The sequence below is a fragment of the Zobellella denitrificans genome, assembly GCF_002237365.1.
Lineage (GTDB): Bacteria > Pseudomonadota > Gammaproteobacteria > Enterobacterales > Aeromonadaceae > Oceanimonas > Oceanimonas denitrificans.
In genome coordinates this window covers 1-84,271 of the sequence record NZ_NMUO01000005.1, presented here as the reverse complement: position 1 = coordinate 84,271, position 84,271 = coordinate 1, and the positions used below count along the sequence as shown (strand labels likewise).

Below are 84,271 nucleotides of genomic sequence, written 5' to 3'. Positions count from 1 at the left end.
ACGGGGAGCCGGGCTCCCGGCCGGTCAGCGGGCCAGCTCGGGCAGGTCGCGGAACAGCGCCAGCGCCTCCGGGTTGGCCAGGGCGCCGATGTTTTTCACCGGCTCCCCGTGCACCACGTTGCGCACCGCCAGCTCCACCGTCTTGCCCGACTTGGTCCTGGGAATGTCGGCCACCGCCAGGATCCGGGCCGGCACGTGGCGGGGCGTGCACTGGCGGCGGATCCGCTCGCGGATGGCGTCTTCCAGCTCCTCGGTCAGCGCTTCACCCGGGGCCATCTTCGCGAACAGCACCACCCGCACGTCGTTCTGCCAGTGCTGGCCGATCACCACCGAGTCCTGGATTTGCTCGAACTGGTTGACCTGGCGGTAGATCTCGGCGGTGCCGATGCGCACCCCGCCCGGGTTGAGCACGGTGTCGGAGCGGCCGTAGAACAGCATGCCACCGTGCCCGGTCAGCTCGACGAAATCCCCGTGGTGCCAGACCCCGGGCCAGGTGGCCCAGTAGGCGGCGTGGTAGCGGCTGCCGTCCTCGTCGCCCCAGAACCCCAGCGGCCGGTTGGGAAAGCTGTTGCGGCACACCAGCTCGCCCCGCTGGCCGACCAGGGGATGGCCCTGGTCGTCGAACACCCGCACGTCCAGCCCCAGGCCGGGGCCCTGGCACTCGCCCCGGTACACCGGGCTGATGGGGTTGCCGAGCACGAAGCAGCCGCAGATATCGGTGCCGCCGGAGATGGAAGCCAGCTGCAGATCCGCCTTGATATGGCGGTAGACGTAGTCGAACTGCTCCGGCGCCAAGGTGGAGCCGGTGGAGCAGAGGGTGCGCAGGGCGCCGAGATCGTGGCTGTCGGCCGGGTGGATATGCTGCTTCTCCAGCGCCTCCAGGTACTTGGCGGAGGTGCCGAACAGGGTGACCCCCTCCCGCTCGCTCCAGTCCCACAGCACCCGGCCGTCCGGGGCGAAGGGGGAGCCTTCGTACAGCAGCAGGGTGGCGCCGCTGGCCAGGGCGGACACCAGCCAGTTCCACATCATCCAGCCGCAGGTGGTGAAGTAGAGCACCCTATCGCCGGCGCGGACGTCCGAGTGCAGCTGGTGCTCCTTGAGGTGGTTGAGCAGCATGCCGCCGGCACCGTGGACGATGCACTTGGGCTTGCCGGTGGTGCCGGAAGAGTAGAGCACGTAGAGCGGCGCGTTGAAGGGCATGGGGGTATAGCGTGGTGGCTGGCCCCGGTGGCGTTCGAGCAGCTCGGGCCAGTGTAAGGCGCCGTCGTCCGGGCCCAGCCGGTGCCGGCCGATATAGGGGATCTGCACCCAGTGACGCACGCTGTCCAGCGCCGCCACTATGTCCCTGGCCTTGGCGCTGGTGTCGTGCAGCTTGCCGTTGTAGCGGTAGCCGTCGGCGCTGAACAGCACCTTGGGCCGGGTCTGGCCGAAGCGGTCGATGACGCTGTCGACCCCGAAGTCCGGCGAGGTGGAAGTCCAGATAGCGCCCAGGGCGGCGGTGGCCAGCATGGCGATCACCGTCTCCGGCAGGTTGGGCAGGTAGCCGGCCACCACGTCGCCGGGGCCGATGCCTTCGGCCTCGAGCCAGGCGCGCAGGGCCGCGACCTGGGCTTCCAGCTCGGCCCAGCTCAGCCGCAGGTGTCCCTGGCCCTCGGCCTGGAACAGCATGGCGTCCTCCCGGGCGAAGGCGTGGGCCTGGGCCAGCAGGTTTTCGGCGAAGTTGAGCCTGGCCTCGGGAAACCACAGATCCTGCTCGGGGCTTTGGCCCCGTTGCAGCAATACATCTCCCTTGTGGCCGATCACGCCGGCGAAGTCCCACAGCCGGCTCCAGAAGTTATCGCTGTTGCGCACCGACCAGGCGTGCAGGCCGGCGAAGTCTTCGATGGCCAGACCCTGCTCCCGGTTCAGCTCGTCGATAAAGCGCCAGAGCCGGCTCTGCTCGATGCGGGCCCGGTCGGGGCGCCAGAGGGGCGCATGATCGGTATTCATCTAGGCCTCCTGATGATGGTCGGGATGGGCGGCGGCGAAGGCCTCCAGCCGCAGGCAGGCTGCCTCTATGGCCACCAGCCGCGGGTAGGGGGCGAGATCCAGGCCGAAGCGGCGGGCGTTGTAGAGCTGGGGCACCAGGCAGATATCCGCCAGTCCCGGGGTGTCGCCGCAGCAGAAGGGAGAGTCTGTCTCCGTCAACTGCCGCTCCAGGGCGGCCAGGCCCTGCTGCAGCCAGTGGTGGTACCAGGCCAGCTTCTGCTGTTCATCGATGCCGAATTCGCGCACCAGGTATTGCAGCACCCGCAGGTTGTTGAGCGGGTGGATGTCGCAGGCCACCTGCAGGGCCAGGGCCCGGGCCCGGGCGCGGGCGAAGGCCCCGGCCGGCAGCAGGGGCGGGGCGGGGAAGCGTTCGTCCAGGTATTCGATGATGGCCAGGGACTGGCCGAGCAGGCCCTCGCCGGTGTCCAGGCTGGGCACCAGGCCGGTGGGGTTGAGGGCGCGGTAGTCCTCGCCGCGCTGGGCTCCCTCCAGCAGGTTGACGGGGACGGCCTCGAAGGTTTGCCCCTTCAGGTTGAGCGCGATCCGCACCCGGTAGGCGGCGGAGGAGCGGGGATAGTCATAGAGCTTCATGTTTTACCACCCGCTGGTCGATGGCGCCGAAGATGGAGTGGCCGGCCTCGTCCAGCATCTCGATGCGCACCCGGTCGCCGAACTTCATAAAGGGGGTTTTGGCCTGGCCCTGGTCGAGGATCTCCAGCATGCGCCGCTCCGCCAGGCAGCAGGAGCCGGTGCTGCGATCCACGTTGGAGACGGTGCCCGAGCCGATGATGGAGCCGGCGCAGAGTGCCCGGTTGAAGCTGACGTGGGCTACCAGTTGGGCGAAGTCGAAGGTCATGTCGGTACCGGCGTCGGGCTCGCCGAACAGTTCGTCGTTGAGGTGCACCCGCAGCCGGCGGTGGACCTTGTGCTCCCGCCAGTGGTCGCCCAGCTCGTCCGGGGTCACCGCCACCGGCGAGAAGGAGGAGGCGGGCTTGGACTGGAAGAAGCCGAAGCCCTTGGCCAGCTCGTGGGGGATCAGGTTGCGCAGGGAGACGTCGTTGACCAGCATCAGCAGCTTGATGTGCTCGCCGGCCCGCTCCGCCGGGGTGCCCATGGGCACGTCGCCGGTGATCACCGCCACCTCGCCCTCGAAGTCGATGCCCCAGGCCTCGTCCGCCAGGCGGATGTCCTCGCGCGGGCCGATAAAACCGTCGGACATGCCCTGGTACATCAGCGGATCCGTCCAGAAGCTGGCCGGCATCTCGGCGCCGCGGGCCTTGCGCACCAGCTCCACGTGGTTGACGTAGGCGCTGCCGTCGGCCCACTGGTAGGCCCGGGGCAGGGGCGAGGCGCAGGCGGCCTGGTCGAAGGGGAAGCTGTCGGCGCAGGCGCCCTCGTTCAACTGCCGGTACAGGGCCTGCAGTCTGGGTTCGGCCTCGGCCCAGTTGTCCAGCGCCGCCTGCAGGCTGGGGGCGATGGTCCCGGCCTGCACCGCCCGGCTCAGATCCCGGGACACCACGATCAGCTGGCCATCGCGGCCCTGTTTGAGAGAGGCTAGTTTCACAATAATCTCCTTAACTTCAATTTGTTGGCAAAGTTGTCTGAATACTTCGAAGAAGTCGGTCAAAGGGCATTTGTGTTGCCTGCTCAAACCACTCTGCAAGTCTGTCAGTAGCTTGTGTAAGATGTCTTCCAGCTTCCTGCTATCAGCCCTTCACCTGCCAGGAATTCACATAATCCGGGTTTTCCACCCCCTCGGGCAGTTCGGCCACGTCCAGCGGCAGCCGGGTGTCGATCATCACCGCCACTTCGTCGGTCTCGGTGCGGGCGTGCCTGGCGCCGGCGGCGAAGGCCTTGGGATGGGGGCCATGGGTGAAGCCGCAGGGGTGCAGGGTGATCATGCCCGCCTCTATGTTGTCCCGGCTGAAGAAGTTGCCCTTGTGGTAGAAGATGACCTCGTCGTAGTCGTCGTTGTTGTGGTAGAAGGGCACCTTGAGCGCGCCCGGATCCGACTCTATGGGCCTGGGCACGAAGGTGCAGATCACGAAGCCGTTGGCGACGAAGGTGGTGTGGGCCGAGGGCGGCAGGTGGTAGCGGTGGCTCATCAGCGGGCGGATGTCGCGCCAGTTGAGCCGGAACACGGTGAGATCGCCCTTCCAGCCCCGGGCGTCCAGCGGGTTGAAGGGAAAGGTGATGCGGTTCATCTGCTCCCGGGCCTTGAGCCGCACCTGCCATTCGCCGGCCTGGGCGCTTTGGGCCCTGAAGGCGTCGTCGATGCGCGGGTATTCCAGCACCGCCGGGTCGAAGATGGCGTGGGCGCCCACCAGGCCGCGCTCGGCGTTCAGGTAGGAGCCGTTGCTGGCCTCGATCATCAGCAGGGTCACCGGCTCCTCGATCTCCAGCCGCCAGGTGGTGGAGCGGGGCAGGATCAGGTAGTCGCCATCCCCGAAGGCCAGCCGGCCGTAGTCGCAGTAGAGCCAGCCCTTGCCCTGGTGCACGAACAGGCACTCGTCGCCGTCGCCGTTGCGCACCAGGTGATCCATGGAGTGCTCGCTCTTCCAGAGCCGCACCTTGACGCTGGCGTTGTGCAGCAGGGGGGCGGCATCCCAGGGGCTTTGGCCCGGCGGTGTCAGCCGGTTGGTGTCGAAGGCGCGGGGGCGCAGGGGGCCTTCCCAGGCACTCCAGCCGGTGGGGGCGTGCTCATGGTACATATGGGTGGCCGGGCCGAAGAAACCCTCCTTGCCGATTTCCCGCTCGAAGGTGCCCGCCGGCATGTCGCAGTGGGCCTGGCGCGAGGTGTCGCCCTCGCGGATGGGGAATTGGAACCAGTGACGCATCTGCCTGCTCTCCCTCAGGATATTTGGTTGCATTTGTTACTAATATCCATGGCTGCGATGGATATTTCAAGTGCTATTGTTAAAATATAGTAAATTAAACGGGGTTTTTTCGGGGAGGTGCGCTTTTCGCTACGTGTTTCCGGCAGAAAATAGTTACACTGTTTTCCATTTCCGGCCCTAGACCGAAGGATGTGGCGTGGTACAGAAGAAAACCCATTTCGTACTGGACGATTTCGTCCCCTACAAGCTGGTGCTGACCGCCGAACGGGTCGGCAGCCGGCTGGCCGAACTGTATTCCAGGGAGTTCGGCGTCAGCCGGCCCGAGTGGCGGTTGCTGGCCGCCATCGGCTACCGGGAGCAGGTGATCGCCCGGGATCTGTCGGCCATCAGCAGCATGGACAAGGTCAAGGTATCCCGCGGCCTGCAGGGGCTGGAGGACAAGGGGCTGATACAGCGCACCCCCATGCCGGAGGATCAGCGCGCCGCCCTGGTCAGGCTGACGCCGGAAGGGCAGGAGCTGTACCAGCGCATGGTGCCCCGGGTGCTGGAATGGGAAGCGAACCTGATCGACTGCCTGTCGGCGTCCGAATACCGGGATCTGGTCAACGGCCTGGATCGGCTGCTCAGGCGGCTGGACGAGTTGTAGCCCCGCCTGCCTTATACTTGGGGGAGTGCCGTCACCGGAGGTCTCCCCATGTCCGTCACCGATCGTCCCGTCTTCGACCAGCGGCTGCTCGATGCCCTGGTGCATGGCCTGGCCGGCAGCTCGGGCCAGGCCTTTTTCGAGCAGCTGGTGCGGCAACTGGCGTTGATGCTCGGGGTCAAGGGCGCCTGGGTCACCGAGTGGCGGCCGGCCCGCCGCCGGCTGCGGGCGCTGGCGTTCTGGTTCGACGACCACTATATCGAGGGGTACGAATACGATATCGGCGGCACCCCCTGCGAGCCGGTGATCAACCGCTGCGAGCCGACCCTGGTGGCGGAGCGGGTGATCGAACTCTATCCCCGGGACCCGGATCTGCCGGCCCTGGGCGCGGTCAGTTACCTGGGCCAGCCCCTGCAGGATGCCAACGGGGTGGTGCTCGGCCACCTGGCGGTGCTGGACGACAAGCCCCTGGCGGCCAGTGCCGCCCTGCTCTCGGTGTTCCGGCTGTTCACCGCCCGGGCCTCGGCCGAGCTGGCCCGGCTGTGGCGGGATCAGGCCCTGGCCGAGCGGGAAACCCGGCTGCGCACCCTGGCAGAAGAGGCCCGCCAGCTGCGGGAGGACATAGCACGGCTGCAGGGCGAGGCGGAGATCCTGGGCGAAAGCCCGCCCATGCGGCGGATGCGGGAGGAGCTGCGGCGGGTGGCGGGGCTCGATACCACTGTGCTTATTTGCGGCGAAACCGGCACCGGCAAGGAGCTGGTGGCCAGCGCCCTGCATCGCCAGAGCGGGCGGGCCGCCATGCCCTTTGTCCGGGTCAACTGTGCCGCCATCGCCCCCGGACTGCAGGAGAGTGAATTCTTCGGCCACGAGAAGGGGGCCTTCACCGGCGCCCTGCAGCGCCGGGACGGCCGTTTCAAACAGGCCGACGGCGGCACCCTGTTCCTCGACGAGGTGGGGGAGATGCCGCCGGATCTGCAGGCCAAGCTGCTGCGGGTGCTGCAGGAGGGGGAGTTCGAGCGGGTGGGCGGCGGCCGCACCGAAAAGGTGGACGTGCGCCTTATCGCCGCCACCCACCGGGATCTGGCGGCCATGGTGGCGGAAGGCAGCTTTCGCGAGGATCTCTGGTACCGGCTCAACGTCTTCCCGCTGCGGGTTCCCCCCCTGCGGCAGCGGGGCGACGACATCCTGTTGCTGGCCCGGGCGCTGCTCGCGCGTTTCGCCCGCAGTCATGGCCTGCCCCTGCCGACCCTGACCGAACAGGACGAGCGTCGCCTGCGCGCCTACCCCTGGCCGGGCAATGTGCGCGAGCTGGAAAACGTGCTGGAGCGGGCGCTGATCATCAGCCCGGACGGTCGCCGGCTGGCCCTGGACCGGGCCCTGCCCGAGGCGTCGCCACCCCCTTTGCCCATGGAACCGGACGAAGCCGTCATCCTCACCGCGGCGGAGCTGGCGGCGCTGGAAAAGGCCAACCTGGAGCGGGCCCTGGCCCACTGCCAGGGCAGGATTGCCGGCCCCGATGGCGCCGCCGCCCTGCTTGGCCTGCATCCCAATACCCTGAGTTCCCGCCTCAAGGCCATCGGCTTGCGCTGATGTCTCCCCCGATCTCGTGCCGGCCGACCCGAATTATCGTGAAACACGACATATCGGGACTTCCGTTGTACCAGGAGTAAATGACAACTAATTGATTATAAGGTGAATTTTCTCCATCAACGGCTGGCACGGGGATTGCGACAGTGAAAGCGAGGCGAACGCCATCGCCCAACCTGTGTAACCGAGGAGAAATGCCATGAACACCCACAGCCAGATGATCAACGGTCTCGACAAGGACCAGATGATGACCACCATCGCCGCCATCCAGCAGCAGCCGGGCCTGGCCCGCTTCCAGTTCCGGGCCCGCAACCGTTGGGTCAGCGGCGGTGAGAACCGCTCCACCATCCAGGACTTTTACGGTGCCGGCCAGGAGGACGACTCCCGCACCCAACCCTTCCACTTCACCAACGGCGAGCCGCCGGTGTTGCTGGGGGCCAACGAGGGTGCCAACCCGGTGGAATACCTGCTGCATGCCCTGGCCGGCTGTGTGACCACCACCCTGGTGCTGCACGCGGCCGCCCGCGGCATCCGTATTCGCGCACTGTCCACCGAACTGGAAGGGGATATCGATCTGCATGGCCTGCTCGGCCTGGACGACGGCGTACCCGCCGGCTACGAGCAGATCACCATCCGCATGAAGGTGGACGCCGACTGCAGCGATCAGGAGCTGGAGGATCTGATGGGCTATGCCCGCCAGCATTCGCCGGTGTGCAACACCGTCTGCCGGCCGGTGCCGGTCAGGCTGGAACGGGTCGTCTGACCCGGGCGGCCGGGCCCTGTCCGGCCCGGCCGCGACCCTCCTTGTGATATATCAAAGGTTTGTCATTACTATACTGCTAGAGTGGCTACAATGAATTGTGCACTGCAGCAAGAGGTAAGCGATGAGCCGAGGCTCCACGGAAAACATCCCCCCTTCTTCCCCCCGCTGGCATAGCCAGCCGGGCGAGGCGGTGGCGGCCGGGCTGGACAGTCCCGACGCGGGCCTGGGCCGGGACGAGGCCCGCGCCCGGCTGCATCGCTTCGGGCCCAACCAGTTGCCCGGGGTGGCACCCACACCCTGGTGGCGCCGGCTGCTGCGCCAGTTCCACAACCTGCTGATCTACGTCCTGCTGGGCGCCGCCGTGCTGGCGGCGCTGATGCAGCACTGGGTCGACACCGGCGTGATCCTGGCGGTGGTGCTGGTCAACGGGGTCATCGGCTATATCCAGGAAGGGCGGGCCGAGCAGGCGTTGCAGGCCATCCGCGCCATGCTGTCGGCCAAGGCCACGGTGATCCGCGATGGCGAGCGGCTGCGCATCGATGCAGCTGAACTGGTGCCGGGCGACCGGGTCTGGCTGGCCGCCGGCGACAAGGTGCCGGCGGATATCCGCCTGCTGAAGGCCAGCCGGTTGCAGGCCCAGGAAGCGGCCCTGACCGGCGAGTCGATGCCGGTGGACAAGGACGGGGAGCCGGTGGCGGAGGACGCCGACCTGGGGGACAGGCGCGGCATGCTCTATTCCGGCACCCTGATCACCCAGGGCCAGGGCATGGGGGTGGTGGTGGCCACCGGTGCGCGCACCGAACTCGGCAAGATCAACCGGCTGCTGGCAACGGTGGAGGAGCTGACCACCCCCCTGATCCGGCAGATGACCGGCTTCGCCAAGACCCTGACCCTGGTCATCCTGAGCCTGGCGGTGCTGGTCTTCGTGCTCGGCCTGCTGCGGGGCCAGGATCCCCAGATGCTGTTCATGGCGGTGGTCAGCCTGGCGGTGGCCGCCATCCCCGAAGGCCTGCCCGCCATCCTCACCGTGGCCCTGGCCATCGGCGTGACCCGCATGGCCCGCTGCCGGGCCATCATTCGCCGCTTGCCGGCGGTGGAAACCCTGGGGGCGGTGTCGGTGATCTGCTCCGACAAGACCGGCACCCTGACCCGCAACGAGATGATGGTGGCCAGCCTGGTGCTGGCCGATGCCCGCTACCGGGTGGAGGGCAGCGGCTATGCTCCCGAAGGAGCCCTGCACCGGCTGGACGGCGTCGATCATCCCTCCGGCGCCCTGGCGCCCCTGCTGCAGGCCTGCGTGTTGTGCAACGACAGCCAGCTGGTGCGGGGCGAGCAGGGCTGGCGGGTGGAGGGGGATCCCATGGAGGGTGCCCTGCTGACCCTGGCGCTCAAGGGGGGGCTGGATCCGGCCGAGCAGCAGCAGCGCTACCCCCGCAGCGGCGAGATCCCCTTCGACTCCCGCTACAAATACATGGCCAGCCGCCATCGGGGGCCCGATGGCAGCCATTTTCTGGTGGTCAAGGGGGCACCGGACGTGCTCCTGGGATTGTGCCGGGAAGAGCACGGCGGTCAGCCCCTGGAGCAGGGCCGCTGGCTGCGGGTCATGGAGGAGGTCGCCGCCGGCGGCCAGCGGGTGCTGGGGGTGGCCATCAAGCTGCTGGCGCCCGGCGACGACGAGGGTGAATTGCAGCACCGGCAGCTGGAGCAGGGGCTACGGCTGCTCGGCTTGGTGGGGCTGATGGATCCGCCCCGGGACGAGGCCATAGCGGCGGTGGCCGAGTGCCACCATGCGGGCATCCAGGTCAAGATGATCACCGGCGATCACGGCATCACCGCCGGGGCCATCGCCGCCCGGCTGGGGCTGCACAACAACGACGAGGTGCTGACCGGACGGGATCTGGAGCAGTTGAGCGACGCCGAACTGTGCGAACGGGTGGCGGAGGTGAACGTGTTCGCCCGTACCACGCCGGAGCACAAGCTGCGCCTGGTGCAGGCGCTGCAGGAACGGGGTGCCGTGGTGGCCATGACCGGCGACGGCGTCAACGACGCCCCGGCGCTCAAGCGGGCCGACGTGGGGGTGGCCATGGGCCAGGGCGGTACCGAGGCGGCGAAGGAGGCCAGCGAGATGGTGCTGACCGACGACAACTTCGCCACCATCACCCGGGCGGTGCATGAGGGGCGCACCGTGTACGACAACCTGAAGAAGGCCATCGTCTTCCTGCTGCCGGTCAACGGCGGCGAGTCCCTGTCCATCATACTGGCCCTGCTGCTGGCGCTGACCCTGCCGATAGAGCCGCTGCAGATCCTCTGGGTGAACATGGTCAGCTCCATCGGCCTGGCGATGGCCCTGGCCTTCGAAGCCAGCGAGCCCGGGGTGATGCGCCGTCCGCCCCGGGACCCTTGCGCCCCCATCCTGTCCCGCTTCCTGATATGGCGCATACTGCTGGTGTCTATCCTGTTCACCATCGGCATCTTCGGGGTCTTCCAGTGGTCCCTGGCCGCCGGTCACGAGGTCGGCTACGCCCGCACCCTGGCGGTGAACACCCTGGTGGCCATGGAGGTCTGGTACCTGTTCAGCGTACGCCACCTGTACAGCGAAAGCCCTGCCTGGGCGGGATGGCACAGCCTGAGGCCGGCCCTGCTGGCGGTGGCGGTGGTGCTGGCGTTGCAACTCTTCTTCACCTACACGCCCATCATGCAGACCTGGTTCGGTACCCATCCCTTGTCGGCGGACCATGTGCTGCTGACCATAGGGATCGGCCTGGCGGTCTTCCTGGTGCTGGCGCTGGAAAAACGACTGGTCAGGATGGAGGGAAAATGAAACTGCTGACCCTGGTGCGTCATGCCAAGTCGAGCCGGGACGAGCCGGCCCTGGTCGACCTCGACCGGCCCCTGGCCGAACGGGGCCGCAAGGATCTGCCGGTGATGGCGTCTTTCGCCGCGGCCCGGTTGCCGCCGGTGGATTTGCTGCTGTGCAGTCCGGCCCGCCGCACCCGGGACACCGCCCTGGCGTTCGCCGTCGCCCTCGGTTATCCCGAGAGCGACATGGACTTTGCTGCCGGACTCTACGAGGCGTCCGGCGCCAGCCTGCTGAGGCTGCTGCAACGCCAGCCGGCGTCGGTCGGCCACCTGCTGCTGGTGGGTCATATGCCCGGCCTGGGCGAGCTGAGCCGGATGCTGTGCGACGGGCCGGACGACAAGTTCCCCACCTGCGCCGTGCTGCATATGGGGCTGGCGGTGGCCGGCTGGGACGAATTGCAGGCGGGCTGCGGCGAGCTGCTGTGGTACCAGACTCCGAAACGGCTGGTCTGATCTACACTTAGCCTCCGATCGGGCCTGGCCCGTACACGGAGTCATTGCCATGGGTTTTGAACTGGATCTGCGACAGTCCCTGGACCAGAGCCTGCGCGCCAATGCCGGCGGCCTGCTGGAGCAGGCCGCCGCGGGCTTGCTGGGAGAACTCGAGCCGGACGAGGCGGTGCACGAGGCGCGCAAGAGCATCAAGAAGCTGCGCGCCCTGCTGCGCCTGATCGAACTGCCCCTGGGGCGCCGGTTCCGCCCCTGCGACCGCTATTTCCGGGATATTGCCCGCAGCCTCTCGCCCCTGCGCGATGCGCTGGTGCAGCGTCAGCTCCTGGAGCAGCTGGCGCGGCAACAACCGGAGCTGGCCGAGCTGACCGGCCGGCTGTTGCCCCTGTTGCCGGCGGCCAGGGTGAAAAAGCCGGGCAAGCTCCTCCGGCAGGCGGCGGCGGCCCTGCTGGATGGCCGGTCGCGGCTGTCCCGCTGGCCGCCGTTCGAGCCGCGTTTTCGCACCCTGGGGGCCGGCTTTCGCACCGTCTACCAGCAGGCCCGGGAGCCGGCCTGGCAACTGCTCGGAGAGGAGCCGGCCGAGCCCTGGCACCAGTGGCGCAAGTGGGTGAAATACCATGGCTACCAGCTGCGGTTGCTGCAGCCCCTGGCCCCGGACTGGCTGCAACCCAGGTCACAACGGCTCAAGGAGCTGGGGGAATGGCTGGGCGATGAGCACGATCTGGGGGTGCTGGCCGCCCTGCAGCAGCGCCATGTCCCGGAGCTGACGGGAGGAGCTGTGATGGCCGTTATCGGCGAGCGGCGTGCCCGGCTGCGCCGGCAGGCCCTGCAAGGGGGGCGGGCGTTGTTCGCCGACGAGCCCCGGGAAATAAGCCAGCGCCTCAAGCAGCACTGGCGGCGGGACTAGGACTCAGTCCAGGGGCAGCACTATGGCGGTCAGCTTCCAGCCCAGGCCGCGGCGGCTCAGGATGAACTCGGCCTGCTTGCCGCTGTCGTCGGTCATGGTGACCACGAAGTGGTTGAGCGAGCGGTAGCCCATGCGGGCATCGGAAAAGGGCTTGCGTCGTTCGGGCTTGCCGGTGTCGCTGCCGCTGCCGGCGGGCGGCGGATCGCTGCGCGGAATGCCCGGGGCCGGCGTTTCGCCCCGCATCAGTTGCTCTATGCCGGCCGGGGTCACATAGGTATCCACCAGGCCGTCCACCACGGTATTGGCAAGGGCGGCGCCCAGGGCGGCCAGGGGATTCTGCCGGATGTCGTCGCCCAGCTCGCGCAGCATGCGCGCGTTCAACTGATCCTTCAGGCTCTGGCGCACGCTGTCGAATTCCACGTGTTCGGCCAGGGCCCGGCCGTCGCGGTTGTCGGCCGCCTCGCGGATCTGGTAGACGGTGAGCCAGGGGGCGGCCACGCCGTAGCCGAGGGCCAGCACGGCGGCCAGGACGAGAACAAGCTTCAGGGTGCGCATGGGGAAAGACTCCGATAAGGGCGAGACGCCAAGGCTGCCGCTAATTGCCGCCGCTGGCAAGAGCAAACGCTGACGGGGATCAAGCCCTGTCCCGCTTTCCGGCGCAACATAACCGGGGAGCGGGTCCATACTTAGGGCTGACCGCAATCACCGAAGGAGGACACATCATGTTGGAAGCACACGGCATGGCCGTCGAGATGCGCAAGCAGGACGAGCACACCCTGTATCTGACCATCAAGATCTACGGGGACATCGCCTACGACGATTTCAGGGAGATGGAGCAGCAACTGGAGCAGACCCTGGCGACCATGGACAACCCCAGGATCCGGGCACTGGTGGACATGATCGACTTCAACCACTGGGAAGCCAAGGCCTTCTGGGAGGATATCCAGTTCACCCGCAAGCACGGCGACGAGTTCGGCAAGCTGGCGATAGTGGGGGTGGATCTGCGGGAGAAGCTGCTGGCGACCCTGGCGGACTGGTTTATGCTGAGCAGCCAGGTGCAATACTTCGAGAACCTGGAAGAGGCCAGGGCCTGGCTGGAGCAGGAAGAGCCCTGAACGACTTCTTTCGTCGCGGCCGGGGCCAGCGGGTTCCGGCTGCCACCGCCGCCGTCATCGGAAGCGCTTGAGTTCTGGCAAAGAGCTGTCAGAATTCTTGCCCGTCGTTGTTCCTTTATATCGGGGTTCCCAAAAGATGCGCTTTTACAAATCCGGTCTGTCGCTGCTGGCCGCCATGGTGCTCACCGCCTGCTCTTCCAACACCGCCCAGCAGGGAACGCCGCCCGCCGGTATCGAACTGGTTCGCGGCCCCACCCAGATCGCCGGCGGCAACGCCCGTGGGCCCGAGGACATCACGGTGCGTACGCCCCACTTCACCTTCGCCATCTCTCCGGCCAGCCAGGGCGCCCTGGTGGATCTGGCGCTGGTGGAAAACGGCGTCTTCGGCAAGGATCGCATCGAATCCCTCGATTTCGTGCCCGGTGACGGGGAACTCAGCCTGGACGCGCTCACCATCACCGAGCACAGTCCCGAACGGCTGGTGATCGACCTGAAGCGCCAGTGGAACGGCCATACTCTGCTGAGCCGCTACGAGGTCAGCCGCGACTATCCCGGCATCAAGCTCAGCACCCGGCTGCAGAGCCCGGTCAAGGACACCCTGTTCGCCGGCTACCGCCTGCAGCGCAACGAGCCGGCCCAGCCGGGACCCAGCCACAACGAGGTGACGCGGATGGTGCAGAACCACTGGACCGCGGCCCAGCCCCAGAACCCGCTGGGCGAGCTGTATGAAACCGACGATCTGCGCCGCTCGCGCCAGCCGTCCCAGGCCGGCGAGTTCAGCGCCTGGCTGAGCGCCGGCTCCCTCGGCGGCCTGCTGTCCGACAAGGAGATGTACACCATCGCCAGCGACCAGGCCAGCCTGGGCCTGTTCGAACTGAACCCCGCGGCCAGCAACCTGGACTCCTACCTGTCGGTGATGCGCCAGCGCTGGGACAGGGGCGAGCGGGTCTACCTGAGCGCCAGCCCATTGCTGAAGGACGGCCGGCAGAAGAGTGCCAAGCTTTACGCCTATACCCCCAAGGGGCGGCTCAGCGCCGACTTCGCCACCGCCGCCGCCAAGGGCCACAGTTTTCTGAGCTTCGGCCCCGAGATTTATCCGGTGACCACCAACTTCGGCGGTGTGGCCGCCCCCTACAGCGAAACCCAGGTGGAGTTCCGCTCCGAGGTGGGCCTGGCCAAGGCCGAGGTCTGGCTGGACGGCAAGCAGGTGGCCGGCTGGAATATCAACGGCGCCAAGTGGTTCCGCACCGGTGTGCCCGTGCCCCCCAACCGCACCTGGATGCAGTGGATAGTGGAAGACAAGCAGGGCAACCGCGCCTACTCCAACCCGATTTGGGTCAAGTAGCGAGCCATACCGTTCAGAAGGGGCCTGTGGGCCCCTTTTCCATTGGTGGGGACAACGAAGCCGGGTTTTCGGGCTATGTTGAAAGGGTAGGGAGTAACAGGAGCCAGCGAGCCGGGAGCCGTTAGGATGGAAAGTTATTATGTCAGCCATACCCTGGCCACTACCGATGTCGAAGCGGTGGTGGCCGCCTTGCAAGGACGCAACGCCTTCGTGACCCCGGCCCACAAGGGATGCGTGGTGGTGCTGGACGAAGCGGCCGAGAGTCAGCAGCCGGAGGTGGTGCTGGCGCTGGGCTGCCGGCTGTCGAACGAGCTGGCGGTGCCGGTGCTGGTGGCGCAGAATCATGACGACGACATCCTGCTGTTGGCCCTGTGCGAACGGGGCTGGGTGGTGGATCAGTACAACTCGGCCCCCGAACTGTTTGAGCCGGACCCGGATGCGGAACCCATAGGTCCCCAGGGAGGCAACGCCGGGCGGCTGGCCGAGGCCTTCGGCAGCCCCCAGACGGAGGAAATCGAGCGCATACTGCGCCTTTCCTCGGGGGAGGAGGGCTATCTGTTCGCCTACGAACGGCATTTTGCCCTGGTGAAGGCCCTGGGCATCTCCGAATATGGGGTCAATACCGGCTACAAGTACCTGGCCGCCGGGGAATATCCCGCCGGGCTGGAGGCGGGGCAGTTGATCCGGATCCAGGCCGACGGTGGCTAATTCAATGAGAATGATTCGCTTTAATATGACCTTCTGATCCGGTAGGCTAGCGCCTTTCTTCGTTTCCTGCTCGGAGCCTGTTCATGTCCAGCTCGTCCAGCTTTCAGGCGTTGTGGCGCCTGTTGCGCTATGCCCGGGGCTATCGCGGCCGCATCGTTGCCGCCACCTCCTGCTCCATCCTCAATAAACTGTTCGATATCGCGCCCGAGATCCTGATCGGCATCGCCATCGACGTGGTGGTCAATCAGGAGCAGAGCTTCGTGGCCCGGCTCGGCTTCGTCACCCCCAAGGAGCAGATCCTGATGCTGGGCGTGCTCACCTTCTTTATCTGGGCCGGTGAGTCTCTGTTCGAGTACCTCTACCAGATCCTGTGGCGCAACCTGGCCCAGCGGTTGCAATCGGATCTGCGCCAGGATGCCTACGAGCATGTGCAGCGGCTGGATATGGGTTATTTCGAGTCCAAAAGTTCGGGCCAACTGGTGTCCATCATGAACGACGACGTCAACCAGCTGGAGCGCTTCCTCGACGGCGGCGCCAACAGCCTGATCCAGGTATTCGTCACCGTGGTGGCGGTGGGCGCCGTGTTTATGGTGCTGTCGCCGCAGATAGCCTTGCTGGCCTTCACCCCCATTCCCATCATCATCTGGGGCGCTTTTTACTTCCAGCGCAAGGCCGGCCCGGTGTACGCCGAGGTGCGCGAAAAGGTGGGTGAGCTGGCCGGACGGCTGTCCAACAACCTGGGCGGCATCGCCACCATCAAGAGCTTCACCGCCGAAGCCCGCGAGGCCGAGCGGCTGCGCCTGAGCAGCGAAGCCTATGTGGAAGCCAACCGCAAGGCCATCCGCATCAGTTCGGCCTTTATCCCCATCATCCGCATGGCGATACTGGTGGGCTTCCTGGCCACCTTTATCCTCGGCGGCCTCAAGACCCTGGACGGCAGCCTCAACGTGGGCGCCTACGGGGTGCTGGTGTTCCTGACCCAGCGGCTGCTGTGGCCGCTGACCGGCCTGGCCCAGGTGATCGACCTGTTCGAGCGGGCCATGGCCAGCACCCGCCGCATCCTGGATCTGCTGACCACGCCGGTGCGGGTGCAGGACGGTGGCGAGCCCCTGGCCGGGCCGGTGAAGGGGGAAGTGCGCTTCGAGGGCCTGGGCTTTCATTATCCGTCCAGCCGGGTGGGGGTGAACGACATCGAGCTGACCGTGCCCGCCGGCACCACCCTGGCGCTGGTGGGGGCCACCGGCTCCGGCAAGTCCACCCTGGTCAAGCTGTTGCTGCGCTTCTACCAGCCGGACCGGGGCGCCATCTACCTGGACGGCCAACCGATAGAGCGGCTGGAGATGCAGGCCCTGCGCCGGAGCATCGGCCTGGTCAGCCAGGAGGTCTTCCTGTTCGAGGGCAGCATCCGCGACAACATCGCCTACGGCCGGCCCGAGGCGAGCGAGCAGGAGGTGATCGCCGCCGCCCGGGTGGCGGAAGCCTGGGAATTTATCGAGCGGCTGCCCCAGGGGCTGGATACCCCGGTGGGCGAGCGGGGCGTGCGGCTGTCCGGCGGCCAGCGCCAGCGGCTGTCCCTGGCCCGGGCCCTGCTCAAGGATCCGCCGGTGCTGATCCTCGACGAGGCCACCAGCGCGGTGGACAACGAGACCGAGGCCGCCATCCAGCGCTCGTTGCGCAAGATTGCCCACGGCCGTACCGTGATCATGATCGCCCACCGGCTGTCCACCATAGTCCACGCCGACAACATAGTGGTGGTCGACCAGGGCCGCATCGCCGAGCAGGGCCGCCATGCCGAGCTGCTGGCCAGGGACGGCCTCTACGCCGCCCAGTGGCGGGTGCAGACCGGCGAGGCGACGGAAGAGCAGGAAAGGGTGTTTGCCTGAGCCGGGCCGTTACCCGGTGGTTCGGCACCCGGTACGGCTACACTAAGGGGGTGTAACCCAGCCGGGAGGCGCCCTAATGAAACTTCTTTTCCTGCTGTTGGGCCTGCTGCTGGCCTTCGGGCCCGGGGCGGAGGAGGCGACGCCCGGGCCCGCCGCCATCCGCGAGTGGCCGGTGCCCTGGGCCGGCACCCGGCCGCGGGATCCCTTCGTGGCGCCGGACGGACGGGTCTGGTTCTGCGGCCAGGCGGGCAACTACCTGGCGGTGTTCGACCCTGGCACCGGGCAGTTCCGGCGCATCGAGCTGGAGTCGGGCACCCATCCCCACAACCTGGTGGTGGACGAGGCGGGGCTGGTCTGGTACGCCGGCAACCGCAATGCCCGTATCGGCCGGCTGGATCCGGCGAGCGGGGAGATAGTCACCTTCCCCATGCCCGATCCGCAGGTGCGCGATCCCCACACCCTGGCGCTGGATGGCCGTGGCGGGCTCTGGTTTACCGCCCAGGGCGGCAACAGGGTGGGCCGGCTGGACATGGCCAGCGGCGACATCGTTCTGGTGGAGGTGCCGACCCCCAACGCTCGTCCCTACGGCATCAAGCTGGATGGCCAGGGCCGGCCCTGGGTGGCCTTGTTCGGCACCAACAAGCTGGCCTGGATAGACCCGCGGACGCTGGCGCTGACCGAAGTGACCCTGCCCCGGGAGCAGGCCCGGGTGCGCCGGCTGGAGATCGCCGCCAACGGCGAGGTCTGGTACCTGGACTTCGCAGGCGGCCTGATCGGCCGTTACCGGCCGGCAGCGGGCAGCTTCGATGAATGGCCCATCCCCACCTCGGGACGGGCCCAGCCCTACGGCTCCGGCATGGACCAACGCGGGCGGCTGTGGCTGGTGGACGTGGGTTCCCGCCCGGTGCGGCTGCTGGGTTTCGATACCGCCGAGGAGCGCTTCCTGCCGGCGGTGACCATCCCCAGCGAGGGCGGAGCGGTGCGCCACATGTACTACCACGCCGGGAGCGACAGCCTCTGGTTTGGCACCGATGCCAATACCCTGGGCCAGGCCCGGCTGGCGCCCTAGCACCCCTTGTCGTCATCGACAAACCGGGCCAGCACCAGGCCCGGTTTTTTGTGCCACTGAAGCCCGGTAGCCTGGATCCTCGTCCTCCCAGCTTCTGGGCTCCTTATGGAACTCTTGCCGACAGGGCTACACTAAGAAGGCGTTTTCCGTGGGAGAGAGGTGCACATGAAGATCCTGTATCCATTGCTGGGATTGTGGCTGGTGCTGACCGCCGAGGCTCAGGAGGCCCCCGTGGCATCCCCCCACATCCAGGAATGGCAGGTGCCCTGGGCCGGAACCCGTCCCCGGGATCCTTTCGTGGCGCCGGACGGACGGGTCTGGTTCAGCGGCCAGCTGGGTAACTACCTGGCGGTGTTTGATCCCGATACCGACACCTTCGCGCGGATTGAACTGGAATCGGGCACCTACCCCAATGGCGTGGCGGTGGACGGCGCCGGCAGGGTCTGGTACGCGGGCAACCGCAACGCCCGCCTCGGCCGGCTGGAGCCCGCGAGCGGGGAGATAGTCACCTTTCCCATCCGCAACCCCGCGGTGCGCGATCCCTACACCCTGGCACTGGATGGAGGAGGCAAGCTCTGGTTTACCGCACCCGAAAGCAACCGGGTAGGCCGGTTGGATACGGAGAGCGGCGCCCTGGAGCTGATACGGGTGCCTACCGTCAGCGCCCGGCCCTACGACATCAAGCTGGATGGCCAGGGAAGGCCCTGGGTGTCGCTGTTCGGCACCAACAAGCTGGCCTGGGTAGACCCCGAGACCCTGGCGTTGACCGAAGTGACCCTGCCCAGACCCAGGGCACGGGTGCGGCGGCTGGAAGTGGCCGGCAACGGTGACGTCTGGTACCTGGATTTCGCCAACGGCATCGTCGGCCGTTATCGGCCGTCGTCGGGGAGTTTCGACGAGTGGCCGATCCCCGGCGAAGGACGGGCCCGGCCCTACGGCTCGGCGCTGGACGGCGAGGGCCGGCTCTGGCTGGCGGATCAGGGGGGCAGGGCGATGCGGTTGCTGAGTTTCGATACCCAAGGCGAGCGTTTCCTGCACGAGCTGGCGTTGCCCAGCCCCAGTGGCGCCGTGCGCCACCTGCACTACCACGCGGCCAGCGACAGCCTCTGGTTCGCCACCGACGCCAATACCCTGGGCCAGGTCCGGCTGGCGCCCTAGTGCACCGCTCAGTTTAAAACCTGAGCAACGCGATAACTCACCTGTAGGCGCCCGTTTACGTGGCGTAAAGCTGCCAACGGTGGAAATCGCGGAAATATGGCACCCATGCCCGCCGTGCTGGTTCATGCCGGCTAAAGCGGCACCTACAGCGGCGATGGCAGCACAATAAAGGGGGTCTGCGCACAAACTCTCCAGAAAAATGAAACCGGTTTCTGTAACCGGTTTCATTTTGCTGTTAGGATGGTCCCATATCGGCCGTTGCGACAACGAAGCCGGCCGGCCCGGATCATTCCAAGCGAGGAGCCAAGCATGACAGTATTTCCCGAGCAGTTCCTGTGGGGCGCGGCCAGCGCCGCCTATCAGGTGGAGGGCGGCCACGACGCCGACGGCAAGGGGCCGTCCATCTGGGATCTCTACGCCCACCTGCCCGGCACCACCCATGAAGGCACCAACGGCGACCTGGCGGCGGATCACTACCACCGCTTCAAGGAAGACGTGGCGTTGATGGCGGAGCAGGGGCTCACCAGCTATCGCTTTTCCATCGCCTGGACCCGGCTGTTTCCCGCGGGCCGGGGCGCCGTCAACCCGGCGGGCGTGGCCTTCTATCATGCCTTGATCGACGAGCTGCTCAGGCACAATATCAAGCCGATGATCACCCTTTACCACTGGGATCTGCCCCAGGCGCTGCAGGACATCGGCGGCTGGGAATCCCGCGAGACGGTGGACGCCTTCGCCGACTACGCCGAGCTGTGCTACCGGGAATTCGGTGCCAAGGCCGAGCTGTGGGCCACCTTCAACGAGACCGTGGTCTTTATCGGCATGGGCTATATCACCGGTGCCCACCCGCCCGGGGTGCGCGACCCGGCCCGGGCGCTGCAGGCCTGCCACCATGTGTTCCTGGCCCACGCCCGGGCGGTACAGCGTTTTCGCGAGCTGAAACAGGATGGTCTGGTGCGGCATGATGCGGTCATCGGCTTCGTCAACGTACTGCAGCCCCATGCTCCGGCCAGCGACAGGTCCGAAGACATCGCCGCCCGGGCACTGGCCGACGGCTGCTTCACCCACTGGTTCTACGATCCCGTGCTCAGGGGCGAGTATCCCGCCGAGTTGCTGCAATGGGCCCAGGAGGCGCTCGGCGCGCCGCTGTTCGCCCCGGGCGACACCGAACTGCTCAGGGCCAATCTCTGCGATTTTATCGGGGTCAACTACTACAAGCGGGAGCTGGTGGCCGCCAACCCGGACGTGGACAACACCCGCATCAATACCAGCGGCGAAAAGGGCTCGGGCCGGGAGTTCGGCTTTCGGGGGCTGTTCAAGTTCGTGCGCAACCCAAGCGGCGAATACACCGACTGGGACTGGGAAATCTACCCCCGGGGCCTGACCGAGGGCATACTGCAACTGAAAGCACGCTACGGCAACGTGCCGGTGTACATCACCGAGAACGGCCTGGGCGCCAAGGATCCCATCATCGACGGCGAAGTGGTGGACGACGCCCGCATCGACTACCTGGCCCGCCACCTCAAGGCCGCGGCGGACGCCATCGCCGCCGGCGCCGACGTGCGCGGCTACTATCCCTGGTCCTTCACCGATCTGCTGAGCTGGCTCAACGGCTACCAGAAGCAGTACGGCTTCGTCTATATCGACCGGGACAACCACCTGGCCCGGCAGCGCAAGAAGAGCTTCTTCTGGTACCAGGAGGTGATAAGATCCCATGGCGCCGGCCTGTAGCCTCTTTCTCTACACCGTTTTCACCTTTTCCGATAACAGCAATGGCCACCATAACCGATGTATGCAAACTGGCCGGGGTTTCCAAGGCCACGGTCTCAAGGGTGCTGAACGGCACCGCCCAGGTGAAGGAGTCCACCCGCCGCGCGGTGTTCGACGCCATCGACCAGCTCGGCTACCGGCCCAACAGCCTGGCCCGGGCCCTGGCCAACAACAGCGGCAACAGCCTGGGGCTGGTGGTGTCCGACTTCGAGGGCGCCTACTTCGGCACCCTGCTCAAGCAGGCGGCCCTGAGCGCCGAGCAGCACGGCAAGCAACTGATCGTGACCGACGGCCACGACGACCCCGAGCGTGAGCGGGACGCGGTGCACCTGCTGGCCGACCGGCGCTGCGACGCCATCGTGCTGTACAGCCGCTTTATGTCCGAGGCGCAGCTTGCCGGGCTCAAGGCCGGGCTCGCCATTCCGCTGGTGGTGATCAACCGGGAGCTGCCGGCAGAACTGGGGCCCAGCGTCTGCTTCGAACAGGCCGGCGCCGCCCGGCTGATGATGGATCACCTTATCGGCCTGGGCCACCGGCGCATCGCCTGCATCACCACCCCCATCCAGGCTCCCACCGGCCAGACCCGGCTCGAGGGCTACCGGGCCGCGCTTGGAGCGAACGATATTGCGGTCGATCCGCAACTGATCGAACACGGCGACAGCCACCTGGAAGGGGGCTACCTGGCCTGCCGGCGGCTGCTCGAGCGGGGCATGGCCTTTACCGCCCTGTTCGCCTTCAACGACGACATGGCGGTGGGGGCGCTCAGGGCGTTGCACGAGGCCGGCATCCGGGTGCCGCAGCAGGTATCGGTGGCCGGTTTCGACAACGAGCCCATGTCGGCCTACAGCCAGCCGGCGCTCACCACGGTGGAGCTGCCGATCCAGGCCATGACCCGGCACGCCATGCAACTGGCGCTGGAGCTGGCCGAGGGCCGTCCGGCACCGGCCCCCATGCGCTTTCGGGGGCGGCTGGTCCTGCGGGAATCGGTGACGGCGCCGAACACCAGTGATTAAACCAGCAACGAGGAGCACGGCATGATTGAAGCGGTTATTTTCGATATGGACGGGGTCATCGTCGACTCCGAGCCCCTGTGGTTGCAGGCCAAGAAGGAGGCGGGGGCGCGTTTCGGCTTTACCGTCACCGAGGAAGACGGCGCCCAGACCGTGGGTCTGCGCATCGACGAGATCAGCCAGCGCTGGGTGCGCACCAAGGGGCTGGATCCGGCCTGTGCCGATGCCCTGACCGAGGCCATGATCGAGCAGGTGATCGCCCAGGTGCGGCGGCTGGACGACCCCATGGCCGGGGTGCGCGATACCCTGGGCTGGCTGAAGCGTTCCCCGCTCAAGGTGGGCCTGGCCTCTTCCTCGCCGTTGCGGCTGATCGACGCCGTGCTCGAACGCTTCGGGCTGGCCGAGCACTTCGAGGTGCGGGTGTCCGCCGAGCACCTGCCGCTCGGCAAGCCCCATCCCCAGGTTTACCTGGAAGCCGCCGCCGCCCTGGGCGTGCTGCCCCAGCATTGCCTGGCCATCGAGGATTCGGTCAATGGCGTTATCGCCGCCAAGGCCGCCCAGATGACGGCGCTGTGCGTGCCCGAGCCGGCCCTGTACCGGGATCAGCGCTTCGGCATCGCCGATCTCCGGCTGTCCTCCCTGGCCGACTTCGACTGTCCCCAGGTGCGACGCCTGCTGGGGCAGTGAGGGAGGGCGCCGGGGCTGCCGGTGTTCTGCCCTGGGGGCGTTCGGTGTCGGGACGGGTGTCGGACGAACCGTGCTAAAAATAACACCTGTTCTTATTACCACTACGTTATTCAAGCTAAATCAATGGGTTAAGTCTCATTTGGATTTGCGGAGCGGACGACAAGCGTCTATCATTGCCAGCGGAATTCATGGGGAGAAGGGTTATGAAAGGCGATACAAAAGTCATCGAGTACCTGAACCAGGTGCTGAGCATTGAGCTCACCTCCATCAACCAGTATTTCCTGCACGCCCGCATGTTCAAGAACTGGGGCCTGCACGAGCTGGACGAGCGCGAGTACAAGAAATCCATCAAGGACATGAAGCAGGCCGACGCCCTTATCGAGCGCATCCTGTTCCTCGAGGGGCTGCCCAACCTGCAGCACCTCAACCGTCTGTACATCGGCGAGACCACCGAGGAGATGCTGCGGTGCGATCTGCGGCAGGTGGAGGAGCAACTGGTGGTGCTGAAGGACGCCATCGCCTACTGCGAGTCGGTACAGGACTATGTGTCCCGGGAACTGCTCACCGACATCGAGGAATACGAAGAGGGCCACCTGGACTGGATCGATACCCAGCTCGGCCTTGTCGCCAAGGTCGGCATCGAGAACTACCAACAGTCGCAACTGTAAGGGGAACCAGATGAAAGGCAATCCGAAGATTATCGCGGCCCTGAACGAGCTGCTGGCCGGCGAACTGAGCGCCATGGATCAGTACTTTATCCATTCCCGCATGTACGACGACTGGGGCCTGAAAAAGCTGTTCGAGCGCATCGACCACGAGTTCGAGGATGAGAAGGGCCACGCCGCCAAGTTGATCGAGCGTATCCTGTTCCTGGAAGGCACTCCCGACATGGTCACCCGGGTGCCGATCCAGGTCGGCAGGGACGTGCCCGCCATGCTGAAGAACGATCTCGCGCTGGAATACAAGGTGATCGAGGATCTGCGCAAGGCCATGGCCCTGTGCGAGCAGGAGCACGACTACCAGAGCCGCGACATGCTGCTGCAACTGCTGGAAGACACCGAGCACGACCATACCCACTGGCTGGAGCAGCAACTGGGCCTGATCGACAGGATAGGCCTGCCCAACTACCTCCAGTCCCAGATGGGCTGATCCCTCTTAATACTCCCGCATCTACCATAACATGGGGATTGGACAAAGGTTCCAATCCCCCCTCCCGTAGGTCTACTTTCAGTGGACCTACGCCGGATTTTTGGTCGGCTGACGTCGACCCTACACGTCATCGCAGCGGCTGAGAACCACGATATGTTGCACTGGACTCCGCGCTTTGCGGGAGTGACAACAGCGTCATTCGACGGTTTGTCGGCAGTCTGAAGTGCGGGTCTTGGGAGGCCGCCTGCGCTCCCGCCTCGGCTTTCCGCTCGGTGTGTGGGCCGGGCTATTTACCGCCCAGCAGGGATCCCAGCAGGCCCCGGGCGATGCGCCGGCCCAGTTGGCTGCCGATGCTGCGCAGGGTGCTCTTGGCCACGCTTTCCAGCAGCGAATCCCGGTTGCCGGCACGGCGGGGCGCCCCGTCCTGGGGTTGCGGCGCCGGCGGTGCCGCCTGTTGCGCCAGGCGCCGCTCCAGCAGCTCGAATGCCGACTCCCGATCCAGCACCTGGTCGTAGCGCCCGGCCAGGGGCGACTGTGCGAGCCGGGCCTGGTGTTCTTCCGCCGTCAGGGGGCCTATACGGGACTCGGGCGGGCAGATCAGGGTGATCTCCACCGGGGTGGGCGCCCCCTTTTCGTCCAGCACCGACACCAGGGCCTCGCCCACGCCGAGGGTGGTGATGGCGGCCTGGGTATCGAAGGCCGGGTTGGCCCTAAAGGTGCGCGCGGCGGCCCTGACCGCCTGTTCGTCCCGTGGGGTGAAGGCGCGCAGGGCGTGCTGGACCCGGTTGCCGAGCTGGCCCAGCACGGTGTCGGGGATATCCAGCGGACTCTGGGTGATGAAATAGACACCCACCCCCTTGGAGCGGATCAAGCGCACCAGTTGCTCTATTTTTTCCAGCAATGGCCTGGGGGCCGAGTTGAACAGCAGGTGCGCCTCGTCGAAGAAAAACACCAGCACCGGCTGGGGCGGATCGCCCAGCTCCGGCAGCGTCTCGAACAGCTCGCTCAATAACCAGAGCAGGAAGCTGGCGTAGAGCCGGGGGCTTTGCATCAGCCGGGTGGCGTCGAGGATGCTGACCACCCCCTGGCCGGAAAAATCCCGTTGCATCAGATCCCGCAGATTGAGCGAGGGCTCGCCGAAGAAGTGGCCGCTGCCGTCCTGCTCCAGCACCAGCAGCCGGCGCTGGATGGCCCCCAGGCTGTTGGCGGGCAGGTTGCCGTAGCGCCCGGCCAGGGCTTTGGCGTTGTCCGCCACCCAGCCGAGCAGGGCGCGCAGATCCTTGAGGTCGAGCAGCAGCAGGCCCTCGTCGTCGGCGATGCGGAAACAGGCATAGAGCAGGCCGCTCTGGGTATCGTTGAGTTCCAGTATATGGGCCAGCAGCAGGGGACCCAGTTCGGAGATGGTGGCCCGCACCGGGTGGCCCCGGGTGGCGAACATGTCCCAGAACAGGGTAGGACAGGGGCGGGGCTGGTAGTCCTCCACCCCCAGCCGGGCCAGCCGCTCGGCAACCTTGCCGCCGGGGTCGGCGGGAGCGGCCAGGCCGGACAGGTCGCCCTTGACGTCGGCCAGGAACACCGGGGTACCGGCGTGGGAGAAGCTTTCCGCCAGCCGTTGCAGGGTGACCGTCTTGCCGGTGCCGGTGGCGCCGGTAATGAGCCCGTGACGGTTGGCCATGGCCAACCGCAGCCGGACGGGAGCGTGTTCGTGGGTACTGCCGAGGTAAAGCGGTGCTGTGCTCATGGATGGGCCCGGTTGAGAACGGATAGCCACAAGCTTAGCCAATTTACGGGGTGTGGGAGGGGGGAAGAAACAAAAGCCCGGCGGCTGCCGGGCTTGGGAGGGATGGCTGACCTGTGTCTTAGTCCAGGGTGTCGAGGCTCTTCTGGTAGTTGTCGAAGGTTTGGGTCACGGAGGCGGCGGGGGCGCCGGTCAGCTTGCTCACCGCGACGATGGCGACGGAGGCGAGGATAAAGCCGGGGACGATTTCATAGATATCGAAGATGCCGCCGTTAAGCTGCTTCCACACCACCACGGTAATGCCGCCCACCAGCACGCCGGCCAGGGCGCCGTTGCGGTTCATGTCGCGCCAGTACAGGCTGAACAGCAGGGCGGGGCCGAAGGCGGCGCCGAAGCCGGCCCAGGCGTAGGACACCAGGCCCAGCACGGTGCTGTCGGGGTTGAAGGCCAGCATCAGGGCGACCACCGACAGGGCGATCACCGCGAAACGGCCCACGTTGACGATGCTCTCGGAGCTGGCGCTGGGGTTGAACACCTGCTTGTAGAAGTCTTCCGCCAGGGCGGAGGAGGACACCAGCAGCTGGGAGTCGGCGGTACTCATGATGGCGGCCAGGATGGCAGCCAGCAGGATGCCGGCGATCACCGGATGGAAGATGGCGTTGACCAGCACCATAAAGATGGTTTCCGGATCGGCCAGCTCGCCGCCCGTGCTGTTCTGCACATACAGCAGGCCGACCATGCCCACCATCAGGGCGCCGGCCATGGACAGGAAGCTCCAGGTGACGGCGATGCGGCGGGCGGTGGTGATGTCCTTGTTGCTGCGGGTGGCATTGAAGCGCGCCAGGATATGGGGCTGGCCGAAGTAGCCCAGACCCCAGGCCGCCAGGGAGATGATGGCGATGGCGGACAGCGGCTCGCCCTTCACATCGTTCCACAGGGTCAGCAGCTCGGGGTTGAGGTTGTGCAGATCGGTGTTCAACTGGCCGAAGCCCCCATCCATGGCGGCGATGGGCACGATCAGCAGGGCGGCGGCCATCAGCAGGCCCTGTACCAGGTCGGTCCAGGACACGGCCAGGAAGCCGCCGAACAGGGTATAGGACACGATGCAGAGGGTGCCGATGATCACCGCCACGCTGTAGTCCAGGCCGAACACGGTTTCGAACAGCTTGCCGCCGGCCACCAGGCCGGAGCTGGTGTAGAACAGGAAGAACAGCAGGATGAACAGGGCGGAAATGGTCTGCAACAGCTTGGACTTGTCTTCGAAGCGGCGGGCCAGGTATTCGGGAATGGTAATGGCGTTATTCACTTCCAGGGTGTAGGTGCGCAACCGCTTGGCGCAGAACAGCCAGTTGGCCCAGGTACCCAGCAGCAGGCCGCCGGCCAGCCAGAAGGATTCGATGCCGGCGGCATAGGCGTAGCCGGGCAGACCCAGCAGCAGCCAGCCGCTCATGTCCGAGGCGCCGGCGGAAATGGCGGAAGGCCAGGGACCCAGGGAGCGGCCACCGAGAAAGTAGTCGGCCGAGTTGGCGGTGCGCTTGTAGGCGTAATAGCCGATGGCCATCATGCCGATAAGATAAACGATAAAGGTGCCGGTGATGGCAAAGTTGGATTCAATCATTCCCTGTTCCTCCAGGATGGATTCCTGTTCTTTCTGTTACATCGCAGTGTGGGATTGGCCACGGGGCTGGGCCGCCATGGTTAAGCTTTTGTTACTTAACAAGGATAGTAGGGGGAACGACAGCCCGGGTCTTTTGCTTTTCTGCGTTATTTTTTAGGAAAACTCCGCCGCTGCGAGAAGGGTGATCAGCGGTGCAGCTTGCGGTAGCGGGAAGGCGAGAGGTCGAACCGGCTCGAGAACACCTGGGTGAACAGGCTCTGGCTGGAAAAGCCGCAGTGCTGGGCGATATAGGCCAGGCTGTGCTGGCTGTCCACCAGCAGGCGCCTGGCCTCGGCCAGGCGTTTTTCCAGCACGTACTGGTAGGGGGACAGCCCGGTCTGCTCCTTGAACAGCAGGTGGAACTGGCTTTCGCCCAGGAAAGCGCAGCCGGCTAGCTGGGCCACGGTGATCTTGCGGCCCAGGTGCTGGGCGATGTAGGCGTCGATCACCTCCAGGTTGAGGCGCTTGGTCCTGGGCTGCAGGCGGGGAAAGGCCATGTGCCGGTGCAGGGCGCACAGCAGGGTGTGGGCGCAGGCCTGGCCGAGCAGGTGATCGTCCGGGTTGGCACGCATCTCGTGGCTGAGCACCGACACCAGCTGCTGCGCCTGGGGCGCCAGCTGGAAGTAGCGGGGCTTGTCGAACAGGCAGGTCAGGCGCTCTTCCTGGCCGGGCACCACGGGCACCGGATTGAGGGACAGGTTGACCACCAGTATGGCGTTGCTGCCCCGGCCGCCGAAGGCGTGGTCCTGCTCCGACGACACCAGGCAACCCTGGCCCGGCCCCATCAGGCTGCCGTTGCCGCCGATATCGAACTCGGTCTGGCCGTTAAGGCCTATCACTATCTGGTTGTAGTGATGCTGGTGATGGGCCATTTCGGTGGGCAATGCCATGATTTCAAAGGGCTTAAAAGCAGGCATGGGACTTTCCTTCGCGTTGGAGGGCGGTCGGCGTTCATAAAGACGCCAATTGTACACCCTAAGCCGACCGGGCTCCATGGCACCGGCGGTATGGCGGCTGCGGCACCTGCCCGGCATTACCCCAGCCTTTCCACCAGAAAATCCACCAGCAGCCGCACCTTGGGAGAGAGGTGGCGGTTGTGGGGGTAGAGCACCCAGATGCCGTCGTCCGGCAACCGGTACTGGTCCAGCAGGCTGACCAGCTCACCCCGGCCCAGTTCTTCCTGCACATAGTAGTCGGGCAACTGCACTATGCCGAGCCCCTTCAAGGCGGCGTCCTTCAGCGCCAGGCCCGAGTTGCAGTGCCAGCCGCTGCCCAGGCGAAAGCTCCTGGGCTGGCCCTGTTCCACGAAGCGCCAGTGATCCACCGTGCCCGCCAGGCACCTGTGCCGGCTCAGGTCGGCCAGGGTGGCGGGGGTGCCGTGCCCGGCGAGATAAGCGGGGGAGGCGCACAGATACTGGGTGCGCCGGGCCAGCTTGCGGCACATCAGGGAGGAGGAGTCCAGGGTGCCGAGGCGGATGGCCAGGTCGAAACCTTCCTGCACCAGATCCACCGTCTGGTTGGTGAGCACCAGATCCAGCTCCAGCGCCGGATACAGCAGCAGGAAGTCGTTGACCAGGGGCGCCAGGAAGCGCTCGCCATAATAGACGGGGGCCGTGATGCGCAGCCTGCCCACCGGGTTGCCCTCCATGGCGCTGACCAGGCGCTCGGCCTCGGCCAGCTCGTCCAGCACCTTGCGGGTGTGGCGGTAGTAGAGCTGGCCCACCTCGGTGAGCCGCAGCTTGCGGGTGGTGCGATACAGCAGTTTGGCGCCCAGCCGGTCTTCCAGCTGACTGATGCGCCGGCTGACATGGGCGACCGACACCTCCAGCCGGCGGGCGGCGGCGGTGAAGCTTTCGGTTTCCACCACGCTGATGAATTCGTTGATACCGTCCCAGTTGGTCATTATTACCCAGCAGTAAAAATCATTTGTCCCAAGCGCCATTATCGCGGCTCGGCGGTGTAATACAATCAGGAAAGTTTCGGCGCGTTCTCGCGCTCCGTCGTCATTCCCTCGAAGGCGGGAAGCCATGATAACGGCGCAGTGCCGTGGAATGGATCCCCAGCTTCGCGGGGGCGACGGTGAAACCCGGACCGACTTGTAGGGTCGACTTCAGTCGACCGGCAGTGATGGCCCATTGAAATGGGCCCTACGGGCAGTGCCCGTTTTATCCAACAGGAGCCAAGCATGGACATGATCAAAACCCGCGCCGCCGTGGCCTGGGAGCCGGGCAAGCCGCTCAGCATCGAGGAAGTGGATTTGATGCCGCCCCAGAAGGGCGAGGTACTGGTGCGCATCGTCGCCACCGGCGTCTGCCACACCGACGCCTACACCCTGTCCGGCGACGACGCCGAAGGGGTGTTCCCGGCCATCCTCGGCCACGAGGGCGCGGGCATAGTGGAAGCGGTGGGCGAAGGCGTGACCAGCCTGCAGGTGGGCGATCACGTGATCCCGCTGTACACCGCCGAGTGCGGCGAGTGCAAGTTCTGCAAATCCGGCAAGACCAACCTGTGCCAGGCGGTGCGTGCCACCCAGGGCAAGGGCCTGATGCCCGACGGCACCACCCGCTTCTCCAAGGACGGCCAGCCCATCTACCACTACATGGGCTGCTCCACCTTCTCCGAATATACCGTGGTGCCGGAGATCTCCCTGGCCAAGATAAGCCCGGAAGCGCCGCTGGAAAAGGTGTGCCTGCTGGGCTGCGGCGTGACCACCGGCATGGGCGCGGTGAAGAACACCGCCAAGGTACAGCCGGGTGACACCGTCGCCGTGTTCGGCCTGGGCGGCATCGGCCTGGCGGTGATCATCGGCGCGGTGCAGGCCAAGGCCGGGCGCATCATCGCCATCGACATCAACGAGGACAAGTTCGAGATCGCCAAAAAGCTGGGCGCCACCGATTGCGTCAACCCCAGCAAGTTCGACAAACCGATCCAGGACGTGATCGTGGAGATGACCGACGGCGGCGTGGACTTCTCCTTCGAGTGCATCGGCAACGTCAAGGTGATGCGCTCGGCCCTGGAGTGCTGCCACAAGGGCTGGGGCGAGTCGGTGATCATCGGCGTGGCTCCGGCGGGCGCCGAGATCTCCACCCGACCCTTCCAACTGGTGACCGGCCGGGTCTGGCGCGGCAGCGCCTTCGGCGGCGTGAAGGGACGCTCCCAACTGCCCGGCATCGTCGAGCAGTACCTGAACGGCGAGTTCGAACTGGACACCTTCATCACCCATACCATGGGCCTGGACGACATCAACCACGCCTTCGATTTGATGCACGAAGGCAAGTCCATCCGCTCGGTGATCCTGTACAACAAGTGATAGCTGTAGGCTATCAGCTTTAAGCTGTAAGACGAACATCATGGCTGCAGGCACCGCGCTGTGTCTGCAAGCCATGCCGGGGCTACTTACAGCGGACAGCTTATGGCTTATAGCTCTCCGATAGGAGGTGCAATGCAACTGCTACAAGAGCAAAAATGCTTCGGCGGCCGCCAGATCCGCTACCAGCATGAATCCCAAAGCCTCAACTGCAGCATGCAGTTTTCCGTGTTCCTGCCGCCCCAGGCGGAGCAGGGGCCGGTGCCGGCACTGTACTGGCTGTCGGGCCTCACCTGTACCGACGAGAATTTCTCCACCAAGGCCGGCGCCCAGCGGGTGGCCGCCGAGCTTGGGCTGGCGCTGATCATCCCCGACACCAGCCCACGCGGCGAAGGGGTGCCGGACGACGACAACGGCGCCTACGATCTGGGCCTGGGCGCCGGCTTCTATGTGAACGCCACCGAAGCGCCCTGGCGCCGGCACTATCGCATGTACGACTATGTGCTGAACGAGCTGCCGGCGCTGGTGGAGGCCGAGCTGCCGCTCGACGGCCGGCGCGCTGTCAGCGGCCATTCCATGGGCGGCCACGGCGCCCTGGTGCTGGCCCTGCGCAACCCGGCACGCTTCGTCTCGGTGTCGGCCTTTGCGCCCATCTCCAACCCGAGCGACTGTCCCTGGGGGCAGAAGGCCTTCACCGCCTACCTGGGCGAGGACAAGGCCGCCTGGGCCCAGTACGACGCCAGCCTGTTGCTCAGGGAGAAAGGCTGCCCGCTGCCGATGCTGGTGGACCAGGGCGAGGCCGACAACTTCCTGGCCGAGCAGCTCAAACCGCAAGCGCTCAAGGCTGCCGCCGAACATGCCGGCGCCGCACTGACCCTGCGCCTGCAACCGGGCTACGACCACAGCTACTACTTTATCGCCAGCTTTATCGAAGACCACCTGCGCTTCCACGCCCGTCATCTGGGCCGCTGAGCAGTAACGCCAATGAGCTGCCCTTCCTGTGGAGCGCAAAAGCTGCGCTCCCATTAAGCCGAACGAGATCCCTTCAGGCCGGAGTCTGCGGGGGCAGTGGCTGGCGCCGCTTTTTCCGGCGCCGGGCGCGCCAGGCCACAAAGCCGGTGCCCAGGGCCAGGGCGTAGCCCGCCTCCGGCCCGAGCGAGAGCAGCACCCCCAGGCAGAGCAGGCTGGCCAGGGCCGCCAGGGCGCGCCAGGGACCGGTGAGCAGCCTGACTCCCGCCACCATGGCGAGCAGGTAGACCAGGATGAAGTTGCCGTTGGCGTAGCGGATCAGGGTATCCAGCGGCAGCCGGAACAGCCAGGCGGCCAGCACGCAGAGGGCGCAGACGCCGATCACCCAGGCCAGGGCGCGCAGCGGCGCGCCGTTGCGGTTGAGGCGGGCCAGGCTCGCGGGCAGCTTGCCCTCGTCCGCCAGGCTCCACAGCAGCCGGGCGAATCCCTGGATATAGATATTGATGCTGGCGAAGCAGGCCAGGTAGCCCACCAGCGCCGCCGCCCAGCGCCCGCCCTCGCCGAACAGCCCGGCCATCAGGGTGGGAATGGAGGTGGTGTTGGCCAGCTCATCACCGAACATCCCGAAGCGGAGCACCGCCAGGGCACAGCCCAGGTACACCAGCCCGGCCAGCAGCACCCCGAACAGCAGCGCCAGGGGAAAGTCCCGCCGGGGATTTTTGAACTCTTCTCCCATATGGGTAAAGGCTTCCAGCCCCACGAAGCACCAGAACATCACTCCCAGGGCGGCGGGCAGCAGGCCCCATTGCATCTGGGCGAGGGGCGGCAGGGCGGGCGGCGCCGCCAGCAGACCGCCGGCCCACCAGATGGCCAGCAACAGCAGCACTATGGCCAGCGCAATCAGCACCTGCACCAGGCCGGAGGCCCGGGTCTTGCGGCTGCCGAGCAGCAGGATAAGCCCCAGGGTGCCGAGCTGCACCAGCAGATCGCCGCCGGCGGAAAGATCGAACAGGGCGTGCCAGAAGCCGGCGGTGAGGGTGAGAGCGGCGGGAATGCCGACCGGCAACACCGCCAGGAACAGGAAGGCGGCCAGTTTTTCCATGGGCGCGCCCAGGCCCCGGCCGATCAGGTGCGGCGCGCCACCGGCGTGGGGAAAACACTGGCCCAGGCGGGCAAAGCTGAACGCCACCGGCAGCACCAGCAGTATCAACCCCAGCCAGGCCCACAGCGAGCCCGGGCCGGCGATGCTGGCGGCCACCGCCGGCACCACGAAGATGCCGGTGCCGAGCAATGAGGTGGCCATCATGCCGGTGCCATGGGCCAGCCCCAGTTCCTTGTTCAAACGCGCCATTTTAGTTTCGATTCCGTGCCTGAGAATTCTGATATATTAGCGCCCACGCATCAGATTCCGACGCTGCAAAACGCCGTTTGCCGGCGGCAGTTCGTCGCTTTGTGCCGCCGTTTCGCCGGCGGGTGGGAGAAAGGCTTCGGGTGGACAAATTCGATCGACAGATAGTGGCCCTGCTGGCGGCCAATGCCCGCATGGCGGTGGCGAGCATCGCCCGCGAGGTGAGCCTGTCCCGCTCGGCGGTGTCCGAGCGCATCCGCCAGCTGGAGGAGCGGGGCATCATCCGCGGCTATCACGCCCGCATCGGCGGGGGCGGCGGCGCCGTGCGCGCCTATTTCGAGCTGCATTATCATGTGCACCGCTGCGAGCAATACGCCGCCCTGCTGCGCGCCATGCCCGAGGTGAAGCTGTGCTACACCATCAGCGGCGAGACCGACATGCTGGTGTATGTGGAGGCGGCCTCCATGATCCGGCTGGATGAGGTGCGCGGCCAGATCGAGAACATGCCCAATATCAAGACGGTGAAAACCCACATGATCTTGTCCGAGCTTATCAACAACCTGGGGTGAGCATGCAGATATACAAGGCCCACTGGCTGGCGCCCTGGTTCAACCATCCCTTCCTGGCCACCGAGCTGACCGCGGACGGCCTGGTGCTGCACCTCAAGCGCGAGCGCCACGGGCTCGGCTGGCACGAACTGAGCGCGCCGCCCCGGCTGGAGGAAGCCCGCCGCCTGTACCGGCTGCGGCTGTTCTGCACCCAGGGCGATATCGAGCTGGGCTGGCTGCCCCGGGTGGTGGCCGAACCCCTGGCCGAGGCGGTCACCCTGGGCTGGTACCGATATCATGCGAACCGGGTGCTGCCCCTGGCGGAGCAATGCCTGGGGCTGCTGGACGCCGGCTACCTGCGCCATTCCCGCTGGCGGCGGCTGCAGGCGCTGGTGGCCGGGGAGGCGGTGGACTGGTCCGCCTGTCCGCCGCCCGAGACGCTGGACGACCGGGCCCGGGCGGCGTTCGAGCTGGTGGCCACGCTGCAGGCGGCGGACGAGGCCTGGTGGGAGCAGTGCTGCCAGGATTATTGCCGGCAGGCCCTGGCCGAGCATACTGCCCTGTTCGACGGCCTGGAAGCCCATCCGCTGACCCCGGCCCAGCGCCTGGCCTGCGTGGTGGACGAAGACCACAACCTGGTGCTGGCCGGGGCCGGCTGCGGCAAGACCAGCGTGATGGCGGCGCGGGCCGCCTTTCTGCTGGCGTCGCGCCAGGCCCGGGCCGACGAACTGCTGCTGCTGGCCTTCGGCAACGAGGCGGCGGCGGAAATGGCCGAGCGGCTGGCGCGCCGGCCCGAGACCACTCCGGTCAAGGTCAGCACCTTTCATGCCCTGGGGCTGATGATACTGTCCCGGGTGGAGGGGCGCACCCCGCCCCTGAGCCCGTTGGCCCAGGACGAGCGGGCCCGCCAGGGCGCCTTCGCCGCCTGGCTGGAGCAGTTCGGGCAGGAGGATCCGGCCTACGGCGAGCGGCTGCTCGACTGGCTGCGCCGCCACCGCTTCCAGGTGGTGCCCCGGCCGGATTTCATGCGGCTGGCGCGGGAATGGGCACCGCTGGTGGCGGCACTCAAGCTCTATGGCGAGCCGGATCCCGTCGAACTGACCCCGGATCAGGCCGAGCAACTGGCCCTGGTGCGGCCGCTGCTGCACCGTTACCAGGCGCAGCTGCGCGAGCGGGGCGACATCGACTTCGACGACATGATCGAAAAGGCCACCCATTATGTGCGCCAGGGCCGGTTCGAGGTGCCCTGGCGCCATGTGCTGGTGGACGAGTTCCAGGACATTTCCGCGCCCCGGGCCGAGCTGCTCAAGGCCCTGCGCGATGCGGCCCCCGGGCTTTCCCTGTTCTGCGTGGGGGACGACTGGCAGGCCATCTACCGCTTCAGCGGCGCCGATGTGTCGCTGACCACCCGCTTTGCGGACCACTTCGGCGCCAGCCGGATCACCGTCCTGGACCAGACCTTCCGCTTCAACAACCGTATCGAGCAGGTGGCCAGCCGCTTCGTGACCCGCAACCCCGGCCAGTTGCCCAAAACCCTGGGTACCCACAAACGCAGCGAGGGCCCCTGCGTGCACGTGCTGCCGGTGGAGCACGACAGCCAGATGGACGCGGTGACCCGGCTGCTGGGGCAGATCGCGGCCCAGCGGCCGGACGCCTCCGTCTACCTGCTGGCCCGCTTCCGTTTCAGCTTGCCGGACGAGTCCCAGCTGGCGGGCTGGCGCCGGCGCTTCCCGGATCTCCGGCTGGAGGCCCAGACCCTGCACGGCGCCAAGGGCAAGGAGGCGGACTGCGTGATCCTGCTGGGCCTGGTGCGGGGACGTTACGGCTTTCCCCCCGACAAGAGCGGCCCCAGCCTGCTGGAGTTGCTGCTGCCGGAGGAGGAAGCCTTCCCCCATGCCGAGGAGCGCCGGTTGTTCTATGTGGGGCTGACCCGGGCCCGGGATCAGGTGTTCCTGCTGGCGGATCGGCAGATCCCCTCGGTGTTCGTCAAGGAGCTGCTCGACGGCGGCTACCCCGGCGTCAGCCGCTGGGGCTAGGGTAACAAGGCGCTGGAGCCGGTCCGGCGGTTTTGTTAATCTTTTTTACATGAAAATTTATGCATTCCGGGAGGGAAAGTGCCCAGTATCAAGCGAAGGGAAATCCAGCGTATCGTCGGTATCATTTCCCGCGCCATCCTGGAGCAGCGGCTGGCGCCGGGCACCCGGCTGGTGGAAACCCGGCTGTCCGAGGCGCTGGGCGCCAACCGCAACCATGTGCGCGCCGCCCTGCTGGAACTCAGCCATCAGGGGCTGGTGGCCATCGCCGCCAACCGGGGAGCCACCGTGGCCTGTCCCAGCCAGCAGGAGGCGGCCGAAGTGTTTGCCATGCGCCGCATCCTGGAAGAGGAGGCGGTGGCCCTGGCCGCCCGGGGCGAGCGGCGGGGCGAGCTGGCCCCGCTCCGGGCGCTGATAGAAGAAGAGCGGCGGGCGGTCGAGGAGGGCCGGCGGCCGGCGGCGGTGGACTGCGCCGCCCGCTTTCATATCGAACTGGCCAGGCTCGGCGGCAACCGCCTGCTGGTGGAGGTGCTGGAACGGATGATCGCCAAGACCTCGCTTATCGTCAGCATGTACCAGAAAGACAGAAACGCCCACCACTGCCATTGTGAAGAGCACGGCAAGCTGCTGGATCTGGTGGCGGCGGGGGAGGCCGACACGGCCGCCCTGTCCATGCGCCGCCACCTGGAACACCTGGAGGCCAGCCTGGAGCTGACCGAGGAGGAAGAGCAAAGCCTGGATCTGGCGGCGCTGTTCGCCGAACTGCAAACCGAGGCGGAAACCGGCCCGCGCTGAGCCGGCTGCCGCCTTTCCTCACTCCCCATTCGGGCCTTTCCCGGGCCTCCCTGCGGCGGGGCCTGCGCCCCGCGCGGTATCGATCAGATAAATATTCTGCTTTTTTGAATAATTCAAAAGCAAGCTTTCGTTGTGCTTCCATTTAGTGCTTTATTATTCGTTAACCTTAGTGTAACGTTTTTTGCTGACTTTATTGCTAACAATTGTGTTGTTTTATTTTTAGCAATTGGTTCGGGCTATTTCACTTAGGGAAAGAATCATGACCATAAAACCTCTTATCTGGGGCGGTGCCCTGGGCGTGCTGACCTCGACCTTGCCGGTGCTGGCCGAAACCCGGTTCAACGGCGATATGATCCAGGGCAAGCCGGTGATCACCCGGCTGGATGTGGACTCCCTCGAGCCGGGCAAACAGCATGAGTTCTACTTTCGGGTGGCGGGCCAGAACAACGCCGGCCAGCACTACTACCTGCCGGTGAGCGTGCTGAAGGGGGAAGCACCGGGCAAGAAGGTGATGCTGGTGGCCGGGGTGCACGCCAACGAGATGAACCCCTATCTCACCGTGCACAAGGTCAAGGAGCGGCTCGCCGTAGAGGCGCTGAAGGGCACCGTGACCATAGTGCACCAGTTCAACATTCCCGGGCTTATCGCCAATGTGCGCGAATTCGTGCCCTCGGGGCCGGTCAAGGTCAATGAGAACCTCAACCGCCAGGCCAACACCGAAGACACCCGCACCTCGGGCCAGCGGTATTCCCACAGCATCTGGAACGATCTGCTCAAACACAATGCGGACTATGCCATCGACATGCATACCGCCAACCCCACCACCTTCCCGTTGTTCGCCTACACCGACTACAGCATTCCGGCGGTGAAGGAGATGACCCGGCTGTTCGGGGTGGACGTGGCCTTCAGCAGCCAGAGCCAGACCACGGTGGACGGCGCCTACAACGGCATAGGGGTACCGGCCTTTACCCTGGAGATCGGCGCAAGGGATGTGTACGAACCCGAACTGGTGGAACGGGCGGTGGACGGCACCCTCAACTTCCTGCGCCATATCCAGCTGATCGAAGGCGAGGTGATGCAGCCCGAGCTGCCGGTGGAAACCGAGCACTGGGAGGACGTGCGCGCCGAGTTCGGCGGTTTCGTGGTGCCCAAGGTGCAACTGCTGGACAAGGTGAAGAAGGGAGACCTGATGTTCGTGCAGTACGACGCCTTCGGCCACGAGGTGAAACAGTACCACAGCCCGGCCGACGGGGTGGTGGTGCAGATCATCCAGAACCCCATGGCGGAAAGCGGCAGCCAGCTCGGCAGCGTGGTGTACTAGCGCACCGATCAGTTTAAAAATCGACCAACCGGCTATTTGTTGTCTGTTGCAACCTAGAGAAGAGGCAACAGGGCCACCTCCACCGACACGCCGCAAAATATGACACTCGCTGTTTCGGCCTGCTGCGAACATTCACTGGAGGTTCGGTCAGGCCGAAACGGCTCGTCACGGCGAGCAAGCTCGCCCCCTGTAGGCTCGCACCTGCCGAATGTCGCGGAAACCGCCGTATCATCGCTTCGCGATGCTGGCGGCGGTGCAAGGCGCTTCGCGCCCCCTGGCAGGTGACGGTCGGCGGAGGCCATCCCTGTCACCTCTTTGCAAGCCCCGGCGCCGCTTGATGGTGGTCCGGCAGACGACTGCGGGATGAAGGGGAGGACCAAGGGTGGCAGCGAAGCCGGCCCTCCGCGCCAGGGAGGATTCACGGCGTGTTGTCTATGGCCGGCTCAGCGGAAAGCTGGGCGGGAAGATCTCCGCCAGCGGCGGATGGCGGTGGCAGCGCTCTGGGTAGCTGGTCATGAACCGCTCGAACTGGCGCTGAGCCTGGTGGTGCAGCTCCTGCACATCCAGCCCGGCCTTGACCAGTTGGCCGTCCCATACCACCTTGTCGCCGTTGACGATCACTCCCTTGATATCCCGGCCGTTACCGTTGATCACCATGGTGGTGATGGGATCGAACACCTGACCGGTGTGGATGCGGTCGAAGTCGAACACCATGATATCGGCCCTGGAGCCCGGGCAGAGCCGGCCGATGTCCTCCCGCCCCAGGGCCCGGGCGCCGCCCAGGGTGGCCATGTTGTAGTAATCGGCGGCGGAGGCGGCGGTGATGTCGTTGCTTTCCACCCGGCTCAGGATGGCGCCGATATGCATGTTCTGGATCATGTCCGGCGGAAAGGTATCCGTGCCCAGACTGAGGTTGATGCCGGCCTGCCGGAACTGGCGCACGCCATGGAAATACTTGCTGTGGCGACCGGCCACTATGGGGCAGATCACCGCATTGGCTCCGGCCTGCCCCAGCAGTACCAGCTCCCGCTCCACTTTTTCCGGTGTGCTGTGCTTGCCGCCCAGGTATTGCAGATGGGGCAGCAGCAGGCGGTGATCCAGCAGGCCGTTTTCGGCCATCAATTCCACCGACGACATGCCATTGTGCAGCTCATGCACCATGTCCAGCTCAAATTGCCCCTGACAGCTGTGCAGCCGCACCGGGCAGTCCAGTGCACGCATGGCGCTGGCGGTCTGGCGCAGCAGCTCCGGGGTACAGCCCTCTATCCGGTCCGGCGCCAGCATGCCCCTGATGGTGTCGCCGTGGCGGCCCTGCAGTTCTTCCACGTAGCGCACCGCCTGCTCCAGTCCCTGCAACCCCCGTTGTTCGTCGAAACGCATGTCGAGGCTGCCGTCCGGGTTGACCACGCCGTAGCCCGACATATAGGCCGGCCCCAGGTAGGCGCGTACGCCCAGGCTCTCGGCGATGTCGGCGGCGCGGAGGAACTCGTCGGCGGTTTCGGCCCACTCCCGGTACAGGATGGAGGTGATGGGAGCGATGGTGGTGATGCCGTTCAGCAGCAACTGGCTGAAGGCGTAGCGCTTGTTGAAGTCGAGTTCGGCGTCGCTGTAGGTCTCGCGTCGCTGCCAGTCGCTGGCGGGCAGCCGGCCCTTCTGCCAGCCCGGCTGGTGATCGAAGGCCAGTACGGTGGAGTCCAGGTCGGCCACCGCGTCCAGGTCGATAAAGCCGGGGCCGAGCAGGGCGTTGCCCATGTCCTGGGTCTCGTCGACCTGGCCCTGGTAGCCATGGCCGACGAACAGCACGCTGTCGCCGCGGTAGACCAGCTCGCCCTGCTCGTAGATATGGTGGCCGCCGTCCTTGAAGCCGATCACGTAGCGGGCGGTCATTTTGATGGTTTTCATGGGGTGAAACTCCGTCGGTATATAGTGTTAACTAGCTGTTCCGAATAGTAGATCACTGCCGACAGCGACCGGGGCTGCTAAGCAGACCCTTCGCGCCAGGGATGGCGCGACGGAGCCCCCAGGGGGCGAGTTTGCTCGCCGTGACGAGTGGTTTCAGCCTGACCGAACATCCAGTGAATGTTCGCAGCAGGCTGAAACCGCGAGTGTCATATCCTCACGGCGTGTCTGCGTGCGGTGCCCGGTCGATGTAGCGCTATTTGGATCAGTTATTTAAGTGGTCAGAACAGGCATTCGCCCCGGTCGGCGACCAGCCGGCCGGCCTTGAACACGGTGCGCTCCCGTGGCGGCTCGGCGATCACCTCGGCCACCGCCTGCCCTGCCAGCAGCACCAGATCCGCCCGGCAGCCCACTTCCAGGCCGTAGTCCTTCAGCCCCATCACCTCGGCGCCGCCCCGGGTGATGGCGTGCAACGCCTGAGCCAGCTCCCGGTCCTGGCGCCAGCGGTATTTCAGCCCCATCAGCATGGCCCGCTGCAGCATGTCGCCGTTGCCATAGGGGCTCCAGGTGTCGCGGATGCCGTCGTTGCCGGCGGTCACCCTGACCCCGGCGGCGCGCAGTTTTTCATAGGGCGGCACCTGGCGATTGGCGGGGGCCGTGGTGGCGATGGCGATATCCGCCTCGGCCAGCCCGGCGATCAGCCGATCCTGGTAGCCGGGATCCACCTCGCCCAGGCAAAAGGCGTGGCTGATGGTGACCTTGCCCTGCATGCCCAGGGCGCGGGTGCGCTCTGTCATCAGTTCCACCGAGAAGGCGCCCAGCTCGCCCGGCTCATGCAGGTGCAGATCCACCCCCTTGCCGTATTTGGCGGCGAGCTCGAACACGGCGTCGAGATGGGCCACCGGATTGCGCTCGAAGCTGGACGGATCTATGCCGCCCACATAATCGGCGCCCAGTTTGATCGCCTCTTCCATCAATGTCCGGGTACCGGGCCGGCCCAGCAGGCCGCTCTGGGGAAAGCAGACCGTCTCTATGTAAATCTGCTCGGCCAGGGCGTCCCGGGTGGCCAGCACCCCTTCCATATGGCGCAGGCCGATTTCCGTGTCCACGTCGATATGGGTGCGGATATGGGTGGTGCCCAGGCGAATCGCCTGGCGGGCGATGCGCTCGGACTGGCGCCGGCTGTCGAACGCCTGTTCACGCCGGAAGCGACGCTCGTTATCGATGATGGCGGGCAACTCCCGCGGCACTTCGTTGACATACCAGTCCATGCCCCACAGGGATTTGTCGATATGGGCGTGGCCGTCGATAAAGCCGGGCAGGGCCAGGCGGTGGCCGCCTTCGACCACTTGGGCACCGGGCGGCGGCGTGATATGGGGGTCGATACGGCCGATGCGGCCCTGCTCGATCAGCAAGTCCCGGCTTTGCTGTTGGCCGTTGAGGCGTACCTGCCGGATGAGGGTGGTCGTCATGGTTGCTCCCTGTTGGTCCTATCGAAGGCGGACCCCTTGTGTTTGAGTGAGGGCAGCGATCCGCTGCCCGGGACTGGACTCATCTTACCGAGTGGTAACTTTGTGTTTTTTGATTGATATCACATGGTGTGTAAATTGTTAGCAATTTTATATTGATTTGTTAATAGATGCAAAGCTAACGTACAGACAAAGTCCGGTGTGGCCAGTGCGGCCCCCGGACTGCCAGGCCGGCCAAGCCGGTGTTTTTCACTCACAGGGAAGGTAGTAGATGATGAAACTCAAGACGGTAGCAGCCTGCCTGATGGCGGCTTCGTGCAGCCTGATGGCACAACCGGCGATGGCGGAAAAGGTGGTGCGCTGGGCCCAGCAGTCGGATATCCCCACCCTGGACCCTTACGCCTTCGCCTCGACCCCGGCCCTGGCGTTCCAGAACCATATCTATGAAGGCCTGGTGCAATGGAACGAGCAACTGGAGATGGAAGGGGCCCTGGCCACCCGTTGGGAGCAACGGGACGACACCACCCTGCGCTTCTACCTGCGTGAAGGGGTCCGCTTCCACAACGGTAACGACTTCAATGCCGACGACGTGGTCGCCTCCATCGCCCGGGTCACCCACCCGGACTCCGGCATCCGCGGCAACGCCTCTTCCATCAAGGAGGCGGTGAAGGTGGACGAGTACACCGTCGATATCCGGCTGAGCTCCAAATCTCCCATCGCCCTCAACGAGCTGAGCGGCATCCTGATGATGGACAAGGAATGGATGGAAGAGCACCGGGCGCTGGAGCCCACCAGCATGAGCAAGGGCACCGAAGGCTACGCCACCAACAACACCAACGGCACCGGCCCCTTCCGGCTGGAAAGCCGCCGGCGTGACGCCGAGATGGTGCTGGTGAAGAATGCGGACTGGTGGAACGGCGACCAGGCGCAGCACAATATCGATCGCATCATCTACAAGCCGGTGTCATCCGACGCTACCCGCCTGGCCGGCATCCTGGCCGGGGAGTTCGATCTGGTGAGCGACGTCCCCCTGCAGGACCTGCCCCGGCTGGAGAAGGAAAAGCGCGTGGAGGTCATGGTCCGGCCCTCGCTGCGGGTGATCTTCCTGTCCCTGAACATGGCCGATGAGCTGAACGCGGGCAATGTGGACGGCAAGAACCCGCTCCAGGACCGGCGGGTGCGCGAGGCCATGCACATGGCAATCGACCGGGAGGCGATCGTCAAGAAGATCATGCGCGGCATGACCGACGTGGCCAACACCTTCGTGGCCCCGGCCATCGCCGGCTTCGACGCCGAACGCGGGGTCGAACTCGGCTACGATCCCGAGCGGGCCAAGGCGCTGCTGGCCGAGGCCGGCTACCCGAAGGGCTTCAAGCTGGCCTTCGACTGCGAGCAGGGCTACTACCTCAATGCGGAGCAATGGTGCCAGGCGGTGCAGCGCTACTGGGCGCGGATCGGCATCGACAGCAGCCTCAACGTGCATCCGCGCAGCGTCTATTCCCAGATCCGCGACAACGGCCGTACCGACGTGGCGGTACTGGGGTGGGCCAACCTGCCCCTGTACGATGCCTACAGCATCAACCAGCAACTGCTCCACTCCCGCGACGGCGGCATCTACGGCGCCTTCAATATCCCCCGCTTCAAGAACGACACCATAGACCGGCTGATCGAGCAGTCCAACACCGAGCTGGATCAGCAGATCCGGGCCGATCTGATGGGCGAGGTGCTGGCGCTGGCCCAGCAGGAACTGCCTTTCCTGCCCCTGCACTTCGAGCCGGTGGCCTGGGCGACCTCCGACAAGCTGTCGATCACCCAGAACCCGGACAACGTGGTACGGCTCTGGTACGCCAGCCTGAACTAGGACAAGGGGGCCCGCGGGCCCTCATTTCCCATCAAAGGAGTGAACTATGTTGGCTTTTATTATCCAGCGCTTGATCCAGGCCTGCGGGCTGATGCTGTCGGTGGCCTTGATCGCCTTCGTGATGTTCCAGTTCGTCGGCGATCCGGTCGACAACATGCTGCCCGAGAGCGCCACCCCGCTGGAGCGGGAAGAGCTGCGGGAAAAGCTGGGTCTTAACGATTCCGTCATTACCCAGTACGCCCGCTTCGTGGGCAACATCGCCCAGGGCGATTTTGGCATTTCCTACTACAACAAGATGGAAGTGCTCAACCTGATCACCGAGCGGTTGCCCGCCACCCTGGAGCTGGTGTTCGTCGCCGTGATCATCTCCCTGGCGGTGGGATTGCCGGCGGGGGTCTGGGTCTCGCTGTCGCGCAACAAGTGGCTCACCAGCCTGGTGCAGACCATTTCCCTGGTAGGGGTGTCGCTGCCCAGCTTTATCGCCGGCATCGCCCTTATCATCATCTTCTCCGTCTGGCTGGGCTGGCTGCCGTCCCACGGCCGGGGCGAGGTGATGGATCTCGGCTGGTGGAGCACCGGATTGTTCAGCAAGTCGGGCTGGGCCTCCATCATATTGCCGGCCCTGTCCCTGGCGCTGTTCATGATCACCATGATCATGCGCCTGGTGCGCAGCGAGATGAAGGAGGTGCTGCGCACCGACTACATCAAGTTCGCCAAGGCCCGCGGCATCCGCCAGCGCAGCATCAACTACGGCCATGCCCTGCGCAACTCCCTGCTGCCGGTGATCACCATCGTCGGCCTGCAGATCGGGGGGCTGATCGCCTTCGCCGTGGTCACCGAGACGGTGTTCCAGTGGCCGGGCATGGGGCTGTTGTTTATCCAGGCGGTGAACTACGTGGATATACCGGTGATCTCTGCTTATCTGGTGTTCATCTCCCTGATCTTCATCTGCATCAATACCCTGGTCGACATCCTCTACCGGGTGATAGATCCGCGCATGAAATCCAGCAACCATTAAGGACGAGGTAACCCATGGATATCGATACCGTCTCCAAACCGGCACCGGCCGCCGAGGGCAAGGCGTCCCGGCCCGGCTATGCGACGCGCCTGTGGCAGGGCTGGCTGGCCTTCGTGGACAGCGATCTGTGCTACAACTTCCGCACTTCCCGGCTGACGGTGGTGGCCACGGCGGTGCTGGCGCTGCTGCTGTTCGCCGGCATCTGCGCGCCTTTGCTGTCCCACTACAACCCCTTCGACATGGCCGCCTTCGATCTGATGGACTCGGAACTGCCCCCGGCCTGGGTGGAAAGCGGCGAGGCCCGCTTCTGGCTGGGCACCGACATCCAGGGACGGGACGTCTACTCGCTGATCCTCTACGGCCTGCGGGTGTCCCTGATCGTCGGCTTTATCAGCGTGCTCTGCGCCATGGCCCTGGGTGTTACCCTGGGGGTGGTCAGCGGCTATTTCGGCGGCACCGTCGACGCCCTGATCATGCGCCTGGCGGACGCCATGCTGAGCTTTCCCACCATCATGTTCGCCCTGCTGGTGAGCGGCGCGGCCCGGGGCCTGCTGCCCCAGGAGATGCACGAGCAGATGGCGGTGTACATCATCGTCATCTCCATCACCCTCACCGGCTGGATGCAGTACGCCCGCACCGTGCGCGGCTGCACCCTGCTGGAAGGCCACAAGGAATACGTGCAGGCCGCCAAGGTCATGGGCAGCGGCAACCTGCGCATCATGTTCCTGCACATACTGCCGAACGTGCTGAGCCCGGTGCTGGTGCTGGCCACCCTGCACCTGGCGCTGGCGGTGCTCACCGAGGCCACCCTGTCCTTCCTCGGGGTGGGCATGCCGCCCAACCAGCCGTCCCTCGGCACCCTGATCAACGAGGGCAACAAGTACCTGTTCTCCGGCCAGTGGTGGGTGGTGGTGTTCCCCTCCCTGGTGCTGGTGGTGCTGGCGCTGTCGGTCAACCTGGTGGGCGACTGGCTGCGCGACGCCCTCAACCCCAAGCTGCGTTAAGGAGCACAACATGGCGAATGGAAGCAACAACAGTGGCGAGGTGGTGCTGCAGGTCGAGGATCTGTGCATCGAATTCAGCCATCGCAAGGGCAACCTCAAGGCGATCCAGCAGGTGTCCTTCGAGATGCGGGCGGGCGAAATCCTCGGGGTGGTGGGCGAGTCGGGGGCCGGCAAGTCCCTTACCGGCTCGGCCATCACCGGCCTGCTCGAGCCGCCGGGACGGATCGCCTCGGGGCAGATCCGCCTCTACGGCCAGCGCATCGACGATCTGGACGAGGAGCGGCGCCGGCTGCTGCGCGGCAAGGAGATCGGGGCCATCTTCCAGGATCCCCTGACCAGCCTGAACCCGGTGATGACGGTGGGCAAGCAGCTGATCGAGACCATCCAGACCCACCTGCCCCTGTCCTACCAGGCGGCGCGGGACAAGGCGCTGAAGCTGATGCAGGAAGTGGGCATACCGGCGGCGGAGCAGCGCATCGATCAGTATCCGCACCAGTTTTCCGGCGGCATGCGCCAGCGCATCGTGATCGCCCTGGCGCTGTGCGTCGAGCCCAGGGTGATCATCGCCGACGAGCCGACCACGGCCCTGGACGTGTCGGTGCAGGCCCAGGTGCTGCAACTGCTTAGGCGGCTGTGCAAGCAGCACCAGGCTTCGGTGATGCTGGTGACCCACGACATGGGGGTGATCGCCGAGATCTGCGATCGGGTGGCGGTGATGTACGCCGGCCGGCTGGTGGAAATCGGCCCGGTCGAGGCGGTGCTCAAGGCGCCGCACCACCCCTATACCGCCGGGCTGATGGCCTCCATCCCCCGCATCGGGGTGCGCGAACCCAGGCTGTCCCAGATCCCCGGCGCCATGCCCCGGCTCAACGCCATCCCCCCGGGCTGCGCCTTCAATCCGCGCTGCCCGCACAGCGGGGCCGAATGCCGGCAGCAGGCGCCGGTGCTGGAAAAAGTGGGGGACTCCCGGGTCGCCTGTTTGAAAGTCAAGCAAGAGGAGCTGGCATGATGAGCGAGATGATCACCGGGACCGAGCTGGTAGAGGTACGCAACCTGCATATCAAGTTCGATATTTCCAGGCCCTTTATCCATCGCCTGCTGAACCGGGCGGAAAAAACCTATGTGCACGCGGTGCGCGGCATCGACTTCCAGATCCGCAGGGGCGAAACCTTCAGCCTGGTGGGGGAGTCCGGCTGCGGCAAGTCGACGGTGGCCCGGCTGCTGTCGGGCCTGTACCGGCCGACCGAGGGCGACATCAGCTACCAGGGCACCCGGCTGGCGACGGCCAGCCGCGAGCAGCGCCAGTATATCCGCCGCCGCTGCCAGATGATCTTCCAGGATCCCTTCGCCAGCCTCAATCCGCGCTGGAAGGTGGAGCGCATCGTGGCCGAGCCGCTGGTGCTGTTCGGCATGATCAACGGCCGGGAGCAAGGCCGGCGCCGGGTGGGGCAACTGCTGGAGCAGGTGGGGCTGGCGGCCTCGGACATGGACAAGTTCCCCCACGAGTTCTCCGGCGGCCAGCGCCAGCGCATCTCCATCGCCCGGGCCCTGGCCGGCGAGCCCGAGTTTCTGATCTGCGACGAGCCCACCTCGGCCCTGGACGTGTCGGTGCAGGCCCAGGTGCTCAACCTGATGAAGGATCTGCAGCAGGAGCTGGGCCTGACCTACCTCTTTATCAGCCACGACATGTCGGTGGTGTCCCACTTTTCCGACCGGGTCGGCATCATGTACCTGGGCCGGCTGGTGGAGGTGGGCACGGTGGAGGAGGTGTTCAACCGGCCCCGCCATCCCTATACCCGCATGCTGATGGACGCCATTCCCAGCATGGAGGTGATCCACAAGGAGCGGACCCCGGTCACCGGTGAGGTGCCCAACCCGATTTCGCCTCCTTCGGGTTGCGCCTTCCACCCGCGCTGCCGTTTCGCCACCGAGCAGTGCAGGCAGGCCGCCCCGGCGGCGCGGGAGTTCAGCGCCACCCAGCAGGTGGCCTGCCACCATCCCCTCAGCCTGGGCTGAGCCGGAACCCCGGCTGGTGAAGCACTGAAAGCCTGTTTAAGGTCTTTGCGAAGCTTGTCTGTAACGACTCAGCAAAGAGTCAACAGGGCCACCTCCACCGACACGCTGTGAATACATCCCTGTACGCTCGCACATGCCATCCCTGGCATGTGACGGTCGGTGGAGGCAACCCTGTTGCCTCTTTCAAGCCCCGATGTCGTCCGATGGTGATACCAACAGGAGGTACCGAAACATTGGGGAGGACAAAGGGTACTGCTCCGCCGACCCTCCGCGTCAGGGATGGCGCGGCGGAGCCCCCAGGGAGGGGTTTACGGCGTGTCGGTGGAGTAGTGCGCTTTGGCCGAGTACTGTAGATCTACAACGGTTTTTTAAAGCCGGCCCTGCGGCTTGTGGCCGCCGGGCCGGCTTTATTTCGAGCCTGTCAGCCCAGCGGCAGCACCGTGGTGTGCTTGAGTTTGTCGAGCAGGATATTGGAGCGGATGTTGGACACCGTCTTCAGGTTGAGCAGCTGGTGCATCATAAAGTCGGACAGGCTCTTGAGATCGGTGGCCACCACCTTCAGCATGTAGTCGGCGTCGCCGGTGACGCTCCAGCATTCCAGCACCTGGGGAAAGTGCTGGATGGCCTGGTGGAATTCGTCGGCGATGCGCTCGCCGTGCTTGCCCAGGGTCACGCTGATCAGCGCGGTCACGTGCAGCCCCACCTTCTCCGGGTCCACCTGGGCCACGTATTTCTGCACCACCCCCAGCTCTTCCAGCTTCTGCCGCCGGCGCTGGCACTGGGACGGGGAGAGGTGGATGAGTTCCGACAGCTCCACGTTACTCAGCCGGCCATTCTCCTGCAGCGCCTGCAGCAGGCGGGCGTCCTGGCGGTCCAGTTCGATTTCGTGCGCCTTTCTCACGGTGATCCCTTCTTTGATGCAACATTCACGCAAAAAACTAAACTTTAATGTAACAACTTGCAAACAAAATGTGTGGGCATTGCCTTATGCTGTTTCCATTGCATCGAAGCATGAACCAATGGAACAAGGCGATTAAGGAGAAGAATCATGATGTCTGAAGCGATTTCACCGGAAAAATCCTCTTTGTGGGACAACCCCCTGGGCACCGATGGCTTCGAGTTCGTGGAGTACGCCTCCAGCGAGCCGGAGCAACTGGCGCAACTGTTCGAACGGCTGGGCTTTGTCGCCATCGCCCGCCACCGCAGCAAGAACGTGACCCTCTACCGCCAGGGTGACATCAACTTTATCCTCAACGCCGAGCCCAACAGCCAGGCGGAGCAGTTCGCCCGCATCCATGGTCCCTGCGCCAACGCCATGGCGTTCCGGGTGAAGGACGCGGCCCAGGCCATCAAGCAACTGGCCGCCAACGGCGCCAGGGTGGTGGCCTCCGGCGCCGGTCCCATGGAACTGCAGATCCCGGCCATCGAGGGCATCGGTGGCTCCCTCATCTACCTGGTGGACCGCTACGGCGAGCAGAGCATCTACGACGTGGACTTCCGCCCCATTCCGGGCGTGGACCAGCACCCCCAGGGCGTGGGCCTGACCTACATCGACCACCTCACCCACAACGTGGCCATGGGCAACATGAATCTCTGGGCCGGTTTCTACGAGAAGCACTTCAACTTCCGCGAGATCCGCTACTTCGACATCGAGGGCAAGCTCACCGGGCTCAAGTCCCGGGCCATGACCAGCCCCTGCGGCAAGATCCGCATTCCGATCAACGAGTCCGCCGACGAAAAGAGCCAGATCGAGGAGTTCCTGCACCAGTACAAGGGCGAGGGCATCCAGCATATCGCCCTGGGCACCAACGACATCTACCGCACGGTGGAAACCCTGCGTGACGGCGGCATGAGCTTTATGGCCACCCCCGACACCTACTACGAGAAGCTGGACGCCCGCCTGCCCGGCCACGGCGAGGATCTGGCCCGGCTGCGCAAGAACCATATCCTGATGGACGGGGCGCCGACCCAGGGCCAGGGGCTCCTGCTGCAGATCTTCACCGACACCGTGATCGGCCCGATCTTCTTCGAAATCATCCAGCGCAAGGGTAACGAAGGCTTCGGCGAGGGCAATTTCCAGGCCTTGTTCGAGTCTATCGAGGAGGATCAAATCCGTCGAGGCGTGCTCAAGGCCGAATAATCTCTAATTTTTTACCACAGCCATTTTTTCAATCGGGAAGATGGTGGCAAAATAGCAGGACATACTGTCAGCCATACTTTACACCTTTAGCTGGGGTGGCTGACGTTGTCCTAATACAGCTAAAGGAGGAGAAGCTGTGTCTGTGGTGGCAACCAATGTTCAGGGTAAAGAGAGCGCCGGCGTGACCCCGGCCCTGTGGTCCAGCCGTTTCGTGTTTATCATGGCGGCGGTGGGCTCGGCGGTGGGCCTCGGCAATATCTGGAAGTTCCCCTATATCACCGGCCAGAACGGCGGTGGTGCCTTCGTGCTGGTGTATCTGATCTGCATCGCCATCATCGGCATCCCCATCATGATGTCGGAAGTCATGCTGGGCCGGCGCGGCGGCAAGAGCCCCATCGGCACCATGGGCGCGGTGGCGGCGGCCGAAGGGCGCAGCCGGAACTGGGCCGGGGTCGGCATCATGGCCACCCTGGCGGCTTTTTTGATCCTCTCCTTCTACAGCGTGATCGCCGGCTGGACCATGCCCTATATCGTGGAGGCGGCCAAGGGCGGCTTTGCCGGCATAGCGGCGGAGGATTCCGGCGCCATGTTCGGTGGCCTGCTGGCCTCGCCGGGCCAGTTGCTGCTGTGGCACTCGGTGTTCATGGGGCTGACGGTGCTGGTGTCCGCCGGCGGCGTCAAGCACGGCCTGGAGCGGGCGGTGTCCTGGCTGATGCCGGCGCTGTTCGTGCTGCTGCTGATCCTGGTGGGCTACGCCATGACCACCGGCCACTTCGGCGAGGCGCTGGTGTTCCTGTTCCGGCCCGACTTCTCCAGCCTGACCGCCGAGTCCATACTGGTGGCCCTGGGCCATGCCTTCTTCACCCTGAGCCTGGCCAGCGGCGCCATGATGGCCTACGGCGCCTACCTGAAGAAGGACGTGTCCATCGCCCGTACCTCCTTCACTGTGGCCATCATGGATGTGTGCGTGGCCCTGCTGGCGGGGCTGGCCATCTTCCCGGTGGTGTTCGCCCACGGCCTGCAGCCGGGCGAGGGCCCGGGCCTTATCTTCGTGACCCTGCCGGTGGCCTTCGGCCAGATGCCGGGCGGCGGCTTCTTCGCCACCCTGTTCTTCGTGCTGCTGCTGTTCGCGGCCTGGACCTCCTCCATCTCCATGCTGGAATCCCTGGTGCGCTTCCTCGAAGAGAAGGGCGTGGGCCGGGTCAAGGCGGCGGTGGGCGGCGGCCTGGCGGCCTGGCTGGTGGGCATCACCACAGTGCTGTCGTTGAACCTCTGGTCCGACTTCGCACCCCTGGCCATGTTCGAACGTTTCGAGGGCAAGACCCTGTTCGACATCTACGACTACCTCACCGCCAACATCATGATGCCGCTCGGCGCCCTGCTGACCGCCATCTTCGTGGGCTGGGTGATGAAGCCGGAGCACTCGGCGGCCGAGCTGGGCGGGCAGTGGCATGCCCTCTGGCATGCGGTGGTGCGCTACGTTACCCCCATCGGCGTGCTGGTGATCTTCTACTTCAACCTGTTCTGACCTTGCAGGCTTCAAATGAAGCCATGAGATAGCGGGCGGGTACCGTTAAGCAGACCCTTCGCGCCAGGGATGGCGCGACGGAGCCCCCAGGGAGGGGTTTACGGCGAGTCTGCGTACGGTGCCCGGCCGGTATGCACATTACTTAACTTCTCCCTGATATGTATTGATGGCCTTTGCCGGTCAGGGATCCCTATTGCCTGTAAAACGGAGTAATCAACGGATGAAAGCACTGCTTACCCAATTCGAGCGGAAAAACCCGGAAATCGTGTTCGAGTGGCACGACAGCGAGACCGAGGCCAAGGGCTGGGTGGTGATCAACTCCCTGCGCGGCGGGGCGGCTGGCGGCGGCACCCGCATGCGCAAGGGGCTGGATCGCCACGAGGTGGAGTCCCTGGCCAAGACCATGGAAGTGAAGTTCGCGGTGTCGGGCCCGGCCATCGGCGGCGCCAAGTCGGGTATCGACTTCGACCCGGCCGATCCGCGCCGGGACGGGGTGCTGGCGCGCTGGTTCCAGGCGGTGGCGCCGCTGCTGAAAAGCTATTACGGCACCGGCGGCGATCTCAACGTGTGCGAGGTGAAGGACGTGGTGCCGCTGACCGAGCGCCACGGCATCTGGCATCCCCAGGAGGGGGTGGTCAACGGCCACTTCAAGCCCACGGTGAGCGAGCAGATCCAGAAGCTGGGCCAGCTGCGCCTGGGGGTGGCCAAGGTGGTGGAAGACGGCCGCTACAGCCCGGCGCCTGCGCGCAAGTACAAGGTGGCGGACCTCATCACCGGCTGGGGCCTGGCCGAGTCGGTGCGCCACTACTACCGCATCTGGGGCGGGCAACTCGCCGGCAAGCGGGTCATGGTGCAGGGCTTCGGCAACGTGGGGGCGGCGGCGGCCTGTTACCTGGCCCAGGAAGGCGCCTGCATCGTCGGCATCATGGATGCCGACGGCGGCGTGGTGGCGCCAGAGGGGCTCGGCGTCGAGCAGCTGAAGGCGCTCTATCTGGGCCGCCAGGGCAACCGGCTGGCGGGGCCCGGGGTGGTGAGTTTCGAACAGGCCCAGGCCGCCTTCTGGCAGTTGGAGGCCGAGGTGTTCCTGCCCTGCGCCGCCTCCCGCCTGGTCAGCGCCGAGCACCTGGCGGCCCTGGCGGACAACGGCGTGGAGCTGATCGCCTGCGGCGCCAACGTGCCCTTCAGGGATCAGGAGATCTTCTACGGCCCGGTCTACCAGCAGGCGGACGAACGGCTTAGCGTTATCCCGGATTTTATCGGCAACTGCGGCATGGCCCGGGCCTTCGCCTTCCTGATGGAAACCGAGCAGGAGATCTCCGACGAGGCCATCTTCCGGGACGTGTCCGAGCGCATCCGCGGCGCCCTGCAGCGGGTGCACAACCACAGCAGCCGCACCACCGGCATCGCCGCCACCGCCCTGGAGCTGACCCTGAAGGAGCTGATGGGGGACTAGAGCACCGATCGGTTTAAAACGTGAGCAGTGCGATATCTCACCTGTAGGCGCCCGGTTACATGGCGCAAACCTGCAAAGGGCGGGGAATGCGGAAATTGGGCATCCTTGCCCGCCGGTTTGTGCTGGCTCATGCCGGTTTGTGCCGGTTCATGCCAGCTAAAGCGGCATCTACAGCGGCATCCACAGCGGTATCTACAGCAGCTCGGTGCCACCCTCATGCGGGCGGGCCGCCCGCGCCCCAAGAGTCGGTGCCGCCTGATTTTTAAACTATATGGTGCGCTGGTCAGCGATACCTCCAGCTTCCAGCTTACAACCCGTACCGCTCGATCTTTTTCAGCAGGCCCTGGCGCGACAGCCCCAGGGCCTGGGCGGCATGGGTGCGGTTGTTGTCGTGGCGGGCCAGGGCCTCGGTGATCAGCGCTATCTCCAGGGCCCGCACCTGGGCCTCCAGGCTGTCGCCGGCGGCGGCCTGGGCCGGGCCGGGTTTGGCGTCCGGGTAGAGCAGGGCGATGTCCTCCAGGCGGATGACGCCGCCCCGGGCGATGGCGGCCACGCTGTCCAGCGCGCTTTTCAGCTCGCGCACATTGCCCGGCCAACGGCGGTGGATAAACCAGTTGAAGGCCTCGGTGTCCGGGCGCAGCGGCGGCTGGCCCCGGGCCTGCAGTTCGAGGAAGTGGCTGACCAGCAGCGGAATGTCCTCCGGGCGCTCGTCCAGGGGACGGGTCTCTATGGTCACCCCCTTGATGCGGTAGTAGAGATCCTCGCGGAATTCGCCCCTTTTCACCTTTTCCGGCAGGTCCGCGTTGGTGGCGGAGATCACCCGCACGTCTATGGTTTCCAGGCTGCGCCCGCCCACCGGGTAGTAGCTGCCTTCCTGCAGCACCCGCAACAGCTTGACCTGCATCGCCAGCGGCATGTCGCCGATTTCGTCGAGGAAGAGGGTGCCGCCGTCGGCCAGCTTGAGCAGGCCGTCCCGGGCCTTGTCGGCGCCGGTGAAGGCGCCCCTGGTGTGGCCGAACAGCTCGCTTTCGAGCAGCTCGGCGGGAATGGCGCCGCAGTGCACCGAAATAAAGGGCCCCCGGGCGCGCTGGCTGAGATCGTGGATGGCGCGGGAGATCACCTCCTTGCCGGTGCCCGAGGGGCCGGTCACCAGCACCCGCACGTCGGTGGGGGCGATGCGTTGCACCAGGGCGCGGATGTTCTCCATGGAAGGGGAGGCGCCGATCAGGCTGGCCAGCGGCGGCTGGCGGCGCTGCTTCAGGCTGTTCAGCTCGCGCACCAGCTGGTGCTTGGTGAGGGCCCGGCGCACCACCACCGCCAGCATGTCCGGATCGATGGGCTTGGCCAGAAAGTCCCAGGCGCCCTGGCGCAGGGCCTCCAGCGCCAGCTCCCGCTCGCCGTGGCCGGTGAGGATGATCACCGGACGGTCGATGAACTGGGGCAGGGCCGCCAGGGTGTGGTGGGGATCGAAATGGGGCGGCAGCGACAGGTCGAGCAGGACCAGATCGGCGTCGAATTGCTGCAACTGGTCGCGCAACCCGTTGAGATCGGCGCAGTCCTTCACCTCGTAGCCCTCGGCCTCCAGCCACTGGGCGCAGAGGGTGCGGAAGGCGGGTTCGTCGTCGACCAGCAGGATGCGCGGGATCATGAGTGCTTCTCCTCGGGAAAATACAGTTCGAAGGTCACCGGCCAGCCCAGATCCTGGCGGTGGCGGACATGGCCGCCGTGGGCCTCCATGATGCGCTGGACGATGGCCAGCCCCAGGCCGCTGCCGCCGCTGCGCTTGCCGACGAAGGGGCGGAACAGCCGCTCGCCGAGTTCGGGATCGATCAGGGGGCCGTTGTTGTGCACCCGCACCAGGCCGGGCCTGTCCCCCGCCTCGACGCAGATGCGCCCGCCGGGCCGGTTGCGCACGAAGGCCAGGGCGTTGTCCACCAGGTTCACCACCACCTGCTGCAGCCGGTAGGGGTCGGCCCACAGCCGGTAGTCGGCCGGCAGTTGGTGCTCGAAGGCGGTGCCCTGCCAGTCGAACTGGGGCCTGAGGCTGTCGAGCAGGGCGGCGAGGGGAATGGCCTGGCACTGCACCTGGATGCGGCCGGAATAGGCCAGCATGTCCGAGATCAGCCGATCGGCGCGTTTCAGTTGGGCCTGGATCATCTCCTTGCGGCTGGCCTCCAGGCCGGCGGTGGCCATGGAGATGATGTTGAGCGGGTTGCGCAACTCGTGGGCCATGGCCGCCGACAGTCCGCCCAGCTCCACCAGGTGCTGCTCCGACAGCCGCCGGCGCTCGGCTTCCGCCAGTTGCAGGGAGCGTTCCAGCAGGCCGCAGCGGGTGGCCAGCAGGGAGGCGAACACCTCCGCCGCCAGGCGCAGGCCCGGGGTCACGTCCTCGAAGCCCTGTAGCCGGGCCTGCCAGCCCTGGGGCTGGTGCCGGCACTGGATGCAGGGGCCGGCGGGCAGGGCCTGGGCCGACTCGCCTTCGGGCGTGAAGCGGATGGCCACCGGCTGGCCCATCTGGCGCGAGATCAGCCCGGCGGCGGCATTGGCCAGGCCGCTCCAGCTGCTGGCCTCGCCCAGGCGCTGCTGCCAGAGGGCGAGCAACTGCTCGTCGAGCCGGCTGCCCGGGTAGATCAGCCGCTCCACCAGCTTGCTCACCGGCTGGTACAGGGCCAGGGCCAGCATCAGCAGCAGCATGGAATAGAGCCACAGCTGCCACTTGGGCACGTTGGCCAGGGCCTGCATGCCGAACTGGCCGGCCATGGCGCTGAGCAGGGCGATCAGCCCCATCACCAGCGCCGTCATCAGGGTCCACAGCAGGGCCCGGTTGGCCCAGGCGTTGATTTCCAGCATCTGGTAGCGCACCACGCCGTAGACCAGCAGCACCACATAGCTCGGCAGCAGCAGCATGGGCCAGGGATACCAGTACAGGCCGAGGGAGGGGAAGATAAAGCTGGTGGCCAGCAGCAGCCCCCAGGCGCCGGCGGCGAACATGGCGGCGATGGAGCGGCGGCGGTTGCCGCTGTGGATGCGCAGGCCCCACAGCAGCAGGGCGTGGGCCAGCACCCCGATGGCGATGGTGTAGGCGATGTTGAACCAGCCGATGCCCTGGAACACGAAGTAGTGGGCGAAGGGGCCGAAGGCGATGACGCCGCCTCCCTCCAGCCAGAGGCTGGCCAGCAGCACCGCCAGGGCGGCCAGGTAGAGCAGGCCGCGGCCGCGGGCCAGGCGGTCGAGCCAGAGGCGGCGGCCCACGCCCTGGTTGACGAAGCCGACGGCGAAGTCGAGGAAGAAGGTGGGCATCAGGGGGTTGGCCAGGATCAGGGCGATGCCGAGCCGCTCCCAGCCGTGGAACACCGCCACGTGGCCGGCGCACCAGAGTGCCATCATCACGCCGAAGCCCGCCAGCGCCTTCATGCTGCGCCGGCGGCGGGCGCGCCAGTACAGCCAGGCGGACACCAGCAGGGCGCAGCCGCTGGTGAGGATCATCATCAGTTCGAAGGCGACATCCGGTGACATCGGCGGGCTCCAGGTGTAAATAAGGTTTACAGTTTACCGGCGAAAGACTGTAAACCTTGTTGTCGGTTTGGGCAAGTTTCCGCCGGTTTTTTGATCCAGAACAAGGCGGCGCAAGGTGTCGGACGTAGTGGCACGGTTTCTGCTTTATGGGGGTATCAACCCAGCGAGTGAGCAACAATAATGAACATGACCGCCTTACTGATTGAATTCTCGGCTATTTTTATCGTTCTGCTGTTAGCGACCCTGCCGGCCGCCGTCAACCGTTACCGTCGTTAAGGAGGAGCCATGGAGCTCGATTCCGCCCTGCTGTCGCGCATTCAGTTCGCGTTCACGGTCAGCTTCCACATCATCTTCCCGGCCATCACCATCGGCCTGGCCACCGCCATCGCCATCTGGGAAGGGCTCTGGCTGAAGACCCGCAACCCCATCTACTTCCAGTTGGCCAAGTTCTGGATCAAGCCCTTCGCCATCACCTTCGGCATGGGGGTGGTCAGCGGCATAGTGCTGTCCTACGAATTCGGCACCAACTTTTCCGAGTTCTCCGAAATCACCGGCCCGGTGCTGGGGCCGCTGATGGCCTACGAGGTGCTCACCGCCTTCTTCCTGGAGGCGGGCTTTCTCGGGGTTATGCTGTTCGGCTGGCAGCGGGTGAGCGAGCGGTTGCACTTCTTCGCCACCTGCGTGGTGGCGGTGGGTACCTGGCTTTCCGCCTTCTGGATCATCGCCGCCAACTCCTGGATGCAGACCCCGGCCGGTTACGAGATAGTGGACGGCCGCTTCGAGGTGGCCAGCTGGCTGGAGGTGATCTTCAACCCCTCCATGCCCTACCGGCTGGTGCACATGCTGCTGGCGGCCATGCTCAGCGCCACCTTCGTGATCGGCGGCGTCAGCGCCTGGTTCCTGCTCAAGGGGCGGGAGCAGGCCTTCGCCCGCAAGGGGTTGTCGATGGCGCTGTGGGCGGCGCTGATCCTGGCGCCGGTGCAGGCGCTGGTAGGCGATTTCCACGGCCTCAACGTCAAGGAGCACCAGCCCATCAAGCTGGCGGCGATGGAGGGCATCTGGCCCGAGCGGGAGGCCGGCGCGCCCCTGCTGCTGTTCGCGGTGCCGGACATGGAGAACGAGACCAACCGCTTCGAAATCGCCATTCCCAAGCTGGCGTCGCTGATCCTCACCCACGAGTGGGACGGGGAGCTGCAGGGGCTCAAGTCGGTGCCCGCCGACGAGCGCCCCAACGTGCCCCTGGTGTTCTATTCGTTCCGGCTGATGGTGGGCCTGGGCGTACTGATGATAGGCATAGCCCTTTGGGGGCTCTGGCTGCGCCGCGGGGGCCGGCTCTATGAACACCGGCCCTTCCTGCGGCTGGTGAACCTGATGATCCCCTCGGGGGTGCTGGCCACCCTGGCCGGCTGGTACGTGGTGGAGATCGGCCGCCAGCCCTGGCTGGTGCAGGGGCTGGTGCGCACCATGGAGGTGGTGTCGCCCTTGCCGGCGGAGCGGGTGCTGTTCTCGCTCACCCTGTTCGTGCTGACCTACAGCCTGCTGTTCTGCGTTTATCTGTATTTCATGGCCAAGCTGGTGCGCAAGGGGCCGCCGGACATGGCTCACCTGGAACAGCACCTGATCGGCGTCGACGCCCCCGGCTACGCCTTGGCCTGGGTGAAGCAACTGAAACACGACAAGGCGGAGGCATAACATGGATCTGGCATTGTTCTACTACCTGCTGCTGGGCTTTGCGGTACTGATGTACGTGGTGCTCGACGGCTTCGATCTCGGCCTCGGCATCCTCTATCCCTGGTTTCGGAGCGAGGCGGAGCGGGATCACATGATGCGCTCCATCTCCCACGTGTGGGACGGCAACGAAACCTGGCTGGTGTTCGGCGGCGTGGTGCTGTTCGCCGCCTTTCCCGCCGCCTACGCGGGCATACTGGCGACCCTGTACACGCCCATCATCATCATGCTGATCGGGCTCATCTTCCGGGGCGTGGCCTTCGAGTACCGCTTCAAGTCGCACCGCTCCAAGCCCTGGTGGGATCTGTCCTTTTGCCTCGGCTCCACCGTCGCCACCTTCTGCCAGGGCGCCATCCTCGGCGCCGTGGTGCAGGGGGTGGAGGCCGGTCCCGGCGAGCTGGGCGCGCTGGAGTGGCTGTCGCCCTTCAGCATCTTCACCGGCTTCGCGCTGATGGTGGCCTATGCCCTGCTGGCCTGCTGCTACCTGGTGATGAAGAGCCGGGACGAGATCATGGCCCGCGCCGCCCATCTCGGCCGCCAACTGGTGCTGGCGATCATGGCGATACTGGTGGTGGTGAGCCTGTGGACCCTGCTGGCCAATACCGAGGTGCGCACACGCTGGTTCGACGGCCTCAACTTCCTGTTCCTGCTGCCCCTGCCGCTGCTGAGCGCCCTGTTCGGCTGGCTGCTGTACCGGGATCTGGACGGCCAGCCCCACGAGACCCGGCCCTTCTGGCTGGCGGTGGGGCTGTTCCTCCTGGGCTTTATCGGCCTGGTGGTGGGGCTTTTCCCCTATCTCATCCCGCACCAGCTGACCCTGTGGGACGCCCGGGCGCCGGACTCCAGCCTGCTGTTCCTGCTGCCGGGGATCTTTATCTTCCTGCCCTTGATCTGCGCCTACACCCTGTGGGGCTACCGCATCTTCTCCGGCAAGGTCGAGGATTTCGAGGAGGGCTACTGATGAAGGGCAAGAACAGCTGGCTGTGGTTCGCCGGCCTCTACCTGGGCGGGGTGCTGGCCGTTACCCTGCTGGGCCTGGCCATCAAGCTGGCCCTGGGTATCTGAACGGAAAAGGCTCCCGCGGGAGCCTTTTTTATTTAAGTACAGCCTGGCAGCCGGATATTTTTAGCTTCCTGCTTCCGTTACACCAGCCAGAAGCCGGCGGCGAGCAGCGCCGCCAGGGTGAGGGCGCCGCCGATCAGCGCATAGGGCAACTGGGTCAGGGCATGATCCATGGTGTCGCAGCCGGCGCCCTGGGCGGACAGCACGGTGGAGTCGCTGAAGAAACAGGCGTGGCTGCCGAAGGCCGAGGCCGAGAGCAGGGCGCCCACCACCAGCGGCATGGGCACCGCCATGGCCTGGGCCAGGGGCACCACTATGGGCAGGGAGATCACGAACACCCCCCAGCTGGAGGCGGTGCTGAACACCACCAGCGCCATCACCAGGAACACCACCGCGGGCAGCAGGGCCGGGGTGAGGATGGGGGTGACGGTGTCGATGATGTATTGGGTCATGCCCAGCTGGTCGTTGACTTCCTTCAGGACGAAGCCGGCGCAGACGGTGGCGATGGGATACAGCATCACCTTGAAGCCGTCCAGGGTGGCGTCCACCTGCTGCTGGAACGACAGCAGCCGCTGCACCGAATAGAGCAGCATGGTGAAGCCCAGGGCCACCAGCACCCCTTTCAGCAGATCGATCTCGTACCAGGCGCTGGCGAGCACCAGCACCAGCATGGGCAGCAGGAAGTTGCCCAGGCCGAGCCAGGCGGGAGTATTCCGGCTCGGTTGAGCTTCTTCCTGGTCTTTCCAGCCGGTCGGCACCGGCTGGCCGGCCCGGGCGCGGGCTTCCGCCTGCTTCATGGCGCCCAGATCCGGCAGCCGGTTGGCCGCCACCAGCACCACCACCAGCAGGGCGGCCCAGCCGTAGAGCATGTAGGGAATGCTCTGGATATAAAGGGACATGCCCCGGCCACCGTCGGCGGCGCCGGAATCCTCCAGCAGGGAGGCGAAGAACACCGCCCAGGTGGAGATCGGCACCAGTATGCAGATGGGCGCGGCGGTGGAGTCCACTATGTAGGCCAGTTTTTCCCGGGAGATTTTGTAGGTATCGGTGATCTTCTTCATGGAGGAGGAAACGGCGAGGGAGTTGAGGTAGTCGTCGATAAACACCACCAGCCCCAGGCCGACGGTGCCGAACATGGCGCCGCTGGGAGACTTGATCAGCCGGGTCATGAAGTTGCCGAAGCTGTGCACGCCTCCGCCCCGGGCCAGCAGGTTGATAAGCCCGCCCATCATGCCGCACACCAGGATCAGCCAGGCGATGGTCTCGTCCATCATCACCGCCAGGGTCACGTCCGCCAGCGGGCTGACCAGATCGCCCGGATCCAGCAGCAGCAGGCCGAGCAGGGCGCCCGCCAGCAGGGATTCCACCGTCTTGCGGGTGAGCACCGCCATGGTGATCACCAGGGCGGCCGGCAGCAGGCTGAGCACGCCGTAGTCGCTGCCGGCCTCGTGGTTGAAGCCGAGCCAGGCAAAGCCCAGCGCCGCCACCAGGGCCACCGCCAGTCCACGCCACAGCGGCGGCCATTTTTCGGAGGGTTCGAGTACCAGGGTATCATCTCGTTGCATCGGTCTTGTCCTTGGTCGAGGGGCCGGCGATGGCGCCGGTCATGTCCCTATGGTTGTTCGCGGCAAGCCCGGGGCCGGCCGCACCGGCTCCGGTGGCAAAAGGCCCCTTGGGGCCGGTTGCCACCGGAAAAACGTGATAGTCCGCTCAGGGCCTGTTTGCGATCTTCCCGAGGCCAGTCTGTTGCAGCCCAGAGATAAGGCAGCAGGGCCGCCTCCGTCGACACGCTTCAAGCACATCCCTGTGACGCTCGGCACATGCCATCCCTGGCATGTGACGGTCGGCAGAGGCCATCCCTGCTGCCTCTTTTAAGTTCCGGTGCCGTCTGAGCGTAGCGCCGGCAGGCGACAACGGCGCTCCGGGGAGGACAAAGGGTGCTGCTTCGCCGACCCTCCGCGCCAGGGATGGCGCGGCGGAGCCCCCAGGGATGGGTTTATGGCGTGTCGGCGGAGCAGTGCGCTTTGGCCGAGTACTGTAGATCGTCAACAGGTTATCAGGCGTTTTTAAGCATCCACTCCAGTTCGATATCGGTGATGCGCCGCTCGAACTCCAGCAGCTCGTCGTGCTTGCAGATGCGGTACACCTCGATGAACTCCTCCCCCAGGTAGCGCTTGAGCGGCTGGCTCTCGGCCAGCACCTGCAGCGCCTCGCTCTGGCGGGTGGGGAAGGGCAGCCCTTCCTGCTCCAGGCCGTTGCCCACCACCGGCGCCGGCAGCGGCAGGGTGTTATCCAGGCCGTGCAGCAGGCCGGCGAGAATGGCCGCCACCACCAGGTAGGGATTGGCGTCGGCCCCGGCCACCCGGTACTCGATGCGGCGGGCGTCGTCGTCGCCGCAGGGGATGCGCAGGGCCACCGTCCTGTTGTTGTGGCCCCAGGAAGCCTGGGTGGGCACGTACATGCCGGGCTGGAAGCGACGGAAGGAGTTCATATTGGGGGCCAGCAGCGCCATGCTGTCGGGCATCAGATCCAGCATGCCGGACAGGGCCAGGTGCAGCAGGGCCGAGTCTTCGCCGTCTTCGTCCACGAACAGGTTGTCGCCCTGGTCGTCGACCACGCTGATGTGCACGTGCAGGCCGCTGCCCGCATGCTCCTCGTAGGGTTTGGCCATAAAGGTGGCGTCCATCTCGTGCTGCTCCGCCACCAGCTTGATCAGCCGCTTCAGCGCCAGGGCCTGGTCGCAGGCGGCGAGCACGTCGTCGGTATGATAGAGGTTGATCTCGAACTGGCCCGGCGCCGCCTCGGCCACGGCGCCGTCGGCGGGCAACCCCTGCTGGATCGCCAGGTTGTCGATGTCGGCCAGGATCTCGGCGAAGTTATTGAGGTTGTCCACCGAGTACACCTGGCTGTAGGTGTCCCGCTTCTGGGTGAGCGGCGAGCAGGGCGGCTGCAGCCGGCCGCCCTCGTCCCGCTCCCGGTCCACCAGGTAGAACTCCAGCTCCAGCGCCACCACCGGCCGCAGGCCCCGGGCCTTGACCTTTTCCCACACCCGGGCCAGCACGTTGCGCGGCTCGAGCGGAAAGGGCTGCTCGTCCTCGGTGACCATGGTCAGCAGCAGCTGGGCCACGGTATCCGGATCGCAGGCCGAGGGCACCAGGGTATCGGCAATGGGGAAGCAGGGCAGATCCGGCTCGCCGATGTCCTGGCCGATGCCGGTTTCCTCCACCACGTTGCCGCGAAAGTCCATGGCGAACACCGAGCCGGGGAAGAAGCAGCCCGCCTCCAGCTTGTCCAGGGCGCTCACCGGCAGCCGCTTGCCGCGGAAGATGCCGTTGAGATCGGTGAGCAGCACGTCCACATACTGGGTGTCGGGATAGCGGGCCAGGTAGTCGGCCACCTCCCGCTCGAAGTCGCTCGGCGCCAGGGGTTCGACCTGGGCCAGGGGGTTTAACATTTCCATCTCTGCTTGCATGATTGCACCGCCATGTGACCGTTAAAAATACTTACCATGAGAAACATAAATTCGTTTATTTTGTTTTGCAAGTGTTAAATATTATTGAGTGGTAAATCTCCGTGTGCTAGGTTTTAACTATATATTTGACAAAAGTAGCCCGCCAATGGTTTTTTGTTCAGGATTTAGAGCATGAGTGAGGAAACACGGATGGTGCATATATTTAACAAGCCTGTGGTCGGCATCATCATGTGCCGGCAGATGCTGGGGCCGCATCCGGCGATGACGCTGCAGGAGAAATACCTCAACGCCGTGCAGGCCGCGGGCCTGCTGCCCTTTCCCCTGGCCCAGGGGCTGGGCGACGACGAGCAGGGCCTGGAGCAGGCCCTGGCCATGCTCGATGGCCTGCTGCTCACCGGCAGCTACAGCAACATGGAGCCCCATCACTACGGCGAAAGCGGGGAAGAGCCGCTCAACGATCCGGGGCGGGATCGACTGAGCCTGCGGCTTATCGCCGCCGCCCGGCAACGCCAACTGCCCCTGTTCGGCATCTGCCGCGGCTTCCAGGAGATGGTGGTGGCCAGCGGCGGCACCCTGCACCGGCGCCTGCACGACACCGGCCTGTTCGACGAACACCGGGAAGACAAGCAGCAGCCCCTGGCCCAGCAGTACGCCCCGGCCCACGACATCATTCCCGAAGCGGGTGGCCTGCTGGCCCGGCTGGCCGGCCCCGGCCGCCAGCCGGTGAATTCCCTGCACATGCAGGGGGTGAAGGCGCTGGGCGCGGCGGCGCGGGTCGAGGCGCGGGCACCAGACGGCCTGGTCGAGGCCATCAGCCTGACTGATCAGCCCTTCGCCCTGGGGGTGCAGTGGCAGCCGGAGTGGCTGAGCCGGGACAACGCCCTGTCCCGCGCCCTGTTCGACGGCTTTGCCGAGGCCTGCCGCCACTACCGGGCGGCCAGGGAGGCGGGATGAGCGAGGCGCGCAATACCGACCTGGCCCCGGGCAGCCGGCTGGCGGCCATCCGCCAGCGGCTGGGCCTGAGCCAGCGCAAGGTGGCGGAGCTGTCCGGCCTGACCCACGGCGCCATCTGCACCATAGAGCAGGACAAGGTCAGCCCGGCGGTGAGCAGCCTGCAGAAGCTGCTCAAGGTGTACGGCATGTCGCTGTCGGAGTTTTTCGCCGAGCCGGTGCCCGTCAAGCGCAACAAGGTGGTGATCGAGCCCGAGGAGCTGATCGAGATCGGCAGCCGGGGCGTGTCCTTCAAGCTGGTGCACAACGGCAACCGCAAGCGGGCCCTGGGCTTTTTGATCGAAACCTACGCCCCCGGCGCCAGCACCGGCGGCCACCTCAAACACCAGGGGGAAGAGGTCGGCACCGTGCTGGAAGGGGAGATAGAGCTGACGGTGGACGGTGAATGCCACCGGCTCCGGGCCGGGCAGAGCTATGTCATCGACACCGGCCTGCCCCATACTTTTACCAATGTTTCGGAGCGGGAGTGCCGCATCATCAGCGCGCACACCCCGCCCAACCTGTAAGGAACGCGGAGAACATCATGGACTACAAAGACAAGGCCCACTGGCAGGCCAGGGCGGCACAACTGCGCATCGAATCCCGGCTCTTTATCGCCGGCGAATACCGGGAGGCGGAAGGGGGCGAGCGCTTCGAGGTGATCAACCCGGCCACCGACCGGCTCCTGGTCGAGGCCAGCCGGGCCCAGGAGCGGGACGTCAACACGGCGGTGGCGGTGGCCCGCACCAGCTTCGAATCCGGCGTCTGGGCCGAGGCGGCGCCGGCCGAGCGCAAGCGGGTGCTGCTGCGCCTGGCCGACTTGATGGAGGAACACCGGGAAGAGCTGGCACTGCTCGAAACCCTGGACACCGGCAAGCCGATCCGCCACAGCCTGCGGGATGACATCCCCGGCGCCACCCGCGCCATCCGGTGGTATGCCGAGGCGGTGGACAAGGTGTACGGCGAAATTGCCCCCACCGGGCCCGAGGCGCTGGCGCTGATCAGCCGCGAGCCCATCGGGGTGGTGGCGGCCATAGTGCCCTGGAACTTCCCGCTGTTGCTGGCCTGCTGGAAGCTGGGGCCGGCGCTTGCGGCGGGCAATTCCGTGATCCTCAAGCCGTCGGAGAAGTCGCCGCTCAGCGCCATCCGCCTCGCCGCCCTGGCCAGGGAGGCGGGCCTGCCCGACGGCGTGCTCAACGTATTGCCCGGCTTCGGCCACGAGGCGGGCAAGGCCCTGGCCCTGCACCAGGACGTGGATTGCCTCACCTTCACCGGCTCCACCGGGGTGGGCCGGCTGCTGATGGAATACGCCGGCCGCTCCAACATGAAGCGGGTGTGGCTGGAGGCGGGAGGCAAGAGCGCCAACCTGGTGTTCGCCGACTGCCCGGATCTGGCCAAGGCGGCCCGGGCCTCCGCCGCGGGCATTTTCTACAACCAGGGCCAGGTGTGCATCGCCGGTACCCGGCTGCTGGTGGAGGCGAGCATCAAGGACGCCTTCCTGGTCGAGCTGAAGAAAGCCGCCGAAGCGTTCAAGCCGATGGATCCGCTGGATCCCGACTCCACCATGGGCACCCTGATCGACAGCGATCACCACGGCAGCGTCTGTCGCTATATCGCCGAGGGGTTGGAAGAAGGCGCCGTACTCGGCCTGGACGGCCGGGAGCAGGCGGGCAACTTTATGGGGCCGACGGTGCTGGAGCAGGTGAGCCCGCACATGACGGTGGCCAAGGAGGAAATCTTCGGCCCGGTGCTGGCGGTGACCAGCTTCGACAGCGAGGAAGAAGCGGTGCGCCTGGCCAACGACAGCAAGTACGGCCTGGGGGCCGGGGTCTGGACCTCGGATCTGGGCCGGGCCCACCGGCTGGCGCGCAAGCTCAGGGCCGGCTCGGTGTTTATCAACAACTACAACGACGGCGACATGACGGTGCCCTTCGGCGGCGTCAAGCAGAGCGGCAACGGCCGGGACAAGTCCCTGCACGCCCTGGAAAAATTCACCGAACTCAAGACCACCTGGCTGGCACTGGATTGAATTGTCGCGCCCATCGACCGGGCACCGCACGCAGACACGCCGTGAACCCATCCCTGGGGGCTCCGCCGCGCCATCCCTGGCGCGGAGGGTCTGCTTAGCGGCACCCGCTCGCTGCCTTGGGTGAACGGCCATGCAGAACAGCTATTCAAGGGAGACGTTTTAAATGGAACATGTAAACAGCTACTACGCCGCCTCGGCCAACCGGCACGAGCCCTGGCCGCAACTGACCGAAGACATCCGCTGCGACGTCTGCGTGGTGGGCGGTGGCTACACCGGCCTCTCTACCGCTCTCTTCCTCGTCGAGGCGGGCTTCGACGTGGTGCTGCTGGAAGCCAGCCGCATCGGCTTCGGCGCCAGCGGCCGCAACGGCGGCCAGATAGTCAACTCCTACAGCCGGGACATCGACGTGATCGAGGCTCGCTACGGCCAGGACACCGCCCGCATGCTGGGCAGCATGATGTTCGAGGGCGGCGACATCATCCGCAGCCGCATCGAGCAGTACGGCATCGACTGCGACTTCCGCCCCGGCGGCATCTTCGCCGCCCTCAATTCGCGCCAGTTGCACGAGCTGGAAAACCAGAAGGCCAACTGGGAGCGCTACGGCCACCGGCAGCTGGAGCTGCTGGACGAACGCCAGGTACGGGAGGAGATCGGCACCGAGGCCTACGTGGGCGCCCTGCTCGATCACCGGGGTGGCCATATCCATCCGCTCAACCTGGCCCTGGGCGAAGCCGAAGCCATCCGCAAACTGGGCGGGCGCATCTTCGAGCAGTCGGCGGTGACCCATATCCAGTATGGCGATCCGGCGGTGGCCAAAACGGCGGGCGGCAGCGTGACCGCCAATTTCCTGGTGCTGGCCGGCAACGCCTACCTCGGCAACCTGGAGCCCAAGCTGGCGGCCAAGGCCATGCCCTGCGGCACCCAGATAGTGACCACCGAGCCCCTGAGCGAGGAGCAGGCGGCGAGCCTTATTCCCCATCACTACTGCGTGGAGGACTGCAATTACCTGCTGGATTATTACCGCCTCACCGGCGACAACCGGCTGCTGTACGGCGGCGGCGTGGTCTACGGCGCCCGGGATCCGGACGATATCGAACGCCTGGTCATGCCCAAACTGCTGAAGACCTTCCCCCAGCTGAAGGGGGTGAAGGTAGACTACCGCTGGAGCGGCAACTTCCTGCTGACCCTGTCGCGCCTGCCCCAGTTCGGGCGGCTGGAGCCGAATGTCTACTATATGCAGGGCTACAGCGGCCACGGCGTGACCTGCACCCACCTGGCGGGACGGCTGCTGTCGGAAGTGCTCAAGGGCCAGGCCGAGCGCTTCGACGCCTTCGCCCGCCTGCCGCACCTGCCCTTCTTCGGCGGCCGCCGCTTCCAGGTGCCCTTTACCGCCATGGGCGCCGTCTACTACAGTCTGCGCGACAAGCTGGGGGTGTGAGGCGGCTGGAAGCTAGAGCGCCATATAGTTTAAACATCAAGCGGTCAGGCGTGTGCTATCCCTGCCACTCTCGTCGGTAGGCACACGACGTTTGCAGATTGGCACCTGACTGGTGGAGCGCAGGCGGCCCGCCTGCTTTCCCGCGCAGCGGGAACCCTCGGACTGGCCTGCCACACCACAGGTTTAAAGAGGCTTGAAGCAGAACAGGCATCGCGGGTTGAGCTGTGCTTTTGCCAGCCTCGGTGCCACTCTCATGCGGGCGGGCCGCCCGCGCCCCAATGGTGGAGCGCAGGCGGCCCGCCTGCTTTCCCGCGCAGCGGGAACCCTCGGACGGGCCTGCCACACCACAGCTTTAAAGAGGCTTGAGGCAGAACAGGCATCGCGGGTTGAGCTGTGCTTTTGCCAGCCTCGGTGCCACTCTCATGCGGGCGGGCCGCCCGCATGAGGGTGGCACCGAGCTGCTGTAGATGCCGCTTTAGCCGGCATGAACCGGCACAAACCGGCGCCCAATTGCCACGCCCCACGCCGTTGGCAGGTTTGCGCCACGTAAACGGGCGCCTACAGGTGAGATATCACGCTGCTTACGTTTTAACTGATCGGTACTCTAGGGCCCATTTCAATGGGCCTCCCCGCGTCGGCGTCGGGTTTGGGTCAGGGGTGGGCCTTTCCTCCCAAAGCGGGTATAGTGTTAGAGTTATTACTCAATTCATGGTCGCAGCCGGGATGCGCCTGCCCTGAGCCGGGACGGCTTTTCCTTATCCTGTGAGGCTTTTATGAATCGACTGACTTCCCTTGCCCTGGTGTCATCCCTGTCCCTGGTTGCCCTGAGCGGTTGCGCCGAACTGGGCAACCAGCAACAGTCCCTGACCGGCACCGAGTGGCAGGTGCGGGATCTGAACGGCATGGACGTAAGCGGCGAGCTGCCCGGCAGCATCGGCCAGGCCGTCGGCACCCTCAACTTCGGCGACGACGGCCGGCTTTATGGCCGTGCCTTCTGCAACGGTTTCCATGGCGGCTACCTGCTCCTGGGCGACAAGCTCGAGACCACCGGCATGGCCAGCACCATGATGATGTGCACACCGGCACAGATGGAGCGGGAGCAGGCCATGCTGGATATTCTCGGCAACGGCCAGCGCATCGAGTTCAATCCGGCTGGCGAGCTGGTGATCCATGCCAAGGACGGCCGCACCCTGACCGCCCGGTAAATATCAAAAGGAGTCGGGGTCAATTTTAAAAATTGACCCCGACTCCTACTCCTTTATTCTCTTCCAGCTTCCAGCTTCCAGCTTCCAGCTTCCAGCTTCCAGCTTCCAGCTTCCAGCTTCCAGCTTCCAGCTTCCAGCTTCCAGCTTCCAGCTTCCAGCTTCCAGCTTCCAGCTTCCAGCTTCCAGCTCCCGGCTTCCAGCTTCCAGCTCCCGGCTTTCAGCCTTCCAGCAGGGTATCGGTCCTGGCAGCCATGATAAAGTCGTTGCGGTGCAGGCCGTGGATGGCGTGGGTCCACCAGGTGACGGTGACCTTGCCCCATTCCAGGGTGATGGTGGGGTGGTGGAATTCGCTTTCGGCCAGCTCCGCCACCTTGTCGGCAAAGGCCCAGGCCAGCTTGAAGTTCTTGAATTTGTATTCCCGCTCCAGCTGCAGCACCCCTTCCCGCGCCACCGGCGTCCAGTCGGGAATGTCCTTCATCAGGGCCGCCAGCTCTTCGTCGCTGACCCTGGGGGCATCGGCGCGGCAGGCTTCGCAGTGTTGTTGGGCAAGTGCGGTCATGTTCACTCCTTAACTGGCTTGTTGTTGTTTGGGCGGAAAGGTGGGGGCGAACAGCCCCAGGGCCTTGGCCTCGTTCACCCTGGCCATGATGTCCATCTCGGCGATATGGAACAGCTCGTCGATGGAGTCGATCACGTAGTAGATGGGCTGCATGATGTCGATGCGATAGGGGGTGCGCAGCACATCCAGGATATCGAAGGGGCGGAACTCCGGCACCGGGGACTCGAAGGCATAGCGGGTCTCGCCGGGGGAGGAGAGGATGCCGCCGCCGTAGATGCGCCGTCCGGCCGGGGTGTTGAGCAGGCCGAACTCCACGGTAAACCAGTACAGCCGGGCCAGGAAGCCCCTGTCCTGGGGACTGGCATCTCGCCCCAGCTGGCCGTAGGCATGGGTAAAGCGGGCGAAGGCCGGATTGGTCAGCAGGGCGCAGTGGCCGAAGATCTCGTGGAAGATGTCCGGCTCCTGCAGGTAGTCCAGCTCCTGCCGGCTGCGGATAAAGGTGGCCACCGGAAAGCGTTTGCTGGCCAGCAGTTCGAAGAAGCGATCGAAGGAGATCAGCGCCGGCACCCGGCTCACCTGCCAGCCGGTGGCGGGCTCCAGCACCCGGTTGATGTCGTCGAGCTGGGGGATGCGATCCCGGGGCAGATCCAGCCGGGCCAGGCCGTCCATGTATTCGTCGCAGGCGCGGCCGGCCACGCAGGCCAGCTGGCGTTCGATCAGGGTCTGCCAGATGGCGTTTTCTTCGGTACTGTAGTGGATAATGCCGTCCGGCCCCGGCTCCCGGGCCACATATTGGGTCGCTTTCATCTTGCTCCCTCCTCGAGCGGTGTCGGCTTCTAATCTAGAGAGCCCGCTCATTATTTAGAAGCGGCGGTCCGGCCTTGGGTTCAGCACTCCTGTAACAATAAGTTTACATCATCCGGCCACATCCGCCCCGGCCAGCCGGACCTGGAACACCTGGGCCAGGTAGGCCAGGTAGCCGGCGTCCTCGCACATGGCCTTGCCCGGGCTGTCGGACAGCTTGGCCACCGGCTGGCCGTTGCAGGCGGTCATCTTGATCACGATGTTGAGCGGCACCGGATCCGTCACGTCGTTGGTCAGGTGGGTGCCGATGCCGAAGGCCATGGCGCAGTCGTTCTGGAAGCGGTGGTGGATTTCCAGCGCCCGGGCCATGGTCAGGCTGTCGCTGTACACCAGGGTCTTGCCGCGCGGATCTATCTTCATGCGGCGGTAGTGGGCCAGGGCCTTCTCGGTCCAGAGCATGGGGTCGCCCGAGTCCTGGCGCAGGCCGTCGAACAGCTTGGCGAAGTAGAGATCAAAGTCGCGCAAAAAGGCGTCCATGCCCACCACGTCGGTGAGGGCGTAGCCCAGGCGGCCGCGGTATTCGTGCACCCAGGCTTCCAGCGCCGCCTTCTGGCTGTCGATAAGCCGCGGTCCCAGGGCCTGGAAGGCCTGCAGGAACTCGTGGGCCATGGTGCCCACCGGCCTTAGCCCCAGGCGGCGGGCCAGATCCAGGTTGCTGGTGCCGGCGAACTGCACCGGCAGCTGTTGGCCGAGCCGGCCCACCACTTCCTCCTGCCAGCGGCGGGAGAAGCGGCGCCGGGTGCCGAAGTCAGAGAAGCGGAAGCTGGCGGGTGCCGCGGCCGCCAGGGCTATCTTGTGCCGCAGCCGCTCCCGGGCCTGGTGCCAGTCGGGGCTTGGGTAGTGCCGGCGGCAATAGACTTCGCAGATGATGGCCAAGAGCGGCACCTCGAACAGTATGGTGTGCAGCCAGGGGCCCTTGATGTGCAGTTCGAGCCGGCCCTGCTCGCAGCCCAGCTCGATAAAGCGCCGATCCAGCCGGAACAGGCGGAGGAAGTGGATAAAGTCGGGCTTGATGTAGTCGAGCCCGGCCAGGTAGTCGAGCTCGTCCTCGTCGAGCCGGAGCCGGCACAGGTGATCGATCTCGGCCTCTATCTCGTCGAGGCAGCCGCTGAAGTCGATGCCCGGGGTGCGGCAGCGGAAGCGGTATTCCACCGGCGCCGCCGGGTGCTGGTGCAGCACCGCCTGCATCATGGTGTATTTGTACAGGTCGGTATCGAGCAGGGAGCGGATCACGGGCTCAGTCATCGGCCTGCTCCAACTGGCCGGCATCGTGCACGAAATGGGCACCCAGCTGGATCATTTCGGCGATGGCGTGGCGGCTGCTTTCGTCGGCCACGCCACGGATGGCGGAGCGGTTGACCACCACGGTGAAGCCGGCGGCCAGCAGTTGCAGCACCGTTTTGTGCACGCAGTAGTCGGTGGCCAGGCCCCCCACCAGCACGGTGCTCACCCCGTTGCAGCGCAGAAACTCGACCAGGCCGGTGCTCTGGCGCTCGGCCAGGTCATGGTAGCAGGCGCCGTAGGGATGCATGTCCGGCTCCACCCCCTTCCACACGAAAAAGTCGTAGTCGGCGGGGTGGGGCAGGCCGGCCAGCAGCTCGAAGCCCTTGGTGCCGGGCACCGCGTGGCGGGGCCAGCGGATGTCCATGTTCCTGGCGCCGGCGATGGGGGTAAAAGGGGGTTCCTGCTCGGTGGCGAGCCAGTGGGCTTGGGGCGAATGGGCGTCCTTGGAGCCGAGCCGGTAGCCGGCGAAGGCGGCCTGGCGGTTGAGTTCGTCGGCGATCTGGTCGCCCTCGGGCACCGGCAGCTCGTCCGGGCAGGCCGGGGTAAAGGTATACTGGGCGTCGACGTCCAGGCTGGCGACACGGTGTTTGGCGGGTAATTTCATGCTCCACCTCCTATGGTTAAGTATGGGCCCGAGGGGCCGGCGCAGCAGTCTGTTAATATTGTTTTGATTGAGTCTAGGGATGATTTGGTTCAGTATCGCCCCATTCGGGGGCTCTCTCCCCATTATCAGCCAAAGGTGAACAAGATGAGCGACAGCCACCAGCAAAACTACCAGCGTTTTATCGATGAAGTGAAAGCCAACCGGGTGATGTGGGGGCTGCGCTTCGGGGACGAGTGGGTGGTATGCGATTCCACCGAGTTCGAAGACACCGAGGTGATGCCGGTCTGGTCCACCGAGGACGAGGCCAGGGCCCAGTGCCTGGAGGAGTGGGCCGACTACGAGCCCTTCGAAATCAGCCTGGCCGAATTCCTGGAGATCTGGGTGGAAGATCTGTCCGAAGACGGCGTGCGCATCGGCCCCAACTGGGACGAGGAGCTGGACGGCATCGAGGTCGACGTGCTGGAGCTGGTCAAGGCCCTGGCCTGAGGGCCTTTATTCTCCGCCGTGAAAAGGGCCCTGCAAGGGCCCTTTTTTGTTGCCGATCTTTCCGCCGTTGGCGCCTCATCCTCAGCCCAGGGCGGATCTCGGCTCTTCGAGGCGGGGGAGTTCCCGCTCGCCGATCACCACCCGGTTGCGGCCGCCCTGTTTGGCCTGGTACAGGGCCTTGTCGGCCAGCATCAGCAACTCGGTTTCCTGCCCGAGTTCGGCGGCGGGCAGCAGGGCGGCGCCGATGCTGACGGTAAAGCGCATGGGCGGACCCGGCTCGGCCTGGGGCAGGAGCAGCCTGGCCACCTCCTGCCGGATCTGCTCGCACAGCCGGATCAGTTGCTGCCGGTTGAGATCGGTGAGGATCAGCGCGAATTCCTCGCCGCCGTAGCGGGCGGCCAGTTCACCGCTGCGCTGGCCGTAGCCTTTCAGGATACGGGCCAGGGCCTTCAGGCATTCGTCGCCGTTCAGGTGGCCGAAGCCGTCGTTGAGCTGCTTGAAATGGTCGATGTCCAGCATCAGCAGGGCCAGGGTGCCGTGGTGCCGGCGGACCCGGTTCAGCGCCTCCCGCAGCGCCAGATCGAAATGGCGGCGGTTGGCCAGGCCGGTCAGGCCGTCCTTCTGGGACAGTTGGTGCAGTTCGTCGTTGGCCTGCCACAGCTTCCGGGTCATGGCCGAATAGTCTTCCACCGCCCGGCAGATGGTATCCAGCTCGCTGAACAGGACCGGAGGCAGCTGGACATGGTCGTTCTTGTCCTGCTCTATGGCGCGCAGGGCCTGCACCGAGGCCTGCAAGGGCCGGAGCACGAAATAATGCAGGGCGGCGAACAGCAGCAGGGTGAGCAGGGTGATGACCCCGATCAGCAGGTAGGTGTAGCGGGTTGCGGCCCCGGCATCCCGGGCGATGTTCTCGGCCAGTTGCTGGACCCGCAGGGCGGCGTCCGTGGTCAGGTAATTGGCTATCTGCTGCAACTGCTGCTGGCCCGCGTTCATCAGTTCGTCCGCCCGGGTGTTGAGGGCCGACACTTCCCGCAGGTGGCGGGCGAGCGCGTCGAGCCACTGCCGGTGCGGCTCGCTGTCGCCGGTTTCCGGCAGCGCCTGGCGCAGCGCTTCCAGCATTGGGGCCAGGCGTGGCCAGCGGATGTCGGTCAGGGGAGGCAGGGGCAGCAGGGGGGCGGCTCCGCCCTGTCCCAATGACCGGACGGGGGAATCCGCAGAGGCAAGCTCGGCCAGCAGCCGACCCACCCTGTCCATTTGTTCCCGCTGCTGGCTCCTTATCTCGATCAGCCGCTTGATGGTTTCCAGGGAGTCGGCGGTGGCGGTGGCCAGGGGGGAGCGGTCTTCCAGCATGAAACTCTGGATCAGCACCTGGGCCTGCAACCGGGCCCGTCGCTCCATGTCGGCGTTCTGGGCCCAGTAAACGGTATTGAGGTAGCTGCTGATCTTCTCGATTTTCAGGGCATGGCGCTGGTGGTTGAGGATCTCCGGCATATGCTGTTCGCGGGTCTGGCCCGAACTCTGGCCGATGCCGGCCAGCAGGGGGACCACCAGCCAGGTGATCCCGGCCATGAACAATAGCAGGGCGCAGACCACCAGGGAAAGGGTGGTGGACAGGCTGGGGTGGAATTCCCGGGATCTCGGTGTCACCGCTCGGCTGCCTCCTGTGCGCCTCAATATACGCTGAACGGAATATATTGACGGTTGATGTGATCGTAGCTGCCGTTCAGGCGGATGGTGGTGATGGCCTTGTTGATCCGCTCGAGCAGCGCCCGCCGGCCCTTGGCCACCGCGATGCGGGCTTCCGCCTGCAGTATCTCGTCGGCCAGGGGCTCGCCCACGTAGTCGAAGGGCGAGCCTGCCGGGCTCTGCAGAAAGCTCAGCAGGTTGATGCTGTCGGACAGCACCAGGTCCACCTTGCCCTCGGCCAGCCAGGCCAGGGCTTCTTCCTGGCTGCGGGCCAGCAGGATATGGCTCTGCCGGTAGCGCTGTTGCAGGAACTCGGCCTGGATGGTGTCGACCCCGGTGGCAAGGCGCAGGCCGGCCAGGGTTTGGGGGGATACGTCGGCATGGCGGTTGGCCTGGCCGGCGAACATCGAATGGGTGCGGTAGTAGTACTCGGAAAAGTCGGCCCGCTCGGCCCGCGCCGGGGTGCGGGCCATGCTGGCCACCACCAGGTCAAACCGGCCCTGCTCCAGGCCGTCGAGCAGCTTGTCCCATTCCTCGGCGACCAGTTCGCATTCGGCCGCCATGGCCCGGCACAGGGCCAGGGCGATGTCCACGTCGAAGCCGGTGAGCCGGCCCTGCTCGTCATGGTAGTTGAAGGGGGGATAGGCGCCTTCGGTGGCCACCACCAGGCGGTCGGCCAGGGCGGGGAACGCCGTGGCCAGCCACCACGCCAGCAGGGGTAAAGCGAATTTCCTCATAACGGGCATCCATGCAAGTCTGGGGAGAGGGAACATATTGCCATCAAATCACGGCCCCGAACACCACTAGCTGCATGGTCGCGGGCCCGGCGGTCTGCGTACGGTATCCGGTCGCTGTAGCATATCCGGCGCGGTTATTTAGGACTCAGGCGCAAAACTCCGTAATCCGGAGGTTATTTAAATCATCTTCAGCTAATACAGCCATGGTTTTGATAAATACCTCTTATTGGGTAAGTGTGACATCGCTGTCTGATTTATATCCATTCGTCAGCGGGGGAATGGCCGTCACGTTTTTTGGCCGTCTTGCCATCCGGCTTATCGACATGGATGGAAATGTGCGGAGCCGGGAGAGTATGAAAGGAACATTCCGTAATACCCTGCATCCGCCTTGGTGCCATGCAAAAAAATATTAATTTTTCATGTGTAAGCTGACACTTATCTTTTTTTTATGCTAATTGTTAATACGCATTGCGGATTGGCGTTACCGTTTGCCGAGCCCCGATCTTAATAATAAGAAAAATGGCAAGGATGATTTTTTAGGGAGCACCTAAAACCCACACTTATTCCTTTTATATTGACCAGGCACTATACCATTGCCAATTCCATGGCCATGGCAGGGGATTATTGTCTCGGATTTTGGATGCCCGGTTTAATTAACTGGCCACAATGTTTGTTTTTTACCGGCTGTTCAGGCCGGCGGGATCCTGCGCGCTTTTTTAGGCGGCCGGGAGAAAGCATGTCCGGGAGGCATAGATGAATAACGCTGACATAGTGCAGGGGGAGCGGAAGGCGCCGGCGGTGCCACTTCTCGTCGCCCTGTCGCCCGTCCTGGTGGCGGTGACGGCCAGCTTGCCGTTGCTGTGGCTCACCGACTTTTCCACCCCCGCCCTGCTGGTGTCCGTGCTGTTGTGCCCGGCCTCTGTTGGCCTGGGGCACTACTGCAGACTCAGCCTGGCCAGGCTGGCCGACGCCCGGGCCGAGGCGGTGGCGCCGCCTTCCCCGGAGCCGGCCGACGGCCCGGCCCTGGCCCAGGCGGTGCTGCCCATACTGGGGCGCCATATCGAGACCGCCCGTGGCCAGACCGAAGAGGCCATCGCCGAACTGACCGGGCAATTTTCTGTCCTGGTGGCGCGGCTGAACGAGCTGGTGGGCGAGTCCGGGGCTTCCATCGCCCGGGGCGAGGAAGACATGAAGGCGGTGACCCGCGCCAGCGAGCAGGCCCTGGCGGAGATAGTGGCCTCCCTGCGCGGTGCCCAGCAGCGCCACAGGGCCATGCTCGACGAGGTGCGGGTGCTGACCGGCTATACCGAGGAGCTGCAGAAGATGGCGGCGGAGGTGGACGCCATCGCCGGCCAGACCAACCTGCTGGCGCTCAATGCCGCCATCGAAGCGGCCCGGGCCGGCGAGGCCGGCCGGGGCTTCGCGGTGGTGGCCGACGAGGTGCGCAGCCTGTCCATCCGTTCCAGCGCCACCAGCAAGAGCATGGCCGACAAGGTCAACGTCATCAACAGGGCCATCCTCGATACCTTCAGCGACAGCGAACAGGCCAGCGCCGAGGACGACAAGGAACTGGACCAGGCGGAGGCCGCCCTGCGCAAGCTGCTGAGCCAGTTCGACGGTACCGCCGAGAGCCTGACCCGGGCGGTGGACAGCACCCGCAGCGAAGGCGAAGGGGTGCGGGGCGAGATAGAGCAGATGCTGGTGTCGCTGCAGTTCCAGGACAGAACCAGCCAGATACTGCGCCAGGTGTGCGACAACCTGGAGGAATTCGGGCGGACCCTGGCGCAGGCGGGGGAGCCCATCGACGTGGATGCCTGGCTGGCGCGCATGAGCCGCAGCTACGCCATGCTGGAGCAGCACCTCATTCACCAGGGCCAGGCCGCCGAACGCCAGGGCCAGTCGGACATTACCTTCTTCTAGGGGAGAACACTCATGGCCAAAACCATCATGATCGTCGACGACTCCGCCTCCTTGCGGCAGGTGGTCAGCATCGCCCTCAAGGGCGCCGGCTACGACACCATCGAGGCCTGCGACGGCCGGGATGCCCTGTCCAAGCTCAATGGCGGCAAGGTGCACCTCATCATCAGCGACGTCAACATGCCCAACATGGACGGCATCAGCTTCCTGAAGGAGGTCAAGCGCCACCCCGGCTACAAGTTCACCCCGGTGATCATGCTCACCACCGAGTCCCAGGCGGAAAAGAAGGCCGAGGGCCAGGCGGCGGGGGCCAAGGCCTGGGTGGTCAAGCCGTTCCAGCCCCAGCAGATGCTGGCGGCGGTATCCAAATTGATCATGCCCTAGGGAGAAACGCCGATGCAGATCGTTGCCGAAACCCGGGAGCAGGGGGTGCTGTTACGGCTGGAGGGGGAGCTGACCATCTACACCGCCGCTGCCCTCAAGTCGCAGCTGGCGCCCTATCTGGCCGGGCCACAACAACTGGGCCTGGATCTGGCCGGGGTCAGCGAGCTGGACAGCGCCGGTTTGCAACTGCTGCTGCTGGCCAAGCGGGAGCTCGACCGCCAGGGCGGGGCCCTGTCCCTGCTCTGGCACAGCCAGGCGGTGCTGGAGGTGCTGGAGCTGTGCCGGCTGAACGCCCACTTCGGCGATCCCCAGTGGCTGCCGGGTGATCCGAGCGCCTGAGCCCCTTATGGCAAGGAGAAGGAATTACAGATGAGCATCAACCTTGATCAGGTACTGCACACCTTTATCGACGAGGCCAGGGAGCTGCTGCAAGAGATGGAGAGCGGCCTGCTGGGGCTGGAGCAGGAGGCCGGCGCCGAGGTGCTGGACGCCATCTTCCGCGCCGCCCACACCATCAAGGGCTCGGCCGGGCTGTTCGGCCTCGACCCCATCGTCGACTTCACCCACGTGGTGGAGGACGTGCTGGACCGGCTGCGGGAGGGCAAGCTGGCCGCCGACGCCGAGCTGGTGGCGCTGTTGCTGGCCGGGCGGGATCATATCGAGCAACTGGTGGACGGGGTGGCGCGGGGCGAACCGCCGGCCGCCGATACCCTGGAGCGGGGCCGGGCCCTGCTGGCACGGTTACAGGCCTTCCGCGGCGGCGTCCCGGCGCCGGTGGCGACGGACGGGCCGGTTTCCCGCCAGCCCCGGGAGGAAGAGAGCGAGGCGGCGGCGAGCCTTTGGCACCTGTCCCTGCGTTTCGGCCCCGAGGTGCTGCGCAACGGCATGGATCCCCTGTCTTTCCTGCGTTACCTGGGCACCATGGGGCGCATCCTCTCGCTGACCACCCTGACCGACGCCATGCCGGCGGCGGCGGAGATGGATCCCGAATCCTGCTACCTGGGGTTCGAGCTCGACTTCCAGTCGGAGGCGGACAAGGCGGCCATCGCCGAGGTGTTCGACTTCGTCCGCGACGACTGCGAGCTGCAGATACTGCCGCACCACGGCAAGGTGTCCGAATATATCGCGCTGATCCGCTCGCTGCCGGAGGACGACGCCCGCTTGGGGGAAATACTGGTGGCGAGCGGGGCCCTGACCCGGCAGGAGCTGGAGCAGGGGCTGGCGGAGCAGGCCGCCGCCGAGGCGGCGCCGGCCCCCCGGCTGGGGGAAGTGCTGGTGGGGCAGCAGGCGGTGGCGCCGGTGCTGGTGCAGACCGCCCTGGAGAAGCAGAGCCAGGGCCGGGAGCAGAAGAAAAAGGAAAGCCGCTATATCCGGGTCCAGGCCGACAAGCTGGACGAGCTGATCAACCTGGTGGGCGAGCTGGTGATCGCCGGCGCCGGGGTCAAGCTGCTGGCCCAGCGCGCCCAGGACACCGCCCTGCAGGAAGCGACCTCGCTGGTGTCCGAGCTGATGGAGGAGATCCGCGACGGGGCCCTGCGCCTGCGCATGGTGCCGATTGGCGATACCTTCAACCGTTTCCAGCGGGTGGTGCACGACGTCAGCCAGGAGCTGGGCAAGGACATCGCCCTGCACATCAGCGGCGCCGACACCGAGCTGGACAAGACGGTGATCGAGAAGATAGGCGATCCCCTGATGCACCTGCTGCGCAACGCCATGGACCACGGCATAGAGACGCCGGCGGCACGGCTGGCGGCGGGCAAGCCGGCCACCGGCAACCTCCGGCTCAACGCCTTCCATGATGCCGGCAGCATCGTCATCGAGATCGCCGACGACGGGGCCGGCCTCGACCGGGAGCGCATATTGCAGAAAGCCATGGAGCGGGAACTGGTCCCGCCGGGGACCAGCCTGAGCGAACAGGAAGTGTACCAGCTTATCTTCGAACCCGGCTTTTCCACCGCCGACACGGTCACCAACCTGTCGGGCCGGGGCGTGGGCATGGACGTGGTCCGCCGCAACATACTGGCGTTGCGGGGGCGCATCGATCTGGACAGCCGGCCGGGGCAGGGCACCCGGATCAGCATCCGCCTGCCGCTGACCCTGGCGATCATCGACGGCTTCCTGGTGGGGGTCGGTGGCGAGCGCTACGTGGTGCCGCTGGACACGGTGCAGGAGTGCATCGAACTGAGCGAGGCGGATCGCCGGCTGGCCCGGGAACACAGCTACCTCAACCTGCGCGGCGAGGTGCTGCCGCTGATCAAGCTCGGCGAGCACTTCGGCCTGGCGGCGGCGAAGGGCCGGCGCGAGAACGTGGTGGTGGTGCAGTGCGCCGGGCAGAAGGCGGGGCTGGTGGTGGACGAGCTGCTGGGGGAGCACCAGACGGTGATCAAGCCCCTGGGCAAGTTGTTCGGCGCCCTGCGGGGCATCGGCGGCTCGACCATACTGGGCGACGGCTCCGTGGCCCTGATCCTCGACGTATCAACCTTTGTGCAAGCAATGATTTCCCGGGAGGGGCGGGCCCTGTCCGCCTAGACGCCGGCGCGGAATAAATCCGTCAGTATCCATCTTAAGGAGAGCACCATGTTTAAAGGAATGAGAGTTGCCACCAAGCTGGCCCTGGGCTTCGGCCTGGTGATCGCCATGCTGCTGTTGGTGTCCCTGGTCGGCATCAGCCGGATGCAGCAGCTCAACCAGGCCCAGCAGATGATCGTCGAGGATCTCTGGCCCAAGACCAAGCGGGCCAACGACGTGATCGACAAGGCCAACGCCATCGCCATTGCCCTGCGCAATATGATGCTGACCCAGGACTCGCGGGATCGGCAACAGCAGCAGGCGCTGATCCAGGATCTCCGGCGGGAGATCGCCGCCGAACTCGAGTGGCTGCAGCAGCGTATCCACTCGGAGCAGGGAACGGCGCTGCTGCGCCAGATCAGCGAACAGCGGCAGCACTATATCGCCGGCCAGGATCGCCTGCTGGGCCTGATCGCCCAGGACAACCCGGACGCCGCCCAGCGCTACCTACAGAACGAACTGCGCCCCGTGCTTCGCGCCTACCAGGACAGCGTGGTGGCCCTGATCGAGTTCCAGGGTGATCTGCTCGAGGCCTCCGGCCTCGAAGCCCACCAGACCTACGAGCAGGCCCGGCTGCTGATGCTGCTGTCCGCGGGCGCCGCCCTGCTGGCCGCGCTGCTGGCCGGCGGGCTGATCACCCGCAACCTGCTGCGCCAGCTGGGCGGCGAGCCGGATTATGCCGCCGCCGTCGCCGGCCGGATCGCCCAGGGGGATCTGTCGGTGGATATCATCCTGCGCCGGGGCGACAGCACCAGCCTGCTGGCCGCCATGAAGGACATGGTGGATAAACTGTCCCAGATCATCGGCGAGGTGCGCACCGCCGCCGACAACCTGGCCAGCGCCTCCGAGGAGGTGAGCGCCACCGCCCAGTCCATGAGCCAGGGGGCCAGCGAGCAGGCGGCGGGAGTGGAGCAGACCAGTGCCTCCATCGAGCAGATGAGCGCCAGCATCAACCAGAACACCGACAACGCCCGGGTCACCGACGGCATGGCCAGCAAGGCGGCGCGGGAGGCGGCCGAGGGCGGCGAGGCGGTGCAGCAGACGGTGGCGGCGATGAAACAGATCGCCCAGCGCATCGGCATCATCGACGACATCGCCTACCAGACCAACCTGCTGGCGCTGAACGCGGCCATCGAGGCGGCGCGGGCCGGGGAGCACGGCAAGGGCTTTGCGGTGGTGGCGACCGAGGTGCGCAAGCTGGCGGAACGCAGCCAGGTGGCGGCCCAGGAGATCGGCGAGCTGTCCGACAGCAGCGTGGCCCTGGCGGAGAAGGCGGGGCGGCTGCTGGAGGAGATGGTGCCGGCCATCACCAAAACCTCGGATCTGGTGCAGGAGATCAGCGCGGCCTCGAGCGAGCAGGCCTCGGGGGCGGCGCAGATCAATACCGCCATGAGCCAGCTGAGCCAGGTGACCCAGCAGAGCGCCTCCAGCAGCGAGGAGCTGGCGGCGACGGCGGAGGAGATGAGCAGCCAGGCGGAGCAGCTGCAGCAGGCGATGAGCTTCTTCAGCCTGGTCGCCGGGGCCGCCGTCAAACGGGAGAGCCGGGCGGCGACCGGCAAGGGCAAAACGGCCAGGCCGCCCCAGCCGGAGCCGGATCTGGGCGAGGGCGAACTGGAGCCCGGCTTCACCCGCTTCTAGGCACGGGCCGGGCGCCCCGGCGCCCGGCATCGGGGAACACAGTGGCAGGGCCCCGGGGCGGGCCCTGGTGCAGGAGGAAAAGCAATGAATGCATTAGTGGCGACAGAGCCCAAGGTCGGCGGCGAGGCCCAGTACCTGACCTTTGTGCTGGGAGGCGAGATGTTCGCCATGGACATCCTCGGCATCAAGGAGATCATCGAGTATGGCAACCTGACCACGGTGCCCATGATGCCCGCCTTCGTGCGCGGCGTCATCAACCTGAGGGGGGCCGTGGTGCCGGTGGTGGATCTGGCGGTGCGCTTCGGCCGGCCGTCCACCCCGATCAACAAGCGCAGCTGCATCGTCATTCTCGAAGTCCATGGCGAGGAGGGCGTGCAGGACATCGGCGTGCTGGTGGACGCGGTGTCGGCGGTGCTCAGCATAGCGGCGGCCGACATCGAGCCGGCCCCGAGCTTCGGGGGCGGCATCCGGGCGGATTTTATCGGCGGCATGGCCAAGGTGGACGGCCGCTTCGTGATAGTGCTCAGCGTCGAGCGGGTGCTGTCGGTGGAGGAAATGGCGCAGCTGTCCCAGGCCGGCGACGGCCGGGCCCCGGTCAGGGAGGGAGAATTCGCCCAGTAATCAGCAACATGGCTCGGCACTGCCAACACCCCAACCAATAACAATAACGGCGGGAACGCAAGGAAACCCTATGTTTCAATTACGGATAAAAACCCTGTTCATGGGCCTGACCCTCGCCTCGCTCGGCATGCTGCTGCTGACCCTGGCGGCGGTCAACCGCTATCAGGCGGCGGTGGAGCAGGTGGCCGAGGCCAAGGACCGGCAGTACCAGTCCTACCTGCTGGCCGATGAGCTGCGACAAAGCTCGGACGATCTGACCCGCCTGGCCCGGACCTATGTGGTCACCGGCGACGGCCGCTTCGAGCAGCAGTACTGGCAGGTGGTGGCCATCCGCAACGGCGAACAACCCAGGCCGGAGGCCTACCACCGGATTTACTGGGACTTCGTGGCGGCGGGAGACGCCAAGCCCCGGCCGGACACCCCGGCGGTGCCGCTCGCCGAGCTGATGCGCCGGGCCGGCTTCACCGAGCAGGAATTCGACCTGCTGGCCGACGCCAACGCCAAGTCCGCCGCCCTGGTGGAGACGGAGGCGGTGGCCATGCAGGCGGTGAAGGATCATGCCGGCGGCGCCCTCGGGGCGGTGAGCCCCGAGCAGGCCCGGCGGATGCTGCACGATGCGGCCTACCACCGGGAAAAGGCCAATATCCAGGGTTCCATCGACGACTTCTTCGTGCTGATGGAAAACCGCACCGCCACCCTGGTGGCGACGGCCCTGGCCGACAAGGACAAGGCCTTTTCCTGGGTGCTGGCCAGCATGGCCGGTACCTTGCTGGTACTGGGGCTGGTGCTCTGGTTCGTGTACCGCCGCCTGGCCGGCTCCCTGGCGGTGGCGGTGCAGGCGGCCGAGCGGCTGGCGGAGGGGGATCTGAGCCAGCCCATCCGGATCCGCTCCCGGGACGAGGTGGGCCTGCTGCTGGCGGCCATGGGCCGGATGCAGGACCGGCTGACCCGGATCATCGGCGAGGTGCGCGGCGCCGCCGACAACCTGGCCAGCGCCGCCGAGGAGGTGAGCGCCACCGCCCAGTCCATGAGCCAGGCGGCCAGCGAACAGGCGGCGGGGGTGGAAGAGACCGGCGCCTCCATCGAGCAGATGAGTGCCAGCATCAACCAGAACACCGACAACGCCCGGGTGACCGACGGCATGGCCAGCAAGGCGGCGCGGGAAGCGGCCGAGGGCGGCGAGGCGGTGCAGCAGACGGTGGCGGCGATGCAGCAGATAGCCCAGCGCATCGGCATCATCGACGACATCGCCTACCAGACCAACCTGCTGGCGCTGAACGCGGCCATCGAGGCGGCGCGGGCCGGGGAGCACGGCAAGGGCTTCGCGGTGGTGGCGAGCGAGGTGCGCAAGCTGGCGGAGCGCAGCCAGGTGGCGGCCCGGGAGATCGGTGAGCTGTCCGACGGCAGCGTGGCCCTGGCGGAAAAGGCGGGGCGGCTGCTGGAGGAGATGGTGCCGGCCATCGGCAAGACCTCGGATCTGGTGCAGGAGATCAGCGCGGCCTCGAGCGAGCAGGCCTCGGGGGCGGCGCAGATCAACACCGCCATGGGCCAGTTGAGCCAGGTGACCCAGCAGAATGCGGCCAGCAGCGAGGAGCTGGCGGCGACGGCGGAGGAGATGAGCAGCCAGGCGGAGCAGCTGCAGCAGGCGATGGGCTTCTTCACCCTGGCCGCCGCCACCGGTACGCCGGCAGCGGCCGGGCGAAGGGCGGGCGCCTTCGATGACAAGGCGGAGCCCGGTTTCGTTTAATCCCGGATTTCCGGGCCGAGGGAGCTTGACCCATGCAGATACCGTCGTTGCAGGATGAGGAGTTCCAGCTGTTCCGGCGCTGGCTGTACCGCAGCGCCGGGATCAACCTGTCCCCGGGCAAGAAGGCGCTGGTGGCGGGGCGGCTGGGCAAGCGGCTGCGCCACCACGGCCTGGGCAGCTACGGCGACTACTTCCGCCTGATCATGGCGGAGCGGGGCGGGGGCGAGCTGCAGACGGCGCTGGATCTGCTGACCACCAACGAAACCTATTTCTTCCGCGAGCCCCGGCACTTCGACTTTCTGCGGCAGCAGGTGCTGCCCGCGCTCGGCAGGGGCCGCCCGGTCCGGCTGTGGAGCGCGGCCTGCTCGTCCGGGGAAGAGCCCTACAGCCTGGCCATGACCCTGGCCGAGGCGCTGGGGGCCGGGCCCTGGGAGCTCGTCGCCTCCGACATCAGCAGCCGGGTGCTGGCGCAGGCCGGACGCGGCCAGTATCCCCTGAGCCGGGCGGAACACATCGATACCCGCCTGCTGCACAAATACTGCCTGAAAGGGGTGGGGGAGCAGGAGGGCAGTTTCCTGGTCGAGCGGCGGCTGCGGCAGCGGATCCGCTTTATGCAGATCAACCTCAACCAGCGCCTGCCCGAGATCGGCGATTTCGATGTTATCTTCCTGCGCAACGTGATGATCTACTTCGATCTCGACACCAAGCGCCAGGTGGTGGAGCGGCTCCTGCCCCGGCTGAGGCCGGGCGGCTATTTTATCGTCAGCCATTCGGAGAGCCTGAACGGGGTGTCCGAGGCGCTCCGGCTGGTGCAGCCGTCCATCTACCGCAAGCCATGACACCGGGCGAGGTCGAGGAGGTGCTACTGCAGCCCGGCCAGTTCCATTTCGGCGGCCCGGCCACCCGCGTCCGCACCCTGCTCGGCTCCTGCGTCGCCATGGTGTTGTGGCACCCCCGCCGGCAGCACGGCACCGGGCTGGAGGAGTACCAGTGCAAGCTGTTCGGCGGTGGCAACATGTTCGGCGCGCCGGTGCCCGCCCGCCTCGACGTGGCCCGGCAGAACGTGGCGGCGGCCCTCCGGCTGGTGCGCGAGCACCGCCTGCGGCTGGTGGCCCAGAGCCTGGGCCAGAGCGGCCACCGCAAGGTGGTGTTCGAGGTGTGGAGCGGGGTGGTCTGGGTCAGCCACAGTCCCCTGAAGGGAGTGGAGGAACAAGGATAAGATGAAAAAAATCAAGGTATTGCTGGTAGACGACTCGGCGGTGATGCGCCAGGTGCTGGTGGCGCTGCTGGAGCGGGAGCCGGACATGCAGGTGCTGGGCACGGCCTCGGATCCGCTCTTCGCCCTGGACAAGATGGCGCGGGACTGGCCCGACGTGATAGTGCTGGATGTGGAGATGCCGCGCATGGACGGCATCACCTTCCTGAAGAAGATCATGGCCGAGCGGCCCACCCCGGTGGTGATCTGCTCGTCCCTGACCGAGCAGGGGGCCGAAACCACGCTGCAGGCCCTGGCCGCCGGCGCCGTGGAGATCATCACCAAGCCCAGGGTGGGGCTGAAGCAGTTTCTGCAGGACTCGTCCGCCGCCCTGGTCGGGGCGGTGCGCGCCGCGGCCCAGGCCAGGGTGGCGGACGAGTCCTGCAGAAACTGCTTAAGCCCCACCCTGGGC

At 65.8% G+C, this 84,271-nt stretch carries 71 protein-coding genes and 2 pseudogenes; 50 read left to right on the top strand and 23 right to left on the bottom strand.

What is annotated here, in order from left to right; all coding sequences use genetic code 11:
- Positions 1-24 precede the first annotated feature (24 nt).
- The 4 genes from CGX12_RS02415 to CGX12_RS02400 form a co-directional block, all read right to left on the bottom strand.
- Positions 25-1,989, bottom strand: a complete 1,965-nt coding sequence (locus CGX12_RS02415; RefSeq protein WP_094038304.1) for an acetoacetate--CoA ligase — start codon at positions 1,987-1,989, stop codon at positions 25-27.
- On the bottom strand, positions 1,990-2,619 hold the full coding sequence (gene maiA / locus CGX12_RS02410; protein ID WP_094038303.1) for a maleylacetoacetate isomerase: 630 nt from the start codon (positions 2,617-2,619) through the stop codon (positions 1,990-1,992).
- The gene (locus CGX12_RS02405) at positions 2,606-3,592 is read right to left on the bottom strand and encodes a fumarylacetoacetate hydrolase family protein (protein WP_094038302.1); all 987 of its coding nucleotides are present in this window, start codon (positions 3,590-3,592) and stop codon (positions 2,606-2,608) included. Before CGX12_RS02405 ends, maiA begins: the two co-directional genes overlap by 14 nt.
- Before the next feature lie 142 nt (positions 3,593-3,734).
- A complete protein-coding gene (locus CGX12_RS02400; protein WP_094038301.1) occupies positions 3,735-4,865 on the bottom strand; it encodes a homogentisate 1,2-dioxygenase in 1,131 nt (376 codons plus the stop codon).
- Between the two features lie 196 nt (positions 4,866-5,061).
- Between CGX12_RS02400 and CGX12_RS02395 the strand changes: the two genes are divergently transcribed.
- From CGX12_RS02395 to CGX12_RS02370, 6 genes are all read left to right on the top strand, one after another.
- On the top strand, positions 5,062-5,511 hold the full coding sequence (locus tag CGX12_RS02395; protein ID WP_094038300.1) for a MarR family winged helix-turn-helix transcriptional regulator: 450 nt from the start codon (positions 5,062-5,064) through the stop codon (positions 5,509-5,511).
- A gap of 48 nt (positions 5,512-5,559) precedes the next feature.
- Positions 5,560-7,098 carry a sigma-54 interaction domain-containing protein gene (locus CGX12_RS02390; protein WP_094038299.1) on the top strand — a complete coding sequence of 513 codons (1,539 nt, stop codon included), beginning with the start codon at positions 5,560-5,562 and terminating at the stop codon, positions 7,096-7,098.
- 196 nt (positions 7,099-7,294) lie between these two features.
- Entirely contained in the window at positions 7,295-7,858 is a 564-nt protein-coding gene (locus CGX12_RS02385; RefSeq protein ID WP_094038298.1) for an OsmC family protein, read from the top strand.
- A 121-nt stretch (positions 7,859-7,979) separates the two neighbouring features.
- Complete coding sequence (locus CGX12_RS02380) at positions 7,980-10,679, top strand: cation-translocating P-type ATPase (RefSeq protein WP_094038297.1); 2,700 nt, start codon at positions 7,980-7,982, stop codon at positions 10,677-10,679.
- Entirely contained in the window at positions 10,676-11,170 is a 495-nt protein-coding gene (locus CGX12_RS02375; protein ID WP_094038296.1) for a SixA phosphatase family protein, read from the top strand. Before CGX12_RS02380 ends, CGX12_RS02375 begins: the two co-directional genes overlap by 4 nt.
- 49 nt (positions 11,171-11,219) lie before the next feature.
- A complete protein-coding gene (locus tag CGX12_RS02370) occupies positions 11,220-12,074 on the top strand; it encodes a CHAD domain-containing protein (RefSeq protein ID WP_094038295.1) in 855 nt (284 codons plus the stop codon).
- 3 nt (positions 12,075-12,077) lie between these two features.
- On the opposite strand, the gene CGX12_RS02365 is transcribed toward CGX12_RS02370, so the two are convergent.
- Positions 12,078-12,629, bottom strand: a complete 552-nt coding sequence (locus tag CGX12_RS02365; protein WP_094038294.1) for a DUF2939 domain-containing protein — start codon at positions 12,627-12,629, stop codon at positions 12,078-12,080.
- A gap of 167 nt (positions 12,630-12,796) precedes the next feature.
- Here CGX12_RS02365 and CGX12_RS02360 point away from each other — a divergent pair, with 167 nt between their 5' ends.
- From CGX12_RS02360 to bfr (CGX12_RS02310), 11 genes are all read left to right on the top strand, one after another.
- Positions 12,797-13,189, top strand: coding sequence for a SpoIIAA family protein (locus CGX12_RS02360; protein ID WP_094038293.1), 393 nt, complete (start codon positions 12,797-12,799; stop codon positions 13,187-13,189).
- A 136-nt stretch (positions 13,190-13,325) separates the two neighbouring features.
- Positions 13,326-14,534 carry a CehA/McbA family metallohydrolase domain-containing protein gene (locus tag CGX12_RS02355; RefSeq protein WP_094038292.1) on the top strand — a complete coding sequence of 403 codons (1,209 nt, stop codon included), beginning with the start codon at positions 13,326-13,328 and terminating at the stop codon, positions 14,532-14,534.
- A gap of 126 nt (positions 14,535-14,660) precedes the next feature.
- Positions 14,661-15,242: a hypothetical protein gene (locus tag CGX12_RS02350; protein WP_094038291.1), complete on the top strand. Its 582-nt coding sequence runs from the start codon at positions 14,661-14,663 to the stop codon at positions 15,240-15,242.
- Positions 15,243-15,325: 83 nt separating this feature from the next.
- Positions 15,326-17,125 carry an ABC transporter ATP-binding protein gene (locus tag CGX12_RS02345; protein ID WP_094038290.1) on the top strand — a complete coding sequence of 600 codons (1,800 nt, stop codon included), beginning with the start codon at positions 15,326-15,328 and terminating at the stop codon, positions 17,123-17,125.
- A 76-nt stretch (positions 17,126-17,201) separates the two neighbouring features.
- Positions 17,202-18,194, top strand: coding sequence for a Vgb family protein (locus tag CGX12_RS02340; protein WP_094038289.1), 993 nt, complete (start codon positions 17,202-17,204; stop codon positions 18,192-18,194).
- Positions 18,195-18,359: 165 nt separating this feature from the next.
- Positions 18,360-19,352, top strand: a complete 993-nt coding sequence (locus CGX12_RS02335; protein WP_094038288.1) for a Vgb family protein — start codon at positions 18,360-18,362, stop codon at positions 19,350-19,352.
- A gap of 309 nt (positions 19,353-19,661) precedes the next feature.
- On the top strand, positions 19,662-21,080 hold the full coding sequence (locus CGX12_RS02330; protein WP_094038287.1) for a GH1 family beta-glucosidase: 1,419 nt from the start codon (positions 19,662-19,664) through the stop codon (positions 21,078-21,080).
- A gap of 41 nt (positions 21,081-21,121) precedes the next feature.
- Positions 21,122-22,132 carry a LacI family DNA-binding transcriptional regulator gene (locus CGX12_RS02325; protein WP_094038286.1) on the top strand — a complete coding sequence of 337 codons (1,011 nt, stop codon included), beginning with the start codon at positions 21,122-21,124 and terminating at the stop codon, positions 22,130-22,132.
- Positions 22,133-22,153: 21 nt separating this feature from the next.
- On the top strand, positions 22,154-22,816 hold the full coding sequence (gene hxpB / locus CGX12_RS02320) for a hexitol phosphatase HxpB (protein ID WP_094038285.1): 663 nt from the start codon (positions 22,154-22,156) through the stop codon (positions 22,814-22,816).
- 203 nt (positions 22,817-23,019) lie between these two features.
- Entirely contained in the window at positions 23,020-23,484 is a 465-nt protein-coding gene (gene bfr / locus CGX12_RS02315) for a bacterioferritin (protein ID WP_094038284.1), read from the top strand.
- Between the two features lie 10 nt (positions 23,485-23,494).
- Positions 23,495-23,965, top strand: coding sequence for a bacterioferritin (bfr, locus tag CGX12_RS02310; RefSeq protein WP_094038283.1), 471 nt, complete (start codon positions 23,495-23,497; stop codon positions 23,963-23,965).
- A gap of 286 nt (positions 23,966-24,251) precedes the next feature.
- Here bfr (CGX12_RS02310) and CGX12_RS02305 read toward each other — a convergent pair whose 3' ends face one another.
- From CGX12_RS02305 to CGX12_RS02290, 4 genes are all read right to left on the bottom strand, one after another.
- Positions 24,252-25,706 carry a helicase HerA-like domain-containing protein gene (locus CGX12_RS02305; protein ID WP_094038282.1) on the bottom strand — a complete coding sequence of 485 codons (1,455 nt, stop codon included), beginning with the start codon at positions 25,704-25,706 and terminating at the stop codon, positions 24,252-24,254.
- 118 nt (positions 25,707-25,824) lie between these two features.
- A complete protein-coding gene (putP, locus tag CGX12_RS02300; protein ID WP_094038281.1) occupies positions 25,825-27,321 on the bottom strand; it encodes a sodium/proline symporter PutP in 1,497 nt (498 codons plus the stop codon).
- Positions 27,322-27,506: 185 nt separating this feature from the next.
- On the bottom strand, positions 27,507-28,277 hold the full coding sequence (locus CGX12_RS02295; RefSeq protein ID WP_094038280.1) for a helix-turn-helix domain-containing protein: 771 nt from the start codon (positions 28,275-28,277) through the stop codon (positions 27,507-27,509).
- Between the two features lie 116 nt (positions 28,278-28,393).
- Positions 28,394-29,263: a LysR family transcriptional regulator gene (locus tag CGX12_RS02290; protein ID WP_094038279.1), complete on the bottom strand. Its 870-nt coding sequence runs from the start codon at positions 29,261-29,263 to the stop codon at positions 28,394-28,396.
- 282 nt (positions 29,264-29,545) lie between these two features.
- Between CGX12_RS02290 and CGX12_RS02285 the strand changes: the two genes are divergently transcribed.
- Complete coding sequence (locus CGX12_RS02285) at positions 29,546-30,670, top strand: S-(hydroxymethyl)glutathione dehydrogenase/class III alcohol dehydrogenase (RefSeq protein ID WP_094038278.1); 1,125 nt, start codon at positions 29,546-29,548, stop codon at positions 30,668-30,670.
- A gap of 132 nt (positions 30,671-30,802) precedes the next feature.
- On the top strand, positions 30,803-31,639 hold the full coding sequence (fghA, locus tag CGX12_RS02280; protein WP_176441981.1) for an S-formylglutathione hydrolase: 837 nt from the start codon (positions 30,803-30,805) through the stop codon (positions 31,637-31,639).
- 73 nt (positions 31,640-31,712) lie between these two features.
- Here the strand turns inward: fghA and yjeH are convergent, their stop codons facing one another.
- Positions 31,713-32,987 (bottom strand): L-methionine/branched-chain amino acid transporter, encoded by a 1,275-nt coding sequence (gene yjeH, locus CGX12_RS02275; RefSeq protein ID WP_094038276.1) that lies wholly within the window; start codon positions 32,985-32,987, stop codon positions 31,713-31,715.
- Positions 32,988-33,127: 140 nt separating this feature from the next.
- On the opposite strand from yjeH, the gene CGX12_RS02270 reads away from it, so the two are divergent.
- From CGX12_RS02270 to CGX12_RS02255, 4 genes are all read left to right on the top strand, one after another.
- Complete coding sequence (locus CGX12_RS02270; RefSeq protein WP_094038275.1) at positions 33,128-33,553, top strand: Lrp/AsnC family transcriptional regulator; 426 nt, start codon at positions 33,128-33,130, stop codon at positions 33,551-33,553.
- A gap of 2 nt (positions 33,554-33,555) precedes the next feature.
- On the top strand, positions 33,556-35,568 hold the full coding sequence (locus tag CGX12_RS02265) for a UvrD-helicase domain-containing protein (RefSeq protein ID WP_094038274.1): 2,013 nt from the start codon (positions 33,556-33,558) through the stop codon (positions 35,566-35,568).
- Between the two features lie 78 nt (positions 35,569-35,646).
- Complete coding sequence (locus CGX12_RS02260; protein ID WP_094038273.1) at positions 35,647-36,360, top strand: GntR family transcriptional regulator; 714 nt, start codon at positions 35,647-35,649, stop codon at positions 36,358-36,360.
- A gap of 259 nt (positions 36,361-36,619) precedes the next feature.
- On the top strand, positions 36,620-37,681 hold the full coding sequence (locus CGX12_RS02255) for a succinylglutamate desuccinylase/aspartoacylase family protein (RefSeq protein WP_094038272.1): 1,062 nt from the start codon (positions 36,620-36,622) through the stop codon (positions 37,679-37,681).
- A gap of 432 nt (positions 37,682-38,113) precedes the next feature.
- On the opposite strand, the gene CGX12_RS02250 is transcribed toward CGX12_RS02255, so the two are convergent.
- On the bottom strand, positions 38,114-39,583 hold the full coding sequence (locus tag CGX12_RS02250; protein ID WP_094038271.1) for an amidohydrolase family protein: 1,470 nt from the start codon (positions 39,581-39,583) through the stop codon (positions 38,114-38,116).
- A gap of 278 nt (positions 39,584-39,861) precedes the next feature.
- A complete protein-coding gene (locus tag CGX12_RS02245) occupies positions 39,862-41,052 on the bottom strand; it encodes an amidohydrolase family protein (RefSeq protein WP_094038270.1) in 1,191 nt (396 codons plus the stop codon).
- Positions 41,053-41,320: 268 nt separating this feature from the next.
- On the opposite strand from CGX12_RS02245, the gene CGX12_RS02240 reads away from it, so the two are divergent.
- Genes CGX12_RS02240 through CGX12_RS02220 form a run of 5 tightly spaced genes read left to right on the top strand, consistent with a single transcriptional unit; the run spans position 41,321 to position 46,948 of the window.
- Complete coding sequence (locus CGX12_RS02240; RefSeq protein ID WP_217898102.1) at positions 41,321-42,910, top strand: ABC transporter substrate-binding protein; 1,590 nt, start codon at positions 41,321-41,323, stop codon at positions 42,908-42,910.
- Between the two features lie 46 nt (positions 42,911-42,956).
- On the top strand, positions 42,957-43,928 hold the full coding sequence (locus CGX12_RS02235) for an ABC transporter permease (RefSeq protein ID WP_094038268.1): 972 nt from the start codon (positions 42,957-42,959) through the stop codon (positions 43,926-43,928).
- A gap of 14 nt (positions 43,929-43,942) precedes the next feature.
- Positions 43,943-44,932, top strand: coding sequence for an ABC transporter permease (locus CGX12_RS02230; protein WP_094038267.1), 990 nt, complete (start codon positions 43,943-43,945; stop codon positions 44,930-44,932).
- Positions 44,933-44,942: 10 nt separating this feature from the next.
- On the top strand, positions 44,943-45,941 hold the full coding sequence (locus CGX12_RS02225; RefSeq protein ID WP_094038266.1) for an ABC transporter ATP-binding protein: 999 nt from the start codon (positions 44,943-44,945) through the stop codon (positions 45,939-45,941).
- On the top strand, positions 45,938-46,948 hold the full coding sequence (locus tag CGX12_RS02220) for an ABC transporter ATP-binding protein (RefSeq protein ID WP_254918181.1): 1,011 nt from the start codon (positions 45,938-45,940) through the stop codon (positions 46,946-46,948). Before CGX12_RS02225 ends, CGX12_RS02220 begins: the two co-directional genes overlap by 4 nt.
- 421 nt (positions 46,949-47,369) lie before the next feature.
- Here the strand turns inward: CGX12_RS02220 and CGX12_RS02215 are convergent, their stop codons facing one another.
- Positions 47,370-47,849 carry an Lrp/AsnC family transcriptional regulator gene (locus CGX12_RS02215; protein ID WP_198401745.1) on the bottom strand — a complete coding sequence of 160 codons (480 nt, stop codon included), beginning with the start codon at positions 47,847-47,849 and terminating at the stop codon, positions 47,370-47,372.
- A 147-nt stretch (positions 47,850-47,996) separates the two neighbouring features.
- On the opposite strand from CGX12_RS02215, the gene hppD reads away from it, so the two are divergent.
- The 3 genes from hppD to CGX12_RS02200 all read left to right on the top strand — a co-directional run bounded on the left by hppD (position 47,997) and on the right by CGX12_RS02200 (position 52,069).
- Positions 47,997-49,088 carry a 4-hydroxyphenylpyruvate dioxygenase gene (hppD, locus tag CGX12_RS02210; RefSeq protein ID WP_408645724.1) on the top strand — a complete coding sequence of 364 codons (1,092 nt, stop codon included), beginning with the start codon at positions 47,997-47,999 and terminating at the stop codon, positions 49,086-49,088.
- Positions 49,089-49,224: 136 nt separating this feature from the next.
- Positions 49,225-50,616 (top strand): sodium-dependent transporter, encoded by a 1,392-nt coding sequence (locus tag CGX12_RS02205; protein WP_232513331.1) that lies wholly within the window; start codon positions 49,225-49,227, stop codon positions 50,614-50,616.
- A gap of 220 nt (positions 50,617-50,836) precedes the next feature.
- Entirely contained in the window at positions 50,837-52,069 is a 1,233-nt protein-coding gene (locus tag CGX12_RS02200; protein WP_094038264.1) for a Glu/Leu/Phe/Val dehydrogenase dimerization domain-containing protein, read from the top strand.
- Positions 52,070-52,376: 307 nt separating this feature from the next.
- On the opposite strand, the gene CGX12_RS02195 is transcribed toward CGX12_RS02200, so the two are convergent.
- Both CGX12_RS02195 and CGX12_RS02190 read right to left on the bottom strand, forming a co-directional pair.
- The gene (locus tag CGX12_RS02195) at positions 52,377-53,717 is read right to left on the bottom strand and encodes a sigma-54-dependent transcriptional regulator (protein WP_094038263.1); all 1,341 of its coding nucleotides are present in this window, start codon (positions 53,715-53,717) and stop codon (positions 52,377-52,379) included.
- Positions 53,714-55,585, bottom strand: coding sequence for a sensor histidine kinase (locus tag CGX12_RS02190; RefSeq protein ID WP_094038262.1), 1,872 nt, complete (start codon positions 55,583-55,585; stop codon positions 53,714-53,716). The genes CGX12_RS02195 and CGX12_RS02190 overlap by 4 nt, the downstream gene beginning before the upstream one ends.
- A gap of 285 nt (positions 55,586-55,870) precedes the next feature.
- On the opposite strand from CGX12_RS02190, the gene CGX12_RS02185 reads away from it, so the two are divergent.
- Both CGX12_RS02185 and CGX12_RS02180 read left to right on the top strand, forming a co-directional pair.
- Positions 55,871-57,277: a cytochrome ubiquinol oxidase subunit I gene (locus tag CGX12_RS02185; RefSeq protein WP_094038261.1), complete on the top strand. Its 1,407-nt coding sequence runs from the start codon at positions 55,871-55,873 to the stop codon at positions 57,275-57,277.
- A 1-nt stretch (position 57,278) separates the two neighbouring features.
- Positions 57,279-58,274, top strand: coding sequence for a cytochrome d ubiquinol oxidase subunit II (locus CGX12_RS02180; RefSeq protein WP_094038260.1), 996 nt, complete (start codon positions 57,279-57,281; stop codon positions 58,272-58,274).
- 181 nt (positions 58,275-58,455) lie between these two features.
- Here the strand turns inward: CGX12_RS02180 and CGX12_RS02175 are convergent, their stop codons facing one another.
- Both CGX12_RS02175 and CGX12_RS02170 read right to left on the bottom strand, forming a co-directional pair.
- On the bottom strand, positions 58,456-59,940 hold the full coding sequence (locus tag CGX12_RS02175; RefSeq protein WP_094038259.1) for a Na+/H+ antiporter NhaC family protein: 1,485 nt from the start codon (positions 59,938-59,940) through the stop codon (positions 58,456-58,458).
- 491 nt (positions 59,941-60,431) lie between these two features.
- On the bottom strand, positions 60,432-61,835 hold the full coding sequence (locus CGX12_RS02170; RefSeq protein ID WP_303396172.1) for a glutamine synthetase family protein: 1,404 nt from the start codon (positions 61,833-61,835) through the stop codon (positions 60,432-60,434).
- A gap of 201 nt (positions 61,836-62,036) precedes the next feature.
- On the opposite strand from CGX12_RS02170, the gene puuD reads away from it, so the two are divergent.
- From puuD to CGX12_RS02145, 5 genes are all read left to right on the top strand, one after another.
- Positions 62,037-62,801 (top strand): gamma-glutamyl-gamma-aminobutyrate hydrolase, encoded by a 765-nt coding sequence (gene puuD / locus CGX12_RS02165; RefSeq protein ID WP_094038257.1) that lies wholly within the window; start codon positions 62,037-62,039, stop codon positions 62,799-62,801.
- Positions 62,798-63,364: an HTH-type transcriptional regulator PuuR gene (gene puuR, locus CGX12_RS02160; protein WP_094038256.1), complete on the top strand. Its 567-nt coding sequence runs from the start codon at positions 62,798-62,800 to the stop codon at positions 63,362-63,364. The genes puuD and puuR overlap by 4 nt, the downstream gene beginning before the upstream one ends.
- A gap of 17 nt (positions 63,365-63,381) precedes the next feature.
- Positions 63,382-64,866 carry an aldehyde dehydrogenase PuuC gene (gene puuC / locus CGX12_RS02155; RefSeq protein WP_094038255.1) on the top strand — a complete coding sequence of 495 codons (1,485 nt, stop codon included), beginning with the start codon at positions 63,382-63,384 and terminating at the stop codon, positions 64,864-64,866.
- A gap of 163 nt (positions 64,867-65,029) precedes the next feature.
- Positions 65,030-66,304, top strand: a complete 1,275-nt coding sequence (locus tag CGX12_RS02150) for an NAD(P)/FAD-dependent oxidoreductase (protein WP_094038254.1) — start codon at positions 65,030-65,032, stop codon at positions 66,302-66,304.
- 773 nt (positions 66,305-67,077) lie between these two features.
- Positions 67,078-67,509, top strand: a complete 432-nt coding sequence (locus tag CGX12_RS02145; protein ID WP_094038253.1) for an META domain-containing protein — start codon at positions 67,078-67,080, stop codon at positions 67,507-67,509.
- Between the two features lie 217 nt (positions 67,510-67,726).
- On the opposite strand, the gene CGX12_RS02140 is transcribed toward CGX12_RS02145, so the two are convergent.
- The 4 genes from CGX12_RS02140 to CGX12_RS02125 form a co-directional block, all read right to left on the bottom strand.
- A complete protein-coding gene (locus CGX12_RS02140; RefSeq protein WP_094038252.1) occupies positions 67,727-68,068 on the bottom strand; it encodes a 4a-hydroxytetrahydrobiopterin dehydratase in 342 nt (113 codons plus the stop codon).
- Between the two features lie 9 nt (positions 68,069-68,077).
- Positions 68,078-68,875: a phenylalanine 4-monooxygenase gene (gene phhA, locus CGX12_RS02135; protein WP_094038251.1), complete on the bottom strand. Its 798-nt coding sequence runs from the start codon at positions 68,873-68,875 to the stop codon at positions 68,078-68,080.
- 108 nt (positions 68,876-68,983) lie between these two features.
- Entirely contained in the window at positions 68,984-70,177 is a 1,194-nt protein-coding gene (pncB, locus tag CGX12_RS02130) for a nicotinate phosphoribosyltransferase (RefSeq protein WP_094038250.1), read from the bottom strand.
- Positions 70,170-70,820, bottom strand: coding sequence for an isochorismatase family protein (locus CGX12_RS02125; protein WP_094038249.1), 651 nt, complete (start codon positions 70,818-70,820; stop codon positions 70,170-70,172). Before CGX12_RS02125 ends, pncB begins: the two co-directional genes overlap by 8 nt.
- 144 nt (positions 70,821-70,964) lie before the next feature.
- Here CGX12_RS02125 and CGX12_RS02120 point away from each other — a divergent pair, with 144 nt between their 5' ends.
- Entirely contained in the window at positions 70,965-71,306 is a 342-nt protein-coding gene (locus CGX12_RS02120) for a DUF2750 domain-containing protein (protein WP_094038248.1), read from the top strand.
- An 81-nt stretch (positions 71,307-71,387) separates the two neighbouring features.
- Here CGX12_RS02120 and CGX12_RS02115 read toward each other — a convergent pair whose 3' ends face one another.
- Positions 71,388-72,953, bottom strand: coding sequence for a GGDEF domain-containing protein (locus CGX12_RS02115; RefSeq protein ID WP_094038247.1), 1,566 nt, complete (start codon positions 72,951-72,953; stop codon positions 71,388-71,390).
- Between the two features lie 23 nt (positions 72,954-72,976).
- Entirely contained in the window at positions 72,977-73,729 is a 753-nt protein-coding gene (locus tag CGX12_RS02110) for a transporter substrate-binding domain-containing protein (protein WP_094038246.1), read from the bottom strand.
- Between the two features lie 753 nt (positions 73,730-74,482).
- Between CGX12_RS02110 and CGX12_RS02105 the strand changes: the two genes are divergently transcribed.
- From CGX12_RS02105 to CGX12_RS02060, 11 genes and pseudogenes are all read left to right on the top strand, one after another.
- Entirely contained in the window at positions 74,483-75,649 is a 1,167-nt protein-coding gene (locus tag CGX12_RS02105; protein ID WP_094038245.1) for a methyl-accepting chemotaxis protein, read from the top strand.
- 12 nt (positions 75,650-75,661) lie between these two features.
- On the top strand, positions 75,662-76,030 hold the full coding sequence (locus CGX12_RS02100) for a response regulator (RefSeq protein ID WP_094038244.1): 369 nt from the start codon (positions 75,662-75,664) through the stop codon (positions 76,028-76,030).
- 12 nt (positions 76,031-76,042) lie between these two features.
- Positions 76,043-76,369, top strand: a complete 327-nt coding sequence (locus tag CGX12_RS02095; protein ID WP_094038243.1) for an STAS domain-containing protein — start codon at positions 76,043-76,045, stop codon at positions 76,367-76,369.
- Positions 76,370-76,399: 30 nt separating this feature from the next.
- Positions 76,400-78,559: a chemotaxis protein CheA gene (locus tag CGX12_RS02090; protein WP_094038242.1), complete on the top strand. Its 2,160-nt coding sequence runs from the start codon at positions 76,400-76,402 to the stop codon at positions 78,557-78,559.
- A gap of 48 nt (positions 78,560-78,607) precedes the next feature.
- Positions 78,608-79,135: pseudogene (locus tag CGX12_RS20165) on the top strand (MCP four helix bundle domain-containing protein); the annotation flags it as partial.
- Between the two features lie 252 nt (positions 79,136-79,387).
- Positions 79,388-80,236 (top strand): annotated as a pseudogene (locus CGX12_RS20160) (methyl-accepting chemotaxis protein); the annotation flags it as partial.
- Positions 80,237-80,320: 84 nt separating this feature from the next.
- Entirely contained in the window at positions 80,321-80,857 is a 537-nt protein-coding gene (locus CGX12_RS02080) for a chemotaxis protein CheW (RefSeq protein WP_094038240.1), read from the top strand.
- A gap of 70 nt (positions 80,858-80,927) precedes the next feature.
- Entirely contained in the window at positions 80,928-82,604 is a 1,677-nt protein-coding gene (locus tag CGX12_RS20375; protein WP_094038239.1) for a methyl-accepting chemotaxis protein, read from the top strand.
- A 32-nt stretch (positions 82,605-82,636) separates the two neighbouring features.
- A complete protein-coding gene (locus CGX12_RS02070) occupies positions 82,637-83,443 on the top strand; it encodes a CheR family methyltransferase (RefSeq protein WP_094038238.1) in 807 nt (268 codons plus the stop codon).
- Complete coding sequence (locus tag CGX12_RS02065) at positions 83,440-83,823, top strand: hypothetical protein (protein ID WP_094038237.1); 384 nt, start codon at positions 83,440-83,442, stop codon at positions 83,821-83,823. Before CGX12_RS02070 ends, CGX12_RS02065 begins: the two co-directional genes overlap by 4 nt.
- A gap of 1 nt (position 83,824) precedes the next feature.
- Positions 83,825-84,271, top strand: a 447-nt coding sequence (locus tag CGX12_RS02060; protein ID WP_142995564.1) for a response regulator, incomplete at its 3' end; no start/stop codon positions are given.

Bases quoted from the DNA above. Each gene is read 5' to 3' on its own strand.
- CGX12_RS02145 (WP_094038253.1), top strand. From the start codon at position 67,078: ATGAATCGACTGACTTCCCTTGCCCTGGTGTCATCCCTGTCCCTGGTT.
- CGX12_RS02360 (WP_094038293.1), top strand. From the start codon at position 12,797: ATGTTGGAAGCACACGGCATGGCCGTCGAGATGCGCAAGCAGGACGAG.
- CGX12_RS02095 (WP_094038243.1), top strand. From the start codon at position 76,043: ATGCAGATCGTTGCCGAAACCCGGGAGCAGGGGGTGCTGTTACGGCTG.
- CGX12_RS02180 (WP_094038260.1), top strand. From the start codon at position 57,279: ATGGATCTGGCATTGTTCTACTACCTGCTGCTGGGCTTTGCGGTACTG.
- CGX12_RS02240 (WP_217898102.1), top strand. From the start codon at position 41,321: ATGATGAAACTCAAGACGGTAGCAGCCTGCCTGATGGCGGCTTCGTGC.
- CGX12_RS02255 (WP_094038272.1), top strand. From the start codon at position 36,620: ATGACCATAAAACCTCTTATCTGGGGCGGTGCCCTGGGCGTGCTGACC.
- fghA (WP_176441981.1), top strand. From the start codon at position 30,803: ATGCAACTGCTACAAGAGCAAAAATGCTTCGGCGGCCGCCAGATCCGC.
- CGX12_RS02365 (WP_094038294.1), bottom strand. From the start codon at position 12,629: ATGCGCACCCTGAAGCTTGTTCTCGTCCTGGCCGCCGTGCTGGCCCTC.
- CGX12_RS02290 (WP_094038279.1), bottom strand. From the start codon at position 29,263: ATGACCAACTGGGACGGTATCAACGAATTCATCAGCGTGGTGGAAACC.
- puuC (WP_094038255.1), top strand. From the start codon at position 63,382: ATGGACTACAAAGACAAGGCCCACTGGCAGGCCAGGGCGGCACAACTG.
- CGX12_RS02150 (WP_094038254.1), top strand. From the start codon at position 65,030: ATGGAACATGTAAACAGCTACTACGCCGCCTCGGCCAACCGGCACGAG.
- CGX12_RS02235 (WP_094038268.1), top strand. From the start codon at position 42,957: ATGTTGGCTTTTATTATCCAGCGCTTGATCCAGGCCTGCGGGCTGATG.
- CGX12_RS02105 (WP_094038245.1), top strand. From the start codon at position 74,483: ATGAATAACGCTGACATAGTGCAGGGGGAGCGGAAGGCGCCGGCGGTG.
- CGX12_RS02330 (WP_094038287.1), top strand. From the start codon at position 19,662: ATGACAGTATTTCCCGAGCAGTTCCTGTGGGGCGCGGCCAGCGCCGCC.
- bfr (WP_094038283.1), top strand. From the start codon at position 23,495: ATGAAAGGCAATCCGAAGATTATCGCGGCCCTGAACGAGCTGCTGGCC.
- CGX12_RS02225 (WP_094038266.1), top strand. From the start codon at position 44,943: ATGGCGAATGGAAGCAACAACAGTGGCGAGGTGGTGCTGCAGGTCGAG.
- hppD (WP_408645724.1), top strand. From the start codon at position 47,997: ATGATGTCTGAAGCGATTTCACCGGAAAAATCCTCTTTGTGGGACAAC.
- CGX12_RS02375 (WP_094038296.1), top strand. From the start codon at position 10,676: ATGAAACTGCTGACCCTGGTGCGTCATGCCAAGTCGAGCCGGGACGAG.
- bfr (WP_094038284.1), top strand. From the start codon at position 23,020: ATGAAAGGCGATACAAAAGTCATCGAGTACCTGAACCAGGTGCTGAGC.
- CGX12_RS02090 (WP_094038242.1), top strand. From the start codon at position 76,400: ATGAGCATCAACCTTGATCAGGTACTGCACACCTTTATCGACGAGGCC.
- CGX12_RS02125 (WP_094038249.1), bottom strand. From the start codon at position 70,820: ATGAAATTACCCGCCAAACACCGTGTCGCCAGCCTGGACGTCGACGCC.
- hxpB (WP_094038285.1), top strand. From the start codon at position 22,154: ATGATTGAAGCGGTTATTTTCGATATGGACGGGGTCATCGTCGACTCC.
- CGX12_RS02230 (WP_094038267.1), top strand. From the start codon at position 43,943: ATGGATATCGATACCGTCTCCAAACCGGCACCGGCCGCCGAGGGCAAG.
- CGX12_RS02065 (WP_094038237.1), top strand. From the start codon at position 83,440: ATGACACCGGGCGAGGTCGAGGAGGTGCTACTGCAGCCCGGCCAGTTC.
- pncB (WP_094038250.1), bottom strand. From the start codon at position 70,177: ATGACTGAGCCCGTGATCCGCTCCCTGCTCGATACCGACCTGTACAAA.
- CGX12_RS02415 (WP_094038304.1), bottom strand. From the start codon at position 1,989: ATGAATACCGATCATGCGCCCCTCTGGCGCCCCGACCGGGCCCGCATC.
- yjeH (WP_094038276.1), bottom strand. From the start codon at position 32,987: ATGGCGCGTTTGAACAAGGAACTGGGGCTGGCCCATGGCACCGGCATG.
- CGX12_RS02325 (WP_094038286.1), top strand. From the start codon at position 21,122: ATGGCCACCATAACCGATGTATGCAAACTGGCCGGGGTTTCCAAGGCC.
- CGX12_RS20375 (WP_094038239.1), top strand. From the start codon at position 80,928: ATGTTTCAATTACGGATAAAAACCCTGTTCATGGGCCTGACCCTCGCC.
- CGX12_RS02345 (WP_094038290.1), top strand. From the start codon at position 15,326: ATGTCCAGCTCGTCCAGCTTTCAGGCGTTGTGGCGCCTGTTGCGCTAT.
- CGX12_RS02220 (WP_254918181.1), top strand. From the start codon at position 45,938: ATGATGAGCGAGATGATCACCGGGACCGAGCTGGTAGAGGTACGCAAC.
- CGX12_RS02245 (WP_094038270.1), bottom strand. From the start codon at position 41,052: ATGACGACCACCCTCATCCGGCAGGTACGCCTCAACGGCCAACAGCAA.
- CGX12_RS02380 (WP_094038297.1), top strand. From the start codon at position 7,980: ATGAGCCGAGGCTCCACGGAAAACATCCCCCCTTCTTCCCCCCGCTGG.
- CGX12_RS02340 (WP_094038289.1), top strand. From the start codon at position 17,202: ATGAAACTTCTTTTCCTGCTGTTGGGCCTGCTGCTGGCCTTCGGGCCC.
- CGX12_RS02295 (WP_094038280.1), bottom strand. From the start codon at position 28,277: ATGCCTGCTTTTAAGCCCTTTGAAATCATGGCATTGCCCACCGAAATG.
- CGX12_RS02355 (WP_094038292.1), top strand. From the start codon at position 13,326: ATGCGCTTTTACAAATCCGGTCTGTCGCTGCTGGCCGCCATGGTGCTC.
- CGX12_RS02080 (WP_094038240.1), top strand. From the start codon at position 80,321: ATGAATGCATTAGTGGCGACAGAGCCCAAGGTCGGCGGCGAGGCCCAG.
- puuR (WP_094038256.1), top strand. From the start codon at position 62,798: ATGAGCGAGGCGCGCAATACCGACCTGGCCCCGGGCAGCCGGCTGGCG.
- CGX12_RS02350 (WP_094038291.1), top strand. From the start codon at position 14,661: ATGGAAAGTTATTATGTCAGCCATACCCTGGCCACTACCGATGTCGAA.
- CGX12_RS02185 (WP_094038261.1), top strand. From the start codon at position 55,871: ATGGAGCTCGATTCCGCCCTGCTGTCGCGCATTCAGTTCGCGTTCACG.
- CGX12_RS02190 (WP_094038262.1), bottom strand. From the start codon at position 55,585: ATGTCACCGGATGTCGCCTTCGAACTGATGATGATCCTCACCAGCGGC.
- puuD (WP_094038257.1), top strand. From the start codon at position 62,037: ATGGTGCATATATTTAACAAGCCTGTGGTCGGCATCATCATGTGCCGG.
- CGX12_RS02170 (WP_303396172.1), bottom strand. From the start codon at position 61,835: ATGGAAATGTTAAACCCCCTGGCCCAGGTCGAACCCCTGGCGCCGAGC.
- CGX12_RS02100 (WP_094038244.1), top strand. From the start codon at position 75,662: ATGGCCAAAACCATCATGATCGTCGACGACTCCGCCTCCTTGCGGCAG.
- CGX12_RS02110 (WP_094038246.1), bottom strand. From the start codon at position 73,729: ATGAGGAAATTCGCTTTACCCCTGCTGGCGTGGTGGCTGGCCACGGCG.
- CGX12_RS02175 (WP_094038259.1), bottom strand. From the start codon at position 59,940: ATGCAACGAGATGATACCCTGGTACTCGAACCCTCCGAAAAATGGCCG.
- CGX12_RS02070 (WP_094038238.1), top strand. From the start codon at position 82,637: ATGCAGATACCGTCGTTGCAGGATGAGGAGTTCCAGCTGTTCCGGCGC.
- CGX12_RS02195 (WP_094038263.1), bottom strand. From the start codon at position 53,717: ATGATCCCGCGCATCCTGCTGGTCGACGACGAACCCGCCTTCCGCACC.
- CGX12_RS02390 (WP_094038299.1), top strand. From the start codon at position 5,560: ATGTCCGTCACCGATCGTCCCGTCTTCGACCAGCGGCTGCTCGATGCC.
- CGX12_RS02400 (WP_094038301.1), bottom strand. From the start codon at position 4,865: ATGCGTCACTGGTTCCAATTCCCCATCCGCGAGGGCGACACCTCGCGC.
- CGX12_RS02200 (WP_094038264.1), top strand. From the start codon at position 50,837: ATGAAAGCACTGCTTACCCAATTCGAGCGGAAAAACCCGGAAATCGTG.
- phhA (WP_094038251.1), bottom strand. From the start codon at position 68,875: ATGAAAGCGACCCAATATGTGGCCCGGGAGCCGGGGCCGGACGGCATT.
- CGX12_RS02335 (WP_094038288.1), top strand. From the start codon at position 18,360: ATGAAGATCCTGTATCCATTGCTGGGATTGTGGCTGGTGCTGACCGCC.
- CGX12_RS02305 (WP_094038282.1), bottom strand. From the start codon at position 25,706: ATGAGCACAGCACCGCTTTACCTCGGCAGTACCCACGAACACGCTCCC.
- CGX12_RS02385 (WP_094038298.1), top strand. From the start codon at position 7,295: ATGAACACCCACAGCCAGATGATCAACGGTCTCGACAAGGACCAGATG.
- CGX12_RS02370 (WP_094038295.1), top strand. From the start codon at position 11,220: ATGGGTTTTGAACTGGATCTGCGACAGTCCCTGGACCAGAGCCTGCGC.
- CGX12_RS02285 (WP_094038278.1), top strand. From the start codon at position 29,546: ATGGACATGATCAAAACCCGCGCCGCCGTGGCCTGGGAGCCGGGCAAG.
- maiA (WP_094038303.1), bottom strand. From the start codon at position 2,619: ATGAAGCTCTATGACTATCCCCGCTCCTCCGCCGCCTACCGGGTGCGG.
- CGX12_RS02250 (WP_094038271.1), bottom strand. From the start codon at position 39,583: ATGAAAACCATCAAAATGACCGCCCGCTACGTGATCGGCTTCAAGGAC.
- CGX12_RS02120 (WP_094038248.1), top strand. From the start codon at position 70,965: ATGAGCGACAGCCACCAGCAAAACTACCAGCGTTTTATCGATGAAGTG.
- CGX12_RS02140 (WP_094038252.1), bottom strand. From the start codon at position 68,068: ATGACCGCACTTGCCCAACAACACTGCGAAGCCTGCCGCGCCGATGCC.
- putP (WP_094038281.1), bottom strand. From the start codon at position 27,321: ATGATTGAATCCAACTTTGCCATCACCGGCACCTTTATCGTTTATCTT.
- CGX12_RS02265 (WP_094038274.1), top strand. From the start codon at position 33,556: ATGCAGATATACAAGGCCCACTGGCTGGCGCCCTGGTTCAACCATCCC.